We start from the raw sequence: 113,162 nt of genomic DNA on the forward strand, positions 1-113,162 counted from the left end.
CGACCGCAAGCTGAAGCCGGAGGAATACCAGGGCGGCACCACGGCCGTCTCCAACCTCGGCATGTTCGGCGTCAAGGACTTCGCCGCCGTCATCAACCCGCCCCACGCCACCATCCTGGCCGTCGGCGCGGGCGAGCAGCGCGCCGTCGTCAAGAAGGGCGAACTCGCCGTCGCCACGGTCATGAGCGTCACGCTCTCCACCGACCACCGGGCCGTGGACGGGGCCTTGGGCGCGGAGCTAATCCAGGCGTTCAAGGGGTATGTGGAGAAGCCGTTTTCGATGCTGGTGTGACGGGGAGGGGGGCGGGCGCCCCCTGTACTCCGACGTCATCCCGGCGGAAGCCGGGATCCAGCCGACGCATGAACTAGCTCTCCGGCTGTCAGGACCGCATGACGTGCATGCCCCTGACGACCGGAGCGCCCTTGAAGGAACCAGCCGTCTACATCCTGGCCAGCGGCCGGCGGGGCACCCTCTACACGGGGGTGACCAGCAACCTGCCGAACCGCGTCTGGGAACACAAACACAAGGTCCGTCTCGGCTTCACGGCCAAGTACCGGATCGACCGTCTGGTCTGGTTCGAGATGCACGAGACCATGGAAACGGCAATCCGCCGGGAAAAGCAGATCAAGGACTGGCGGCGGCTCTGGAAGGTCGAGTTGGTCGAGGCTTCGAACCCGGACTGGCGCGACCTCTCGGACACTTTGGCTTGACGGTGAGGGTGGCGCATCGGTCGGCTGGATCCCGGCGTTCGCCGGGATGACGGGCTCCTTCGGTCAGTACCCAACCGTCATCCCGGCGAAAGCCGGGATCCAACCGACGGGTCCACTCCATCGCCAGCGGCCGAACACGCAATACGACGACAAACGCGACGAACGACACGCCCGAGGATAAGGAAGCATCCCCCCATGTCCCAATACGACGTGATCATCATCGGCGGCGGCCCCGGCGGCTATGTCACCGCCATCCGGGCGGCGCAGCTCGGGTTCAAGACCGCCGTGGTGGAGAACAAGCATCTCGGGGGCATCTGCCTCAACTGGGGATGCATCCCGACCAAGGCGCTGCTCCGGTCGGCCGAGATCTACCACTACGCCACCCACGCGGAAGCCTACGGGCTCACCATCGAGAAGGTCGGCTTCGACCCGGCGGCGATCGTCAAGCGCTCGCGCGGGGTGTCGGCCCAGCTGAACGGCGGCGTCGGCGGGCTCCTGAAGAAGAACAAGGTGGACGTGATCTGGGGCCGGGCGTCCGTCCCGAAGGTCGGCACGGTCAAGGTCGAGGCCGCCCGCGACACCGAGTACGGCAAGCCGAACCCGGCTCCGCGCGGCGCCCTCGGGGCGGGCGAGTACCAGGCCAAGCACATCATCGTGGCGACCGGCGCGCGCCCGCGCGTGCTGCCGGGCCTGGAGCCCGACGGCAAGCTGGTGTGGACCTATTTCGAGGCCATGGTGCCGGACCGCATGCCGAAGTCGCTGCTGGTGGTCGGCTCCGGCGCCATCGGCATCGAGTTCGCCAGCTTCTACCGCACCATGGGCTCGGACGTGACGGTCGTGGAGGTGATGCCGCAGATCCTGCCCGTGGAGGACCACGAGATCGCCGAGCACGCCAGGAAGCGGTTCGAGAAGCAGGGCTTCAAGTTCCTGATCGAGGCCAAGGTCACGGCCCTTGCCAAGGGCGCCGACGACGTCACCGCCACCGTGGAGCTGAAGGACGGCTCCAAGCAACAGATCAAGGTGGACCGGGTCATCTCGGCCGTCGGCGTGGTCGGCAACATCGAGAACCTCGGCCTGGAGGCGCTCGGCGTGAAGACGGACCGGGGCTGCGTCGTCACCGACGGCCTCGGCCGCACCAACGTGCCCGGCCTCTACGCCATCGGCGACGTGGCCGGCCCGCCGATGCTCGCCCACAAGGCCGAGCACGAGGGCGTGCTGACCATCGAGGCGATCGCCGGCAAGCACGTCCATGCCATGGACAAGGCGAAGATCCCCGGTTGCACCTACTGCCATCCGCAGGTGGCATCCGTGGGTCTCACCGAGAAGCGCGCCAAGGAGGCCGGCTACGAGGTCAAGGTCGGCCGCTTCCCCTTCATCGGCAACGGCAAGGCGATCGCGCTCGGCGAGCCGGAGGGTCTGGTGAAGACCATCTTCGACGCCAAGACCGGCCAGCTTCTCGGCGCCCACATGGTCGGCGCGGAGGTGACGGAGCTGATCCAGGGCTTCGTGGTCGCCATGCAGCTGGAGACCACCGAGGAGGACCTGATGCACACGGTCTTCCCGCACCCGACCCTCTCGGAAATGATGCACGAGAGCGTGCTGTCGGCCTACGGCCGCGCCATCCACATCTGAGCCGAATCGTCGTCCGGCGCCCTCTCCGGGGCGCCGGACGGTGCAGCGCCGGCCCGCCGGAAGCGGCGGACCGGGCCAAACGGCGGTGCCGGGCTTCGACTTTCGACGAAAAACCATGTGCAGGTCATGCCGATTCTAATGCACGCCGCATCCTGCCATCGGCGCCGGGGCGATCCTGGGGTGCGGCGAGGCTCGGTAGACTTAACGAAGTGAAGCGTCCGGTTGCCCTGAAATGCATCATTCAGATGCCTTATGGTGCGGCGCCATAAGCTGTGATGCATGCAGTGAATACTCATAAAAGGCCAATATACACGCGTCGTTAAGTGCTCTCGCCAATGGTGTAGCAATCCAGCGTCAGCATCGGGGGCCGACATGACAAGTCGTGCAGTGACGGCGAACGATATCTCCTCGCGCTCTCAAGTCGCGCGGGATATTGCCGTCAGCAAGGTCGGACAGATCCGCGCCATCAACCGGCGAATGCGAATTCTTGCACTTAACGCACTCATCGAGGCGGCCCGCGCCGGCGAACTGGGGCGCGGCTTCGCAGTGGTGTCGCAGGAGGTGCGCGGCATCTCCGACGAGGTGGAGGATCTCTCCCTGTCGCTCGAAGCGGAACTCGCCGGCGAGATCGACAACCTCTCCCGCATGGCGGACGAAATGGCCCGCACCGCCCAAGGCCAGCGGCTCGTCGACCTCGCCCTCAACGGCATCGAGATCGTCGACCGGAACCTCTACGAGCGCACGTGCGACGTGCGCTGGTGGGCGACCGACAGTGCCTTCGTGAAGGCCGCGACCGAGCCGACGCCGGAAACCACCGCCTTCGCGTCGGAACGGCTCGGCGTCATTCTGCGCGCCTATACGGTCTATCTGGATCTCTGGCTGTGCGACCTGGAAGGCAAGGTGCTCGCCTCCGCAAGGGGCGGCCAGTACCCGGTCGTCGGCCGGTCGGTGGCCGACCGCTCCTGGTTCTCGCCGTCGCGGCGGCTGTCCAGCGGCGACGATTTCCACGCCGAGGACGTCACCACCGAACCGCTGCTCGACGGGCGGCAGGTGGCCACCTACACCACGGCCGTACGGGCCGGCGCCGCCACCCACGGCAAGCCGATTGGCGTCCTGGCGATCCATTTCGACTGGGAGCCCCAGGCCCGTACCATCGTGGAGGGCGTGCGCCTCAGCGAGACCGAACGGGCCAACGCCCGCGCCATGATCGTCGACGCCCGCGGCCGCGTGCTCGCCTCGTCCGACGGCCGCGGCATTCTCAGCGACCGGATCGTCCTGGAGGCCGGGGCGACGAACGGCTTTACCTTGCGGCAGGACGGCACGCTGGTGGCCTTCCACCGCACGCCCGGCTACGAGACCTACCAGGGGTTGGGCTGGGCCGGCGTCATCGAGATGCGGGTGGCCTGACGCTCGCGCGCAACGGTTGACAGCCCCGAACGTTCTGTTCCCATTTGCATTATTTATTCTGGACGTCCATGTTGACTTAACGGAAGGTGGTGTCCAATTCGGCGGTATGGCCTGATCACAGAGGGCGAGCAGCGCACCCGGCAGGCCATGGGGAACGGCCATGGGCATGGAAGGCGTCGGCTTCGTGGGGGCGATCATCGTCGGCCTCATCGCAGGGTATATCGCGGAGCGGTTGACGCGCTCCGATCATGGGCTTCTCACCAATCTCTTCCTGGGTGTCCTCGGCGCCGTGGTGATGGGATGGCTCGCCCGAAGGCTCAATTTCACCCTGGACGGTCTCGTCGAGAACTTGATCGGCGCCGTCATTGGCGCAATCGGTCTTATCACCATATATCAGGCGCTCAAGAAGGCCTGACGCCCTGCGCCTGTCGCATGGCGTCCAGAACTCTTGGATGGCTTGTCGGTCCCGCCGTCGCCGTGCGATGACAGCCGGGCACCGTTCAGCCCGGCCGCTTGCGGTGGAGCGTCGGGACGGCAGGGCCGGCACAACGGAGCCTCGACCACCCGAAGGCTCGGATCACCCGACGGCAAGAACAGCCTGAGGGCTCAGGGGAACAGAGGCGCGACGCATGGTCACTCTTCTCGACACGGTCAACACCCCGAAGGCACGCCACCCGGAAAAGGCGAAGCGGCCCGACAGCCCCGTTCTGCGCAAGCCGGAGTGGATCCGCGTCAAGGCGCCCGGTTCGCCGATCTACCGCGAGACCCAAGGCATCGTGCGGGAGAACGGCCTTGTCACCGTGTGCGAGGAGGCCGGCTGCCCGAACATCGGCGAGTGCTGGTCGAAGAAGCACGCCACCATGATGATCATGGGCGACACCTGCACCCGCGCCTGCGCCTTCTGCAACGTGAAGACCGGCATGCCCGGCCCGCTCGATCCGGCCGAGCCGGAGAACGTGGCGATCGCCGTGGAAAAGCTTGGCCTTTCCCACGTGGTGATCACCTCGGTCGACCGCGACGACCTCGCCGACGGCGGCGCGGCCCATTTCGCGGCCGTGATCCGGGCCATTCGCGCCCGCTCGCCCGCCACCACCATCGAGGTGCTGACGCCCGATTTCCTGCGCAAGCCCGGCGCCCTGGAGTTGGTCGTGGAAGCCAAGCCTGACGTTTTCAACCACAACCTGGAGACCGTGCCGTCCAAGTATCTGACGGTGCGGCCGGGCGCGCGCTACTTCCACTCCATCCGCCTGTTGCAGCGGGTGAAGGAGCTCGACCCCACCCTCTTCACCAAGTCCGGCATCATGGTCGGCCTCGGCGAGGAGCGGAACGAGATCCTGCAGCTGATGGACGACCTGCGCAGCGCCGAGGTGGACTTCCTCACCGTCGGCCAGTACCTCCAGCCGACCAAGAAGCACCACCCGATCATCCGCTTCCTGACGCCGGACGAGTTCAAGTCGATCGAGACCATCGCCTACACCAAGGGCTTCCTGATGGTGTCGTCGAGCCCGCTCACCCGCTCGTCGCACCACGCCGGCGAGGACTTCGCCCGCCTGAAGGCGGCGCGGGCGGCCCGGCAGGGCGGAAAGGCCTGATCAACGAAGATCGGCTAGTCTGACAAGATGGCCGGGCGCAAGTCCGGACGGCGCGCCGTACCCGGAAGGCGCGCCGACTGAACCGTCCTTCGAAACCCTTGCCGGGGTCGCACGTTCGCTCCCTATGCCGTCCTTTGAAACAACCCGCCGCGTCCGGCACTCCGCCGATCAGATGTTCGACCTCGTCGCCGACGTGGAGTCCTATCCGCGCTTCGTGCCGCTCTGCGAGAGCCTGACCGTGCGCGCCCGCCGGGATCAGCCCGAGGGCCGCGAGGTGCTGGTGGCCGACATGACGGTATCCTACGCCATGTTCCGCGAGACCTTCACGTCGAAGGTCACGCTCGACCGGGCCGCGCGCACCATCACGGTGGAGTATCTGGACGGCCCGTTCCGCCATCTGGAGAACGTCTGGACGTTCCGGCCGATCGACGACGGCCACGCGGACGTCCACTTCTTCATCACCTACGAGTTCAAGAGCCGCACCCTCGGCGCCCTCATGGGCGCCATGTTCGACAAGGCCTTCCGCAAGTTCGCCGAAGCCTTCGAATCCCGCGCGGACACGGTCTACGGCTGAGGGCCAGGCGGACACGGTCTACGGCTGAGGGCGGGGGCACGGGGGGCGGTCCGGCTGAGGGCCTGAGCGCACGCGCTGCCACCACGCCCTGGAGCGCACGGCGTCACCAAAGCAGTCCGCCTCGATGTCCCCGGGTCGTCACCCCGGCGAAAGCCGGGGCCCAACCGACCGCGTCATCACCCTCGCCGCCGAACACCCCCCAACGTCGGCTGGATCCCGGCTTTCGCCGGGATGACGGTCACGGATGGTGGCTGGGGATGGCGATCGCGGGTATCCGGGACGGTGAGCCCCTACACCCCATCCTCCCCGATCGTCATTGTCCGGTTCAGCCGGAAGCCGCCCTCGACGTCACCCCGGCGAAAGCCGGGGCCCAACCGACCGCGCCGACATCCGCTCCGCCGAACACCTTCCACCGTCGGCTGGATCCCGGCTTTCGCCGGGATGACGGTTGCGGGTGGCAGGTATGGGGAGCCCGTCAGTCCCTCAGGCTCTCTTCCAGCAGCCGCATCGCCGTCTCCACCGTCGCCAGCCGCACGCCCGCGCGGCCGAGGTCGCCGAAGCGGCGTTCCACGTGCCGCGTCGGCCGGCCGGTGGCGGCCAGCGCGAAGTGCACCAGGCCGACCGGCTTTTCCGCCGACCCGCCGCCCGGGCCCGCGATGCCCGTCACCGACACCGCGACGTGCGCGTCCGAGCGGGCGAGGGCGCCTTCGGCCATCGCCCGCGCCACCGGCTCGCTGACGGCGCCATGCGCCGCGATCAGGTCCGCCGGCACGCCGACGAGGTCGGTCTTCGCCCCGTTGGAGTAGGTCACGAACCCCCGGTCCACCACGTCGCTCGACCCCGGCACCTCCGTCAGCAACGCCGCGATCAGCCCGCCGGTGCAGGACTCCGCCGTGGCGATCCGCACGCCGGCCGCGCGGGCGGCGGCGACGAGGGCGGCCGCCCGGGGCACAAGGGGCGAGAGGTCCGTCACGGCGCCACCGGCAGGCGGATCGTCGCGGTCGCGATGGCCGCCAGCCCCTCGCGCCGGCCGACGGCGCCGATCTTTTCGTTGGTGGTGGCCTTCACGCCCACCCGGTCCACCGGCAGCCCGCACGCCGCCGCGATGGCCACCCGCATGGCCTCCCGGTGCGGCCCGACCTTTGGCGCCTCGGCGACGATCGTCACGTCCACATGGGCCACGATGCCGCCGCGCGCCGTCACGCGGGCGACCGCGTCGGCCAGGAAGATGGACGACGGCGCGCCCTTCCAGCGATCGTCGGCCGGCGAGAAGTGCTGGCCGATGTCCCCGTCGCCGATGGCGCCCAGGATGGCGTCCGTGATGGCGTGGAGGGCCGCGTCGCTGTCGGAATGGCCGTTCAGTTTATGGCTGTGCGGGATGCGCACGCCGCCGAGCACCACCGCGTCGCCCGGCTCGAAGCTGTGGATGTCGTAGCCGACCCCCACCCGCACGTCCGGCAGGCGCAGGAAGGTCTCGGCCGTCAGCCGCTGTTCCGCGGCGCTGAAGTCGTCGGACGTGGTCAACTTGAGGTTCCCTTCCTCGCAGGCCACCATGTGCACCGGATGGCCCGCCCATTCGGCGACGGCGCCGTCGTCGGTCAGATGGTCGATGCCGGCGGCGGCCGCCCGGCGATGCGCGTCCATGATCGTGTCGAAGCGGAAGGCCTGCGGCGTCGCGGCCCGCCAGAGCCCCTCGCGCGGGATCGTCTCGGCCACCACCCCGTCGCCGTCGGTGCGCTTCACCGTGTCGACCACCGGCACGCCCGCGAGCACGCAGGCGCGCACCTCCAGCGCCCGGATGCAGGCGTCGATGGTGGCGGCGCCCACGAACGGCCGCACCGCGTCGTGGATCAGCACCGCGTCCGGCGACGCCTCGGCGAGCGCCTCCAGGCCGAGTCGCACGCTCCTCTGCCGGGTCGCGCCGCCGGCAACCGGCGCGGCCACCCGCGGATCGTGCCCGAACGGCGCCAGGCAGGCGCCGGCAAGGTCCGCGTCGTCCGGATGGATTATTGTGGTGATCCGGCCGACGCGCGGATCGGCGAGGAAAGCCCGAAGGGTGCGCGAGAGCACCGGTTCGCCGCCGAGCGGCCGGTACTGCTTCGGCAGGCCGCCCGCCGTCCCGCCGGCCCGCAGACCCCGGCCGGCGGCCACCAGCAGCACCGCCACATTGACCATCGATGCTGCGGGTGCGAAGGATTTCCGATCAGGCATCGTCCTCGTCCCCGTGCGGGGCGTTTTTGCCAGGCGAGCGGGCGCGACAGGGGCCACCACGCGGAACGCCCAGGGCATATCGGACCCCGCATTAGCGATGCTGAGAGGTTGATGCAAGAAGCCCCGTCACGGCGCTTGTGCCGCCGCTTCCAATGCGTAAAATGTAAGCAGCCACCAGGGGTGCCCACAGTATGAGCAGTGCGTCGGGACAGTCCGTCGAACTTACGCCGAAAGCCGGGCTTTCGCACGCCGAAACCCTCCGGATCGGCGGGATTCCCGTGCCGAATCGCGTTTTCCTCGCCCCCATGTCGGGCGTCAGCGACGTCGCCTTCCGCCGCCTCGCCCAGCGCTTCGGCGCCGGGCTCGTGGTGTCCGAGATGGTCGCCTGCGAGACGCTCGCGGGCGGCGATCCGGAGACGGTGATGCGCGCCGAAGGCGAGGGCATTGTCACCCACGTGGTGCAGCTCGCCGGCCGCGAGGCCCACTGGATGCGCGAGGGCGCGATCCGCGCCGCCGCCGCCGGGGCGGACATCATCGATATCAACATGGGCTGCCCGGCCAAGCGGGTGACGACCGGCTATTCCGGTTCCGCCCTGATGCGCGACCTCGACCACGCCAGCCGGCTGATCGCCGCCGTGGTGGAGGCCACCGACCGGCCGGTGACGCTGAAGATGCGGCTCGGCTGGGACGACCGCTCGCTGAACGCGGCCGACCTCGCCGCCAGGGCCGAGGCGCTCGGCGTCCGCATGGTCACGGTGCACGGCCGCACCCGCTGCCAGTTCTACAAGGGCGCCGCCGACTGGGCGAAGGTCCGGGCCGTGCGCGACGCGGTCTCCATTCCTGTGGTGGTCAACGGTGACATCGCCTCGGCCGCCGACGCGCGGCAGGCGCTTGCCCTCTCCGGCGCCGACGCCGTGATGGTCGGCCGCGGCGCCTACGGCCGGCCCTGGGCGCCGGGGCGAATCGCCGCGGCGCTCGCCGACGGCGGCGAGATGGCCGACCCGTCGCCCGCCGAGATCGGCGCGATCGTGGCGGAGCACTACGAAGCCCTGATCGCCCTCTACGGGGTGGAGCTCGGCGTCCGGATCGCCCGCAAGCACATCGGCTGGGCCATGGACGTGGCGCCGAACCTTGAAGCGGGCGCGGCGACGCTGAAGGCGCGCGTGTTCGCCAGCCTGGACCCCGCCGCGGTGCGCGCCGATCTGGCCCGCTGGTTCGCCGACGCGGTGCCCGCGCCACGGGAGGCGGACGCCGCACGCCCCGAGAGGAGAGCCGCATGAGCGACAAGGATCGTTCGCCCGTGCTCGCCTCCAAACCGGATGCGTCCCTTCTTCAATTCGGCTCGGAGGCCGCCATTCTCAACGCCTTGCCCCACCCGGTCATCCTCGTCGACCAGCGCGGCCACATCCGCTCCGCGAACGACGCGGCGCAGAGCTTCTTCCAGGCGAGCGCGGCGGTGCTGTCGCGCCATCCGCTCAAGCATTTCGTGCCCTTCGGCAGCCCGCTGCTGACGCTGATCGACCAGGTCCGCGACCGCGGCTCCAGCGTCAACGAGTACCGGGTCGACATCGGCACCCCGCGCATCGGCGGCGAGCGGATCGTCGACATCTACGCCGCCCCGGCCAACGAGGGCGCGCAGGACACGGTGGTGATGCTCCAGGAGCGCACCATGGCCGACAAGATGGACCGCCAGCTCACCCACCGCGGCGCCGCCCGGTCGGTCACCGGCCTTGCCGCCATGCTGGCGCACGAGATCAAGAACCCGCTCTCCGGCATCCGCGGCGCCGCCCAGCTCCTGGAGCAGTCCGTGGACGACAACGACCGGGCGCTCACCCGGCTCATCACCGACGAGGCGGACCGGATCGTCAAGCTGGTGGACCGCATGGAGGTCTTCTCGGACGAGCGGCCGATCGAGCGCGAGCCGGTGAACATCCACGCGGTGCTGGAGCACGTGAAGCGGCTGGCCCAGTCCGGCTTCGCGCGCGACATCCGCGTCCTGGAGGAATACGACCCGTCGCTGCCGCCGGTGTGGGCCAACCGCGACCAGCTGATCCAGGTCTTCCTCAACCTCGTCAAGAACGCCGCCGAGGCGCTGGTGGACACGCCGGACGGCGAGATCGTGCTCTCCACCGCCTTCCGCCCGGGCGTGCGCCTGTCCGTGCCGGGCACCCGCGAGCGGGTCACGCTGCCCTTGGAATTCACCGTCCGGGACAACGGGCCGGGCGTGCCGGAGGAAATCCAGGCGCACATGTTCGACCCGTTCGTGACCACCAAGACCAACGGCACCGGCCTCGGCCTCGCCCTCGTCGCCAAGATCATCGGCGACCACGGCGGCGTCATCGAGTGCGACGGCCAGCCGCGCCGCACCGCCTTTCGCATCCTGCTCCCGGCCTTCACCGAAAAGACGGCCGACTAAGCTCTCACTTTCGAGGAAGCCTTCATGCCGACCGGCAGCATCCTTGTCGCCGACGATGACAGCGCGATCCGCACGGTGCTCAATCAGGCACTGTCGCGGGCGGGCTACGAAGTCCGTCTGACGTCCAACGCCGCCACGCTCTGGCGGTGGGTCGCGCAAGGGGATGGCGATCTCGTCATCACCGACGTGATCATGCCCGACGAGAATGCGTTCGATCTCCTGCCGCGCATCAAGAAGGTGCGGCCGGAGCTGCCGGTCATCGTCATGAGCGCGCAGAACACCTTCATGACCGCCATCCGGGCGTCCGAGAAGGGCGCCTACGAATACCTGCCGAAGCCGTTCGACCTGAAGGAGCTCATCTCCATCGTCGGCCGCGCGCTGTCGGAGCCGAAGAACAAGCAGCGGCTCGATGCCGGCGACGATCCGGGCGACGCCATCCCGCTGGTCGGCCGCTCGCCCGCCATGCAGGAAATCTACCGCGTCCTCGCCCGCCTGATGCAGACCGACCTGACGGTCATGATCTCCGGCGAGAGCGGCACCGGCAAGGAGCTGGTCGCCCGCGCGCTCCACGACTACGGCAAGCGGCGGGCAGGGCCCTTCGTCGCCATCAACATGGCGGCCATCCCGCGCGACCTGATCGAGAGCGAGCTGTTCGGCCACGAGAAGGGGGCCTTCACCGGCGCCCAGTCCCGCTCCGCCGGCCGGTTCGAACAGGCGGAGGGCGGCACGCTCTTCCTCGACGAGATCGGCGACATGCCGATGGACGCGCAGACCCGGCTTCTGCGCGTGCTGCAGCAGGGCGAATACACCACCGTCGGCGGCCGCACCGCCATCAAGACGGACGTGCGCATCGTCGCGGCCACCAACAAGGACCTTCGCCAGCTCATCAACCAGGGCCTCTTCCGCGAGGACCTGTTCTTCCGCCTCAACGTGGTGCCGATCCGCCTGCCGCCGCTCCGCGAACGCACCGAGGACGTGCCGGACCTCGTCCGCCACTTCTTCGCCCTTGCCGAGAAGGAGGGCCTGCCGTCCAAGCAGATCGAGACGGCCGCCATCGAGCGCCTGAAGCGCTACCGCTGGCCCGGCAACATCCGCGAGCTGGAAAACCTCGTCCGCCGCCTCGCCGCGCTCTATCCGCAGGACACCATCACGGTGAACCTGATCGAGCAGGAGCTGGCGACGCCGTCGATGACGCCGGCCGAGGACGAGCCGCCGCCGGACGACAACCTTTCCAACGCGGTGGAACGCTTCCTCACCAAGTATTTCACCGGCTATGGCGACAACCTGCCGCCGCCGGGCCTCTACCACCGCATCCTGAAGGAGGTGGAATATCCGCTGATCGGGGCGGCGCTTGCCGCCACGCGCGGCAACCAGATCAAGGCCGCGGAGCTTCTGGGCGTGAACCGCAACACGCTGAGGAAGAAAATCCGCGACCTCGACGTGCAGGTGATCCGGTCGACGCGGTGACCGGCGGGTGATGTATTCGACGGTGGCGCTGGACCTTGCGGACAGAAGCAAACATTGCTCCATAAGCGATGTTGGTATGCATATTATGCGTATTTAGATGAAAGATTTACCGATTTGAAGGGGGAAAGGGTGTGTTCTTTCGGCAGACGCGAGGGCGTCTTCGCTGAAAGGAACAGTCCCCATGAACCGCCGTCAATTCCTCGCCACGTCCGCCGTCGCCGGCCTCGGCCTGCTTTCGGCTCCCTTTGTCGCCCGCGCCGCCACGCGCACGCTTCGCATCTGCACCACGTCCGCCGAAAACAGCACCATGGGCCTTGCGCTGCCGCGCTTCGCCGCTGCCGTCAGCGAGCTGACCGGCGGCTCGCTCGGCGTCGAAGTGTTCTATTCGTCGGCGCTCGGCAAGGCGCCCGAACTCTACCAGGCGGTGCTCGACGGCACGCTGGACATGTACTTCCTCTCGGTCGACACGGTGCCGGCCCTGCCGAAGCCGATCCTCGCCCTCGCCACCCCCTTCCTGTTCCAGGATCGGACCTTCGCCCATGCGGCCTACGACGGCGCGCTCGGCAAGGCGTCCAGCGAGATCCTCGCCGGCGTCGGCATCGAGGTGCTGGGTTGGGGTGAGAACGGCACCCGCCACATGACCGCGAAGAAACCGATCCGCACGCCGGCCGACCTCGTCGGCCTCAAGCTCCGCGTTCCGGAAGCGCCGGTGTCGATGGCCGCCTTCTCCGCCCTCGGGGCGGTGCCGACGGTCGTGCCCTTCGTGGAGTTGGTTCCCAAGCTGAAGGACGGCCTCGTCGAAGCCCAGGAGAACCCGATCGGCAACGTCGTGTCGGCCAAGCTGGAGGGCCTTCAGACCCACATCTCGCTGACCGCGCACACCTATTCGTCCGCGGCCCTCGGCTTTTCGGCCGAGATCGCCGCCGAGCTGACCGACGTGGAGCGCGACGCGCTGCACAAGGCCGGCAAGATCGCCGTCCAGGTCTCCCGCGACGAGAACGTCAACTTCGATTCCAAGGGCCTCGCCGCCATGGTCGCCAACGGGTGGACCGTGGTCGATGACGTCGACCACGCGTCTTTCGCCGCCAAGATCGACGACGTCTTCGCCGCCGTCTCCGAAGTGGTCGGCGCCGATACCCTGGCGGGCATCAAGGGCCTGATCAGCTGATCGGTTGATCCGCGGACGCCGGGCGCGCCTCCACGCGGAGGCGCGCCCTTACCACGACATCCTGCATACCTCGGGAAGGCTCTGACCGTGCTGAACAGTTCATTGAAGGTCCGCATCATCGCCGGATTTGCCGTTCTCGCCGGGTTGACCACCGTTCTCGCCGGCGCAGGGTGGTTTGCGTCGAGAGAACTCCAGGCCGCCGATGCCGTCGTCGAGCAGGCGGCCGAACGCCAGCACCTCACCGGCGCGCTCAGCGTGGAGGTTGCCTCCATCCGCCGCTCCGCCGTCGCCTTCGCGGCCCTCGGTACGGAAAACGCCCGAACCGTCGCGGTTGGCGATATGACGCGTCTGGAATCCGTCGCCGCCCGGCTCGACCGAGCGCCGGTGCTCTCGGAATCGGTAGCGGCCGCTCGACAGGCTTTCGATGCCGCCGCAGCAGCCATCGCGGCGCACGAAGCCGGCAAGACGCTCCTGAACGACATCGCCCTGCGCATGGCCAATCCCGTCGGAGCCCTCTCCGGGATCGCGGTCCGGTCCGGAAATCCCGATTTCGCCGGCCTCGCCATCGCCATCAACGAATCGACCGGTCATATCTCGACCGCCGTCGGCCGCTACATGGACGATCACGCACAGCTTGAGAACGACAAGGTCCAGCAGTCCGTCGAGCGCATCCGCCAGACCGTGAAACAGGTCGAGGCCCTTCCGGGCCTGACGCCGCGCGCCTTGAAGACCGCCAAGCTCATCACCGCGAGCGGGGACGAAGTCGTCGCCCAACTCCAAGTCTTCGACGGCACTTACGAAGAGACAAAGTCGAGCATCGCCGCGTTGAACGCCGCGCTCGACAGGGTGGAAGCGGCGGGCGCCGAAATCGTCGCCACCGCCGATGCCGACCTTTCCGCGGCCAACGAGTCGATGGACGTCACCATGAACCGGCTCGACCTCGGCTTGACGGGGGCCGCCCTCGGCGTGCCTGTCGCCAGCCTTGGCCTCGCGCTCCTCCTGGAGCGCGCCATCACCCGGCCGATCTTTGCGCTCGATCGCTCGATGCAGCAGGTCGCCGACGGCGATCTCCACAGCGGCGTGTTCGGACTGGAGCGCCGCGACGAGATCGGCCGGATGGCGAAGACCGTCGAGACCTTCCGCCAGAACGAACTCCGCCGCCTCGACCTCCAGTCGAAGGCGGAGGCGGACGCCGAGCGTGATCGCCGCCGGCACGAGACCGTGGGCCGGCTGATCGACGGCTTCCAGACGGAGGCGGTCATGCTCCTTGAGGCCATGTCCGGCGAGACCACGCGGCTGAACGGCATCGCCGACCGCGTCCTCTCCATCGCCGAGGACGGCGCCGTCAAGGCCGGCGCGGCGGCAAGCGAATCGGCGCGGATCAGTTCGGACGTGCAGTTCCTGTCGTCCGCCGCCGAAGAGCTGTCCGCGTCCGTCCACGACATCAGCCAGCAGCTCCAGCGCTCGTCCACCGCCGTGGACGGCGTCGCCCGGGTGACCGGCGAGGCGTCCGACGAGATGGCGGGCCTTGCCACCGCCGCCGGCCGCATCGGCGAGGTGGTGACGCTGATCCAGGCGATCGCCGAGCAGACCAACCTCCTGGCGCTCAACGCCACCATCGAGGCGGCCCGGGCCGGCGAGCACGGCAAGGGTTTCGCCGTGGTGGCGGGCGAGGTGAAGAGCCTCGCCGGTCAGACGGCGAAGGCGACGCAAGGCATCGCCGAGCATGTCGGCGCCATCCAGCAGTCCGCCGACCGCGCCATGAACGCGATGACGCGGATCACCCACAGCCTGGGCGAGGTGGAGCGCTACTCCAATTCGATCTCGGCGGCGGTGGAGCAGCAGGCGGCTTCGACCTCGGAGATCAGCCGCAGCACCGCCGCGGCGGCCGGCGCCGTCGGCACGGTGGCGGACAATGTCCGCGTGGTGCTCGACGGGGCCGTCGGCACGCGCCGCGCCCTCGACGACGTCAACGACGTGGCGCTTTCCGTCACCGAGAAGACCGGCGCCCTGAAGGACCAGATCGACGGCTTCCTGACCGCGGTGGCCGCCGCCTGACCGCCGACAGGTCACCCTGACCGGCGAGGCGTCGGCGACCCCGCCCATGGCGCCCGCCGACGAATCACCGCCCCGATCCTTGCCCATGCATCGCCGTGAAACGCTTCCTCGCCGAAGCGTTCCACGGCCTGTGGAGCCACCCCGTCCGCCCGGCCTCGACCGCCCTCATCCGGTTGCAGGGGGGTGGCCGGCCGATCGGCGCCGCGCCGGCGGCAGGCGCGGTGGAATCGGATCAAGGCAGCCCATCCGTCGACGATCAACCGAAACAGGCAGAAAAACCAAACATTCATCCAGGGCGTGCAGGTCGTCTCCACCACTTAGCAGTTCAGATCGCGTCGTCGACACGTGCGCGAAACATATCAAGGGCCCAAAACTGACACTTTACACAATTTATTCGCATTAAATGTCGCTTATACGGCGTGCGAGCGCTTTGACATTTCAAGGCCTTAACGGACTCGCCCCTGACGATCTCGCCAACAGAGCTCTCCTACGTCGGACAAATGACATCCTCATAAAATGCTTTAATCTGCGTATTTACTGCATCTTAGCAGTCCGTATTTATACATGGGGCATCGGAAGAAAAGGAGACACCGATGTTCTCTCGTCGTCAGTTTCTGATCGCGTCCGCGGCTGGTGCCGCTGCCCTTTCCATGCCGCACGTTGCCCGCGCCGGGGTTCGAAGCTTTCGGCTCGGTTCCGTTTCCGCCGAGAACAGCGCCATCGGCGTGGCGGGCAATGCGTTCGCCAAGGCGCTCGCCGAGAAGTCGGGCGGGTCTCTCGTGGTCGAGGTCTTCCACGGCTCGGCCATCGGCAAGGCCGGCGAACTCGTCGCTGGCGTCAAGGACAGCTCCATCGACATGTTCAGCCTGGCGCTGGACGTGCTGTCCGACGTGCCGAACACCACCAAGGGCCTGGTGACGCCCTTCCTCTTCCCGAGCCGCGACGCCGCCCGCGCGGCCTTCGCCGGCAAGCTCGGCGAGTTCGGCGTCCAGTCTCTCGCCGGCACCGGCATCATGGGTCTCGGCTGGTGCGAGAATGGCCTGCGCCACGTCACCTCGCGCATGCCCGTCCGCACGCCGGCCGACCTCGCCGGCCTGAAGATCCGTGTGCCGGAGTCGCCCGTGTCGGTCGCCACCTTCAAGGCGCTCGGCGCGAGCCCGGTGCCGCTGCCCTTCGCGGAACTCGTTCCCAAGCTGAAGTCCGGCGAGGTGGACGCCCAGGAGAACCCGATCTCCAACATCATCGCCGCCAAGCTGGAAGGCGTGCAGACCCATGTGTCGCTAACTGGCCACACCTACTCGCCGGCGCTGTTCGGCATGTCCGAAGATGTCGCGTCCGAGCTGTCGGAAGCCGAACTCGCCATGATCCGCGAGGCGGCGATCGCCGGCATGAAGGCCTCCCACGAGGAGTCCAACCAGGCGGACGCCAACGGCCTCGGCCTCCTCAAGGACAACGGCTGGACGATCGTCGACGACGTTGACGTGGCGTCCTTCATGAAGGCCTCCGAAGCGGTCCACGCGGCCTGCGCCGAGATCGTCGGCGCCGACGTGCTGGCCGAAATCAAGAAGCTGGTGTCCTAAGCCCCCCTGCCGGCGCGAAGACTCGTCTTCGCGCCGGCTCATCTGGCCGACCGGATCAACCGGTCCACCGCAGATCGGATCGGTCGACGACCGCCGGCGACAATCTCCAGGAAGAGCGCCCCGCCAGCAAAGGGCACCGGAGGGTTCGCCCCGTCGATTGAGCCACCCGCCCCCTCTGCCACTTGGAGCATGCCGTGTTCAGTCGGTCCCTATCCGGTCGGATTATCTGGAACTTCTCCACCATCGCCATCCTGTCCTCCGTGCTGGCGATCGTCGCGACGCTCGCGGCCAATCGGGCTCGCGTCGCCGATCTCGAGCGGAACGAGGCTTTCGCGACGGTTCAGCAGACCGCCGAACTGATGGCGACCGCCGCGGATGCCCGGCGGTCGGCCTTCGTCTATGTCCAGTCCCGCATCGCCCGCGACGCCGAACGCGCCGAGGCCGATCTGGCGTCGCTGGAGACCTTCAGCCAGTCGCTCCCGGCGAACGGCGAAATCAGCACCGCCATGGCGGACATCCGCGCGACCTACATGGAGACGGCGCGGGCCATCGCGGCGCTCTCGGCATCCATGACCGGTCTCGTCGACTCCGCCGTCCAGGTCAGCAATCCGGTAAGCGCGCTCTCCGGCATTGCCGCGCGCAGCGGCGACGTCGAGATGATCACCGCGGCCTTCTCGCTGACCGAAGCGGCGGGCCGGCTCACCATCGCGGCTTCGCGCTACACGGTCACCTTCCAGGCCCTTGACCGGGACCGGGTTCTCCAGGAGGTGTCGCGCCTCAACGAAGCGGCCGGTGCCATGGCCAAACTGCCCGGCGCTTCGCCGCGCGTCGGCAAGATGGCCGCCAAGATGGCCGAGTTGTCCGCCGTCCTGACGGAGAACCTGCCCAAGCTGGACGCCGCGGAACTGGCCTCGCGGGAAGCGGCCGGCCGTCTGGACCTTGCCTACCAGGCGCTCGACCAGATCGGCGAAGGCGCGCGCGGCCATGCGCTCGCGGACTTCGAGGCCGCCACCGCGCGGGCCGAGGAGACCGGCTGGATGCTCCGCACCGGCCTGACGACGGCCGCCGTCCTCATCCCGATCTTCGGTCTGATGCTGGCTTTCCTCCTGGCCCGCCGCATCACCCGGCCGATCTTCGACGTGCAGCGCGCCATGGTGGACATCGACGCCGGCCGTCTCGACAGCACCGTCTCCGGGCTTGACCGCTCCGACGAAATCGGCCAGATGGCCCGCAGCGTCGAGCAGTTCCGGCAGAACGAGGTGCGCCGCCTGGAACTCCAGGCCGCCGAGGAGGCGCGCAGCAACCGGGACCGGGAGCGCCATGCCCTCGTGTCCAGCCTGGTGGACGACTTCCAGGGCACCACCGATCGCCTTCTCGCCGAGGTGATGGCGGATGTGGGGCGGCTCACCGCCGCGGCCAACAAGGTCGCCGGGCTGATGGAGGACGGCTCCCGCAAGGCGGAGTCGGCCACCGACACCTCGCGGCAGGTCTCCGAGAACGTGGAGCAGCTCTCCGTGTCGGCGAGCGAACTCGCCCAGACCGTCACGGATGTGGCGCGGCAGATCTCCATGTCGTCCGACACGGTGCGCACCGTCGCCACCCTCACGCGGTCGGCCAAGGAAGAGGTGGCCGGCCTGTCGAACGCCGCTCAGCAGATCGGCGAAGTGATTTCGATGATCCGCGAAGTGGCCGAGCAGACCAACCTCCTCGCCCTCAACGCCACCATCGAGGCGGCCCGGGCGGGCGACCATGGCCGCGGCTTCGCCGTGGTGGCTGCCGAGGTGAAGGAACTCGCCAGCCAGACCGCCAAGGCCACCACGAGCATCGCCAACCACGTGGCCGAGATCCAGAACACCACCGATCGGGCGGTGAACGCCATCAACCGGATCTCCGACAGCATGGACACCGTGCAGTCGACCTCCGGGGCGATCTCCGCGGCGGTGGAGCAGCAGGCGGCCTCCACGAGCGTCATCAGCCAGAACACCAACATGGCGGCGGACGGCACCCGGCGGGTGGCGGCCGACATGGACACCATGCTCGGCGGCATGCACGGCACCCACGACGCCATCACGGACGTCAACCGCGTCGCCGCCTCGGTCACCGAACGAACGGACGGCCTCAAGCGGAAGATCGACTCCTTCCTGGCGGAGGTGGCGGCCGCCTGAGCACCAGCGACGGGGTTCGAAATTCGGGAGCGCGCGGCGGGTCCGCGCGCTCCCTTTTCGCGTTCGGATCTGGCGCGTTCCGAGTTAGCGCGCTCAGATCTGGCGCCTTCAGAACTGAACGCCGCGCGTCAGCGCGCCGTCGACCACCAGATTGGCGCCGGTGATGAAGCTCGCGGCCGGGCTCGCCAGGAAGACGGCGGCGTTGGCCATCTCCTGCGGGGTGCCCATGCGGCCGGTCGGGTTGAGGGCAAGGGCGGTCTTGAAGAGCTCCGGGTTGCCGTGCTCGATCTTCTCCCAGACGCCGCCCGGGAAGTAGGTGTTGCCCGGCGAGACCGAGTTGGCGCGGATGCCCTTGCCGGCGAGCTGGTAGGCAAGCCCCTGGGTGTAATGGATGATTGCCGCCTTGAAGGTGCCATAGGGGCCGGCGGCGAAGTCGATCTCGCGGCCTGACACGGACGAGATGGTCACGATGGCCGGCGCCTTGCTGGCCTCCAGCGCCGGCATGGCGGCGTTGACCAGGCGCACCGTGCCCATCATGTCGGTGTTGAATTCGGCGATCCAGGACGCCTCGTCCTGGCCGATCGCGAGCGCGCTCACGTTCGCCACCACGATGTCGAGGCCGCCGAAGGTCTCGATCACCGACGCCGTCCAGGCGGCAAGCGCCGGTCCGTCGGCGACGTCCACGGCGGCGCCGGTCGCCTCGACGCCGAATCCCTTCAGCGCCTCCACGGTGGCGGCCACCTCCTCGGCGTTGCGGGCGCAGATGGCCACGTTGGCGCCTTCGCGCGCCAGCGTCTCCGCGATGGCGCGACCGATGCCCTTGGTGCCGCCGGTGACGAGGGCGGACAAGCCTTTCAGACCCAGATCCATGGGTTTACTCCCGTTGCTTGAAGTGACGATGGCGGGCATCGGTGGCGCTGACGCGCCGGTTCCGGCCGGCGCGGAGGCGTCGGCGATGCGGCTGGAGCCTAGCAATTCCGACTTGCTTGGCAAGCCGCGTCCCAGGAATAGTGCGTAAGGGTTCGCCACGCTGGCAAGGAGCGACGGAATGACTTGGCTCGACACATCGATCATGGCGCGGCGCGGGGTGGCCGGGGGCGAACAGCGCGACCGCCACACCATCACCGAGGCGGAGCAGGGCACCTACCACTATGTCTACGGCCCCTATGCGGCGCCGAAGCTGATGGTGAAGCCCGGCGCGGTGATCACCGTGGAGACCCACGACGCCTTCGAGGGCAAGATCAAGTCGGAGAGCGACAAGCCGTCGGAGATCCTTAACTTCCCCTACCTCAACCCGCAGAACGGGCCGATCCACGTGGAGGGCGCGGAGAAGGGCGACGCGCTTGCCGTCCGCATCCTAGAGATTCGCCCGCGCGGGCCGCAGCCGGTCGGCACCACCTGCCTCATCCCGGAGTTCGGCGGTCTCGTCTCCACCGCCAACACCGCCATGCTGAACCCGCCGCTGCCCGAGCGGGTGCGCAAGGTGGAGGTGGACCCGGTGACCGGGGTTAAGTGGAGCGACCGCATCACGCTGCCCTACGAGCCCTTCATCGGCACTCTCGGCACCTCGCCGGAGATCGAGGCCATCACCTCGCTCCAGCCGGACTATTATGGGGGCAACATGGACCTGCCGGACGTGGCGCCGGGCGCCATCGTGTACTTCCCGGTGAACGCCCCGGGCGCGCTCCTCTATCTCGGCGACTGCCATGCCGCCCAGGGCGACGGCGAGCTCTGCGGCGTCGCCATCGAGCACCCGACCACGACCACCGTGCAGGTGGATCTGATCAAGGGCTGGACCCTCGCTTGGCCGCGTCTCGAAAACGAGACCGTCATGATGACGATCGGCTCCGGCCGTCCGCTCGAAGACGCCTGCCGCATCGCCTACCGGGAACTCACCCGCTGGATGGCGAGCGACTACGGCTTCGACGAGTTGGACGCCTACATGCTGCTGACCCAGGCCGGCCGGGTGCGGCTCGGAAACATGGTGGATCCGAAATACACCGTCGGCGCCTCTATCTTGAAGCGCTACCTCACCGCCTGAGCGCGCTACAAGCCGCGAAAACGACGCTACAGCCGGCCCTACAAGCGCTACAAACGCGCAACAAAATGGCCGGCTGTAACGGGGATATCAGCCGCAGATGCCGTATTCGCGGGCCTTATCCGGGTCGCGGGCGGCGACCTGGCAGGCGAGGTCCCAGATCACCTTGGCCTGCTTCCAGGTGGCGTCGTCCTGCATCTTGCCGTCGATCATCACCGCGCCGGTGCCGTCCGGCATCGCGTCGAGGATCCGCTTGGCGAAGGCTACCTCCTTGGAATCAGGCGAGAAAACCCGCTTGGCGATGTCGATCTGGGTCGGGTGCAGCGACCATGCGCCGACGCAGCCCATGAGGAAGGCGTTGCGGAACTGCGCTTCGCAGGCGGCAAGGTCGGCAAAGTCGCCGAACGGCCCGTAGAACGGCTTGATCCCGGCCGCAAGGCAAGCATCCACCATCTTGGCGACAGTATAATGCCAGAGATCCTGCTGAAAACCGATGCGGGGCGTATCGCCGTTTGCATCAGCGAGGACAGCATAATCTGGGTGACCACCACCGACGCGAGTGGTCTTCATGCCGCGGGACGCCGCGAGATCTGCCGGACCGAGGCTCATACCATGCATGCGCGGCGACGCGGTGGCGATCGCCTCCACGTTCTTCACGCCCTCGGCTGTCTCCAGGATGGCGTGGATGAGGATGGGCTTCTTCACCTGATGGCGGGCTTCCAGCTGGGCCAGGAGCTGGTCCAGGTAGTGGATGTCCCAAGGACCTTCCACCTTCGGCAGCATGACCACGTCCAGCTTGTCGCCGATTTCAGCGACGAGCGTGAAGAGATCGTCCAGCACCCAGGGACTGTTGAGACAGTTGATCCGGGTCCACACACCCGTATCGCCGAACTCCGTTGCCTTGACCATCTCGACGAAACCAGCACGCGCGGCCTCTTTTGCATCGGCCGGAATGGCGTCTTCGAGGTTTCCGAGCACCACATCCACTTGACGGGCGATCTCCGGCACCTTGGCGCGGACCTTCTCGATGTGCGGCGGCACGAAGTGGATCATGCGCTCCACCTTCACCGGGATCTCCCGGAGGGGCTCCGGCGCCCCGATGGCGAGCGGCTTCCAGTAGGCGCGCGGCGTCTTCACGGTCATCGGGTTGTCCTCCTTCGTCCTCACCTTTGGCGAAGGGGTAGCGCACCGCCGTCGCGGCGCACAATCGGACCAAGGGCGAGAGGGCGATCCGCCGCAGCCCGCCAGCCGTCAGCGCAACCCCCGCCACTTGCGGTGCGCCCACATCCACTGGTCCGGATCCTGGCGGATGTAGCGCTCGAAAATTGCGTGCAGTTGCAAGGTGTTGTGCCGGATGTCGCTGTCGATGTCGTCGGTCACAGGCCCCTCGATCACCTCCGCCTCCACACGAAAGCGCGCCCCCTCGGTGCGCAGCACGCGCCCGGCGATGAGCGGCAGGCCGAGGCGGCGGGCGAGCACGGCGGGATAGATGGCGAGTTGGCTTTCCATGCCGAAGAAGGGGGCCTTCATGCCTGTATAGTCGTGAAGATCCGCCAGCATGCCGATGGCGACGCCCGAGCGGGCGAGCGAGCGGAGCTTCAAGGCCGACACACGGTCACGGGTGAAGAGGCCGGCGTCGTAGAGGGGCAGGCGCCGCTCCAAAAGGAAAGCCTCCGCCAAGGGGTTGGTCAGCGGGTTGTAGACCGCCGCCACCTTGAAGCCCGCCAGCCGGATCCCCCAACCGGCGAGTTCCCAGTTGCCCTGGTGGAGGGAGGCGAAGACGGCGCCGCGGGCGAGCGCGTCCCGATGCGGCTCCAGGCCCTCGAGCCGCAGCTCGAACCGGTCTGGATCGTTGGCGATGTCGGCAAGGCGGAAGCTCTCCGCCGCCACCCGGCCGAGGTTGTCCCACATCCGGTCGAGAATCGCCCGCCGCTCGACCGGGGTCAGATCCGGCAGAGCGGCGGAAATGTGCCGGTCTGCGCGCCGGTGGCGGCCGTTGAAAGGCGCGATTTTCCGCCAGATCCAGCCCATCAGGGCGGAGCCCCGGTCGACCGAGAGGCGGGCGAGCACGAAGGCGACGAGCTTCAGGGCGATGAGCTCGAGCCGATCGGTAACGCGGATCTCGTCGCGGGCGGAGCGGCGGCGCGTGGGATTTCGACGGATGGCTTCGCGCTTGGCGGCGCGCCGGTCGGCATCGGGCGAGGGGGCCTTGGTCGGCACGTCGGTCGTCCGCTCTCAACGAAGGGAAAAGTGCTGTCGGTATCTCGGATTGACCGGTTCTCGATAACCGTCTAGGCGAGCAAAGGCCAGCCCGTCGACGCCGCCTCCAGGGTGCGCCGCATCGCCAACCCGCCGCCCGGCCACCCGCGGACACGCATACCCCATGCTCCAGGTCGTCACGCTCGCCTTCCCGTTCTTCGGGGTGATCCTGATCGGCTTCGCGTCGGGCAAGATCGCTCGGATCGACCGCTCGGGCCTTGCCTGGCTCGATTTCTACCTGATCTACGTGGCGCTGCCGGCGCTTTTCTACGACCTCATCTCCCAAACGCCCATCGAGGAGCTGGCACGCGGGCGCTTCATCCTGGCGACGACGCTCTCCACCTTTCTGGCCTTCCTGGTCGCCTACGCCATCGGCGCGCTCCTCGGCGAGCGCGACCCGAAGATCGGCACCATCCGGGCGCTGGTCGGCTCCTATGCGAACGTTGGCTATATGGGCCCCGGGCTTACGCTCGCCGCCCTCGGACCCGCGGCGGCGGCGCCGACGGCGCTGATCTTCTGCTTCGACGTGGCGCTCGTCTTCACCATCGTGCCGGTGATGATGTCGCTCTACGGCGGCGAGACGCGGAGCCCGCTGCAGACCGCTTTCCTGGTGATCCGGCGGGTCTTCCTCCACCCCTTCATCCTGGCGACCCTGGTGGGCGCGGCGGCTGCTTTCCTGAAGGTGGAGACGCCGGCGCCGATCCAGGCAATCGTGACCTTCCTGCGGAATTCGGCCGCGCCGGCGGCGCTGTTCGCCCTCGGGGTCACGGTGGCGCTGCAGCCGGTCGGACGGGGGGCGCGGGAGATCCCGGCGCTGGTGGCGGCGAAGCTGATCCTCCACCCGCTGATCGCCTGGGCGCTGGTCACCTCCATCGGCGACTTCGACCCGGTCTGGGTGAAGACCGCCGTGCTGATGGCCTGCCTGCCGCCGGCGGCCACCATCTTCGTCGCCGCCCAGCAGTACGACATCTATGTGGCGCGGGCGGCGACGGCCATCCTGATCGGCACGGCCGTCTCGGTGTTCACGGTGACCACGGCGCTCTACCTGGTCACCCACGACCTGATCCCGCTCTGACGGGACGCGAAGCGCTTCACCCGATCTTTGCAGATCTTTACACGCTCTGGAAAAGACGCGGCCGAAGGCCTTCCCGCATCAGCAGTTTTCGCAGCGGGCTGATATCGCGCGCGAGCTGTAGGAGCACGGTGCGCGCCACCTGCACCGGCAGCAGGTCGGTGAGCAGCGACCGGTTCAGGAGATCGACGCCCATGGTGCGGCTGGCGACGTCGGCCCGGCGGGCGTCGGCATAGCGGGCGACGGTCTCGTCGCCGCCGATGTCCTCGCCGCGCATGCGGGCCCGGCGGACGATCTCGGCGAGGGCGAGCACGTCGCGGATGCCGAGGTTGAGGCCTTGCGCACCGATCGGCGGGAAGGCGTGGCCGGCCTCGCCGACAAGGACGGCCCGGTTGCGGCCGAGGCTGTCGGCCCTGAGGCCCGTCATCGGCCAGGTCTGGCGCGGACCGACGGGGGTGATCCGGCCCAGGATGGCGTGCGAGCGGCGCTCCAACTCGGCGCCGAGGGCGGCATCGTCGAGAGCGGCGAGACGCTCCGCCTCGGCGGGCTTCTCCACGCAGACGAGGGACGAGCGGCGCGGTCCGAGCGGAACCAGGGTGAACGGGCCGGTGGCGGTGTGGAACTCGGTCGAGGTGTCGTAGTGCGGCTGGGTGTGCTCCAGGTTGGTGACCAGCGCGGTCTGCGGATAGCGCCAGGTCTTCACCGCGATGCCGGCCGCCTCGCGCACGGCGGACTGGCGCCCGTCCGCCGCGACCGCGAGGCGAGCCGATACGACACGGCCGCTCTCGGTGGTGATCGTCGCCCGGCTGTGGTCGAGGGCCACGTCGCGGGCCGTCTCGGGAAGGCGGACGATGGCGTTTCCGCGCGCCGCCACGGCCTCCTCCAGGCCGCGGGTGAGCACGCGGTTGGGGACGTTGAAGCCGAAGGCGTCGAGGTCGAGTTCGGAGGCGTGGAAGGCGATCTCGGGCGCCCGGACCAGCCGGCGGGTGCCGTCGACGAGGCGCATGCACTTCAGCGGCGCGGCGTGCTCGGCGATCGCCGCCCAGGCACCCAGCCGCTCGATCGCCTCCACGGAGCCGGAGAGGAGCGCGGTGGTGCGGTGATCCTCCGGCGGGGAGGGCGGGGCGACGAGGGCGACCGCAAGGCCCGCTTCGGCCAGCGCCAGGGCGCCGATCAGCCCGGCCGGACCGGCTCCGACCACGACCACGTCCGTGTCCAGTGCCTCGTCGCTCATTGGTGGGACTCCCATGCGGACGGCCGATGCGCCGACCAGAAGGTTCTGGCGCGCTGGAGGCGGTTCGGCAAGGTGGGGGGTGAGATTGGCGGGTGGGGAGGTGTGGTTCGCGTCGGAGAACGGGGATGCGGCGGAGGCGGGTCTCCGCCTCCATCGTCATGGTCCGCTTCTGGCGGACCATCCACGCATACCTCCTCTGTGGCATGACGCCGAAAAATGCGTGGGTGGTCCGGCTGCGCGGACCATGACGATCGGGGAGGTGGCGGGGAGGTGAGGCGTCCATCCGCGAACACGGCATCCGGCGCGGGCCACTTCCCTTCCGGGTTCGTCCGCATTGTCAAGCGGGTGGTGGCGTGGCCATGTGCCGGATGCGCCAAGTCGGATACGCCATGACCCATGTTTCGCCGCACTCTACTCCTCACGCCACGGACGTTGCCACCGCGCGGCTTGCCGATGACGCTCGGTTCGCCCGTCGGTCGCGGCTGCTGACGCTGGCGGCGGTCGGCGTTCTGGCGGCGGTCGGGTGGTTCTATCTGGTGGCGGCCGTCGCGTTCGGCGGGCGGGCGGCCGACATGGGGTTCGGGATGGCGGCGTTGCAGCCGCTGTTCGACCGGCTTGCCGCGACGGCCCCGACGGTGGCCGCCGGAGGGGGCGAGCATGGGCCGCTGATGCCCGGCATGTCGGCCTGGGGCACGGCCGATGTCGCGCTCGTCTTCGTCATGTGGGGCGCCATGGTGTTCGCCATGATGCTGCCGAGCGCGGCGCCCACGTTCCGAACCTATGCGCGGTCCGGCATCCGGATCGCCACGGCCGTGATGGCGGGCTACACGGCGGTGTGGCTTGGCGTCGCGGTGATCGGGACGGGTGTCCAGACCGCGCTCACCACGGCTGGGGCTCTGGCGCCGCACATGGCGCCGGTCGGGTCGGCGCTCTCGGTCAGCATCCTGATCGCGGCGGGGCTCTACCAGTTCATGCCGCTGAAACACGCCTGCCTTTACCGCTGCCGGCACCCGGTCGTGCTCGACGAACCGGGCCTTCCGGCCGGGCGGGCGTTCCGCCTCGGCCTTGCGGAAGGAATCGCCTGCCTGGGCTGCTGCTGGGCGCTGATGGCCGTGATGTTTGCCGCCGGGCTGATGAATCTCGTCGCCATGGCGTTTCTCGGGGCCTTGATGGGAACCGAAAAGCTCGCAAACGGCTTGTGGCTGACATATGTCATTGGCGGCATCCTTCTTACGGCGGGACTGACCCTGGCGGCTGGGTCCTTCCTCGGCTAAGGTGGATCTTCGTTTCGTGAGCGGACCGTAACCCGACAGGAGGCGCTTCGGTTGGCGATCCGTTTCGTTCGTGCATCACAGGGGTCGCCATTGGTCCTCGGACCGGCCGGTCTCGGTGTGACAAGCGCACACCTCGCCATTGGAGAGCGGCCGTGGCCAATCTGACCATCGTGTCCAAGCATCAGAACGCCCTCATAGCCCTCGCGGTTCATGCATTCACGGCGTCCGGCGTCGTGCTCGCCATGCTGGCTGCCTTCGCGGCGTTCCGCCTGGAATGGACGGAGTTCTTTGCCTGGCTCGGCATCGCGCTGTTCGTCGACGGCGTGGACGGCCCGATTGCCCGTCGCTTCGAGGTGGAGCGGCGGCTGCCAACCTTCTCCGGCGCGGCGCTCGATACGGTCGTCGACTATGTGACCTATGTGTTCCTGCCGGCCTTCGCCATCGCCTTCGGCGGCTTCGTGGGCGCCACCTGGCTGGCGCTGACGCTTGCGGGCGTCATCGTCTTCACCTCGGCCATGTACTACGCCGACACCCGGATGAAGATGAAGAACAACGCCTTCCGGGGCTTTCCGGTGGTCTGGAACGGGGTGGCCTTCGTGCTCTTCGTGTTCCGGCCGGACGACACGGTGGTGATCGCCGTGACCCTGGCCCTGGCGGTGCTGACCTTCCTGCCGGTCGCCTTCATCCACCCGGTGCGGGTGGAGAAGTGGCGGCCGTTGACCCTGGCCGTGACGCTCGCCTGGTTCGTGTTCGCCGGGGTGTCGCTCGCCTACGGGCTCACGCCGCCGCCCGGCATCGCGGCGGGCCTCCTGCTGACGACGGTGTATCTGCTGCTCGTCGCGGCGGTCCAGCAGGGGCTGGAAATGATCCGGCGCTAGGGCATTTTCGACCGACCGTTCAAGAACCCGCTCCACTGTCCGTCGCCGCCACCGCGGCGGCGGCCGACTTGTGCCGGGGCAGCACCGTCTGCGTGAGGCCGAGACGGTCGAGGTGCGCCTCCACGAGCGGGCTCGGCCCGACCACAAAGAGGCGCGTGCCGCTGGCCTTGGCGCGGTGCACCAAGGTCTTCAGGGCCGCGGCGCCTGTTGAATCGATGAAGGGCACGCCGGAGAGGTCGAGCAGCAGCCGGCCGGGCGTCTCGCCGATGCGGTCGAGGACGGCGGTGACCCGCTGGGCGGCGCCGAAGAAGAAGGGCCCACGGATCCGGTAGACCACCACGTCGGCCGGCAGGCTGGTGCCCTCGACCGCACCCCCGGCCGCGCTGTCCGGGCGATCCTCCTCGATCAGCTGTTCATGGGTTTCCACCTCCACGGCTTCCGCCATCTCGTGCACGAAGAGTACGGCCGCCGTCACCACGCCGAAGGCGATGCCAACGGTGAGGTCGGTGAAGACCGTGAGGAGGAAGGTGCCGACGAGCACGAAGCGGTCGCCGGAAGAGGCGGAGCGCAGGATGTCGCGCACGTGCGGCGCTTCGGAAATGCTCCAGGCGACGATCAACAGGATGCCGGCGAGCACGGCGAGCGGCACGTAGGCGAGGAGCGGCGCGGCGACCAGCATGAAGGCCAGCAGGAAGACCGCGTGCAGGATGCCGGCGACGGGCGTGCGGGCGCCCGCGCGGATGTTCGTGGCGGTGCGGGCGATGGCGCCGGTGGCCGAGATGCCGCCGAAGAGCGCCGAGGCGATGTTGGCGACGCCTTGGGCGACCAGCTCGCAGTTGGACCGGTGCCGCCGCCCGGTCATCCCGTCCGCCACCACGGCGGAGAGGAGGCTCTCGATGCCGGCGAGGAGCGCGATGGTGAGCGCGTCGGGAACCACGGCCTGGACGAGGGCCCAGTCCATAGGAGGCAAGCGCGGCGCCGGGATGCTGGAGGGCACGGCGCCGAAGCGCTCGCCGACGGTCGCGGCGTCGAGGCCGAGGAGGGTGACGGCGAGGGAGCCGGTCACCACCGCGATCAGGAAGCCCGGCCAGTGGGGCCGCCATCTGCGGAGCCCCAGGATGAGAGCGACCGACGCCAGGGTGACGGCGACGGTTTCCGGCCGGGTCTCGCCGATGTGGGCGGCGATGACGGCGATCTTCTCGGCGAAGTCGGCCGGCATGGGGGCGTCGAGGCCGAGCGCCTCCTTCAGCTGGCTCGCCGCGATAGAAACCGCGATGCCGGCGGTGAAGCCGGTGATCACCGGGTAGGGGATGTATTTGATGTAGGTGCCGAGCCGCATGAGGCCGAGCACCACCAGAATGACGCCGGCCATCAGGGTGGCGAGGGTGAGGCCGGCGAGCCCGTGCTCGTCGATCACCTGGAAGACCACCACGATGAAGGCGGCGGTGGGGCCGCCGATCTGGTAGCGGCTGCCGCCGAGCGCGGAGATGAGGAAGCCGGCCACGATCGCGGTGATGAGGCCGCGGTCTGGCGTCGTGCCGGACGCGATGGCGATGGCCATGGCGAGCGGCAACGCCACGATCGCGACCGTGAGGCCGGCGAGGGCGTCGGCCCTGAGATCCTGGAGCGTGTAGCCGTCCCGGAGCGCCGTCACCAACTTCGGCGTGAAGATGTCGCGGTAGGATGCGGGCGGCGTGGGAGCATGCATGGCGGGCGGTATCCGGCGGAACCGAGCGGGGGGACTCGGTAGCGGCTTACCGTACGCCAGTTTCGGAACGCCTGCACGACGGACCACGCCCGCCCCCACGGGATTTCAGAGGCCGGACAAGGGAACGGCGCCGTCCAGGGACGGCGCCGCTCTGGCTTAAACGATTTGCAAGGCTGCCAAAGCGGCCGGCCGGTGGTTACATGCAGCCGCCGGAGGCGGTGCGAGTCTGGCCGGCGGGGCAGGGCTTCTCGACGCCGTCTTCCTCGCTCGGGTTGGCGGTGATGCTGGCGCTCGGGTCGGCGGTGCCGGAGGCCGCGCCGGTGCCGGTGCCGCTGCCCGTGCCGGAATCGCTCTGGTCGGACGACGAGGTGGCGCCGGTGCCTTCCGGCTCGCTGCCGGCCGGACCGCCGGTTTCGCTCGAGCCGGCACCCGTGCCGCCGGAGCTGTCGCCCGAGCTGGACCCGCCGGACCCACCCGAACCACCGTCGGACGACTGGGCGAAGGCCGGGTTGGCCAGGCCGATCACAACGGAAGCCAGGAGGGCGGAAATTTTCAGCGTCTTCGAAGTCATCAGGATCAACTCCACACGGAGACTGCTTGCATGTCCATGCTTTGCTCGGTTCAAATTTTGCATTGAACCGGAGAAACAACGGATCGCTCTGACAACATCCAGAACCGAACTTCGTTCCGGATGGCAGAAAGCAGATGTGCAGGGATCACTTCGAGACGGTTACTGAAATTCGACGCGTGCGATGCAGCACGACGCGATCCGCTCAAGCTTCAGGTCTTGGCGCGACAGGTCAATGTCCGTGCGAATGCGGCGGACGGAGGGCCGGTCAGATGTCGCGGCCGATCAGCCTGCGGAGCGAGCGGGCTGCCCGTGCCGGCCGCGTGGTGGCTTCGATCGCGGCCGTGTTGCGGAGGGAGCCGACGTCGACCACCTCGTCGAACCGCAGGCGGGCGCGGGTGACCACGCCGTCGGCCACGTCGCGGGCGGTGATGGACGCAAAACCGCCGAGGTCGAGGCGGACGCCGGGGCGCACCTTCGCCCCGAAGCGGGCCGCGAATGCGTCCGCGACGGAGAGACCGGCGATGTCGGGCGGGACGCTGAGGTCGTAGAAGGCGCCGAGCTCGTCGATCATCGCGTCCGCCGCGATGGGGAACTCGCCGAAGACGAGGCGCTTGGCGGCGTTCGCCGCATCCGGCGGCAGCGGCGCGAACACACGGTCGAGCCGGTGCACGCGTTCGGTGGGCACGAGGAAGTAGGCGTAATCGCCGACCCTGAGGCCGCCGGTGATCTCCGCAGCGTTCTTCACCTCGCCCTCGCGCACCACCAGGACGGGCTTCAGCCAGGTGGGGAGGGCGCTCGGGCGGAGGGCCACGAAGCTGTCGTTGGCGATCGGGTAGCCGACCAGTTCCTTGCTGCTCTGGCCCGGCAGGTCGATCTCGACGCGGCTGGTGGCGGCGGCCGGCCGCTTCAGTGCCATCCCGAGCAGCCGGGCGGCGGGTGCGATGGTCCAGCCCTGGACGACGAGGGAGATCATCACCACGAAGAAGGCGACGTTGAAATAGAGCTCCGCACCGTTCACCCCGGCGAGCGTCGGGATGGCGGCGAGGAAGATGGAGACGGCGCCGCGCAGGCCGACCCAGGAGGTGAACAGCATCTCCTTGAAGGTGAAGCCGAAGAGGCGAAGGCAGAGATAGATGGCGATGGGCCGGCCGACGAGGATGAGGAAGACCGCCACCACCAAGCCGGGCACCAGATATTCCATCAGCGTCGACGGCGTCACCAAAAGGCCGAGCACGAGGAACATGACGATCTGGCAGAGCCAGGTGGCGGTGTCGTGGAAGTTGACGATCGACGGAAAGGCCCGCACCTGCCGATTGCCCACCACGAGACCGGCCACGTAGACCGCCAGGAAGCCGGACCCGTCCAGAAGGGCGGTGAAGCCGAAGAGCGCGATCGCGGCGGCGATGACGAACAGCGGGTGCAGCCCGCTGAGGAGATTGAGCCGGTTCAGAAGGAAGACAAGGAGCATCCCGACGGCAAGGCCCATGCCGCCGCCGAGCACGGCCTGGCGCAAGAGGCTCTCGGCCACCTGCCAGCCGGGCATGCCGCCGTTGGCGAGCGCCAGTTCTGTCAGAACCAGCGTGAAGAAGACCGCGACCGGGTCGTTGGAGCCGGATTCGATCTCCAGCATGGCGCCGATGCGCGGCTTCAACTGCAGGCCGCCGGTCTTCAGGAGGAAGAACACGGCCGCCGCGTCCGTGGAGGCCACGATGGCGCCGAGAAGCAGGCCTTCCACCCAATTGAGGCCGAACATGTAGGAGCAGAACACGCCGACCACGCCCGCCGTGATGGCGACACCGAAGCTGGCCAGCACGATCGACGGGGCGAGTGCGTCCTGCACCGTGGACAGGCGCGTGCGCAGGCCGCCGTCGAACAGGATGATGGCGAGGGCGCAGGAGCCGATCAGGTAGGTGGCCTGATAATTGTCGAAGGCAATGCCGCCGATGCCGTCCTCACCGGCCAGCATGCCGATGATGAGGAAGACGAGGAGGAGGGGGGTGCCGAAACGCGAGGCCAGAAGGCTCGACAGGATGCCGCCCAGAACAAGCAGCGCACCGAGCGCCAGGAAAAGGTTCGCACTCGCGATCTGCTCCATGGATCTCGCCGTCTCCTCGTCGATGGGGCGCGATGGGCGGCGTTGAGCCGCACGACGAGGGCGCAAGCCGCTGCGCGCCGCAGGGCCTCGTCGTTTTGCCAGTCGGGCCAGGGAATGGAACCGAGCACGGGACGAACCCGTATCAGCCGATCTGATCTTGGCCGTGATTCTGGACCGAAGGATGACCGCGGTACATGGATTCGTCCCGCGGCACGTGCCCGCTCGGTAAAAAATGTCCCGTGGCGGGCTTACCCGTGCCGGAATCCGCGCTACACGTTCGCCGATCGGCCACCGCACGAGGCGGCTCGGGATCTGTGACATCGGGGTTGTCCATGCAGGACGTGATCGAGGACTCCAAGTCGGCCGTTGCCGGTCGGACGCCCACGGACCCTCCGCCGGCGGCCGCGAGCACGGATGCGGACGGCAAACCCGCACCGGGTCCGGCGGCCCCGAGCGGCGCCACCACGGCGCGACGGCCGGCCGCGTCGCCCTTCGTGGTGATCGTCCACGTGCTGGTGCTCCTCGTCCTCTCGGTCGCCCTTCTGGCGCCCGGGATCGACACCTTGCCGGTCACCGACCGCGACGAGGCGCGATTCGTCCAGGCCACCCGGCAGATGCTGGAGACCGGCGACTGGGTCGACATTCGCTTTCAGGACGACGCCCGCTACAAGAAGCCGATCGGCATCTATTGGCTGCAGGCGTTGTCGGTGACGGCGGTCGGCGGGGGGCCGGACGCGCCGTTGTGGGCTTTCCGGCTGCCGTCTCTCGTCGGCGTCACCCTGGCGGTGCTGTTCGCCTACGGCGCCGGGGTCGCGCTCTTCGGCACCACGGGCGCCTTCTTCGGCGCACTTCTTGTCGCCACCACGGTTCTGACGGGCGTGGAAGCCCGGTTCGCCAAGACCGACGGCATGCTGCTCGCCACCATCGTGGCGGCACAGTGGGCGCTGGCTTCGCTAGCCATGGACCCGGATCGGCGGGCCCGCTTCGGGCGGAACGCGCTGTTCTGGACCGCGCTCGGCTGCGGCATCCTGATCAAGGGCCCTGTGGCGCCACTGGTGGTCGGCCTCACGCTTTTCACGCTGATGGCCTACGACCGGTCGTTCCGTCTTCTCGGCGGGCTGAAACCGCTGTTCGGTCTGCCCTGGATGCTCGCGTTGGTGCTGCCCTGGTTCGTGGCGATCGCCAGCATCTCCGAGGGCGCCTTCTTCCAGCACGCGCTCGGGGAAGACTTCGCCGGCAAGATCGCCGCCGCGCAGGAAAGCCACGGCGCGCCGCCCGGCACCTATCTGCTGGCCTCGTTCGGCACCTTCTGGCCTGCATCGGCCTTCATCCCGCTCGGCATTGCCTGGGCTGTCGCGGCGCGGCACACCCTGCCGGCGCGCTTCCTGATCGCCTGGTCGCTGCCGTCATGGATCGTGTTCGAAGCCGTGGCGACGAAGCTACCGCACTACGTGCTGCCGCTCCTCCCGGCGCTGACGCTGATGGTCGGCGGCGCGCTCGGCGCCGGCCTGTTGATGCCCTCCACCCGATGGCGGCGCGCGTCGCTGGCCTGGATCGCCCTTGGCGGCATCATCCTCTCGGTCGGCCTCAACGGCGCCTTCATCGCGTTGGAGGGCCACGCGGATCCGATCGGCATCGCCGGAGCCGTGGTGGCTGGCGCGCTGGCGCTGGTGGCCTGGGTGATCGCCCGGAAGGGCTACCCGCGGGTGGCAATCCTGGCGACGGCGATCGCGTCCGGCGGCGTGGTGGCGCTCGGCTGGGTGCACCTGATGCCGGCGGCGAAAAGTCTCTGGCTTTCCGACCGCGTTGCGGAAACCGTCACGATAGTGTCAAAATGTACAAGGAGGATCGCGGTCGGCTATACCGAGCCGAGCCTCGTGGTGCGGCTTGGGACCGACACACGGCTGCTGAGGCCGGAGGAGGGCGCGGCAGCGTTTGCCGAGGGTCCGTGCGCGGTCGCCATGGTTGACGCGCGCCGCGACGAGGCCTTCGTGGCCGGCCTCGCGGCCCTCGGGGTGACGCCGACGCTCGCCACACTGGTGGTGGGCAGGAACATCGACGGGCTGAGGCTGCGGACGATCCGGATCTACACGCGGGACGGAGGCACGGCGGGTGACGGAGCTGAGACTGGAGAGCCTCCCGCAGCGCCCACGCCCTAACGCCGTCTTCGCGGACGGCGCCGCCGCCGTTCGCCCCGCCTCGACCGACCGGACACCAAAGGCCGTCCCCTTCGACGCCGCATCGATGCGCGACGCTCGTGCCACCGCAGGCGAACGTCTGGAGGCCGCCGGCCGCGACGGGGCACTCGGCCTGCTGTTCGCCGGGGCTGGCCTCCGATTCATGGCCGCGGCACTCCTGAACCTGACCGGGGCGGCATGGGTGCTGGCACTTTGCGCCGCGAGGATCGCCTCTTTGGAAGTCCGAGCACGCGTCCTCTCGCCGCTTTCCGCGGCGTGGCGGCCGGACCGGGCCATCGCCGCGCTGCGACAATCCCTGGCACCGCTCGATGCGCCGACGCGGCTTCTTCTCGTCATCCTCCTCGCCGGCACGGCGCTCACGGTGGCGGGCTTCGCCCTCAACGACGAGGCACGGGCGGGCGTCGCCGCGCTGCCGGACTGGCTGCGCAAGGACATGCGGGCGATCACCCGGTTCGGCAAGTCGGATTGGATCCTGATCCCGCTCCTCGTCGGCATCCTGGGCGCCGAATTGGCACTCAGACGTGCCCGCCTGCCGCGCCGGTGGGCGGCCTTCCTGCGCCACGCGGAACGGCTGGCGATCTACGGCTTCGCGGTGATCGCCATCAGCGGAGTCGCGGCCATCATCCTCAAGTTCGGCCTCGGCCATCCGCGGCCGTCCATGCAGCCGGCGCTCGAAGGGCTCGGCGCGCTCACCGGGCCGACGCTCGACCCGCGGATGGCAAGCTTCCCGTCGGGCCACGCGACCACCATGGCGGCGCTCGTCGCCGGGCTCGCCTTCCTGTGGCCGCGGGTCGCGCTCGCTGTGGCGCCGTTCGCCCTGCTGGTCGCGGCGTCGCGGTCCGTGGTCGGGGCGCACTTCGCCTCCGACATCGCCGCCGGCCTGCTGCTGGGGGGCGCCTCGACGGTGCTGATCGCCGGCTGGTTCGCCGAACGGCGGCTGGCGCTCCGCGTCGGGGCGCGCGGCCTGCCGGTCCGCAGGCGCTTCCCGACCCGGTGGATCGGCCGCGAAATCGGCCGGCGGATCGGCTTTCCCCTTGCATCCGGAGGCCGGACGGACGATACCGGCGCCCGATGAGCGGCGTCTCGGTCGGAGCGGCGCTGACACCGGAACCGTCCATGACGTCTCGACAGCTACCTCTCCAAGGGTCCGGCGACCTGATCTCCGTGGTCATACCGGCCAAGGACGAGGCGGACAATCTCGCCATCCTGATCGGCGAAATCCTGGTTGCCCTTGAGGCCCATCCGCTCGAGGTGATCGTCGTGGATGACGGCTCCAGCGACGGCACCGGCGCGCTCCTCGCCAAGCTGGCGGGGGAGGGAAAGCCGGTCCGCCATGTGCGCCACGACCGGCCGTGCGGGCAGAGCGCGGCGGTGCGCTCGGGCGTCCTTGCGGCGCGCGGTCGGTTGGTGGTGACCATCGACGGCGACGGGCAGAACGACCCGGCCTACATCCCGGCCCTCGTAGCGGCGCTCGACGGGGCAGGCCCATCGGTGGCGCTCGCGGCCGGCCAGCGGCTGAAGCGGACGGACGGCATCTACAAGAAATACGCCTCGCGCTTCGCCAATTCCCTCCGCGGCGCCATCCTGGCCGACGGCACGCGGGATTCCGGCTGCGGCCTCAAAGCCATGCGTCGGGAGGTGTTCCTGCTGCTCCCCTACTTCGACGGCTGGCACCGCTTCCTGCCGGCGCTGGTGATCCGCGAGGGATTCGGCGTCGTCCACGTGGACGTGGTGGACCGTCCGCGCCGGTTCGGCCGGTCCAACTACGGCATCTTCGATCGGGGGCTGCGCGGCGCGCTCGATCTCTTAGGGGTTTGGTGGCTGAGAAAACGCCGCCGGAAGATCCCCATGGTCTCGGAAATCGGTCTCCCGCATGGTTGAAGTGTTCGCCGCTCTCGCCGACTGGCTTCACGACGTGTTCGTGGCCCAGTGGGACTTCTGGATCCTGTTCGGCTTCATTGGCCAGGCCTTCTTCACCATGCGCTTCGTGGTGCAGTGGATGGCGAGCGAGAAGGCCCGGCGCTCCGTCGTGCCGGTGGCCTTCTGGTTCTTCTCCCTCGGCGGCGGCCTTTTCCTCTTGATCTACGCGGTCCAGCGCCAGGACCCCGTGTTCATCGCCGGCCAGGGTCTGGGGCTGATCATCTACCTGCGCAACCTCCGCCTGATCTACAAGGAGCGGAAGGCCTCCGTGCTGCCGGACGGCGGCGAGGGGCGCTGATCCGCCTCGCCGCCATCGGGATCAGTCCGTCAGCGCCCCATTGAAGCGGGCGAAGCCGGCTTCCAGGTCTGCGATGAGGTCCGCCGGGTTCTCCAGACCGATGTGGAGGCGGATCAGGTGGCCGTCGTCCGCCCAGGCGGTGGCGGTGCGGATCTTCTTCGGGTCCGACACGATGGCCAGACTCTCAAAGCCGCCCCAGGAATAGCCGAGGCCGAAATAGGCGAGCCCGTCCAGCATGGCGGCGACCGCCTTCATGGGCGCCGGCCGGGTGACGAAGGAGAAGAGCCCGGACGCGCCGGTGAAGTCGCGCGCGTAGAGCGCGTGCTGCGGGTGGGAGGGCAGCGCCGGGTGAAGCACCCGCGCCACTTCCGGCCGATCCTCCAGCCAGCGTGCGACCGCGATGCCGCTCTCCTGGTGACGGGCGAGGCGGACCGCCATGGTGCGCAGACCGCGGAGGCTGAGGTTGACGTCGTCCGGCCCGACGCTGAGGCCGAGGTCGGTGCGCACCTCCTTCAGCCGCTTCCAGGCGCGCGGGCCGGCGGCGACGGTGCCGATCAGCACGTCCGAATGGCCGACCACGTACTTTGTGCCGGCCATCAGCGAAATATCCGCCCCGTGGGCGAGCGGCTTGTAGAAGAGCGGCGTCGCCCAGGTGTTGTCGGTGACGACCAGGAGGTTGTGGCGGCGCGCGACGGCGGCGAGAGCGTCGATGTCCTGGAGCTCGAAGGTGAGGGAACCCGGCGTCTCGGTGTAGATGGCGCGGGTGTTGGGGCGGATCAGGCTCTCGATCTCGGCGCCAAGGGCGGGATCGTAGTAGGTCGTCTCGATGCCGAGGCGCTTCGCCATGCCGTCGCAGAAGCGGCGGGCTGGGGCGTAGACGCTGTCGACGACCAGGATGTGATCGCCGGCGCCGGCTACCGCCAGGATGGCGGTCGTCACCGCCGATAGGCCGGACGGGCAGAGCACCACGCCCTCGGCGCCCTCAAGGGCGGCCAGCACCTCCTCCAGCGCGTCGGTCGTGGGGCTGCCATGGCGACCGTAGGTATAGCGCTGCCGGCCGGACAGCATGGTGGCGACGTCGGGAAAAGTGACCGTGGAGCCGTGGTAGACCGGCGGGTTGACGAACCCGTGGTGGTCGCGGGGGTGCCGGCCCTTGTGGGCGAGCAAGGTTTCGGGGCTCGGCTCGATACGGTCGTCGGACATGTAGGGGGCGCCTCGGTGCGGGTGGGATGCGTGTTCCACCGGTTATCCGATTTGGCGCTGACCCGAAAGCGTTCAGGCCGACGGGCTGTCCGCCGCGTCGGCCCGGTCCAGGAAGGCACGGACGGCGGCGATGGTCGGGGCGTCGGTCAGCGTCGGCGCGTGGCCCTGGTGGGGCACCCGCAGGACGGTCACGTGCGGCAGCTTGGCGGCCATCTCGGCGACGGTCGCCTCGGAGAGGAGGTCGGACGCCTCGCCGCGGATCACCATGACGGGGCGGTCGCCGAGCGCCAGGTAAGCCGGCCAGAATGGCGGAAGGCCCTTGGCGGGGTCGAAGGTCGCAAAGGCGTCGAAAAGGCGCGGATCGTAGTCGAGCACGGGCCGGCCGTCGGCATCCTCCCGGTACATGGCGCGGGCGACGGCGGTCCAGTCTTCGTCGGAGAGCGTCGTGAAGGTGAGGCCCATGGTGGCCTTGAGGTCCGCGACCGCCTCGTCCCAGGTGGTGATGGCGTGGCCGAGGGTGAGGTTCATGCGGCTGGCGATGGCGGCAAGGCCGGCGGTCTCGATCACCGGGCCGATGTCGTTGAGGACGACGGGTCCGACGCGGGCCGGCGCGGTGGCGGCGAGGATCATCGTCACGATGCCGCCCCGCGAGGTACCGACGATGGCGGGCGTCTCGATGCCGAGGCTGTCCAGGCCGGCCACCACGTCGGCGGCCTCCACGTCGGGCCGGTAGGTGGCCGGATCGGCGTAGGCCGAGCGGCCGCGGCCGCGGAAGTCCATGGTGACGACCGTGCGGGGATGGTCTCCGGAGGACAGCGCAGCCGCGAGGGTTTCGAAATCGCGGCCGTTGCGGGTGAGGCCCGGCAGGCAGAGCACGGGCCGGCCGGCGGCGCCCGCCGGTTCTCGGATGGTGCCGCCGAGGCGGGTGCCGTCGGCGGCGGTCCAGTCGATGGGGCGCACGGCGGCGCTCACGAGCTGCCGCCCCGCTGAAGATCCTCCACGATCCTGAGCGGCCCGCCGTCCAGGCGCTCGCGGTAGACCTGGAGGTTTTCGGTGACACGCTGGACGTAGTTGCGCGTCTCGCCGTACGGGATCATCTCGATCCAGTCGATCGGGTCGATCCGGCCGTCGCGCGGGTCGCCGAACCGGCGGATCCATTCGTTCACCTTGCTGGCGCCGGCGTTGTAGGCGGCGAAGGTCAGAATGTAGCTGCCGTTGTAGGCGTCGACGAGTTCGCGCAGGTGCGCGGCGCCAAGGGTGGCGTTGTAGCCCGGGTCGGCGGTGAGCTTGCCCTTGTTGTAGGAGACGCCAAGGGTGCGCGCCGTCGCCTGGGCGGTGCCAGGCATGAGCTGGAGGAGGCCGAGGGCGCCGGCGTGGCTGACGGCCGCCGGGTCGAACGCGCTCTCCTGGCGGGCGATGGCGTAGACGATGGCGGTCTCAACCTTGGTCTGCTTGCGCGCGGACTCCGGAATGGCGTTCAGCGGATAGGCGAGCCGCTGCACGTCCATGCCGCGTTCCACAGCGATCTTGCCGACCTGGAGGGCGCCGCGATGGTCGCCGCGCTGCTCCAGGTAGGTGGTGAGGAGGGCGAGCTGGCCGCCGGTCGGCAGCTGACGGGCGAGCTCCGGGTAGAGACTGGAGGCATCGCTCGCAAAGCCCGCCTCGATCAGCCGGGCCATGACGCGGACGAGGTCGTTGCGCCCGAAAGCCTGGCGGTCGGCGTCGGAGGGCTTGGGTGCTTGCGGCAGGCCGAGGGTGGACGCGCCGAGCTTCACCCGCGCCAGCTGACCGTAGAAGGCGACCTGATCGGCGCTCGCCCGGGTGTACCAGGCGCGCGCGTCCTCGATGCGGCCGGCGGCTTCCGCCGTGCGGCCGAGCCAGTAGTGGGCGCGCGAGCGGGTGATCGGTTTCTGGCCGACCCCGGAGAGGGCCTGGAAGTGCTTGCCGGCGGTCGTCGGGTCGTTGAGGAAGCGGAGGGCGAACCAGCCGGCGTGGAAGTGCGCCTCGGCCAGGGTCTCGGGATTCCCGCCCCGGTGGGCGGCCACCACCTTGTAGGCGAGCTTCGCGTTGCCCTTTTCGGCGAGATCGCGGGCGACGATACGCCGCTCGATCCACCAATGGTCCGGATCGATGAGCACGGCCGGATCGCTGCCGGCCTTGAGGAGCGCCGCGGCGGCATCCTCCGGCCGGTCGGCGCGACGGCGGTACTCGGCGAGGGTGAAGAGGTAGGCCGGCTTGGACCGGAGGTCCTTCGGCACGGCGTCCAGCTTGCGAGCGGCGTCCTTCTGGTCGCGAAGGACGGCGGCGCGGGCATCGGCGAGCTGCACGTGGCCGCCGCCGAGGCGCTTGCCGATGTTGGACGCCTGGACCACCCGGTCGTTGTACATGAGGAAGTCGAAGCGCGCCTGCAGCTGCGCTTTCGTCAGCACCGACCCGAAGTCGCGGAGAATGGCGGCGTCTTCCTCCGGAGACAGGGTCTCGGAGGTCCAGAGCTTGTGGAGGGTGGCGCTCGCGCGCTTCTTGTCGCCGACCGCCATCTGGGCGCGGGCAAGGGCGAGCACGCCCTGTTCGGTGATCGGCTCGGACGCACCGAAGGCCGCCACCACCTCGCGCGGAGACATCTTCTGGCGGGCGAGAGCCACCTCGGCGCGGCGGCGCATCATGGCGACGGAGGGCCAGTGCGGATTGCGGGCGGCGAACTCGGTGATCATGCGCGGGGTGAGGCCCGACACGTCCCGGCGGATGGCCATCCAAGTGACGATGTCCTTGTCGAGCTGCGACAGACCGGACGCGATCGAGCGGGCCTGCGGATAATCGTTCTTGCCGATGGCTTTCAGCGCCTGGGCAAGACTCTCGGCGGCGACCTCGACGACGGGAAGCGGCGCGTCGGCGTCGCCGATCGCGGGTTCGGCAAGACGCGGCACGGGCAACGGCACGAGGCCGGGCGCCGCGGAGACCGGCGGGACCGCGGTGACAGCCATCGCGCTGGCAAGGAGCGCGGCGAGGGAACGGGAGGCACGGAAGGGGAGGGCCATGCGTCAGACTCCGGGACTGGCGATGATGGGCCTGGTCCTCCGCCCACCACCAGTTCTTGACGACATCTTAATATGCGCCCGCTTGGTTTATGAACCCTTGATGCGGGCGCTTTGGAGGCGATCGGGCGGCGGAAAAAGCGCAGGCCCGCCACGCTGGCGACAAAGGTTCGGCGGGACGCGACGGCGGCACGATCGCTGTTGTTCTCCAACGGCCGTCACACTATTGTCCGCCGACCACGACGCCGGCGTGGCGATCCGTCCGGCGGGAGATGAAGAAGAAAACGCCATGTTCAAGGGGTCTATCACCGCGCTCGTCACGCCGTTCGCCGATGGAGCCGTCGACTGGGCCGCCTTCGAGGCGTTCGTCGACTGGCAGATCGCCGAGGGCAGCCACGGCCTGGTGCCGGTCGGCACCACGGGCGAAAGCCCGACGCTGAGCCACGACGAGCACAAGAAGGTGGTGGAGACCGCCATCCGGGTGGCCAACAAGCGCGTGCCGGTGATCGCCGGCGCCGGCTCCAACAACACGCTGGAGGCAATCGACCTCGCCCGCCACGCGGAAAAGGCCGGGGCCGACGGCTTGCTGGTGGTGACGCCCTATTACAACAAGCCGAACCAGGAGGGCCTCTTCCGGCACTTCAAGGCGGTGAACGACGCGGTCGGCATTCCGATCATCATCTACAACATTCCGCCGCGGTCGGTGGTGGACATGTCCGTGGAGACCATGGCGCGGCTCTTCGAGCTGAAGAACATCGTCGGCGTCAAGGACGCCACCGCCAAGCTCGACCGGGTCAGCGCCCAGCGCCACGCCATGGGGCCGGACTTCATCCAGCTCTCCGGCGAGGACGGTACGGCGCTCGCCTTCATGGCGCACGGCGGCCACGGCTGCATCTCGGTGACGGCGAACGTGGCGCCGCGGCTCTGCTCGGCCTTCCAGGCGGCGTGTCTGGCCGGCGACTACGCGGGTGCCCTCAAGATCCAGGACCGGCTGTTCCCGCTGCACCAGGCGCTCTTCATCGAGCCGAACCCGCAGGGGACCAAGTATGCGCTGTCGCTGATGGGTCGCATGCGGAACGACCTCCGCCTGCCGCTCGTTCCCGTGACCGCGTCCACCGAGGCGGCGCTGAGGTCCGCACTGGAGCACGCCGGCCTCCTCAACTGAGGCCGGCAGAGAGCAGATGAACGCCAAGAAGGCCACCGAGCCGCCGAAGAAGATCGTCGCCGACAACCGTCAGGCCCGCTACAACTACGCTATCGGCGACAAGATCGAAGCCGGCATCATGCTGACCGGCACGGAGGTCAAGTCGCTGCGGCAGGGGCGGACGAACCTCGGCGACGCCTATGCGGGCGCGCGCGGCGACGAGATCTATCTCTACAACGCCTATATCCCGGAATACCTGCAGGCGAACCGCTTCAACCACGAGACCCGGCGCCCGCGCAAGCTGCTGCTGCACCGCCGGCAGATCTCGCGACTGCTGGCGGCCGTGCAGCGCGAGGGCATGACGATCGTGCCGCTGCGGCTCTATTTCAACGACCGGGGCCGGGCGAAGCTGGAGATCGCGCTCGCCCAGGGCAAGAAGACCCATGACAAGCGCCAGGCCAGCAAGGAACGCGACTGGAACCGGGAAAAGGCGCGGCTGATGAAGAGCCGGGATTGAGGGTCATCGTCCGGATGCGATGGACGGGATGCATGTCCGGACATGACATGCGTGGGTGGTCCGCCTGCGCGGACCATGACGATGGGGAGGATGGTAGACGTCACGGATGTCCTCCTTCGCTTGATCCCAACGCTGTGGAGGATGGGGAACGGGTTCGATGTCCTCCGTTTCTCGATCCCAAGCGTCACCCCGGCGAACGCCGGGGCCCAACCGTCGGTGGCCTCATCTGCGCCGATGCAGGGTGCGGCACGTTCGGTTGGATCCCGGCGTTCGCCGGGATGACGGCGTAACGGGAGGATGCAGACGACCAGCCGATGAGCCTCCCACATAGCCTCTTGTTCATCGTCCCGCTTCTCGCCTATGCGATGGATGGAGCAGAACGGCTGCTCGCGCGTTTGCCCAGGCACGCGCCACCGACAGGAGCAAAGACCCGTGAGCATCGGCCTGATCGCACTTCTCGACGACGTGGCGGGTCTCGCCAAGGTCGCCGCCGCTTCCCTCGACGACGTGGCGGCGCATGCCGCGAAGGCCGGCGCCAAGGCGGCGGGCGTGGTGATCGACGATGCGGCGGTGACGCCGCGTTATGTGGTGGGCTTCGCGGCCGAGCGGGAACTGCCGATCGTCTGGCGGATCGCCATGGGATCGATCAAGAACAAGCTCATCTTCCTGCTGCCGGCAGCCCTGCTGCTCAGCTATTTCGCGCCGTGGGTGATCACGCCGCTGCTCATGCTCGGCGGCGCCTATCTCTGCTACGAGGGCACCGAGAAGGTCTACGAGGCGCTGTTCCCGCACGCGGCGCACGGCCACGAGGCGCAGATCGGCGCGGCGCCGGAGGATCCGGCGGCGTTCGAGAACGCCAAGGTGGCCGGTGCCATCAAGACCGACTTCATCCTCTCGGCCGAGATCATGGCCATCACGCTGGCGGCGATCCCGGCGGAGGACAGCCTTGCCATGAAGGCGGTGGTGCTGGCGGCGGTCGCCATCGGCATCACGGTCGCGGTCTACGGGGCCGTGGCGCTGATCGTGAAGGCCGACGACGCGGGCGTGGCGCTCGCCAAGAGCTCCACCGGCGCCGGCCGGGCGCTCGGGCGCGGGCTGGTGTTCGGCATGCCCTATTTCCTGAAGGCGCTGGCGGTGGTCGGCACCGCCGCCATGATCTGGGTCGGCGGCGGCATCATCGTGCACGGGCTGGAGGAATACGGCTTCGACACCCTTGGCCACGGCATCCACGACGCGGCCGTGGCGGTCGCCGACGCGCTGGTGGTGGCGCACGGGTTCGTGGAATGGATGGTGGCCGCGGCGCTCTCCGGCGTCGTCGGGCTGCTCGTCGGGGCGGCCATCATCCCGCTGACCGAGCACGTGATCGCGCCGATCTGGCACGCGGTGCGCGGCAAGAAGGCCTCTGCGGCGGCACATTGAAGCCGGGGTACATGCGGCGGGTCGGGCAGGCCGATCCGCTGCCGTGCGGCATTCCATTCGTCCTGTAAAAACCCTCCCGACCGTGTCGGATCCGGGCATACTCGTTCGTCCTCGCTTCATCACGAAGGACGCGAACCATGCTCTACGCCATCCTCTGCTATGACAACGAAGACGTCGTCTGCTCCTGGACCCGGGAGGAGGACGAGGCCGTGATGGCGAAGCTTGCCGTGGTGCAGGACCGGCTGCGCCAGGAGGGGCGGCTCGGCCCCGTGGCGCGGCTGCTGCCGACGACCGCCGCCACCACCGTGCGCAAGGGCACCGAACCGCTGGTGCTGGACGGGCCGTTCGCCGAGACGAAGGAGCAACTGCTCGGCTTCTACATCGTGGAATGCGAGACGCTGGACGACGCGGTCGCGACCGCCAAGGACCTCGCCAAGGCGTCAAGCTCGAAGGGATCCTACGAACTTCGTCCCGTCGGCTTCTACCAGCCAGAGGGGAGGGGGGCGTGACCGACCTCGCCTGGATCGACGGGGCGCTCGCCGCCGCCCGGCCCCAGGCGGTGGCGGCCTTGCTGCGCTATTTCCGCGATCTCGACACAGCCGAAGAAGCGTTTCAGGACGCCTGCCTCCGGGCGCTGAAGGCATGGCCGGCGAACGGGCCGCCGCGCGATCCCGCCGCCTGGCTGATCATGGTGGGGCGAAACGCCGCCATCGATCAGGTGCGCCGCGCGTCGCGCCAGCAGCCCCTGCCGCCGGAGGATCTGCTCTCCGACCTTGAGGATGCGGAGGCGGCGGCCGCCGAGCGGCTGGACGGCAGCCACTACCGGGACGATGTGCTGCGGCTGCTCTTCATCTGCTGTCATCCGGACCTGCCGGCGACCCAGCAGATCGCGCTGGCGCTTCGGATCGTTTCGGGTCTTTCGGTGAGGCGGATCGCGGCGGCGTTTCTGGTCGGCGAGGCCGCCATGGAGCAGCGGATCACCCGCGCCAAGGGGCGGATCGCCAAGGCGGGCGTCCCGTTCGACGCGCCGGGGCCGGTGGAGCGGGCGGAGCGGCTGGGGGCCGTCGCCGCCATGGTCTATTTGGTGTTCAACGAGGGGTATTCGGCGACGGGCGAGGCGGTGGCCGAGCGGGCTTCGCTCGCCGACGAGGCGATCCGGCTCGCGCGGCTGCTGCTGCGGCTGTTTCCGGCGGAGCCGGAGATCATGGGGCTCGCCGCGCTCCTCCTCCTTCAGCACGCCCGGACGCCGGCGCGGTTCGACGCGGCGGGGGAGATCGTGCTTCTGGAGGAGCAGGACCGGAGTCGCTGGGACCGCAAGGCGATCGCCGAAGGGCTCGCGCTCCTCGACAAGGCGCTTCGGCACGCGCGGCCCGGTCCCTACCAGGTTCAGGCCGCAATCGCGGCGCTGCACGCCCGCGCCGGGCGGGCGGAGGACACCGACTGGCGGCAGATCGACCTCCTCTACGGCACGCTGGAGCGGCTTCAGCCCTCGCCGGTCGTCACGCTCAACCGGGCGGTGGCGGTCGCCAAGCATCGGGGGCCGGCGGAGGCGCTGGCGCTGGTGGAGCCGCTCGGCGGTCGGCTCGACGGCTATTTCCACTTCCATGGGGTGCGCGGCGCCTTCCTGATGCAACTCGGCCGGGCACCGGAGGCGCGCGAGGCGTTCGGTCGGGCGATCGCGCTCGCCGGCAGCGCTGCGGAGGCGGCCCACATCCGCCAGCATCTGGACAGGCTCCAGGCGGACAGCGCCGAGGCGATCGGGGCGGCGCGCTGAGCGGGTGGAAAAAAAGTTGGCGGCGGGTGTCGGGTGCGAAGCGGCGGCCTCGTCCTTGGACGAGCAGCGTGCATCGGTACCGGTCGAAGCGCGGTGATCTTGCAACAGAGGAGACCGATCCGATGATGGTGCAACCCTATCTGTTCTTCGATGGCCGCGCGGACGAGGCCGCGTCCTTCTACCAGGCCGTCCTCGGCGCGGAGGTTTTGGAGCGCATGACCTTCGGCGACGCGCCGGACCCGCCGCCGCCCGGCATGCTGCCGCCCGGTTCGGAGGGCAAGGTGATGCACATGACGCTGAAGCTCGGCGACAGCCTCGTCCACCTGTCCGACGGCGGGTGCGGGTCGGCGGCCGCGTTCCAGGGCTTCCAGTTGGCGGTGACGCTCGAAGATCCGGCGACGCTCGACCGGATCGCGGACCGGCTGGTCGACGGCGGCCAGGTGACCATGCCGGCGGGGGAGAACTTCTTCGCGCGGCGCTTCGTGATGCTGAACGACCGGTTCGGCGTCGCCTGGGCGCTGATCGTGCCGCGCTGACCAGACGAAACCAAGGCCTTGCGGGAGGCGGGGCCGATCGAAGGGGAGGGAGATCCGAAATGACCGATACGGTGTTCGTGCTCGTCGGCACCCGAAAGGGCGCCTTCATCGCCGCCAGCGATCCGGCGCGGCGGGAGTGGTCGCTGAAGGGGCCGTTCTGCGAGACATGGCCGATCAACCACGTCATCGCCGACCCGGCGACCGGCACCGTCTACGCCGCCGGCGGCAACGAGTGGTTCGGCCCGGCGGTGTGGGCGTCGAAGGACCGGGGCGAGACCTGGACCCATTCGAGCGCGGGGCTCGCCTACGCGGCGGGCGAGACGCCGATCAAGGCGGTGTGGAGCCTGGCAATCCGCGACGGCGTGCTCTACGCGGGCGTGGAACCGGCGGGCCTCTTCCGCAGCACCGACGGCGGCGAGACCTGGAGCCATGTGGCGGGCCTGCGGGACCATCCGAGCCGGCCGCAGTGGCAGCCGGGCGGCGGCGGGCTGATCCTCCACTCGATCGTGCTCCACCCGCGCGATCCGGGACAGATCTGGGTCGGCATCTCGTCGGCGGGAGTGTTCCACACCTTCGACGGCGGCGAGACCTGGAGCCCGCGCAACCGCGGCACGCGGGCGGACTACATGCCGGAGGACCAGCGCTATCCGGAGGTGGGCCAGTGCGTCCACTGCATCGTGATGGCACCCGGCAACCCGGACCGGCTCTACCAGCAGAACCACTGCGGCATGTATCGCAGCGACGACGGCGGCGTGACCTGGGAGAGCATAGAGGAGGGCCTGCCTTCGACGTTCGGCTTCCCGGCTGCCGCCCATCCGCGCGACCCGGACCAGCTCTTCCTGGCGCCGCTCAACGGCGACATCCAGGGGCGCTTCATGCCGGACGCCAAGGGCGCCATCTGGCGCACGCGCAAGGGCGGAACGGCCTGGGAGGCGAAGCGGGAGGGGCTGCCGCAGGAGAACGCCTACTTCGGCGTGCTCCGCCAGGCGATGGCGACCGACCGGCTGGAGCCGGCGGGGGTCTATTTCGGCACCAATTCCGGTACGCTCTATGCGAGTGCCGACGAGGGCGACAGCTGGGCCGCGCTCGCTCATCATCTGCCGGTCATCACCTCGGTGGAAACCGTGGTGATGCCTGCCTGACGCTGCCGGAGACCATCAGATGGACAGCCTCGCGCCCGATCCGAAGCCCGTCGCCGCGGAACCGCGGCGGCCGGTGTGCGTGCGCCTGCCGGCGGCCCTCGCGCCGCTCTTCCCGGACGCGCCCCGGCGTCTGGAGGTGGAAGCCGCGACCGTGTCCGACCTCGTGGACGCGCTCGATGCCCGCTGGCCCGGCATGCGGGATCGGATCTGCGATTCGACGCCCGCGATCCGGCGGCACATGAACGTGTTCGTGGACGGCGAGCGGGTGGGGCTCGACGCCCCCCTGCCGCCGGGCGCGGACGTGTTCATCCTGACCGCGATCAGCGGGGGCTAGAGCATTCTCCGATCAAGTTGCACGACTTGATCGATGAGAGAATGCTCCAGCTCAGTGAATCTGGAGCGATTTCTTCTCGACCTGACGATTCCGTCAGGTCGGAAAGCGCTCTAGCCGAAGGTCGGATCCGGCCGGACTTCGGCCGGAACGGCGCGAACGATGTCCTGCCGCCCAGACCATTCCGTCTGGTCGGATTGCCCGCCAGGAGATCCGGGCCGGCTCCTGAACCCTCAGGGATTCAACGCTTCCGGCAGCGGCGGCGGCAGGAAGGCGACGCTCACACGGACCCGCTCGTTGGGGGACATGAACGGATCCTCGACAAAATAGGGCTCGGTGGCGGCGAGGCCGCTGACCGAGCGGATGTGGTCGTCGGACAGCCCGTTCTGGTTCAGGATCGCGCGCACCATGTTGGCTCGGTCGGCGCTCAACTCCCACGCCCCGTAGCTCCGGTCGGCGTAGCGCACGCCCGCCGCGGTATGGCCCGAAATGGTCACCTGGGCGTTGAGCTGCTGCAGGATCGGCGCGATCGCCGCGACCATGACCCGCGCCGGAGCCAGCGGGGCCTTCGACCCGTCAGCGAACATCCGTCGCCCATACTGCTCCACGATCTGGATGTCGAGGCCCTCGTCGGTGACATCGATCTGGAGATTGTTGAGGTAGGGCGTCACCTCCGGCAACGCTTGCAACGCCTGCCGAATGCTGGCCGCTGCGCTGTGATAGGCCTCGGCGGCGACCGCCGGACTGTCGGCGTCGCTGTTGCCGGCGTTGCCTTGCCCGGCGCCGCCGTATGCCGCGTCGCGCGGCGCGGAGGGATCCATTCGGCTGATGTCGGGCCGCGAGCCCGACGACTGGCTGCCGGAATGGGCAATGGCACTGCCGTCCAGGACACCCCCCGCGCCGCTGGTGCTGAGGCTTACGGCGGCCGGCGCGAAGTATTCCGCCAACCCCGTCTTCTGCTCCGGCGTCGTCATGCTGATCAGCCACATCAGCAGGAAGAACGCCATCATGGCCGTCACGAAGTCCGCGTAGGCGATCTTCCAGGCCCCACCATGGTGCCCGTGTGCGGCCTTCTTGATCTTCTTGATTATGATCGGTTGATTGGGTTTGGCCATGGCGTTCCTGCTGGAAATCGGGTCAGGTCGTGGCGGGCAGATTGGCGGTTGCCGCTTCCACTTCGACAAACGTCGGGCGGACTTCGCTCATCAGTGCCTTTCGGGCGAATTCCACCGCCATCACCGGCGGCTGGCCGCTGATGTGAGCGAGGAGACCGGCCTTGAGCGACAGGTAATACTTGGATTCTGCTTCGTAGATGCTCTTGAGCGACTGCGCCATGGGCCCGAAGAAGCCGTAGGCGACGAAGACGCCGAAGAAGGTGCCAACCAGCGCGCCGCCGATCAGATGCCCCAGCACCTCCGGCGGTTCGGTGATCGCTCCCATGGTCTTGATCACGCCGAGCACGGCGGCGACGATGCCGAGCGCCGGGGTTCCGTCGGCGATCGACTGCATGGCCGAGACGACGCGCTCCTGTTCCTGGTGGTGCGTCTCCAGTTCCGAATCCATGAGAGCGTCGATCTCGTGGACGTTGTCGGCGCCCATCGTCAGCATGCGCATGTAGTCGCAGACGAACTCGACCGCGTGATGGTTCGCCGCGAACGTCGGGAAGGCGTTGAACAGCGGCGATTCTTCCGGATTTTCAATGTGCGGCTCGACCTGCATCAGGCCTTTCTGCTGCACAAGCTTGTACAAAGCGTATTGCATCGCCAGAAGTTCGACATAGGCTTCCGGCTTGTACTTGGGACCCTTCAACAGCGTGCCGAACATGGACGGCACGGCCTTGAGCACCGGCGCGGTGTTGCCGATGACGAAGGCGCCGATTGCCGCACCGAGAATGATGACGAACTCGAACGGCTGCCAAAGGACTTCGATATGGCCGCCCATCGCCATGTAGCCGCCGAAAACGCACGCGAAAACGACGATGATGCCGATGATCAAACGCATGGAAATGTCACTCTTGCGACGAAGCAGGTCCGGCGTTTGTGAAGCCGGTCCTTACCATGCAATGTTTCCTATTCGAGTTAAGGCCAAGTTTAGAGCCAACGGCCGGAAAGCCCAGCCGAGGCACTTGCTTAGCGGCACCGAATTGTTGGGTGACACTGTCCTATTCGCTGAACGCAAAGCGGGCCGAAGATCCGATCTTTCCCGACGTCAATAACTTCGCATCGAATAGACCAAAGGTCTTTCGCGTGCATCGGGCCACATCTTCAAAGCGGCCTAGACCCGGTAGATGCGCTCCGCGTTGCGGTGGAAGAGGCGCGCGCGCTCGTCGTCGCTGCAGCCGGCCGTTAGGGTGCGCGTCGCTTCCACCCAGCGGGTGAGGCTGGCGGTCTGGGTGCAGACCGGCCAGTCGCTGCCCCACACCACCCGGTCCCAACCGAAGGCCGCGATCGCGTGCTCCACGTAAGGACGGAGGTCGTCCACGCTCCAACTGGGCACCGCATAAGCGACGACGCCGGAGATCTTCACGGCGACGTTCGGCCGGCGGGCCATCTCGGTCATGTGGTCGGCCCAGGGATGCCGGGCGCCTTCGGCGACGGACGGCACGCCGCAGTGGTCGAGCACGAAGGGAATGTCGTCGGGCACGCTGTCGACGAGGGCGATGGCGGTCGGGATCTGGCGGGCGGCGACACAGATGTCGAAGCTGAGCCCGGTGCCGGAGAGCCGCGCGACGTTGCCGCGGAAGAGGGCGGCCTCGGACACGTCGTCCGGCACCACGTGCAGCACCCGGCGGAAGCCCTTGACCAGCGGATTGGCACGCTGGCGGGCGAGGAAATCGGGAAAGTCCGCCGTCTCCGGCCGGCAGGCCGCAATGGCGCCGCGCACCAGGCTGCCGGGACGGGCGGCGATCTCGGCGACGAGCCGCGTTTCGCGCTCCATGTCCTCAGGGCCGACGTCCACCTCCATGTGCAGCGCGTCGGTGATGCCCGCAGCCGCAGCCTCGGCGGCGTAGGTTTCGTAACTATGATCCCGGTCGAGCGTCGGAACCCCGGCAAGCCATGGATACGAGAGTCGTGTCCGCTCGATGATGTGCAGGTGCGTATCGATCATCCGCATCGGTCTTCCTCCCCAGGCGACGGTGCGGCGGCCCCCTCTCCGCCATCCGTCTTCAACCATTGGGGCACGGCTCGCGTGCCGGATCAAACGAAGACCGCGTTCAAGGCTTGCATGGGCCCGGCCTCTCGGTTGAAAGATGCGAGATCAGGTATTTCTCCTATCCGGGCGACGCCGCCGCGACCGGACCCGACCATCCAGCCTCGAATCGGAGCTCTCATGCCGTCCCGATCCTTTGCCATGACCGCCGCCCTTCTGACCGTCCTTTTCTCCGTCGGTTCCGTTCCGTCCTTCGCCCAGACTGAAGCGCCCGCGGCGCAATCGTCGGCCGAGGACGACACCGACGCGCGCCTGATGCGCCTGGAGCGCGTGCTCGTGGAAATCGCAAATCGCCCCGTCATCGTCCCCGGGCTCAACGTTTCCTGCGCCCAGGACACGCCCGCCAATTGCGCCAAAGCTTTCTGTGTGGATGCCGGCTACGCGGACGGCAGCGTGGTCGCCACCATTCCGCAGCGGCCGATGCCGCCGAACCCCGTACTTCTGACGGTGGTCGCGTGCCGGGCGGCGCCGCTGGAGTGATCCGCACGAAGCATCTGGTGGATTGTTCAGGCAAGTGCCCAACTTTTCACATTAAATCGGATGCTGAAATTAACAACGGTGGTGAAATCCGCCGCGGTTCGTCTATGATTGAGATGTTGATACTTGGTTAACGCATGGGGGCCAGTCATGCCGACCGAGGTGACACTCTTCCTGGGAAGCTGCGGAGCCACGGCGACGGGTGTCGTCCTGGCGCTTGGAACCGACTTCGGTGCCGCCGCGGCCATCGCGGTAACGGTCGCGCTTCTCGCCAGCGTCGTTCAGTTCGCGCTCACCCCCGACGATGTGCGTGACGAGGGAAGCGAGTGGTCGGCGGCTTCCACTGCCTGACCCGACCCATACAGACGGCTGCGTGACGGCCGTTCGATTCCGCCCAGACGATCGAGCGCCGGCCAAACCGGTGCCGCCCGTGCGCCTTGGTCCGGTGGAGAGGTCCGACCGGCCGACCAGGGTGGATGCAGCCAGGGAGGCTTTTTCAGATGCCGACGCAGTCGCATGCGTGGATGGACATGAACACCATGCCGGTGGACACGGACGTGGAGGTGCGCGACGCGCTCGCCTACCGCGCCGTGGCGCGGCGGCGGCCGAACGGGCCGGGATTGACGCTGGTGGAGGGCAGCCTCGCCGGCCGGCCGATCGGCTGGCGCTGGCGGGAGGACGATCCGAGCCCGGTGCCGACGTCGCTCTGGCCGGTCGGCGTGCCGCCGCGCTGACGCCCAAGCCGTTAACCGCACCATGAAATGACCCCACCGGGATCACGTGAAGGTGCGTGAAGCGTCACAAACCCGTCGCCGTCCTTCGTCAGAAAGCGGGCAACCGAAAGGGATGCGTCATGCCCGCCGTTCGTCTCTCCCCGAAGACCCAGCACGCGATCCTGCGCGCGATCGATAAGGCGATCCACCGCCGGCCGCTCGCGGCCGCCGTGATCGTGTTCGGCGCGAACGCCACGCTGCTCGACGAGGTGAAGCGGATCGCCCCCGTCGACGTGATGACCTATGACGACCTCTACAGCCCGGAGCAGCGCCAGCGGGGCCTGCCGATCATCCAGAGCCTGATCCACAACGAGCGGACCGCCCCGGTGGTGATCGTGGGCGATGCCCGGTTCGACCAGCATCCCGCGTTGGTGAGCCAGATGGTCCATGTGACGCTGCAGTGAGGTGTGGCGCGCGCAGGCTTGCGAGCCCACGCGTGTTCGTGCAATGTTCCGCCGCTACACCCTCCTTTCGCCCCCCTCGGAGCCTTGGATGATCGCCGGCGCCAGCACCCCCGCCGTTGAGACCGTCGGCCTTCGGAAGACCTTCGGCGCCAAGCACGCCGTGGACGGTATCGACCTTTCGATCCGCCGCGGCAGCATCTTCGGCCTACTCGGGCCGAACGGCGCCGGCAAGACCACCACGGTGCGCCTGCTCGCAACGTTGTTGAAGCCGACCGCCGGCACGGCGCGCGTGCTCGGCCACGACGTGGCGCGCGAACCGGAGGCGGTTCGCCGGCGGGTGAGCCTCACCGGCCAGTTCGCCTCCGTGGACGAGGATCTGACAGGCCGCGAGAACCTGGTGCTGATCGCCCGCCTGCTCGGCCACGGCGGGCGGGACGCACGGGCCCGGGCGGACGAGCTGCTCGCCGCCTTCGACCTCGACGACGCGGCCGCCAAGCAGGTGCGCACCTATTCGGGCGGCATGCGGCGTCGGCTCGACATCGCGGCGAGCCTCGTCACCACGCCGGATCTTCTCTTCCTCGACGAGCCGACCACGGGGCTCGATCCGCGCAGCCGCAACCAGGTTTGGGAGATCGTGCGCCTGCTGGTGGACAACGGTACGACCGTCCTTCTCACCACCCAGTACCTGGAGGAGGCGGACCAGCTCGCCGAGCGGATCGCCGTGATCGACCACGGGCGGGTGATCGCCGAGGGCACGAGCGCGACCCTGAAGGCCTCCGTCGGCACCGGCGTGCTGCACGTGCGGCTCGCCGATCCGGCCGACCGGGAGGCGGCACGGGCGCTGCTTGCCGCCGAACTCGGCGGGCCGATCCACCTCGACGCCGATCCGGCGGCACTGACGGCCACGGTGCCGGACCCGGCGCGGGCGGCGGCGGCCATCGCGGCGACCGGGGCGGCGGGCATCCGCGTCACCGACTTCTCGCTCGGCCAGCCGAGCCTCGACGAGGTCTTCTTCGCCCTCACCGGGCATCCGGCCGAACCGTCGCCGGACGACGAATCAGCGGCCGCAACAGCCGCCGGGCGGAGCTGAGCCATGGCGATCGACACCCAGCGCCGCGACGTCGGCGCCGCCATCCGCGCCGCCCTGAAGCCCCGGCCGCAGCCGAAGCCGGCCGGCACCGTCTCGGCGGTGCTGACCTTCGGCTGGCGGGCGCTTCTGAAGATCAAGCATATGCCGGAGCAGCTGTTCGACGTGGTCGTCACGCCGATCATGTTCACGGTGCTGTTCACCTATCTGTTCGGCGGCGCGCTGGCCGGATCGACGGACGCCTATCTGCAGTACCTGCTGCCGGGCATCCTGGTGCAGTCCGTGGTGTTCACGTCGGTCTATTCGGGGCTGACGCTCAACACGGACATCAGCAAGGGCATCTACGACCGGTTCCGGTCGATGCCGGTGTGGTCGCTGTCGCCGGTGCTCGGCACCATGGCGGGGGACGTGGTGCGCTACACGGTCTCGTCGCTGATCGTTTTCGCCATCGGCTTCCTGATGGGCTACGAGGCCGCGACCGGAATCCTCGGCATCGTGGCAGTGATCCTCCTCCTCGACCTCTTCGCCGCCGGGCTCAGCTTCATCTTCACCACGCTGGCGCTTCTGGTGCGCACGCCCTCCACGGTGATGACGCTCGGCTGGATGGTGCTGATGCCGCTCACCTTCGCGTCGAACGTCTTCGTCGACCCGGCCACCATGCCGGCCTGGCTGCAGACGGTGGTCGCCTGGAACCCGGTGGCCCTCCTGGTGACGGCGGCGCGCGGCCTCCTGGACGGCACCGGAAGCGCCGCCCTTGTCGCCGGATCGCTGGTGGCGCCGCTCGTGGTCACCGCCGTGTTCGGGCCGGTGACCATGGCGCTCTACCGGCGGGAGCGCTGAGCGGCCCTCAGGACGATCCGGAACCGGGCTCGGCCATCTTCTGGTGCTGGGTGGCGAGCCGGTCGGACGGGGTGATGTTGGCGAGCGCGGACTGGATCTTGTTCTTCCAGCCGCTGACGATGTCGCCGTCGCCGCGCATCATGGCGTCGAAGCCGGTCTTGGCCACCGTGGCCGGGTCGTCCTTGCGGCCCTGGCCGACGGCGGTGTCCTCCATGCCGGCGCGGGTGAAGAATTCCGTGTCGGTCGGCCCCGGCATCAGGCAAGTGACCGAAACGCCTTCGTCCTCAAGCTCGTGGCGCAGTGCAAAGGCGAAGTTGTCGAGGAAGGCCTTGGTGCCGTTGTAGACCGCCTGGTAGGTGCCCGGCATGAAGCCCGCGATGGAGCCGGTGATGAGAATCCGCCCTTCGCCCCGCGCCCGCATGGTGCGGCCGATCTCATGAAGCAAGTAGAGCGTGCCGGTCACGTTGGTGTTGAGCACGTGCAGGATGTCGTCGAAGTCCTGGTCGATGAAGCCGTCGCCGAGGCCGCGCCCGGCGTTCGCCATCAGGACGTCGACCGGCCGGTCGATGCGCCGGATGGCGTCGAGCAGCGTCTCCACGCCGTCGATGCCCGAAAGGTCCGTCTCGACGGCCTCGACCCGCGCGCCGCCGGTGCGCAACTCCGTCGCGGCGGCGTGGATGGTGGGCTCGTCGGCGGCGATCACCAGATCGAAACCCTGGCTGGCGGCATAGCGGGCGAGCTCCAGGCCGATGCCGGTCGAAGCACCGGTGACGACGGCGAGAGGGCGGGGCGTCTGTGCCATGGGGAAACCTGCGAGCGTTGGGAGGGAACGACCACGGCCTGCCACGACGGGCGTTCTGCCGGGCGACGATCCGGGACGCGGCGACGGGACACCGTGCGGGTCGAACCCCACCGAGGCGCAGGGGTTCCAGGGGGTACCGTCACCGTTGCGTGCGGGACGTCGAAAACGTAGCCGCGTCGCGGGTGCGCGAGCATGCGGGGCGGTCTGCGGCAGGGGCCGGCGCGGCGCCTTGGTCGTCCGTCGCGCGGGTCAGAAGCCGGACGGCGCGCGTCGTCAGCTTCCCAGACGCCAGATCAGCGCGCCGATCGCCAGGGCCGTGACCGCGATAGAGGTGACGAAGCCGGTGCGCGCGCGGCGGCGGTCGGCGGCTTCCTGCTCAGGCGTCTTCGGCGCGGCTCGCCCCTTCTGGTCGGCCTTGTCGACGGAACCGCGCGCCCCGGACGGCGCCGATCCGGTGCTGCCGGGTCTCTCCACGGGATCTCTGACGGTCTTTGCCACGGTCCCAACCTCGATCCAAATGGCAGCCCTTCCGCCGACCCGACTGTCCGACGTCTTTGAGGCGGTTTTCAAGCCCTGTCCGTGGCAGGCTGGCGACGCACCTGTGTCGGCGGACGAATCGTCCGCGATCGGGCGCGCTTTCGGCTGGAGTCGTCCCGCCGATTCGACCGAGCTGCCGGGTCCTTCCTCCCGGCAATCCTTCATGCGGAAGCCGGACGGACAGCACCATGCAGAGCACGCGCGCCATCCAGGTCGTCGGCTGTCACGCCGAAGGCGAGATTGGCGATGTCATCGTGGGCGGCATTCTGCCGCCGCCGGGGGACAGCGTTTTCGCCCAGATGAAGGCGTTCGAGCGCGACTTCGACCATCTCCGGCGCTTTCTCCTTTGCGAACCGCGCGGCAGCGTCGCCCGCCACATCAACCTCCTGGTGCCGCCGAAGCGGTCCGATTGCGTGGCCGGCGCCATCATCATGGAGCCGACCGAATACCCGCCCATGTCCGGCTCGAACACGATGTGCATCACAACGGTGTTGCTGGAGACAGGGCTCGTGCCGATGCGCGAGCCGGTGACGACGCTGCGGCTCGACATGCCCGGCGGGCCGGTGGACGTGACGGCGAGGTGCGTGGGCGGGAAGGTGCGGTCGGTCACGATCGCCAACGTTCCGTCGTTCGCGTTGCACCTGGATGCGGTCGTGGAGGTGGAAGGTGTGGGCAGCGTCGCTGTCGACATCGCCTACGGCGGGATGATCTACGCGCTGGTGGACGCCACCCGGTTGGGCTTCGAGGTCGTGCCGGCGGAGGCCCGCGACCTGGCGGTGCTCGGCGAGAAGATCAGGCTGGCGGCACGGTCTCAACTGACGGCTGTCCATCCGGAAAATCCGGACATATCAGGGGTTTCCATCGTCCAGTTGAACACGCCCTTCAGCGGTGCCGGCAGTGCCGCGCGCAACACCTGCATCGTGGCGCCCGGCCGGTCCGATCGGAGCCCGACGGGCACCGGCCTGTCAGCCCGCCTCGCGGTCCTCCATGCGCGCGGGTTGCTCAAGGTCGGCGATCGCTTCGCCCACACCTCCCTGATCGGCTCGCGCTTCGAGGGGGAGATCCTCTCCGAGACCCTCTGCGGCGGCCGCCCAGCCATCGTTCCGGCGATCACCGGCCGGGCCTGGATCACCGGCACGCACACCTACCTGCTCGACCCGACCGACCCCTGGCCGGACGGCTACGTGCTAGGCGACACCTGGGGGACGACCGGGGAGACACGGCAGACCTGACGCAGGCAAGTGCCGCATCGCAAGCCGGACCCGGCGGGCGGATCTTGAAGGGCGTGGAGGCTTGTGTTGTCGCCATGGGCGAGGATCGGTCGCCAACGCAAGGCGAAGCGGTCCGTAGCACTGACATTGGCTTCGCCACCAACCGCCAACGAGAAGCAGGGTTGAGCCCTGATCTCAGGCACCCTGGCCAGGAGCGCCCACACGGCCGCTCGCCGTTGCCGATACGCCCGACCTGCGCCTTGACCATCTCCAACGATACGTTTCGCCTCGTCGGCCCTTGGACCGGAGAGGGCAAGAAGGTTAATACATTCATAAAACGACCCCATTTCTCTTGCCTAATGCGGACGATTTTATCAGGGTGGAAGAGCCTCGTTTGGGGGCTGTTCCGGGGCGTCCGTCCGCCTCGACACGGTGAGGTTCATGGCAGGGTTATTCGATCGGCTTTTTTCCGGCGCGCGCGCATCCATCCTGCCGCCGCAGGTGGTTCCGCTGAGGCAGCGGGTGCTGCCGTCCGACGCGCTGGTCTATGCCATCGGTGACGTGCACGGCTGCCTGACCGAACTGCAGCAGCTGGAAGCCCTCATCATCGAGGACGCGGCCGGCCATCCGGGTCCGCGCTTCATCATCGGTCTCGGCGACTACGTGGACCGCGGGCCGCATTCGGCCACCGTGGTGGACCACATCATGGGCCCGGCGCCGGACGGCTTTGAGCGCATCTGCATCGGCGGCAACCACGAAACCCACATGCTGGACTTCCTGCGGAACCCGCGGGATGCCGACTTGTGGCTCGGCGTCGGCGGTCTGGAGACGCTCACCTCCTACGGCGTGGACGTTCCGCTCCGGCTGACGACGCCGGCGAGCCGACAAGCGCTTGCCGCCGCCTTCGCGGCGGCGATGCCGGCCGAGCATGTGGAGTTTCTGAGCGCTCTTCCGCAGATGGTGATCCTGGACCGGCACGTGTTCGTCCACGCCGGCATCCGGCCCGGCATTCCGCTGGACGCGCAGGCGCCCCATGACCTGATCCTGATCACCAACGATTTCCTGAATTTCGAGGGCGAACTCGACTACACGGTGGTGCACGGGCACACGCCCGTCCAGGCGCCGCTGCAGACGCCGAACCGGATCGCCGTCGACACCGGCGCCTATGGCACCGGCCGCCTGTCCGCCGCGCGCGTGTTCCAGGGCGCGGTGGACTTTCTCACGGTCAATCGCATGGGTGCCATCCGCCGCCCGGATGTGCGGGCGGCGGATCTCCATCCGGTCCGCGGCGCGGCGGCGGTGACCGCTCCGGTGCAGACCGAGGCGGAGATCATCCCGTTCGCCGCCGCCCGGGCCGCCGCTCCGGCCCCGCGCGAGCGCCCCGTTCCCATCGACGAACCGCCCGCGCCGGAGGTGCCGGCGAGCCTCCAGGCGGTGCCGGCCCAACCCATGGACGCGCCGGCCTTCGAGGGATCGGCCGTCGACGACCCGGTGCCGACCGCCGAGGTGCCGCACGATCTGCCGTCCATCGGCGAGCCGCTGACCCACGCCACCACGGCTGCCGCCGGACACGCCCTGTCGGTGACGCTGCGCGGCGGCGACGAGGCGCTCAATCCCCGGTCCTACGGTGCGCCGGCGGACGCTGTAGAGACGCCGATGGCGGAAGCGAATGCCGCCGACCCGGCGGACGACGCGCCGCGCGTTCGCCCGGTGCCGGCCAAGTACCGTCGCTGGCGCATTGTCGCCGCTCCCGTCCGGCCGCAACGAGCCGCCGACGATTCCGCATGGGCGGCTGCCGACGTGGCCCCCTTGTCGGCGCCCGAGGCGGTGGATGCGCCGCAGGATCTGTTCGTGGATCCGCCGGCACCGGTCGAGGTGCCTGCGGATCCTGCCGTGCCGACCATCGAGCGGGCCGAGGCCGCCGCGCGCGACCGCCTGCAAGCTGCGCTTGCAAGGCTGGAGCGCGTTCGTGCCGAGGCGGCGGCAAGCGCCGGCGCGCGGTCGGCCGCCCTCTCCGCCAAGGCGTCCGCCGTCGCGACGCCGCAGCCGGCACGGCCGGTCGTCGAGATGCCGGGTCCGATCGCGGACGTGTCGACCGACGCGTCCGGTCCGATCGTGGACATGGAGCCCCGGTTCGAGGCGCCGTCCATCGCCGTGCCGCCAGTGGTGATGGAGCCAGTTCTTCAGGCTGAGCCGCCGGTGCCGCCGGCAAGCGTTCGCCGAGACGGTGATTTCTTCTGGCCCGACGAGCAGGCCGTCCGTGGCCTCTCGGCCGGCAATGCCGCGCGTCGGGAGCCGGAACCCCCGGCTGAAGACGGCTGGCGCGCGGGGGCGGGGACGTCCAGGCCGCCCGTGAGCGAGCCGGATCCGGCGCTCGGAGCCGATTGGCCGCTGTCCGTCTCCGAATGGGCGAACACCCCGTCGCGGGGCCGCGGCGCGCCCGAGCGTTCGCGCGCCGGGCATGCCGGGCAACAGGATCCGCGCGCGAACGGCGTGCAGGCTGACCCTCGCGCCTATGGCGCGCATGAGGGCGAGGGCGCGCCGATCGAGGCACCGCGCCCGGATCGCCGCTTCGCCGACGCCCGCGCGGGCGAACCGCGGGTTGCCGATCCGCGCATGGGACCGCGCACCATCCAGCGACCCATGGGTCCCGGACGGTTCGGGCCGAACGCGGAACCGCGCGTCGGGATGCGTCCGCCGCTCGCCGGCGCCGGCCCGATGGCGGCGCGCACGCTGCCCCCGCCGCCGAAGCCGAGCCGGATGCCGCTGGTGGCCGCCGGGGTGATCGGCGTGATGCTGCTGGCGAGCGGTGTGGTCGCGGCAAGCTACAACGGCGTCGATTTCGGCCGCATGGTCGCGCAGATCCCGCTGCCGAGCCTCGACATCCTGGACGAGAGCGAGCCGACCGGCGATGCGCCCGCGGTCGCCGCCGTCTCCGATACGCCGAGCGGGCCGGCCTCGACGGGCAGCCCGTCCGCCTTCGACCCCGGTTTCCTTTCGTCGCCGCCGACCGATCCGTCCGCGGAGACGACCGCGCTGTCGGACGACGAGGATATCGTCACCAACGGGATCGACCCGCTCGCGGCGGTGCCGGACACGGTGGTGGCTGGTGCCGACAGTGGCTCGCTGAAGCCGCGGATCGAACCGGTGGATCCCTTGAGCGGCGCGGTGACGAGCGTCGATCCGAACGCGCTTGACCCGGTGCAAGCGCCTGAGCCGGATGTGGCGGCCCTCAACCCGACGATCGACGCGCCGCAGACCTTCGCGCTCACGCCGGATCCGGCTGGGGCCGACGACGGGACGGGGGAGGCGTCGGAGACGGCCGCCGTCGACGACGCGCCCGCGGTACCGGAGGCGTTCGCCGGCGAGAAGCCGTGGACCCAGCGGATCGGCCTGTCGGCGCTTCGCCCCGGCGAGCGCCCGCCGGTCGCGGTGACGACCGATGGCCCCGTGCTGAGCGCGCCGCTGCCGGTGGCGCGGCCGAGGCTGGCCGCCATCGAGGAGCAAGCGCCTTCCGACGGGAACGCCATCACCGTGACGCCGCCGCAGGTCACTCAGCCGCCGGAGCCCGTCGCGACGACGCCCCAGCGCAGCCGGCCGGTCGAAACCGTTCGCCAGCCCTCGGCAACCAGCCGCCGCCCGGTGGAGACGGTCCGCCAGGCGCCGCCGGAAGACACGTTCGGCTATATCGACAACGGGTTCATCCCGGCCGAGCCGAGCCAGGTGATCGGACGCCCGGCCGCGGGCCCGCGCGACCTCCGGGACTATATCGACACGGCGCAGCCGTCGGACCGGGAGGTGCGGCAGATCGGCCGCCAGCTCCGCCCGTGCGCCATCGCCGGGCCATCCGAACCCTGCTGGTTGCCGCCGCCGGGAACGGATCCCTACGCGGACGGCCTCTGGGACGCGGAGTGATCCAGGACCAAGGCAGACAGATGATCAGCATGACGAAGCCGCGGACCCGAGGTCCGCGGCTTCTTCGTTTGAGGCGAGGGAGGCCGGACGGGGGAGGGCCGTCCGGGGAGAGGGTCAGCGATTGTAGGGCGACACGCAGTCGCGCACCCGGCCGCGCCGGTCGACCCAGGTGTTGTCGTAGGCGTCGTAGGAGGCGTAGCGGCCCTCGCACCAGTCCTGGTGGGCGGCGCGCACGTCGATCCGCCGATAGGTGTGCCGGCGCGGGGCTTCGTAGATCACCTCGGGCTCATGAAAGACCGGCCGCGGCGGGGCGGCGTATACCGGATAGGCCTCCCTATAGACCGGCCGCGGCGGGGCGGCATAGAGCGGCTGCGGCGCGAGCGCCTGGCCGAGCAGGACGCCGCCGATGATGCCGAGGGCGGCGCCGGCCGCGACGTCGCGGCCGCGATCCCCGGCGGCGGCAGGCGCCGCGGTGAGCGTGGTGGTGGCGGCCAGAACCGCGGCCGAGAGAAGAACGCCAAACGTCTTCATTGCTGTCTCCTTCCGGCAGGACCGGCCGGCTGTTCGCTCGCCGCCGCCCGCCCTCGCATTCGATGATGAAGGTTTAGCGATCCGCCGCTGAACCGTGGATGAATGCAAATCGGCGGCTTTCGGGCGTCACCCCGGGCTTGCCTGGGCGCGCGAACTTCGGTCGGCCCGCCAGCGTAGGCTTTGCGATGAACGGCGACGTTCTCGCCGTTAAACAAGGCCGGTTCACGCATTCGTATACGGCCTTGTCGTGGAACGGCTGGTCATCGAGGACGTTGACACCGCAATCGGGTGCCAATTCTTGGAAAGAGAGCGCCCTTGAACAGGAGAGCCTTCCCATGATCAAGCGCATTGCTTCCGCACTTGCCGTCACTGCCTTCGCCGCCGGTCTGTCCACGAGCGTCATGGCGCAGTCGATCCAACTCGGGCCAGACGGCGTCCGCGTGGTGCCGCCGGGCCAGGAGCGCTCCGAGCGGGTGATCGAGGAGTATGACGAGGTCACCCCGCGCGAGGCGTCGCGGATCGCCCGCGAGGCCGGTGTGGCCGAAGTGGACGACGTGGTGACCCGCCGCAACTCCTACCGTGTCGTCGGCGTCGACAGGCGGGGCCGCGACATCGAGGTGGATGTCAGCCGAACCACCGGCGAGATCCTGGACGTGAACCGGATCTGACCGGAACCCTTGTCCGCAGCGTGACGATCGATTGAGGAAGGCCCGCCACCCCCGGCGGGCCTTCGGCTGTTTGCGGGGACGGGATCGGGCGGAGCCACGGCAGCGATGAGCCGCGCGCCGTACTTATCGCCAATCTCGGCGGCCTGAAGGATCAACTTGCACGGACTTGCATATTGATAAGAGTTTTTTCAGGGGCCAGACGTCAGGGTGATGATCTAACGGTGAACACAGCATGTCTGAAAACATGAACCCCGATGTCCGGCCAGCGCTGATCGATCGGACCCTCTCGGGCGGATGCCACTTTTTGCATTTTCCGCCTGTGCTCGAGGCTGCGTTCGAGCAGGAGATCGGCGCGGAGCGCTGTCGGCAGTTCATGCGCCGTGGGCTCGCTGCCCTCGTCCTCTACAATCTGCTGCTTTTTTCCGACATGGTCCTGGTGCCGGACGTGCTGGCGGACGCGGCCTTGGTCCGGCTCGGCATCATCACGCCGCTCGGTCTTGCCGTCCTGCTCATTCTTCGCATGAACCCGCGGCCGATGGTCCGGGAGGGGGTCGGCGCGATCATGACGGTGGTGACGGCGGCCAGCATCGTCGCCATCGCGCGAATGAGCGAAAGTCCCTATCGGTTCGACGCGGAGCACGCGGTGGTGCTCTGCATCATCTTCGCGACCGTCGTCCAGCGCCTGCGGTTCTGGTACGCGGCGGCAACGTCGGCCGGGTGCTACCTGATCTACAACGAGGGCCTCTGGGCCGTGCCGGACCTTGCCGCCGTTCAGGTGTTGTCGGCGCAGATGACCCTCGGCGGGGTGGTCGTGCTGGCGCTGATCGGATCCTACAATCTGGAACGCGAGCAGCGGCTCGGCTACTTGATGGCGCTTCGCGAGCGGCTCCGGGCGACGGAACTGGAGGGCCTCACCCGTCACGACTCGCTGACCGGACTTCTCAATCGGCGGGCGCTCGACCAGAGCCTCGCGACGATCGTCGAGGACAAGCGACATCGCCACACGGCCGTGCTTCTGCTCGACATCGACCATTTCAAGCTGTTCAACGACGCGGTTGGCCACCAGGAGGGCGACAGCTGCATCCAGGCCGTCTCGCGCCTGCTGTCGTCGGTGCTGCGCGGCCGACCGAGCGAGGCGTTCCGCTACGGCGGGGAGGAATTCCTCGTGCTCCTGCCGGATTCCGACCTGCGCACGGCATCAGCGGTGGCGGAGCGGATCCGCCGCGCGGTCGACGGCGCCCGGATGCGGCATCCCGGGTTCGGCGATAGCCGCGTGGTCACCGTCAGCGTCGGATGCGCAGCGGGTCAGATCAGCAGCCTCGACATCGCCCGCGCGGTGATCGCGGACGCCGACGCGGCGCTCTACCGGGCCAAACACAACGGCCGGAACCAGGTGTTCCCGTCGATCCCGGCGTTGGTGGAATGCGACCTCGTGGAGTTCCGGGACCCCCCGAAGCCGTTCGCCGCAGCGGCGAACGGCTGACGGACAAGGCAATCTCGTCAGTTGATCATGAAGCCGCCGTCGACCGGCATGGCAATGCCGTTGATCATGCCGGCCTCGTTGCCGAGGAGATAGAGCACCACGTCGGCCACGTCTTTCGGGTCGGCAAAGCGGCCGAGGGGGATGCGGTTCAGCATGCCGGCTGACTTGGCCGGATCGCTCCAGGCCTTCACCGCCATGGGCGTGAGGGTGACGGTCGGGTTCACGGCGTTGACCCGGATACCTTGGCGGCCGAGCTCGTTTGCCATCACCCGCGTCATGGCGTCGAGGGCGCCCTTGGAGGCGCAATAGGCGGCATGGTCGGCAAAGCCGATGAAGGACGACACCGAAGACACATTGACGATCGCGCCCTTCAGGCCGCGGGCGATGCGATCGCGCGCATAGGCCTGGGACATGATCATCGGGGCGATCGTGTTGACCGCCAGCAGGTGGTTCATGGTCTCGACGCTCACGTCGAGGAAGCTGTCGAGGGCCGTGGTGCCGGCGTTGTTGACGAGAAAGTCCACCGGGCCGGCCTCGGACGCCGCCGCAGCGGTGGCGGCCGCGTCGGCGAGGTCGACCGCGATGGTGCGGCAGCCGATCTCGGCCTTCAGGGTCTCCAGGTCCGCCTCGGAGCGCGTGAGGGCCACCACGTTGGCGCCGCGCGCGGCGAGGCCTTCGGCGATTGCCCGGCCGATGCCCTTGCCGGCACCGGTGACGAGAACGGTCTTGCCTTTGAAATCCATGGGAGTGTCTCCGTCACCAGCAGGTGAAGCCGCCGTCCGCCAGAACGATCGAGCCGGTCATCAGGCTCGCCGCGTCGGAGGCGAGGAATTGCACGACCGAGGCGATCTCGGCCGGCTGGCCGAGCCGGTTCATCGGCGTGTCGCGCAGCCACGCGTCGACCCAGCCGGGTTTGTCGTAGGCGAACTTGGTCATCGGCGTTTCGATATAGGTCGGCGCCACCGCGTTCACCCGCACGCCGCGTGGCCCCCATTCGGCGGCAAGCGACTTCGTCAGGTGATGGACCGCCGCCTTGGAGGCGTTGTAGTAGGCCTGGTTCTGGGGCCGATTGACGATGTAGCCCGACATCGAGCCGATGTTGACGATCGAGCCTTTGCCGGCGTTCAGCATGTGGCGGCCGAAGGCGCGGTTGCACCAGAAGACCCCGTTGTAGTTGACGTCGTTGACGTTGAGCCACAGCTCGTCCGTGACGTCCTCCGCCCCGACGCCGGACCGGGCGATACCGGCGTTGGCGACGAGCACGTCCACCCGGCCGAAGCGCGCGACGATGTCGTTGGCGGCAGCCGTGACGGCGGTGGGGTCGGTGACGTCGAGCACCACGACCGAGGCCTCGATGCCCTTCTCGGCGAGGGCGGCGCGGCCCTCCTCGGCGACGGTGGGGTCCGCGTCGGCGATCACCACCCGGGCGCCGGTCTCGGCCAGGGCCTCGGCGCAGGCAAGGCCGATGCCGCGCCCGCCGCCGGTCACCACGGCAACCCGACCGTCGAGTTTCAATCTCTCCCAGTACATGGGCTTCCTCCGCTGATCGGTGGTCCGTTCGGCCTCCTCAGAGGCGCCGGCCGCTCACCTTGTCGAACACGTGGGTCTGGGCGGGATCCGGCCGGATCGCCAGCGGCTGGCCGGGCGCCACCGTGACCCGCTCGCGGAAGACGCCGACCACCGGCGCCTCGCCGAGCTTCATGAACACCTGCGTTTCCGAGCCGGTCGGCTCGGTGACCGAGACGATCGCCTTCTGGCCGCCGTCGCCGAGGGCGATGTGTTCCGGGCGAACGCCGTAGACCACTGTCTGCCCCTCGGTGCCGCCGGTCGGCATGCGGGCGAGGGGGAGGGCGATGCCGTCGGCCGTCACCACGGCCGGGGCGCCGGTTCGGGTGGTGAGCGTGCCGTCGATGAAGTTCATGGCCGGCGAGCCGATGAAACCGGCGACGAAGAGGTTGGCCGGCCGGTCGTAGAGGTCGAGCGGGGCGCCGGTCTGCTCCACGATGCCGTCGTGCATGACGACGATCTTGTCGGCCATGGTCATGGCCTCGATCTGGTCGTGGGTGACGTAGATGGTCGTGGTCTTCAGGCGCTGGTGCAGCTCCTTGATCTCCACGCGCATCTGCACGCGCAGCTTGGCGTCGAGGTTGGAGAGCGGCTCGTCGAACAGGAAGACCTGCGGGTCGCGCACGATCGCGCGGCCCATGGCGACGCGCTGGCGCTGGCCGCCGGAGAGCTGCTTCGGCAGCCGGTCGAGCAGCTTGTCGAGCGCCAGGATGGAGGCGGCACGCTTCACCTTCTGGTCGATCTCGGCTTTCGGAACGCCTTTCAGGCGCAGCGAAAAGCTCATGTTGTCCGCCACATTCATGTGCGGGTAGAGCGCGTAGTTCTGGAACACCATGGCGATGTCCCGGTCCTTCGGCGGCTTGTCGTTGACGACGCGACCGCCGATGCTGACCTCGCCGCCGGAGATCTCCTCCAGGCCGGCGATCATGCGCAAAAGCGTGGACTTGCCGCAGCCGGACGGGCCGACCAGGATGACGAACTCGCCGTCCTGGATATCCACCGAGACGCCGTGGATGACCTGGACGGTGCCGTACCGCTTCTTCACGTCCTTGAGGGTGACCGGGGCCATTCGGGTTCTCTCACTCGGGCATCTGGATCTGCACCTTCACCTGTCCGCTCGGAGCGGAGGCGGCGAAGTCGAAGGCTTCGACGCTCTCCTCGAACGGGAAGGTGCGGGTGATCAGGGGGGAGACGTCGATGGCGCCGGACGCCAGCATGGCGACGCAGCGCGGGAAGACGTGGGCGTAGCGAAACACATGCTCCACCCGCGCCTCCTTGATCTGCGCCTTGGCGACGTCGTAGGCGATGGGCGAGAGCGGGATGCCCACGTAGACCACCACGCCGCCGGGGGCGAGCGGATCGAACACGTCGGCGGCGGCGCGCTCGTTGCCGGAACACTCGAACACCACGTCGGCGCCCCAGCCGTCCGTCTCGGTCATCACGGCCTCCGCGAGGGCGCGGGATTTCACGTTGACGGGCGTGACCGGGCCGAGCTTGCGGGCGATCTCCAGCTTCACGTCGTCCACGTCGGAGACGATCACCCGGGAACAGCCGGCGGCGAGCGCGGCAAGGACGGTGACGAGGCCGATCGGCCCGGCGCCGATGACGACGCCGACGTCGCCGGGCTTCACCTTCGCCTTCATGGCCGCGTAGACGCCGACGGCCAGCGGCTCCACCATGGCGGCGGCGGCGAACGAGACGCTGTCCGGCAGCTTGAAGGTGAAGTCGGCCGGGTGGACGACGGACGGGCGGAGCACGCCGTGAATGGGCGGCGTCGCCCAGAAGCGCACGGCGGGGTCGAGATTGTAGAGGCCGAGGCGGGTGGCGCGGCCGGCCGGGTCCGGGATGCCGGGCTCCATGCAGACCCGGTCGCCGACCGCGAACTCGCGGACGTCGGCGCCGACCTCGGTGACGACGCCGGCCGCCTCGTGGCCGAGGATCATCGGATCGCGCACCACGAAGGGGCCGATGGCGCCGTGAGTATAGTAGTGCACGTCGCTGCCGCAGACGCCCACCACCTTCAGCTGGATGCGGACGTCGCGGGGGCCGAGCGGCTCCTCGATGTCGAAGTCCCGCAGGCTGAGCCTGCCCTTTTCCTCAAGAACCAGCGCCTTCATGGGGCGATACTCCTAACCGCGGGCGATGACGATGGCGCCGACGATGACCGACAGGACGGTTGCGACCGTGAGCGACAGGCTCGCCTCGAGAAAGCGCATCCAGAAGAGGTGGATGGCGACGAAGAGAACGACCGCGATGAAGCACCGGTCGAACGTGTTGGTGTGGATGGGCAGGAAGCCGCGGCGCGGCTCCGCCGGAAGATCGTTGAGGTCGGCCATGGGGCTCACTCCTTGACGGCGCCGAAGGTGAGGCCGGCCACGATGTGCCGCTGCACGAGGCCGAGCACCAGAAGGGCCGGTACGAGCGTCAGCATGGCGGTGGCGGCCATCTGGCCCCAGTTGGTGCCCGTGACCGTGACGAACTCGGCAAGGCCGGTGGTGACCGTGCGGGCGTGGACGGAGGTGAGGGTGGCGGCGAACAGGTATTCGTTCCAGGCGAACACCCAGGTGAGGATGCCGGTGACCGCAAGGCCGGGCTTGGCGAGCGGCAGGATCACCTTGGTAAGCACCTGCCAGGTGGTGGCCCCGTCCACATAGGCGGCCTCGTCGAGCTCCTTCGGGATGCCGTCGATGACGCTGCGGAGCGTCCAGATGGCGAAGGGCAGGTTGAAGACGCAGTAGAGGAGGATGAGGCCGATCCGGGTGTCGAACAGCTTGAAGTCGCCGAGCACGAACACCTGGGTGTAGAGCAGGAACAGCGGCAGCAGAAAGACGGCCGGCGGCGCCATGCGGTTGGTGATCGTCCAGAAGAAGACGTTCTCCTTGCCGCCGAGCCGGTAGCGGGAGAGGGCGTAGGTGGCGAAGAGGGCGAGCGTGGTCACGAGAAGCGCGTTCGCCGACGCCACCACGATCGAGTTGATCATGTAGCGCTGGAAGGCGGGGTCCTTCAGCGTGTTGATGTAGTTCTCCGTGAAGAAGCTGGTGATGAGGAAGTTCGGGCTGCCGAAGAGCTGCACGCGGCTCTTCGCCGAGACGACGAACATCCAGTAGATCGGCACCAGGGTGATGAGGCTGGAGACGGTCCAGAAGGCCAGGAAGGCGAGGGGGCGGTCGCGTCGCATCAGTCGACCCTCTTCAGGTCACGCCGGGCGACGAGCCCCGCGTAGAGCAGCCAGCACATGACGATGGTGAGATAGAGCGTGATCAACGACATGGACGATCCATAGCCGTAGTCGGTCTTGGGAAAGACGACGCGCCAGATGTGGAGGCCGATGTAGCGGGTCGCCGCGCCGGGGCCGCCGCCGGTCAGCATCCACACCTCGTCGACGGTGCGAAGGGCGTCCATCAGGCGGATGAAGACGGTGGCGAGGATGGCCGGCTTCAGGAGCGGCAAGGTGACGTGCCAGAAGATCTGGAACCGGTTGGCGCCGTCGATCTGCGCCTGCTCGAACGGCTCCTTCGGCAGCGAGGCGAGGGCGGCCAGCATGGTGAGGGTGACGAGCGGGGTCCAGTGCCAGACGTCCATCACCACGGTGGCGAGGAAGGCCTGGTCTACGTAGCGGCTGATGTTGAGGTCGTAGCCGAACCACTGGCGGAGATAGTAGGGGATGGGGCCGAGCCCCGGCACCAGCATCAGCCGCCAAGTGGCGCCGACGGCGATCGGCGCGATGACCAGCGGCAGGGTGTGGATGGTCCGGAAGAAGCCCTTGCCGGGGAAGTCCCGCATGAAGAGCTGCGCCAGGAAATAGCCGAGCAGGATCTGGCTGGTGACGGCGAAGAAGCCGAACTTCAGCGTCAGCCACAGCGAATAGAGGAACTGCTCGTCGAAGACGAGGCGGCGGAAGTTCTCCACCCCGTTGTACTGCATCGTCGGATCGGCCGCGAAGCTGTTCCACTGCGTGAAGCCGATGACCAGCACGTAGAGGAAGGGCAGCACGCCGAAGATGAAGAGAATGACGAGCGTCGGGGCCAGGAACAACCAGCCGACCGTGGATGAGCGCATGGATGGAGCTCCATGGGAAGCGGCGATCGGCCCTGGCCGGGGCGATGGCAGCGGGTCGGAACGAGCGAAGGGCAGGATCGGTCCACATGCCGGCGGCGGCGCGGGTCCGGTCGGTCGAAGGGGCCGCCGGACCCGAGGGGAGGGGTCCGGCGGCCAGGGCGGCCAGGGGAGCCGTCGGGAGGAACCTGTTACTTGCGGTAGCCGAGGTTCTTCAGCTCGGCGTCCACCGCGGCGGCGGCCTTGTCCAGGGCCTCGGCCGGCTGCAGTTCGCCGGTGATCGCCTGGTAGATGAAGGGCGCCATGGCCTCACGGGCCTGGTTGTGGAAGGGGAAGGGCGGCGCGCCGCGGAAGAGCGGGCCCTGGTCCTTCATGAGGGTGTAGTAGCCGTCCACCTTGGCATCCTGCTCGACGATCTTCGGATCGGCGTAGGTGGCCTGGTGCACGATGCGGCTGCCGGCGAGCGCCCAGTCGGCCTGCACGCTCTCCTCGCCGATGTACTGCAGGAAGAGGAGGGCAGCCTCCTTGTTCTTGGACGAATGCGGGATGCCGAAGGCGCCGCCGTCGTAGTAGCCGATGTAGCCCTCACCGGACTTGGCCTGGTCCATCACACCTTCGGCGACGGGCGGCAGGGCGACGCCCACCTTGCCGACGACGGTGGACTTGTCCGGGTTGGTGGCGATCCAGGCGGCGTTCTCGCCGTAGACGAGGCCCTGCGCGGCACGGCCGGCCGCGAAGGTGGCGGCGACCTCGTCCCAGGTCGACGAGGTGGATTCCGGCGGCGCGAATTCCAGATTGCCGACCCACCAGGCGAGCGCCTCCTTGGCGACGTCGCTGTTCATCTTGCCGCCGTTCTCCACCGAGGCGGCGAAGGTGGTGGTGTCGATGCCCCAGTTGTAGACGCCGTAGGTGGGCAGCACGCTTTCGATGAACTCGTAGACGGAAGCCGGGTGGCCGGACGAGGCCTGCACCGTGGTGCCCCACATCTCCATGCCGTTCGCCTGGGCGTGCTCGGTGAAGAACTGCGCGATCTGGCGGTATTCGGCGTGGGTGGTGGCGGGCTTCAGGTCGGCGCCGGTCTTCTCCTTGTAGGCCGCCTGCACGGCCGGATCCTCGAAGAGGTCCTTGCGGTAGAGGTAGACCTTCACGAAGGCTTCCATCGGCACGCCGAAGATGTCGCCGTCGGCGTTTTTGAAGTTGTCGATGAAGGTGGTGAACTTGGTCGCGTCGAAATCCGGAGACTTCAGGCTCTCGTTCTCGGCCAGCATATCGGTGAGGTTCACCAGGAAGTCGCGGGCGAGATAGCTGTAGATGATGTCCTGCTCGATGTAGACGAAGTCATAGATGCCGGTGTTGGCCTCCATGTCCTTGATGGCCTTGTCGTACATCTGGTCCCAGGAGGTCGCCTCGAACTCGACCGTGATGCCGGTCTTCTCGGTGAACTGGGGGGCCAGCACGTCCTTGACGTAGTTGGACGGCGGCGTGCTCTCCGAGATGCCGCGGATGGTGGCGCCCTGCAGGTCCTTGGCCGCGTCGGACCAGAAGTCCGCGAAGGCCGGAGCCGTGCTCGTCATCAGCGCCGCCACGAAGACGGTCGCCACCAGGCTTCTGCCCGGAATGTTGAAATGCTTCATGTCCACATCTCCTCCCAAAGATCGGTCGTCGTCGGCTTGCGACTGGCGCACGCATCCTCGGTCCGCCCCGATCATGGGGAGGCGTTCGGGCCCGATGGTGTCGGGCCGGTTCGGGAGGCGTGGTCGTCGTCGTGTCGTCCGGGGCAGTCCCGCCCGGTTCAGCGATCCGCCGCGCCGGCGATCGGCCGACGTGCGCGGCGGTCTGGCGTCCTTCGGGTCCGCCCTGGCCCGCCGCGCGGGATCTGTGATGAAATCTACTCTCCGTGAACATGGATCACCACGCCTCGGCGATCCGCGTTCTATACGTTTTTTGCCGTGCCGCCGGGTTCAGGCGGCGCCCTTCAGGGCGGGCGCCGCCGCCGGGATGGCGGAGGCGATGCGCCGGGCACTGCGGCGGTAGGCGGATGGGGTCTGGTCGCAGAACTTCACGAACTGGCGGTTGAAGTTGGCGATGTTGTTGAAGCCGACGTCGAAGCAGATCTCGGTGATCGGCGCGTCGGTCTGCGACAGACGCGTGCAGGCCGAATAGATCCGCGTCCGGTTGATGAAGCGGGCGAAGGTGTGCCCGGTCTGCTTCTTGAACCAGCGGGAGAAGGCGCTCTGCTCCATGCCGCATAGGTCCGCCACGGTGCCGAGGCGAATTTCGCCGGCGTAGTTCTTGGCGATGTAGGCGAGGGCGATCTCGATGCGCTCCTCGACCTGCGTGCTCGGCAGCGCCGGGGTGCGGCGGGAGAGCGTCGCCCGCTCAGCCGGGTTCGCCGCCAGCGTGGCAAGGAGATCGAGGAAGAGCACCATCCGGTTCGGCCCTCGCGCCTGACCGATCTCCGCCAGCAGCTCCGCCCCGCGCCGGGCGGTCTCGCCGGAGAAGACGAGGCCGTAGGCGGCTTCCGCCAGGAGCGAGCGCACGTCCTCCAGTTCGGCGAAGTCGCCGAGGATGCGCGCCGCGAAGGCGGAGGAGAACTGGACGAGCATGTCGCGGTCGGGCACCACGGCGCCGTGCGGGATGTCGCTCACCCAGTTGTGCGGCACGTCAGGGCCGGTGAGCACCAGGCAGCCGGCCTGGAAGGGACCCACGTGGTCGCCGACCATCATGGTGCCGGCGGAGTCCTGGATGAGGTGAAGCTCGTACTCCGGGTGGTGATGCCATTTGGCCAGGTGGTGCGGATAGTCGTGCACGTTCCACCGGAAGGACTCCGATGGTCGACAGACGATGACCTCGTGGTGTGGCACGAGCGTGCGGACCATACCCATGTGTAACCTCCCATCCGTCTCGGCCGATCTGCGTCGGCTTGTCCGGTTGTGATTCGATCTTGCCCGAGCCGCGCCCGAACTCAATCGATTAAACTGTCATTCCGTGCGGTTTTTCCGCTGCTCAGCCGGTTCGCGCCTCCTGTCCGACGCCACGGGGAAAGCGCGTCGCGGCAACGGGCGCCACCGCCTCGCCCCTTCCGGCCGCAAAGGCTGCCGCCCGGTGGCCGAGCATGATGGCGGCCGCGTTGGTGTTTCCCGACGGGATGGCCGGAATGGCTGCACAATCGATGACGCGGAGACCCGCGACCCCGCGAACGGCAAGGCGGGCATCGAGCACGGCCAGCGGATCGTCGTCGCGGCCCATGCGGGCGGTGCCGCACGGGTGGTAGTTGGTCTTGACCGTCTTGCCGCAATAAGCGGCGAGCGCAGCGTCATCCGTGAGAGGCGAGCCGGGAAGGAGTTCGGCGGCGATCTTGGGGCCGAGCGGGCGAACCTCCAGCAGGCGCCGGGCGAAGCGGATCGACGCGATGGTGAGGCGGAGGTCGTCCGGATCGCCGAAGAAGTTGCTGTCGACCACGGGCTTCGCCGCCGGATCGGCGGAGGCGAGCCGCACGCTGCCGCGCGCCTTGGGGCGGAGGAGGCAGGACGTGAGCGTGATGCCGTAGGTGGGCTTTGCGGACGACACGTCGCGGTCGAGGTAGACGATAGGGCAGCAGTAGAGCTGCACGGTCGGCCGATCGCCGCCGTCCGGATCGTAGAAGAGGCAGCTCTCGATGCCGGTGGTGGTGACCGGCCCTGTGCCGAAGAGTGCGTACTGGAGGCCGTTGCGGATCATGGGCCAGCCGCGGTCCTCGCCGAAATAGCCGCTGCGGCCCTTCGTGGTGGCGATGGTCGGGACCTCGTGGTGGTCCTGCAGGTTGGCGCCGACACCGGGGAGGTCGACCTCGACCTTGAGGCCGTGCGACCGCAGGTGATCCGCCGGGCCGAGGCCGGAGAGCATCAGGAGCTTGGCGGTGTTGTAGGTGCCGGTGGCGACGAGCACCTCGCGCCCGGCCCGCACGGTCCGCTCCTGGCCGTCGTGCCGGTAGACGAGACCGACCGCCCGGCCGTTCTCGATGAGGATGCGGGTGACGAGGGCGTCCGTGACGACGGTGAGGCGCGGGTCGGAGCGGACTTCGGACAGGAAGGCCGTCACCGCGTCGCTGCGCTGCATGCGGCCGTTCACCTTGCCCATGGTGTGCTGCATGACGCCGACGCCTGCCTGCCGGGCGCCGTTGAAATCCGGGTTGTACGGGATGCCTATGCCCTGGGCGGCGAGGATGAAGTCCTCGGTGGTGTCGCAGAGCCGTCCCGGATCGGAGACGAGAAGCGTGCCCTCGATGCCGTGGTAGGCGTCGTTGAACTTGGTGTTCCGCTCCACGGCCCGGAAGTGGGGCAGCACGTCCGCATAGGACCAGCCGGCGTTGCCGCCGAGGAGGGCGTCCCAACCGTCGTAGTCCTCCCGCTGGCCACGCATGTAGACCATGGCGTTCACCGCGCTGCCGCCGCCGAGCACCTTCGCCTGGGGCACGATCGGCGCCCGGCCGCCGAGGCGCGGCTGGGCGACGGTGGTGTGCATCTCCAGGAAGGTGTCGCGGGCGAGATACCGGAGATAGCCGGCCGGCATGCGCATGATCGGCGCGGTGCGGGCCGGGCCGCGTTCGATCATGAGGACGCGGGCGCCGAAGTCGCGCACAAGGCGCATAGCCGCCACGCAGGCCGACGATCCGCCGCCGGCGATGACGAAATCATACTCCCGTTCCGGTCCGGACATGGCCTACCCGTCCTTCAGTGCAGCCACCCGGGCGATCGCCGGGGCTACGGAAGACGACGACAGGGTAGGGGGGAGTTGGCTGAGTGACTACGATCATTCTGGTACAGACCTGTACTTTCTTGGCCGGGCATGCCGAGAAAGTATGGGTTTCGATACGCACCGATGATTGCGCGTGATCACCGGGCTGTTAGCCTTCGGGCAGGATCGAGGTTGGGACGATGGCGAGCATCGTGAGCGAGACGGAGCGGCAGGAGCTGATCAAGGAGGTGCTGAAGGCGCAGCCTTTCGTCACCGTGAAGGATCTCGTGTCGCTCACCCATGCCTCGCCGGCGACCGTGCGCCGCGACATCGACAAGCTGAACGGCCTCGGCGAGGTGCGCAAGGTGTTCGGCGGCATCGCCTCCGTTGAGCCGGCTGCTGCCCGCGAGCGCCTGTCGGCGCGCCCGTTCGACGAGAACCGGATGCTGGCGGTGGACGCCAAGAAGGCGATCGCCGAGGAGGCGGAGCGGCTCTGCCGGGACGGCGACAGCCTGATCATCCACGGCGGCACCACCTGCTACCTGTTCGGCACGCTGATCGCCCGGCGGCCGCTGAAGGTGTTCACCAACTCCATGCCGCTTGCCGCCCACCTCGCCGAGGCCGGCACCTGCCACCTGACGGTGAGCGGCGGCGAACTGCATCGGGAGCCGGGCATCCTGCAGTGGCTCGTGGCCGAGCCGCCGCCGGTGTTCGCCTCCAAGTTCTTCGTCGGCGCTCAGGGCATCGGCCCGGCCGGCGTGATGGAGTCCCATCCGCTGCTGGTGCGGTCCGTCGAGATGCTGCTCGGCTGCACCGACCAGGTGGTGGTGCTCGCCGACAGCCGGAAGTTCGCCATCCGGCCCCGCCACGTGGTGTTCGGCCTCAGCCGGATCGGCACGCTGATCACCGACGACGGCCTTGCCGACGCCGACGCCCGGATGCTGGCGGACGAGGGCGTGACGGTCGTCGTCGCCCGGACCCGCGAGGTCTGAGCGGATCCGCCGAAGGTGCGGATCCGCCTTCGAGAAACAATGGGAGGATGCCTCATGCTAAAGAACGCCATCGAGCTGCCGAAGACCATGGCCTCCGTGGTCTGCCACGGCCCCGAGGACTACCGGCTGGAGGAACTGCCGGTGCCGACGGTCGGCCCCGGCGAGGTGCTGGTGAAGGTGAAGTCCGCCGGCATCTGCGCCTCGGACCTGAAGTGCTATCTCGGCGCGCCGCTCTTCTGGGGCGACGCCACCCGCAAGGGTTACTGCGAGCCGCCGATCACCCCCGGCCACGAGTTCGTCGGCGAGGTGGTGGCGCTCGGCGAGGGCGCGGGCGAGAAGTACGGGCTTGAGATCGGCGATCTCGCCGCGTCCGAGCAGATCGTGCCGTGCTGGCACTGCCGCTTCTGCATGACCGGCAAGTACTGGATGTGCCAGCGGCACGACATCTACGGGTTTCGCCAGAACACGCCGGGGGCCATGGCGGAGTTCATGTGTTTTCCGGCGGGCGCACTGAACCACAAGGTGCCGAAGTCCATCCCGCCGCACCACGCGGTCTTCATCGAGCCGCTGGCCTGCTCGATCCACGCGGTGCAGCGCGGCGACATCGAGTTCCAGGACGTGGTGGTGATCGCGGGCGTCGGGCCGCTCGGGCTCGGCATGGTGGCGGCCGCCAAGATGAAGGGGCCGGCGCTCCTCATCGCGGTGGACTTCAACGACCAGCGGCTGGAGATGGCCAAGCGCTGCGGCGCCGACATCGGCCTCAACCCGGCCAAGGTGAACGTGGTGGACGAAGTGCGCCGGCTGACCGACGGCTACGGCTGCGACGTCTACATCGAGGCGACCGGCCATCCGCAGGCGGTGATCGACGGGCTGCAGATGATCCGCAAGCTCGGCACCTTCGTGGAGTTCTCCGTGATGCGCGAGCCGGTGACGGTGGACTGGACCATCATCGGCGACACCAAGGAGCTGAATATCCACGGCGCCCATCTGTCGCCGCACGCCTATCCGGTGGCGATCCGCATGCTGGAGCAGGGGCTGCTGCCGATCGACGAGATCGTCACCCACCGTTTGCCGCTCGCCGATTTCCAGAAGGGCATCGACATGGTGGCATCGGGCAAGAGCTCCATCAAGGTGACGCTGGAGCCGTGACCGGAGCGGGCGGAACGGGCGCATCGCGCGCCGCGTTGGGCTGGCGACCGAGGCGGGCACGTCGGGTGCCCTGCCCAAGCACGAGAGGCCCAAGTCATGGCGATCAGCGATCCGTCCGTCATTCGCGAGCATCTGGAAGTGGTGGGCTCCGACGGCGGCCATGTGGGGACCGTCGACGGGGTGGAGGGCCAGCGGGTCCGGTTGACCAAGTCGGACCCGGCGTCGGGCGGCACCCATCACTACCTGCACCTCGACGTGGTCGACCGGGTGGACGGCGACCGGGTGGTGCTGACCCGCACCGCCGCGGAAGCCCGGGACGAGTGGGGCGTGAAGTCGGTCGGCTGACACCCAGCATGAAAGGTCGATGGCCGGCTGCCGCTCACATCCGCGCCATCGGCCTTCCGTTCAGGCGGCGGGGCCGCTATCTCAACGGCTGACGCTCATCGCCCGCAAGGAGACGCCCCATGGACGCCAAGACCTATCCGGTCACACGCAGCGACGCCGACTGGCGCGCGCGGTTGACGCCCGAGCAGTACCGGGTGATGCGCCAGCACGGCACCGAGCGGGCGGGCACCTGCGCGCTCCTCCACGAGAAGCGGCCGGGCACCTTCTCCTGCGCCGGCTGCGACAGCCCGCTGTTCGTGGCGACCCGCAAGTTCGAGAGCGGCACCGGCTGGCCGAGCTTCGACACGCCGGTGCCGGGCTCGGTGGAGACCTCCACGGACCGCAGCCACGGCATGGTCCGCACGGAGGTGAATTGCGCCACCTGCGGCAGCCACCTCGGCCACGTCTTCCCGGACGGCCCCAAGCCCACGGGCCTGCGCTACTGCATCAATGGGGTGGCGCTGACCTTCGAGCCGGACGCGGGGTGAAGGGGGGCGGTTTTCGGCCGGTTGCCGTTCTCGTCGTGGTCCGGTTCAGCCGGACCAGCTACGCTTCACACCGAAGCGCGGCCGGGATGCGTGGGTGATCCGCCTTCGCGGACCATGACGATCGAGGAGGCGGGGGTCGGCGTCCAGCTTCATTGATGCTGACACAGCTTTGCCTCGTCACACCACCACGATGCCCGCATGCTTGGCCTTGGCTTCCGGCTCCACGTGGATGGTCACGACGGCGCCGCTGATGGCGTCCTTGAGGGCGTTTTCGATGCGGTCGCAGATGTCGTGGGCTTCGGCGACGGTTTTCGAGCCGGCGACCACCAAGTGGAAGTCCACGAAAGTGACAGGGCCAGCGTGGCGGGTGCGGACGTCGTGGGCCTCGATGGCACCGTTGGCATTCAGCGCGATGATGGCGCGGATCTTCTCCAACTCCTCGGGCGGGGCGGCGGCGTCCATCAGGCCGCCGATGGAGTGGGAGACCAGCATCCAGCCGGACCAGAGAATGTTCACCGCCACGAGGAGCGCAAGGAGCGGGTCGAGCACCGCCCAGCCGGTCGCCGTGGCGAGACTCACGCCGGCGAGGACGCCGATGGAGGACATGACGTCCGTCATCAGGTGGCGCCCGTCGGCGACGAGCGCGGGCGAGCGGTAGCGCTTGCCCTGACGGAGGAGGATCGTGGCCCAGACGGCGTTGAGGATGCTCGCGACGCCGTTGATGGCCAGGCCGAGCATCGGCGCCTCGATGAGGCGCGGCGCCTGATAGGCGAGCCAGGCCTCGCGCACGATGGCGAGCGCCGCCACCACGATCAGCACACCCTCCAGCACGGCGGAGACGTATTCCGCCTTGTGGTGGCCGTACGGGTGGTTGGCGTCGGGCGGAATCGCGCTGAGGCGCACGGCGACGAGGGCCACCACGGCGGCGGCCACGTTGATGATGCTCTCCAGAGCGTCCGAATAGAGCGCGACGCTGCCGGTCACCGCGTAGGCCGCATACTTGAGGCCCAGAACTACGATCCCGACGACGAGGCTGCCGTAGGCCAGTTTGATCAGCCGATCCATCGCGGGCTCCCCAAGTGCGCGCGGCGGTTCGATACAGGATACGGCGGGGGTAAGCCAGGACAATGCGTCCGGCACGGGTGTCAGCCGGCCGGGGCGGGCAGGCGGCGACGTCCACATCGGCAGGTGGATCCAGACGCTTAGGCCGTGCGGACCGAGCGCCGGATGATTTCCACAGCCGGGACGAGACTCGACCGGATTTCACGAGCGAGGGCGTTCGCCTGCGGCGAATCGAGCCCCGCCGACCGGAGGAGCACGATCGGCAGATCGGGCAGGTCCGGGAAGCGGTCGTTGTCGTCGATCACCATGAGGTCGGGCGGCACCGAGCAGCGGGCGAGGGCTGCAACGCCGAGACCGGCGCGCACGATGGTCAGGAGCCCGGCGACACTGGGGCTGGAGTAGGCGAGCCGATGCGGCCGTCCGCTGCGCGTCCACGCTTCAAGGGCCGCCGCGCGCCCGCTGCAACCCGGCTGGAACAGGGCGAGCGGGGCCACCGGTTCCAGGTGCGCGGTGTGGTGAGGGGACGTCACCCAGACGGTCGGCTCGTGGTAGAGAAATTCGCTCTCCTCCATGCCGGGGCCGCGGGTGACGAGGGCGAGATCGATTCGGCGGTCCTGGACGAGCTTGGCGAGGGACCCGCTCGGCTCGCAGGTCACCGCCACCTCCACGTGCGGATGCAGCTTGGCGAACCGGTCGAGCGCCCGCGGCAGCAGCGTCCCCACATAGTCTTCCGGCGTTCCGAGACGGATGGTCCCGGACATCTGGGCGAGGCCGAGCACCCGCCATGTCTCGTCGTGCACTTCAAGAAGTTTGCGCGCCTGCGCCAGCAGCACCTCGCCGCGGTCCGTCAGCGTACGGCGCCGCCCGTCGCGTAGGAAGATGGGCGAACCGCCGACCAGCTCCTCCAGGCGTTTCATCTGCATGCTGACCGCGGATTCGGTGCGGCCGATGCGAGCCGCGGCGCCCGCGAACGTGCCGGTCTCGGCAATCGCAACGAGCGTGGACAGCAACTGGAGATCGATAGGGTCAGGCGAGCCATGCATGCATATACTTAAGCAAGCGTGAAGTTTCTGATCAACTGAATTCATTTGATCGCGCTGGGGATGTGTTTTTTAGTAGATATAGCCAAGCGATCACGAGCAGGTTTCTCGGCTCTTTCGGTTGGCTTTTGCGGTTAGACTAAAGAACTTCCGGCGCCGGTTTTTCTCCCTGACAAGCAAATAATGAGTAATAAATCCAGAACACTCGTTCGTGGAGGGCTCGAACTTGTCTAACATGCATCATTTTCGGGAGAATCCGTTCAAGAAGTTCGCGGCTGGCGACTTCTTTCGCGCGAATGCGAAGAATTTTCCCGTCCTGAAGGGGCTGGCGGTGCAGGGGCTGGATCTCGAGCCCGGCGCGGTGCGTGAGCCCCATACCCATCCGAACGCCGACCAGCTCGACTATTGCATCAGCGGCACTGGACGCGTGGGAATCGTCGGCCCGGACGGCGAGACCCACTACCTGGACCTGTCCCCCGGCGACATCTCCTTCGTGCCCCAGGGCTTCCTGCACTGGATCGAGAACACCGGGACCGAAAAGCTCTGCTTCCTTGTGGTGTTGAGCCACGAGGAGCCCCAGACGATCGAGCTTTCGGAAATGCTGTCCGGCGTGCCGAACGCGACGCTCGCCAACATGTACGGCGTGGCCGAAACGATCTTCGAGGCGATCCCGAATCGCACCGTGGTGATCGGCGGCGGCGACACCGACACGCGTGTGGAGATCGACGACGGCCGCACGGCCGTGCGCATGGAAGCGGCCGAATAACGCACCCCGTCAACGCGGCGGCCGGTCCCCGACGGGGACCGGCCGTATCCGTCCGTTCAAGGCAGATGCCGTGGCACCAGCCCTCGTCGCATCGCATCGCCTCAAGCCTCTCGACGGCGCCGTCCTGGTGCTGGTCGCCTTCGTTTGGGGCTTCAACTTCGTCGTCATCGCGGTCGGGCTGGACTCGTTTCCGCCACTGCTCTTCTCGGCGCTCCGTTTCCTGATCTGCGCCTTTCCGGCCGTGCTGATCCTGCCGCGCCCGAACATACCCTGGCGCGACCTGATCGCCCTCGGCATCGTGCTCGGCACCTTGCTGTTCGGCTTCCTGTTCGTCGGCATCCACGTGGGCGTCCCGCCTGGACTGGCCTCCCTGCTGATGCAGACTCAGGTGTTCTTCACGCTCATCCTCAGCGTCGCCCTTCTTGGCGAACGGCCGCGGGCCCTCAACTGGGCGGCGCTTGCCGTCGGTTTCGGTGGTATCGCGCTGATCGCCTCGGAGCAGACTCGTGCTGGCAGCGGCCTCGCGCTTGTCCTGGTGCTGTCCGGAGCCCTCTCGTGGGGGGTCGCCAACGTGATGATAAAGCGCCTGCCACGGGTGAACATGCTGCACCTGATGGTCTGGATCAGCCTCGTGCCGCCGATCCCCTTGGTGGCGCTGTCCCTGGTGGTGGATGGTCCAGGCACGATCGCGGCGGCGCTTGCCGGCTTCGATCTATCCGGCATGGCGGCGGTGCTCTACACCGGGCTCGTGTCGACGATCCTCGCCTATGGCATCTGGGGCCGCATGCTGCAGCGCTACCCGACCGCCGTCGTGACGCCGTTCGCGCTGCTGGTGCCGATCTTCGGGCTCGGGTCGGCCGTGATCGCCCTTGGCGAACGCTACACGGAGCGCGACATCGCGGCCGGGATTCTGGTGCTCTCGGCGCTGGCGTTGAACACGCTGGCCGCGCGCCGGCCGCGGCCCGTCGCGGCGCCCAGCGTGGACGCGGCCGAAGCCGGACGCTAAGCCGCGACATTTTCCCCTCTCACGGCCTCTTGCAGTGCACAAGCCGCACCCCAATCTGCCCCCACGCGGCCAGACTTGCCGCGCGCGTGAGCAGGGGGGTGCACGGCCATGTCGGGGGTTGAACTCGCGATCCAGAATCTCACGTCGCCGATGGTGCTCTTCTTCGCCCTCGGCGCCTTCGCGGCGCTCGTGCGATCGGATCTGACCATCCCCGAGGCGGTGGCCAAAACCTTGGCGCTCTACCTGATGCTGTCGATCGGCTTCAAGGGCGGGGTGGAGGTGGCCAAGTCCGGCATCGACGCCACCATGGTGCTGACCATCGCGGCGTCGATCGTGCTCTCCTTCGCCATCCCGGTGATCGGCTACACGCTCCTGCGCGCCACCACACGCCTCTCGGCGGTGGACGCGGCTGCCGTGTCGGCCCACTACGGGTCGATCTCCATCGTGACCTTCGTGGCGGCGACGGAGGTGGTGCGCAGCCTGGGGCTGACGTTCGAAGGCTATCTGATCGCGGTGGCCGCCGTGATGGAGACGCCCGCCATCGTCTCCGCGCTGCTGCTCGCCCGGCGGGGCAGCCGGCAGGAGGGCGGCAAGACCGACGAAGGCGAGAGCATGCCGGCGCTCCTGCGCGAGGTTGCGTTCAACGGGTCGGTGGTAATGCTGGTCGGTTCGTTCGTGATCGGCTGGATCAGCGGCGAGCGCGGCATGGCGATGATCGCGCCCTTCGTGGTCGACCCGTTCCGGGGCATTCTCTGCCTCTTCCTTCTCGACATGGGCCTCGTGGCGGGCCGTGGCCTGCGCCAGAGCGGCAAGGTGCTGACGCCGCCCGCGCTCGCGTTCGGCATCTATTTTCCGCTGATCTCGGCGACGCTCGCTGGGCTCTTCTGCCTGATGCTCGACCTTTCGGTCGGCGGCGCGGCGCTTCTGATCACGCTCGCGGCCTCCGCCTCCTACATCGCCGTGCCGGCGGCGATGCGCCTCGCCTTGCCGCAGGCCAATCCGGCGCTCTATCTCAGCCTGTCGCTGGGCGTGACCTTTCCGTTCAACCTCACCCTAGGCATCCCGCTCTATGTGTGGATGGCCGAAACCGTCGCGGGCTGATGCCATGCAGATGCATTCCAAGAAGCGGATCGAGATCATCGTCGAGGCGCCGGTGCTCAACCGGCTGACCGATCTCCTCGACCGGCTGGACGCCACCGGCTACACGGTGGTGCCTGTCCTTGGCGGTCGCGGACGCGGCGGGTCGTGGAGCCGGGAGGGTCTCGCCACCGAGGCGGGACGCATGGTGATGGTGATCGTCGTCACCGGCGAGGAGCGGCTCGACGCTATCCTGACCCCGGTCTTCGGGCTTGTAACGCGCCAGATCGGGATCGTCACCGTGTCAGACGTGATGGTGATGCGGCCGGAGCATTTCTGAGCCGAAGTGGACAGAGGCCCGTGCCGTATCGCGGTGGCCCGCATGGGCGGCCCACCGCGATGCGGCATGGCGCTTCCCCTTCCGCCACACCCATGTTAAAGACCGCCGCCAACTTGCAAACGTGTCGGGACCGTCCGGGCGACTCGCAAACACATGCGATGAGCCAGGATCGACGCATCCCATCGTCCCGGCGACCGCAGCCGCACATCGGAGTTGGCCATGACCGTCTTCCTTGATCCCATCCACGGCGGGCAGCTCGCGCTCACCTTCGACGACGTGCTGCTGACGCCCGGCCATTCGGAAGTCATGCCGTCGGAAACCGACGTGAAGACCCGTCTGACCCGCGGCATCGAGCTCAACATCCCCATCCTGTCGTCCGCCATGGACACGGTGACGGAGGCGCGCCTCGCCATCGCCATGGCGCAGGCCGGCGGCATCGGCGTCATCCACCGCAACCTGGAGCCGGCCGTGCAGGCCGAGCAGGTGCGGCAGGTGAAGAAGTTCGAGAGCGGCATGGTGGTGAACCCGGTGGTGATCGGCCCCGAGGCGACGCTGCGCGATGCGCTGAACCTGATGAAGGCGCACAACATCTCCGGCATCCCGGTGGTGCAGAACGCCGCGGACGGCGGCCGCGTCACCGGTCGGCTCGTCGGCATCCTGACCAACCGCGACGTGCGCTTTGCCTCCGACCCGAACCAGCGGGTCTACGAGCTGATGACCCGGGAGGGGCTCATCACGGTCAAGGAGGGCGTCACCCACGACGAGGCCAAGCGGCTCCTCCACCAGCACCGGATCGAGAAGCTTCTGGTGGTGGACGACCAGTTCCACTGCACCGGCCTCATCACCGTCAAGGACATCGAGAAGGCGCGCCTGCACCCGAACGCCGCCAAGGACGAGCAGGGGCGCCTTCGCGTCGCCGCCGCCACCACGGTGGGCGACCAGGGCCACGAGCGGTCGCAGATGCTGATCGACGCGGGCGTGGACCTACTCGTGGTCGATACGGCCCACGGCCATTCGGAGCGGGTGCTGCAGGCCGTCACCAAGGTGAAGAAGCTCTCCAACCATGTGCAGGTGATCGCCGGCAACGTGGCGACCGGCGCCGGCACCAAGGCGCTGATCGACGCGGGCGCCGACGCCGTGAAGGTCGGCATCGGGCCGGGGTCCATCTGCACCACCCGGATCGTCGCGGGCGTCGGCGTGCCGCAGCTCACCGCCATCATGGAATCCGTGGCGGCAGCGCGGGACTCCGGCGTGCCTGTGATCGCCGACGGCGGCATCCGCTATTCGGGCGACCTTGCCAAGGCGCTCGCCGCCGGCGCGTCCGCGGTGATGATCGGATCGCTGTTCGCCGGCACGGAGGAAAGCCCGGGGGAGGTCTACCTGCACCAGGGCCGCAGCTACAAGGCCTACCGGGGCATGGGTTCGGTCGGCGCCATGGCACGCGGCTCGGCCGACCGCTACTTCCAGGCGGAGGTGCGGGACGCGCTGAAGCTGGTGCCGGAGGGCATCGAGGGCCAGGTGCCCTACAAGGGCCCGCTTGGCTCGGTGCTGCACCAGCTCGTCGGCGGCATTCGCGCCGCGATGGGTTATGTGGGCGCTCACACGATCGAGGAACTTCAGGAGAAGGCGCGCTTCGTGCGCATCTCGCCGGCCGGCATGCGGGAGAGCCACGCCCACGACGTGACCATCACCCGCGAAAGCCCGAACTACCCGGGCGCCGTCTGATGACGGCGGCCGCCACGGCCCTGGTGCTGGCCATGCTGGTCCAGATCACCTGGACCTTCATCGTCATGCTGCGGACGGGACGGGCGCGGTTCGCGGCCATCAAGACAGGGCGCGTCGGCAAGGCGGCGGCGCTCGACAGCCAAGCCTGGCCGGACGACGTGCGAAAGCACGGCAACAACATGAACAACCAGTTCGAGACGCCGACGCTCTTCTACGCGCTCGTGCTGCTCGCCGTGGTGCTGGGGATGGCCGATGCCGTGCTGGCGGTGCTCGCCTGGGTGTTCGTGGCAAGCCGGGTGGTGCACACCGTCATCCACACGGGCTCCAACGTCGTCTCCCGGCGCTTCCGGGTGTTCCTCATCGGCACCGGCTCGCTGATGCTGATGACGGGGTGGATCGCCGTGCGCGTGGTGATGACGGCGCTCTGACCCGGATCGCCGGCCGCAGACCACAGACCGCCGGAGGACATGGCCCATGAAGATCCTCTGTCTCAACGGCTGGGGTGGCCGGCTTCACGATGCCCTCGCGGCCTATGTGGCCGCCGAGGATCCGGACGTCCTCTGCCTCCAGGAGGTGGTCCATACGCCGGCGACCGGGAGGGATTGGCTGACCTATCGGGACGGCGACCACGTGCTGCCGCAGCGGGCGAACTTCTTCGCCGACGTCTCGGCCGTGCTGCCGGGCCATGTGGCCACCTTCTGCCCGGCGGCCCGGGGCGTGCTCTACGACGGCGACGATCCCGTGCCCTCCTACTGGGGTCTAGCCACCTTCGTCCGCTCCTCGTTGCCGATCGTCGGGCAGGCACAGGGCTTCGTGCACAAGGACTATGGCGCGGACGGTTACGGGGAGCATCCGCGCTCGCGCATCGCCCACGCGGTCCGCATCCATGGCGGCACGGCGGAGGGGATCGTGACCATCGCCCACATGCACGGGCTGCGCGACCTCGCGGGCAAGATGGACACGCCCGAGCGCGCCGCCCAGGCGCATCGGCTTGCCGAACTTGTGCGCTTCGTGGCGGGGAAGGATGATCCGGTCGTCGTCTGCGGCGACTTCAACGTGGAGCCCGAGAGCGAGACGTTCCGGATCCTGGCCGGCCTCGGTCTGGCGGACCTCGTAACCGCGAGCGGTAGCGACGGCACCCGAACGTCTCACTACGGCAAGCCGGGGCGGTTCGCGGACTACATGCTCGTCAACGAGAAAGTCCGCGTGCGACGGTTCGAGGTGGTCGCCATGCCGGAAGTCTCGGACCATCGGCCAATCGTTCTGGAAATCTGAGGCGATCGCGATCCGGCCGGCACCGCCGATCCGTCATGCTCTTGTGACAGGTGTCCATCTCGCTTAGGACGGGGCCATACGGGTCAACCGAGGATGGACACCATGAAAGACGGCGGGCGCCTTGCGGCAGCGATCGAAGTGCTGGAGGACGTGGAGAAGCGTCGTCGACCGGTGCAGGATGCGCTGAAGGACTGGGGCCTCGCCCACCGCTTCGCCGGATCGCGCGACCGGAACGCCGTCGGCAACCTGGTGTTCGACACTCTGCGCCGGCGCGGGTCCCTGGCCGCACTGATGGGTTCGGATTCGCCGCGCGCCCTGACGCTCGCCTGCTACGTGCGGCTCTGGGGGCGGGGGGTCGCGGGGCTCGACGCGGCGCTCGGCGACGACCGCCACGCGCCTGCCCCGCTTGCCGACGACGAGCGCCAGCGCCTGGACGCCGGTGAAATTCCGGCCGACGCGCCGCGCTGGATGCGCGCCGACGTTCCGGACTGGCTGGAGGCCTCGCTCGCCCGCGCGTTCGGCGACCGGCTGGAGGCGGAAGGCGACGGCCTCGCCGGCCGGCCCGACGTGGACCTTCGCGTCAACACGCTGAAGAGCGATCGCGACGCGGTGCTGAAGGCGCTGGACCAGTTGGGCGCGGAACCCTGCCGGTGGTCGCCCGTGGGCGTACGGATCCCCACCGGCTCGGCGGACGACAAGCCGCCGCACGTGGCCTCCGAACTCTCCTACAAGAAGGGCTGGTTCGAGATCCAGGACGAGGGCAGCCAGATCGCAGCCCTCCTGTCGCTGGCCCAGGCGGGCGAGCAGGCGGTGGACCTTTGCGCCGGCGCCGGCGGCAAGGCGCTGGCGCTCGCCGCCGCCATGGAGAACCGCGGCCAGATCTATGCCTACGACAGCGACAAGCGCCGGTTCGGAGACATCCTGGACCGGATCGGCCGCTCCGGGGCGCACAACATCCAGATCCGCGAGCCGCGCAAGACGGACGTGCTGGCCGATCTCGCCGGCCGCATGGACGTGGTGCTGGTGGACGCCCCCTGCACCGGTTCCGGCACCTGGCGCCGCCGACCCGACGCCAAGTGGCGCCTTGCCCCCGGCGCCCTGGAGACCCGGCGGGAAGAGCAGGTGCATGTGCTGGAGGACGCCGCGCGGCTCGTGCGGCCGGGCGGCCGGCTCGTCTACGTGACCTGCTCCGTGCTGCCGGAGGAGAACGAGGACCAGGTGGCGGCCTTCCTTCAGCGCCACCCGGACTTCCGCCTGGGCGACACCGCAGCCGCCTGGACCCACGTCACCGGCGCCGATCCGGTGGCCGGCACGGTGGTGGCGACGGCGGAGGGCGGAGGCTCCGCCCTCCGCCTGACGCCTGCGACGACCGGGACGGACGGCTTCTTCTCCGCGATCCTGATCCGCACGGGCTGAGGGTCGGACTGCCGCTGGCGGCCCCCTCCCGTGGAACGGAAGCGCAACGAAGGGCTCGCATGCCCTTGTGAGTTGTGCTAAGGGTTGCGCGATGAAGAGGCCTGCGATGAACCAGATCGTGCTCAGCGGCATCGACGACGACACCGTGCAATCCCTCAAGGCCAGCGCCGCCCGTAGCGGCCTGTCCGTGGAGGACTATGTGCAGCACGTGCTGGAGGTGCACGAGGCACGCACTTCGCGGGCGGCGTTCGCCAAGCTGGCGCGTGACATCCGAGATCGCGTCGCCGCCCGCAACGCGGGCAAGCCGCCTGCGGAGGACAGCGTGACGATCCTCCGGCGTTTGCGGGGCTACGAGGATTGATCGTCGTCGACGCGAATGTTCTCGTGAAAGCGATTGTTCCGGAACTCGAATCGGACGCCGCTGAGCGCCTGCTCTACGGCGACGAGCCGGTGCTCGTTCCGGCGCACGCGATGGCCGAAGTGTTCGAAGTTCTGTCGCGACACTGCCTACGGGACGAAATGGACCATGGCGATCTCGCGCGCGCTCACAACGTCATGATGCCGTTTGTCAGTACGGCCGATTTGGAACCTTTGCTGCTCGCGGCCTGCGACATTGCGGTGGCGTGCCGTGTGTCTGTCTACGACGCGCTCTATGTGGCGCTCGCGATCAAGCTGGACGCGTTGTTCGTCACCGCCGACATGCGATTGATCCGGGCGCTGGCCGAGACGCCGCACGCGGGACGGCTCGTGCCGTTGGCGGCTGTCACTTTCCCCTTGCCCCTGGCACCCTGACGCCTTAACGGATGCGGGCATTCCTTCCCGTCCGCGGCCGCTGCCGCACCCGACCGCACGAGGGGTGCAGATGTCCCACGAGTCCCTGCTCATCATCGATTTCGGCAGCCAGGTCACCCAGCTGATCGCGCGCCGCATCCGCGAGGCGGGGGTCTATTGCGAGATCCATCCGTTCCAGAACGCCCTTGAGGCTTTTCTGAAGCTCAAGCCGAAGGGCGTGATCTTCTCCGGCGGTCCGGCGTCGGTGACCGCGGACGGCAGCCCGCGGGCGCCGCAAGCGGTGATCGACGCGGGCGTGCCCATTCTCGGCATCTGCTACGGCCAGCAGACCCTCTGCGTCCAGCTCGGTGGCACCGTGGAGGGTGGCCACGCGGCGGAGTTCGGCCGCGCCGACATCGAGATCAAGGCCGTGAGCCCGCTGTTCGAGGGCCTCTGGACGATCGGCGGCCGCTATCCGGTGTGGATGAGCCACGGCGACCGGGTGACGAAGCTGCCGGACGGCTTCGAAGTGCTCGCCACGTCCGAGAACGCGCCCTTTGCCATCGCGGCGGACGAGAGCCGGCGCTACTACACCACCATGTTTCACCCGGAGGTGGTGCACACGCCGGACGGCGCGCGGCTCCTCTCCAACTTCGTCCACCGGATCGTCGGCCTGAAGTCGGACTGGACCATGGCGGCCTACCGGGCCGAGATGATCGCCAAGATCCGCCGGCAGGTGGGCGACGGCCGGGTGCTTTGCGGGCTCTCCGGCGGTGTTGACTCCTCGGTCGCCGCCATCCTGATCCATGAGGCGATCGGCGACCAGCTCACCTGCGTCTACGTCGACCACGGCCTGATGCGCCAAGGCGAGAGCGAGCAGGTGGTCGGCATGTTCCGGGATCACTACAACATCCCGCTCGTCCACGTTGATGCGTCGGAGCTTTTCCTCACCGAGCTTGCCGGCGTCGTCGACCCGGAGGTGAAGCGCAAGACCATCGGGCGTCTGTTCATCGAGGTGTTCGAGCGCGAGGCCCACCGTATCGCCGAGGACGGCAAGGGCGCGCCGGCCTTCCTCGCCCAGGGCACGCTCTATCCGGACGTGATCGAAAGCGTCTCCTTCTCCGGCGGTCCGTCGGTGACGATCAAGAGCCACCACAACGTGGGCGGCCTGCCCGAACGCATGAACATGAAGCTCGTGGAGCCGCTCCGCGAACTCTTCAAGGACGAGGTGCGCGCGCTCGGCCGCGAACTCGGCCTGCCGGAGAGCTTCATCGGTCGCCATCCCTTCCCGGGCCCGGGCCTCGCCATCCGTTGCCCCGGCGCCGTGACCCGCGAGAAGCTGGACATCCTGCGCAAGGCCGACGCCATCTACCTCGACGAGATCCGCAAGGCCGGCCTCTACGACGTCATCTGGCAGGCCTTCGCGGTGCTTCTGCCGGTGCAGACCGTGGGCGTGATGGGCGACTACCGCACCTACGACTTTGTGCTGGCGCTGCGCGCCGTCACCTCCGTCGACGGCATGACCGCCGACTTCTACCCCTACGACATGGCCTTCCTCGGCCGCACAGCCACACGCATCATCAACGAGGTGAGGGGGGTCAACCGGGTGGTGTATGACGTGACGTCAAAGCCGCCGGGAACGATCGAGTGGGAGTGAGGGATACAAACGGCGGCGAAAGCGCAGTTCCGGCGATGGTTTTCGCCTCGAAGTGCTCTGGGAAAGGGTCGGCATCGTTGACGTTCATGACCGGAGCAGCGCGGCATCCATCCGCTTGCTGGGCCGTGCCACGGCGGTGAGCCGAGCAACCAGCTTACCACGGCGGGTGATGTCGATCGACTCTCCAGCCTCTACCCGATCGATCAACTCACTGAGGTGGTCCTTGGCGTCGATCAGATTGACAGCAGTCAGTTTAAATTCTTGACTATGTATTTCCTCGTAGTGCGGATCGCGCCTGAGACTTGCAGCGGGAGACTTGCCGAGTACTATCGCTGAAGACGCGTTTGCCTAAAATGCTCGATCAGTGGGCCCGGCAACGGCTTAAGAACTTGGTCACACAGCTGCAGAACTCAGCGAGTGTCACTGAGGTCTCGGGAACGAAAGCTTTCGCTTTAGATAGAGGCGCAGACCGGTCGGACGAATGATATGGAGACACTCGGGAACCGGGCCTGATCGGTGCTCCGGAAGCCCGTCGGCCGTCATCGCGGCGGCAGGGCCGGGCTATCGTCGTCCGATGCCACTGGACGGGCATAGCGAGTAAGCTTCGCATAGAGATCGGCCTGAACGTCGACGCCCGCGGTGGCGGTCCGGATACGCGCAGCGGCGCGGCGCTGGCCAGGCAGGCGTGCGCCGGTTTGTCCCGTGATCGCGCTGAACAGGCGGGCGAGGCGGGTGTCCGCGGCCGGGCCGGCGATGGGGCCGGGATCGAGGGCCAGAAACATCTGGCCGGTCCGGGGCGGGCCGCCGCTCGCGTTGCCGAAGGGCGAGGCGTCGATCGACAGCGACGACGCGGTGATCCAGGCGGCCATCAGTTCGACGATCAAGGCGAGCCCCGCGCCCTTGGCGCCGCCCGACGGCAGCATGGTGCCGCCGTCGAGCGCGGCGGCCGGGTCGGTGGTCGGCTGACCGTGGCGGTCGAGCGCCCAGCCGAGCGGGATCGCCTCGCCCCGCGATCGACGGACGGCGACCTCGCTCTTGGCCACAACGCTCGACGACTGGTCGAGCACCATCGGGTCCCCATCGGCCCGCGGCACGGCGACGGCGATCGGATTGGTGCCGAACACCGGTCTCGTGCCGCCGAAGGGCGCGATCGAGGCCGGCGCGTTGACGAAGCCGAGCGCGAGCAGGCCGGCCCGCGCGATCCGCTCCACATGATAGCCGACGACGCCGCAGTTGTAGGAGTTGGTGACGGCGAGCGCAGCGATCCCCTGGCTGCGGGCTGCGGCGATGAGTGCGGGCAGACCGAGATCGATCGCCGGATGGGCGAAGCCGTCCGCCGCATCGACGCGGACGAGGCCGGGCGCCGACCGGGTGAGCGTCGGCGTCCCCCGGCCGTCGACTTTCCCGACCCGGACGTGCTAGCAGTAATGCACCACCTGGAGGAGCCCGTGGCTGTGAACCCCGTCGGCTTCCGCCGCCATGGTCGCCTCCGCCACCGGACCCGCCTGATCGTCACCGCAGCCGACCCCGCGAAGGGCGGCCAGCGCGAGGTCGCGGACGTCGGTGAGCGACAGGCGGACCATGGGGATGGGGGAGGGATCGGTCGTCATCACTCGGCCGCCTCTTGCACGGTGGATGCCGGATAGTCGCGGTCGGCGCCGGCCGGTGTGACGAAGCCCCTGGCGCGGTCGCGGTCCACCGCGTAGCGCGGCCGGGATGCGGGGTCGCCCCAGCCGCCGCCGCCGGAGGTCTCGATGGTGATGACGTCGCCGGGACCGATCGGCACGCCCGAAACCTTGGAGCGCAGGCTCTCCGTCCGCCCGTCCGCCCGTGTGACCGTCGTGCGGCTGAGCGAACCCGGCTTGCCGCCGGCGATGCCGTAGGGCGGGTGTCGGAAGCGTTCGAAATTGGTGCTGAGCGAGCCGGTGGCGCCGTCGAGCCGGAATTCGCGCACGAGGCCGAGGCCGCCGCGATGCCGGCCGGGTCCGCCGGAATCCGGGATCAGGCCGTAGCGCAGGAAGGTGACGGGGTATTTCGCCTCGACCATCTCGATCGGCGCGTTGGTGTTGTTGTGGAGGCCGCAGGAGAGGGCACTGGCGCCGTCGCCGCGGGCATGCCCGCCCCAGCCGCCGACCTCGATGTCAAAATAGACCCGGCGCCGCCCGGTCGGCTCGACGGTGGCGAGGGCATAGACATAGGAGATCGCATAATAGGCGGCCGGGATCCGGTCGGGGATGAAGCTTGCAAGAGCGCCGAACACCGCGGTCGCGATCCGGTGGTTGACGACCATCCGGCCGGTGACGGGCGCCGGGAAGGCGGCGTCGACGACGCTGCCCTCCGGCAGGTCGATCGCGATCGGGCGGTAGCAGCCGCTGTTGGCGGGAATATCGGCGCCGAGCGCGGCGAGCAGGGCGTAATAGACCGCCGAGCAGGTCATGGCGCGGGTGTTGTTGACCGGCCCCTGCACCTGCGGGCTGGACCCGGCGAAATCGAGGCGGATCTCCTCGCCCTGCTTGTCGATCCGCACCTTCAGCCGGATCGGGCCGTCGGTCTGGCCGTCGTCGTCGACGAGTTCGACGAACTCGGCGCTACCGTCCGGCAGCGAGGCGATCGCGGCCCGCATCATGCGCTCGGAGCCGTCGAGGATGCCGGTCGTGGCGGCGGCGAGATCGTCGGCGCCGTAGCGGGCGGCGATCCGCTCCATCGCCCGCGCGCCGATGCCGAGCGCCGCGATCTGGGCGTGGAGGTCGCCGCGGGTCTCGTCCGGTTGGCGGACGTTGGCAAGCACGAGGTCGAGGATGGGCTGGTTGAGCACCCCCCGCACGGCGAGCTTCAGCGGCGGGATGCGGATACCCTCCTGGAAGATCTCGCGCGCGTCGGCGTAGTAGCTGCCCGCCGCGCCGCCGCCGACATCGACATGGTGGCAGAGCGTCCCGACGATCGCCACCCGCCGTCCCTGGTGGAACACCGGGCGGAAGGTCTGGATATCCGGCAGGTGCTGGCCGCCCGAATAGGGATCGTTGGTGACGACCACATCGCCGTCCTCCCAGCTCTCCAGCGGAAAGACGTCCGCGATCAGCCGCTCCAGGCAGGCCGACATGGAGTTGAGATGGACCGGGATGCGGGCCGACTGGGCCACCTGCCGGCCTTCGGCGTCGAAGACGGCGGTGGAGAAGTCGAGGATCTCACGCACCACCGTGGACCGGCTGGTGCGCCAGATGGTGATCGACATCTCCTCGGCGGCGGCCACGAGCGCGTTGCGGATAATTTCGACGCGGACGGGGTTGATGGAAAGCATGACGTCTTCGGCGCCTTTCAAGACTGAGCGATGCGGCGGGCGACGAGCGCGCCGAAGGTTTCCAGCACCGCTTCCCAGGCCGGCGGGATGTAGGCGGAGGTGTAGACCTCCTCCACGATGGCGGGACCGGCGATCGGCGCCGCGCCGAGGCCGTCGCGCTGGACGACGTCGGTCTCGGTGAAGCCGCCGCGGGTCCAGACCGGGCGGCGCTCGACGATGCCCGTTGGCAGCGCGGTCGTCTCCCGAGCCGCGACCGGCTTCGGCAGACGGCCGACCGATGCGAGGCGGAGGGCGACCACTTCGATCGGCGTGTCCGGCTCGTCGTAGGAGAAACGCTGCCGATGGAGGGCGTGGAACCGAGCCGCTGCGGCGGTAAGGCCGGCCGGGGAGACGTCGCCGTCGTCGAGCGGAACGGCGAGGTCGAAGGCCTGACCGGCGTAGCGGAGGTCGAGGCTCCAGTCGAAGCGCCGCGCCGCTTCAGTCACGCCGTCCTCGGAAAGCAGGCGGTTCCCGTCCACCGCCAGTCGTCCAGCCGCCACCTTGAGGCGTGGGCCAGCCTCGGCGAGCGGTGAGATCTCTGTCGCCGCAAGGTCATGGACGATATCGGACCAGAGGATCCCCCAAGCCGACAGGGTCGAGGCGTGCGGCGGAAAGATCACTCTGTCGATGCCGAGGTCGTCCGCCACGTCGCAGGCATGCACGCCGCCGGCGCCGCCGAAGCTGAGGAGCGCGAAATCTTCCGGGTCGAGCCCCTTCTCGAACAGCGACAACCGGATCGCGGTCGCGAGACTGGAATTGGTGACGGCGATCACGCCGGCGGCCGTCTCCTCGACGGAAAGGCGGAGCGCCGAGGCGATCGGCGTTGCGGCTTCGGCTGCGAGATCTGGGTCGAGCGGCATGGCGCCGCCCATGAAGCTTGCCGCGCCGAGGCGGCCGAGCAGGAGGTTGGCGTCGGTGACCGTGAGGCTCGTGCCGCCGCGGCGATAACACGCCGGCCCCGGGCGCGCGCCGGCGGAATGCGGCCCGATCCGGAGCCGTCCGCCGTCGTCGACCCAGGCGATCGAGCCGCCGCCGGCGCCGATGGTGCGCATCTCCACCATGGGCAGGCGTACCGGCAGTCCGTCGACCTCGCCCTCCACCACCATGGAGATCGCGCCGTCGTGGACGACAGACACGTCGAAGGAGGTGCCACCCATGTCGACCGCGACGAGGTTGGGCTCGCCGAGCTCGGCCGACAGGCGCCGGGCGGCGGCCGCCCCTCCGCTCGGCCCGGAGAGCAGCAGACGTGCCGGCTCGCGGCCCGCCTTGGCAAGACCGGAGACCCCACCGTTCGACTGGACGAGATAAACCTGCGAGCGCGGCGTCTCCTCCGCCACCCGCTCGGACAGCCGATCGGTGTACCCGGAGACGACCGGGATCAGGAGGGCGTTGAGCACGGTGGTCGAGAGCCGCTCATACTCCCGGATTTCCGGGCTGACATCGGAGGAGAGCGAGACGGCGACCCCCGGCAGCGCCGCGGCGAGGATCTCCCCGACCCGGCGCTCATGCACCGGATTGGCATAGGCGTGGAGCAGGCAGACCGCGACGGCCCGGACACCGGCCGCAAGAAGCCGGTCGGCGACCGCCCGCACGGCGGCGTCGTCCAGCGGGACGCGGACACGGCCGTCCGGCCCGACCCGTTCCGGCACGCCGAAACAGAGCTGCCGGGGCACCAGCGGCGGCCGCGGCGTGAGGGTCAGGGCATAGACGTCACGCCGGCCGTGCCGACCGATCTCCAGGACGTCCTCGAAACCGGCGGTGGTGACCACCGCGCCGGCCGGCAGTTTGCGTTCCAGAACCGCATTGGTCGCGATCGTGGTGCCGTGCAGGATGTGCTCGACGGCGGAAAGCGGAAAGCCGAAGCGCTCGGCGGCGGCGCGGATTCCGCCGATGAGGCCGATCGAGGGATCCTCCGGCGTCGACGGGGTCTTGAACTGATGCACGCGGCCGGTCGCCGCCTCCAGGATCTCGATGTCGGTGAAGGTGCCGCCGATGTCGACGGCGATGCGGATGGGCGCACTCATGGGATCAATGGCCTGTTCGGGGGTGCGGTGTCAGGCGATGCGTTCGCTGGCGAGCTGATCGACCAGCGCCTGGAAGGCGGAGCGGACCATGTAGAACTGGGCGCCCACCACGACGACTTCTGCGCCATGCTGCTGGGCGAGCGCCCGCTCCGGCGCCGTCCAGCCGGGCAGGATCCAGGACTTACCGGCCGCCTTGGCCGCCGCGGCGCAGCGCGCGATGTCCGCCTGATCCCTCTCCGAGAAGGTGTAGCGCTGGGCACCTTGCGTCAGCGACAGGTCGGTCGGTCCGACGAACAACCCGTCGACGGTCGGCAACGCCGCGATCGCCTCGACATCGGCGAGGGCTCCGGGGCTCTCGATCATCGGATAGCAGCGCGTCGCCCGGTTCTGGTCGGCGCCATAGCTGTTGTTTGCCGGTCCGTAGCGGACGGGACGGCCGCCCGAATAGGAACGCGTGCCGAGCGGCGGATACTTCGCCGCCCGGCAGACGGCCTCGGCATGGGCGGCGCTTTCGATATGGGGGATCACGACGGTGTCGGCACCGAAGTCGAGCGCCTGCTGGATCGTTTCGGTCTGCGGTCCGAGCACCTTGGCATAGACGGTCATGCCGAGGGCCCGGCAGAAGGGGATCACCCGATCGAGCGCATCAAGGTCGAAGGTGCCGTGCTCGATGTCCAGCACGACACGGCGGAAACCGAAATCCCAGGCGATCTCGATGTGCGGAATCGTCGGCTGGGTCATCCAGAAGGCGAGGCGTTGCATGGCCGAGTTCCATCGTTGCCCCGGGGCGGTGGCCACGGGGATTGTCGTCAAAGGGGCGGGCGGTGTGACCTGTCGGCTATCGGACGAAGGTTTTCGCAAGTCCCAGGGACCGGTCGACCACGACGACGGCGACCAGGGTGAAGACGACGAGGAGGACCGACACCGCCGCCACCAGCGGATCAGCGCGGTTCTCGACGTGGTTGTACATTTCGACGGGCAAGGTCGAGAGCCTCGGACCGCTCATGAAGAGCGACAGCACGACCTCATCGAAGGAAACCAGGAAGGAGAGCGACCCGGCCGCGATCATCCCCGGCACCATCATCGGCAGCGTCACGCGCCGGAACACGGTGACGGGGGAGGCGCCGAGCGTCGCGGCCGCCTCTTCGACGGCGATCGGCAAGGTCGAAAGCGCCGTGGCGATGACGCGCAAGGTATAGGGCAGCGTCACGACAAGATGGGCGACGAACATGCCTTGCGGCGTGGCAAGCAGCCCCGCCCGGGAAAAGACGATCAGCATCGCGAGGCCGAGCACGATCGAGGGCAGCAACAGCGGCGCGGTGAAAAAGCCCATCATCGCATCCCCGCCGCGCGGGGCGAGCCGGACGAGCGCATAGGCGGCCGGCACGGCGACGAAGAGGTTCACGGCCGTCACCGCCGTGGCGAGTTTCAGGCTGAACAGGAAGGCCGCCAGCATCTTCTCGTTCTCGGCGATCGCCGCATACCAGCGCAGGCTCCAGCTCTCCGGCGGAAAGGCCATGAAGACCTCGCCGGAGAAGGACAGCGGCACAACGATCAGAACCGGAGCGAGCAGAAACAGAAAGCCGACGGCCGCGAGGATCTTCAGGATGGGAGAGATCGGTCTTTCGTCCATGGCTCATCCGATCGATCTGAGAATGCGCCCGTAGAGCGCGAGGGCGACGCCGAACACGAGCAGCACGATGATCGACAGCGTGGCGGCGAGCGGCCAGTCCAGCGTCACCATCGCTTGGTCGTAGACCTCGGTCGCCAGCAGGAAGACACGGCCGCCGCCGAGCAGCTTCGGCGTGATGAAGGACGAGATCGCAAGGACGAAGGTCAGCAACGAACCGAGCGCGATGCCGGGCAGCGACAGCGGCAGGACGATCCGCACGAACACCCGCCATGGCGGCGCGCCCAGCGTGGCCGCGGCCTCTTCGACTCGCGGATCGAGCCGCCCGAGACCGGCGAGCAGCGCGACGATCATGTAGGGCATCAGGATCTCGGTCAGGCCGATGGTCACGCCCGTCAGGTTGAACATCAGCCGGACCGGCTCGCTGGCGCCGAGCGCCATCAGCCCCTGGTTCACCAGACCCTGGTCCGACAGAATGGCGATCCAGCCATAGGTGCGCACAACCGCCGAGAGCAGCAGCGGCGAGATCACCATGACGAGCAGCGCATTGCGCCAGAGGCCGGTGGAGCGGTGCAGATAGAGCGCGATCGGATAGGAGACGGCGAGGGTGAGGGCGGTGATCACGAGACTCGTGCGCACGCTGTTCCACAGAAGCTCCCAATAGAAAGGATCGGTTGCGACAAGCAGCCATTTGGCCATCGACCAACCGCCGGTCATGGCACCCGACGATCGCACCTCCGACACGGACAGAATGGCAAGATTGGCAACCGGCAGCACGAAGCCGATCAGGTTCACGATTGTGATCGGAACCAGCAGCATGAGCGCAATCGGCGCGGCTCCGAAGTCGGCGTCGCGACCGGAGACCTTCGATATGGCGGCGGCGGTCACGGCGCCGCCTCGTAGACGAGCGTGTCCGCCGGAGCCCATGTCAGCGTCACGGCGGTGCCGGCCGGCGCGATGCGGCCGTGGCCGACGGTCGCCTCCTCAACCATGAAGGTGAGGCCGTCGGCATCGACCAGGTACTGCACGAAGTCGCCCGAATAGGTCGTCCGGCGCACTATGCCGGTGACGCTGTTGAGCCCATCCGCTGGGACGCACCCGGCCGCAGCAAGCGCGACCCTGTGCGGACGGATCATCACCTCGACCGGGCCGGACCGTTGCGTCGCCGCCCGGACGGCGAGGTCGCCGAGCCGGATCGTCGTGCCGTGGGCGTTGCCGGTGAAACGGTTGGTCCGGCCGACGAAGCGCGCAACGAAGGGTGTCGCGGGGCGCTCGTAGAGGTCTTCCGGCCTGCCGATCTGCTCGATCCGACCGTGGCTCATCACCACGATCCGGTCGGACATGGTGAGCGCCTCGTCCTGATCATGGGTGACGAAGAGGGCGGTGGTGCCGAGCCGCTGCTGGATTTCGCGGATCTCGCTGCGCATCTCCTCGCGCAGCTTGGCGTCGAGATTGGACAAGGGTTCGTCGAACAGCAGGATCGAAGGGCGAACCACGAGGGCGCGGGCCAGGGCCACCCGCTGCTGCTGCCCGCCGGACAGCTGCGCCGGCCTGCGGTCTTCCCGGCCCTCCAGGCGGACCATGGCGACCGCCTCGGCGACCCGCGCCGCGATTTCCATGCGGGGCAACCGCCGCATTTCGAGGCCGAAGGCGACATTCTGGGCGATGGTCATGTGCGGGAACAGCGCATAGCTCTGGAACACGAGGCCCATGTCGCGCTTGTGGGGCGGGACGGCGGTCAGATCCTGACCGGCGACCACGATCCGGCCACCACTCGTCGGCACGAGGCCGGCGATCATGCGCAGCGTGGTGGTCTTACCGCAGCCGGAGGGGCCGAGCAGGGCGACGAACTCGCCCTGCGCGACGTCGAGGTCGATGGCTTCGACCGCCAGGAAGTCGTGATACCGCTTGGTGAGGCCCTGGAGGGAGAGGTAGCCCTGTCCGGCCCTTGGCCCAGCGGCCGCAACGGTCATGTCGGTCGGCGCCTGGTGCATCATCGGTTCGCCTTTCGTCCGTTGCGTGGCGTCAGCGCGACAGCGGAAGCACGCGGCGGCGCCACTCCTCGGTGACCTTGTCGCGGACCTTGGCGACCGCGATCCAGTCGATCGGGACGACCTTGTCGAGCGACTTGAGGACCGTGCGGTCGATCGCGGCCGGATCGATATCGGCCTTGGCGTTGGTGGGCGCGTAGAACATCGTCTCGGTGAAGCGCTTCTGGGTTTCGGCGGAGAGGGCGTAGGCGATGAACTTCTTGGCCGCCTCGGCTTCGGGCGCGCCGTTGACCAGGCTGATGATGTTGACCTGGAAGGCGGTGCCTTCCGCAGGGATCGTCGCCTTCAGCTTGCCGCCGGAGGTGTCGGAGTTGACCTGCGCCCGTGCGTTCCAGCCGACGCCGATGGTGGCCTGGCCGGCGATGATCGGCGCGTAGACTTCGGGCTTCGGCTCCCAGGTCTGGACGTTCGGCGCGATCGGCGCCATCGCCTCCATGCCCTTGTCGAACAGGCCGTCGACACCGGGACCGCCGTTCTTGGCGTCGAGGATCATGACCAGTGAGGAGCCCTGGATGTCCGGAACGCCGGGGATCACCACCTTGCCCTTGGCGGCCTCGTCTGCCATGGCGAGATAGGATGTCGGCGCTTCGGGATAGGCGTCCGTGTTGTAGATGAGGACGAGGTTGTCGAAGGTGACCGCGACGCCAGCGACCTCCGCGAACCGCGCATTCGGATAGAGCTCGGAAACGACGGGCATGTTCTGCTCGTCGAGCTTGGTGTAGAGGCCTTCGTCCGATCCGACCTTGGCCACCGAAACGTCCATGATCACCACGTCAACCTGCGGGGCCGCCGCCTGGGCGCGCAATTGGCCGATCATCGCCGCCGAGCCCGGCTGGGGCGCGTAGTTGACCTTGATCCCCGGATTGGCTGCCTCGAACGGCGCGATGACCGCCTTGGTGTAGAGATCCTGGAACAGGCCGGTGTAGGCCATCACGGTGATTTCCTGGGCCGAGGCCGCGCCGGCCGAGACCATGGTGGCGAGCGCCACTGTCGTGTATGCGAAACGTCGAATGGTCATGTCGGCTTCCTTTCTTGCAGGAACATGCGGGTATCGGGCCTCTGGGGTCAGGTTCGACGGGCATCCACCATGGCGCGCGCGCCGGAGATGTCCGGCAGCTTCTCGCCGTTGCGCAGGCGTTCCAGAAGGACCAGTTCGGCCTCCTGCATGGCGATCGCCGTCTCCGCTACGGCGCGCGCCCGGCCGGGATCCAAGACCACCACACCGCTGTCGTCGCAGAGCACCGCGTCGCCCGGGTGCACCACCTGTCCGCCGACGGTGATCGGCACATTGATCGCGCCTTCGACGCCGAGCAGCTTGGTCGTGATCGAGGACGGCCCGCGGCACCACATCGGCAGGTCGACCCGCGCAATCTCGGAGAAATCCGTCGCCGGCCCGTCCACCACGCCCGCCTTCGCCCCGGCGAGCTTCATCGCATTGGTGATCACGCCGCCCCAGCAGGCGTGCCGTTGATCGCCGCAGCGGTCGACGAGGACGATGTCACCCGGACGGACCTCGGCCGTGAGCCAATGCAGGAGAGCGGAGTCCGCGTGCGGGATCCGGATCGTCACGGCCGTTCCTGCGATCCGCTTCATCGGCAGGACCGCCCGAATATCGCGGTCGACAAAGCCGGTATGGAGCACATGCCCGACGGTCGCTGTCTCCACGCGTTCGAGGAGGTCGACCAGATCGGCTGGGATGGAGGGCGGCATTGGCTGGATCGTGAACATGCGAGGCAACTCCCTTGGGCCCGGCAGCGGAAAGTCGGCGAGCGGCGTGGCCGACGGATCGGCCCGACCGACGAAGGCGCGGATCGCGATGCCGATGCACCGTGACCGGAACAACCGCGCACCAGCGTGTGCCCCCAACTGAAAAATGCCTACACTGCAATCATGATGTCGTTTTACAAGGCATGCACTGGCGCCTTCATGGACAGAAAGAAAAAGTCATAACTAACGCGAGCAAAGATGATGGTGCAGCCGCGTGGCTTGTCTTCAACAAGGCCTTGTCGACCCGCCGTTTGCTTCAGAAATACAATAGATGTATTTGGTGTTCGGCAAACACCAAATTTCTATGCGAAGCGATAAGGAAAACTGATCGTATTCCTGTCTGGCCGAGCCGGACGCCGCGGCCGCCTCCGAACTGAGCAGGAGACGGTCGCCTTCAGCCGATCGGCTGGCCGTCCGGACCGGAGGCCGCGAACGTGACGGCCACATCCGCGGCCATGGCGGCGATTGCCGCCGGCAGCGGATTGTCGGGTCGCTGGACATAGACGGCATGGAGCGGCATCGGCGCGAGTTCGGCGGCGACGTCGAGTTCGACCAGTTCGCCGCGCAGCACCGGATCGCGCACGACGGCCCGTGGAACGGCGGCGATGCCGGCGCCGCTGACTGCGAGGCGGATGATCGTGGCCAGCGAATTGGTGTTGTAGATGCGCACCTGGTCCGGCTCGATCCCCGCCGTCGTCAACAGCCGGATGATGGCGTGATAGGGTTGGGAGCCCTTCGAATATCCGATCAGCGGCTGGGCCAGGAGATCAGCGAGTTCCAATCGAGTGCCGGTTTGCGCCAGGACCGGCGCCGCGAACCAGCCGTAGTCGAGTTGCATCAGCTCGAGGTTGATCAGGTCCGGTCCGTGAACAGGGCCGACGATCAGCGCGAGGTCGATCTGTCGCTCGCCGAGTTGCCGGGCAACGGCCAGGCTGGTGTCGACGCCGAGATCCAGGCTGACGGCTGGATAGCGGTCCTTGAGCCGGTGAAGCAGGGCGGGCAGCCACGTGTAGACCACCGTATCGATGGTCCCGATCGAGATCGCCCCCCGCAACGCGTGACCGTCCCCGATCTGTTCGCGAAACTCGTGGGTGAGGCGGACGATCGCCTCCGCCCGGGCGAGCGCCTTCTCGCCGTCGGAACTGAGGCGCACCGTCCGTGGATCGCGGTCGAACAGCCGGACGCCAAGATCGCGCTCCAGCGTCGCGATCCGGTTCGAGACCGATGCCTGGGTGGTGTTGAGCCGCTCGGCCGCCGCCGAAAAACTCCTCAGCCGCGCCACCCAGAGAAAGGTTTCCAGAAAGCGGGTGTTCATCGCTGTCGGTCCGCAACCCGTCCCGCGCCGGATCCTCTCCGATAGACCTTGGAGGCGTCCGGTGTTTCAGTTTCAGGGTGTCGGAACGCGCCCTGTGGTCGCCACCATGCAAGAAAATAGCCAGAGCGCCGCATAATACTGCGGCCAATTTGCCACAAACGGGCGACCAGCGGCGTCGGATGATGCTGTTGCGGCGTATAGCCGGCGCTGATTCCGCATAAGCGAGTTGCATGCCAATTGAATGGCGACAGATGTAGCTGCGCAAGGGGCCGGAATGCTGGTGCAAAGTCTCGGATGATAGACTTGCTAAATTGAGCTTTCATATCGTGGCTGAACCCACCTCCCAGCACCGTGGCACCCCGCGACCTTGACCTGCTAGGTATTGGCGAAGCGAGCCCCGAGCCGATGCTGGCGACATTTCGGGAGATCCTGGCGCAGGACGTCGACGATGGCGTCTAGTTCGACGCTGACGCCCTTCGCGTCGACCGCATCCGAGAGGAACTGGACTCTGGCGGGCTCAGGCTTCGGGCGACGGCCTCGATCAGCGGCGCGCGGATCAGCCTGACGAAAGACATTGGCTTTGGCGATGCGCTGGAACCTGGTGCCGAAGAACTGGACTATCCGTCCATGTTGGACTTTCCCACGCCCCGACTGCGGGATTATGCGCGAGAGACCGTCATTGCCGAGAAATTCCAGGCGATGGTGGCACTCGGGCGGGCCAACAGTCGGATGAAGGACTTATACGAGATCTGGATACTCAGCCGGTGCTTCACCTTCGACGATGACAGGTTGCCGCGAGCGATTGCCGCCACCTTCACACGGCGCGCGACGGCGAAACCTCGCGACCTGCCGGATGCGCTGACACCGACCTTTGCCGAGGATGCACAGAAGCAGCGACAGTGGAGGGCTTTCGTCGGAGATGTCGCCCACGACCCGGGTGATTTCGAGACCGTCGTTCGAGACATCGGAGCATTCCTCATGCCCCAGGCGTCCTTGGCGGCGAGATTGCGATACGTGGTGGTGAGGATCCTTAACGCGGCCGGTTGAGTCGGTCACAGAGCGACGCGAGGTGCGAAAATCGTCCGACCGTCCTCGATAGTTGGCGAACGTCAGAAGTACTCTCGCGTTGATTACCCTTTAATATCAATACCGGAATTTTTCGACGACCCGAGCGTCGGCTTTTCGGGCCCGCAAAGGCGCTGCTGTTCGGGTCCGACGGTCGGACGCTGCTGCCCGCGCGCGCCGCCTGACCCCGAAGGCTGCCCGTGCGCGGCTGGACGGTTGGCGGCCGGGCGCTCGCGTGCGATCACGGCAGGAGGAGCGGTGCCGGTCCGGCCGGCGCGATGCCAAGGAGGACGAGATGCTGCAGGGAACGGTTTCGGTGGTCACCGGCGCGAGCCGCGGCATCGGCCGCGCCATCGCCGCCGGGCAGGCCGCCGCCGGCGCGACAGTCGCAGTGGTCGCGCGCAACCCGGAGGCGCTTGACGCCGTGGCCGCCGACATCACGTCAACCGGCGGCACCGCCGCTGCTTTCGCCGGGGACGTTTCCGACCGCGCCGACGTCGAGCGGATCTTCGCCGCGATCGCCGCGGACCTCGGCCCCGTCGACACGCTGATCAACAATGCGGGCGCGTTCGCGGCCATCGGTCCGCTCTGGGAGGTCGATCCCGACGCATGGTGGTCGGACATCGAGATCAATCTGAAGTCGGTCTTCCACTGCTCCCGCGCGGTGTTGCCGTCGATGCTCGCGCGTGGCCGCGGCCGGATCGTCACCATGATCGGCGGCGGCACCGTGCGGCCGATGCCCTACGGCTCCGGCTATTCCATCTCCAAGACCGGCACGCTCCGCTTCACCGAATGCCTCGCGGCCTCGCTGGAGGGCACCGGCGTCGTCTGCCTCGCAATGGACCCCGGCTTGGTCAAGACCGACCTCACCCAATACCAGGCGGACTCGCCCGCCGCCGCGCGATACATGCCCGGCGTCGTGGAGCGGCTTCGCACCGGCGACCACGTCCCGCCCGAGCGCGCCGCGCGCCTCGCCATCGCGATCGCCGCCGGCTGCTTCGACCGGATGGCCGGCCGGGCGATCGGCGCCACGGAGGATCTCGCCGCCGTCGAGGCATCGATCGACGCCATCCTGGCCGCCGACGAGCGGGTTCTCCGCGTCCCTGGCTTCGCGCCGCCGCCCCGGCCCGCCGGAGACGTTGCGCCATGAGACGACGCGCCATGACCGGACACCCGGCCCCCGCCGGGCCGTCCTGATCCTTCACCCCCGGCCGCGGCCAGGGCCTCCACGCCAGACCGAGGAGATCCACGATGACCGAACACCCGCCTGCAGAGCGCTTCCTCTACACCACCATGGGCCTGCTCCGCCGATCCGACCTCGGCATGATCCTGCCGCACGAGCACATCTTCGTCGACTTCCGCACCCCGGACCAACCCGGCTACGGCGAGGCCGATCCGGCCGACGTGGTGGCCGCCATCTCCCACCGGTTCGAGGAGATCAAGGCGCGCGGCATCACCGCCTTCGTGGAATGCACCCCGACGGGCGTCGGCCGCCGCGCCGACGTCGACCTTGCGGTTTCCTTGGCGACCGGCGTTCCGGTCGTCGTTCCGACCGGTAGCTACCGCGAACCCTGGGTCACGCCCTTCGTCCGCACCGCCGACGATGCCACCCTCGAGGCCTGGATGGTTCGCGAGCTCACCGAACGGTTCGACGAGGCGGATTTCCGCGCCGGCTGGATCAAGCTCAGCGCCGGCGACGACGCGATCTCTCCGCTGGAGGAGCGCATCCTGCGCGCCGCTGCCCGCGCTGCCGCCCGCACCGGCGCCGTGATCGGGAGCCACACCATGCGCGGCCGCGTCGCGCTGCAGCAGATGGACATCATCGAGGACGAGGGCTACACGGCGAACCGCTTCATCTGGATCCACACTCAGAAGGAGACCGACCTCGGCTTCCACGACGCGGCCGTCGCCCGCGGCGCGTGGATCGAATACGACCACGTCTCCCGCGATCCCGACGAGGAGGTCAAGGCCTTGATTCTGCGCGCCCTTGACGCCGGCCACGCCGACAACCTTCTGATCAGCCACGACGTCGGCTGGTACGATCCAGCCAAGCCCGGCGGCGGCAACCAGCGCCCCTACACGCATCTGTCCGACGTTATGATGCCGCTGCTTCGCCAAGCCGGCGTTGACGAGGCCACCTTGAAGCGCCTCACCGAGGACAATCCGTTCCTTGCCTACGCGCGGCCGGCGTGAGCGGCTGGTTTGTCAGTCCGCGGGTCATCTGCACACGGGCAGATGGCCAGGATCCATGTATGGATCAGCAATCAGGACAGGGGTCGTCGGCATTCGATACACGGAAAATCGATTGTCGAGGAGTGGGTCCCGCCAGCGGTCAGAGCGAAGCGGCCGCGCGGGCGGCCTGATCGTAGTGGCCCGACAGCGTCCGGATCCGGCGGGCAAGATCGGATAGCATCTGTCCTTCCAATCCAGTCGACAGGACGCTGTCGACGAGGAGGGACTCGCGGACCTCCGCGTAGCGCCGGCACGCGACTTCGCCGGCAGGCGTGATCGCGGCCACCTTCTCTTTGCCACGGCGCCCGCCCTTCACAAGCTTCATCCGTTCCAGCTTCTTCAGCGCATAGGCGACCGTATGCGTGTCCTCGATGTTGAGGACGAGGCAGATGTCCGACAGCGTCTTCGGCTTGTTGCGGTGGTTGACGTTGTGGAGAACGATCACGTCGAGGACCGACAGGTCTGGCACGCCCGACGCCGCCATGCACCGCACGACCCAGCGCTGGAAGGCATGGGTGTACATGACCATCGCGAACTCGATCTCGGACAGGGCAGGCATCCCGCCGGCCGCGAGGTGGCCAGACGAGACGATCGGGCCGAGATCGGCCTTGTTCCAGGAGGGCTCATCAGGGTCGCCGGTCATTTCGCCCCCAGCATTCGGTCGGGTAGCCAAGTGACGATCTCGGGAGCCACGGTCACCAGGACGACAACCGCGACCATGCCGGCGAAGAACGGCAGGGAGGCGACAGCCACGTAGCCCATGCTCCGCTTCGTCAGGGATTGCAGAACGAAAAGATTGAAGCCGACAGGGGGCGTGATCTGCGCCATCTCCACGACGAGGACGATGAAGATGCCGAACCAGAGCAGATCGATGCCGGCTGCCTGAACGGCCGGGAGGATCACCGAGGTGGTGAGAACGACCATCGAGATCCCGTCGACAAAGCATCCCATGATGATGAAGACGACGGTCACGGCCGCGATCAGGGCGAACTGGGAGAGTTCCATGTGGGAGATCCAGTCCGCGAACAGGCGGGGCAGTCCGGTCAGTCCCATCGCGGTCGACATGAAGGCGGCGCCGGTCAGGATGAGCCCAATCATGCAGGAGGTCCTGACCGCCCCGGTCACGCTCTGCCAAAAGGTCTCGCGCGTCAGACCGCCGGTGGCCGCCGCCAGGACAAGCGACCCGACGACGCCGAGCACGGCCGATTCGGTCGGTGTCGCATAGCCGCCGTAGATCGAGCCGAGCACCAGGACGATCAGCAGAACCGTCGGGATCAGGCGACGGGAGGCGGACATCTTCTCGATGAAGGTCATCGGCGGATCGGCAGGCGGGATCCGCTTCGGCGCCCAGAGCGCATAGAGCATGACGATGCCGGAGAAGATCACCATCAGCAGGATGCCAGGCACAACCCCGGCGATGAACAACCTGGCGATCGAGACCTGCGCGGCGACGCCATAGACAATCATGATGATCGAGGGCGGGATCAGGAGCCCGAGCGTGCCAGATCCGGCGAGCGAGCCGACGACCATGAAGTCGTCGTAGCCACGTCGGCGCAGTTCCGGGATGGTCATCTTGCCGATCGTGGCGGCGGTCGCCGCCGAGGAGCCTGAGATCGCCGCGAAGATGCCGCAGCCATAGACGTTGGTGTGCAGAAGCCGGCCCGGCAGGCGCTGCATCCAGGGGGCGAGCCCTTTGAACATGTCCTCGGCAAGCCGGGAGCGGAATAGGATCTCGCCCATGAGGATGAACATGGGCAGTGCGGTCAGCGACCAGGAATTGGTGGCGCCCCAGACGGTCTGGCTGAACATGAGACCGGCCGGACGGGTGGTGAAGAACTCGATGGCGACCCACCCGACCGCGGCGAGGGCCGCGCCGATCCACAGGCCGCCGGCCAAGAAGCCGAACAGGCAGAGCGCAAGGATGGTCGCGACGGTGGCCGGATCCATGGAGAACCCTTCAGCGTTCGAAAGTGAGCGCGTCCTCGGCCGAAGCCGCCGCATGGACGAGGTAGGAGGGTGTCGCGCCCCGAAGCATGCCGATAAGATCCTCCAGCAGTGCGATCGCGAAGGTGCCCAGACCGAGAGGCATAGCGAGCTGCGGGATCCACAAGGGAATGGCGATCAGACCCTGCGCGACGTCGTGAAAACGCCAGCTGTCCCAGACAAGCCGGCCGCACCAGAAGGTTGCCCAGGCGACCGCCGTGAAGCCGAGCGCGAGGAGCAGGACCTCCAGACCGTGCCGGACGCGACCCTTCAGTCGATCGACCATCAGTCCGACCCGGATGTGCTCGCCACGCCGATAGGCGGGGGCCAGACCGAGGAACAGGACGGCGACGAGGCCATAGCCCGAGACGTCGTCCGCAGCCGGAACCTGCCCCCCAGAGACGCGGAGCGAGACATCGGTCACGATGATGCCGACCATAGCGATCAGGGCCAGGCCGGAGAGAATCTCCATGGCCGTATAGAGGGGTTGAAGCGGGCTCTTCACGAACAGGCCTCCGACGTATGGCGGGACACGGCGGGGCGGACAGCCGTCGCGCGCGGCGGCGGCCATCCGGCGATCACTGGCGATAGGCGTCGATGATGGCCTTGCCGTCGGGGCCGGCTTTTTCAGCCCACTCGGCCGCCATGGTCTCGCCGATCTTGGCGAGCTCCTGCGTCATGGCCGCGGTCGGCGGTCCGACCGTGATGCCCTTCTCGGCCATGGTCTTCTTGAAGCCGTCGTTGAGTTCCTCGGACTTGGCCCAGCCACGCGCCTCGGCGGCTGCGGCGGCGGCCATCACGGCCGTGCGGTCAGCCTCGGACAGGGTGTCGAAGGCGGCCTTGCTGGCAAAGACGATGTTCTGCGGCAGGAAGGCCTGCGTATCGTAGTAGTGGGTCAGGTAGTCCCACGCCTGGGTGTCGACCCCGGTCGCGCCGGATGTGATCATGGCGTCGGCGAGACCGGCGCGGAACGCCTGCGGCACTTCGGCCTGCTGGACAGTCACCGGGGAGGCGCCGAGCAGTTCGGCAAAACGGGCCGTTGCGGGATTGTAGGCGCGGAACTTGGTGCCGGCGAGGTCGCCGAGCGACCCGATCGCCTTCTTGGCGTAGATGCCTTGCGGCGGCCAGGCGACCGAATAGAGCAGCACCATGCCCTGCGCGTCCAGTCGCGCGCTGACGTAGGGCTTGGCGACTGACCAGAGCTTCTGCGCGTTATCGTAACTGGTGGCGAGGCCGGGAATGGCGTCGAAGGCAAACACCGGATCCTCGTTGCCGAGCGACGAGACCAGCACCTCGCCGATCTGCACCGATCCCGACTGCACCCCGCGCTTGATCTCCGGCGCCTTCATCAGCGAGGCGTTGGAGTGGAGGGTGATCTTCAGCCGTCCCTCGGTCGCAGCGGCGACCTCGTCGACGAACTGACGGTTGTTGATGGTGTGGAAGTTGCCATCGGGGTAGGGGGTCGGCATGTCCCACACCGCGTCGGCGGCGGCCGCGCCACTAACGGTGAGAGCCAGAACTGCGGCGGCGACGGCTGAAATCACGTTCGACATCTACAATCTCCATCGGGTGGCATTTCGCGTAACCGCGACCGCTTCAAGGTTCCATCACTGATCCGTATTGTCAACAATTTGACGGCGTTTTATTGTCATATTGTCAGCACATTTTACATAGGAGATAAGAATGGCCGGACCTCGCTGGGACTTCTGGATCGACCGCGGCGGCACCTTCACCGACGTGATCGGTCGCGATCCCAACGGCCGCCTGCATGCTTCGAAGCTCCTGTCCGAGAACCCAGGCGCCTACTCCGACGCGGCGGTCGCCGGTATCCGCGGCCACCTCGGACTCGGTCCGCGCGAGCCGATCCCGTCGGGCCTCGTCGGCGAGGTGCGCATGGGCACCACGGTCGCCACCAACGCGCTGCTCGAACGCAAGGGCGAGCCGACGGTCCTCGTCACCACCAAGGGCTTCGGCGATGCCCTCGCGATCGGCTACCAGGACCGTCCGGACATCTTCGCCAAGGCGATTGGCAAGCCCGACGCGCTCTACGGCCGTGTGATCGAGGTCGACGAGCGGATCCGGGCCGACGGCACGATCGAACGGCCGCTCGATCTGGCGGCCGCACGGCGCGACCTGGAAGCGGCCCGCGACGCCGGATACGCGTCGGTCGCGATCAGCCTCATGCACGGCTACCGCCAACCGGCGCACGAAGCCGCACTTGCCGAAATCGCGGATGATCTCGGCTTCGCGCAGGTCTCGGTCGGCCATCGGGTCTCGCCCTTGATCAAGCTCGTCGGCCGGGGCGACACCACGGTCGTCGATGCCTATCTCTCGCCGATCCTCGCCCGCTACGTCCGGCAGGTCGCCGACGAACTGGACGTGCCCCGGTCGGGGATCCGACTGATGTTCATGATGTCGTCGGGCGGGCTCACCGCCGCCAACCTCTTCCGCGGCAAGGACGCGGTGCTCTCGGGCCCCGCCGGCGGCGTCGTCGGGCTGGCGGAGACCGGCCGGTCGGCGGGGTTTCGCGAAGTCATCGGCTTCGACATGGGCGGGACCTCCACCGACGTCGCCCACTATGCCGGCAGCTTCGAGCGGGCGTTTGACACGGAAGTCGCCGGCGTGCGCATCCGATCGCCGATGATGCTGATCAATACGGTTGCCGCGGGCGGCGGTTCGGTCCTGCACTTCGATGGTTCGCGATTCAAGGTCGGTCCCGATTCCGCCGGGGCCGATCCGGGACCGTCCTGCTACCGCCGCGGTGGACCGCTGGCCGTCACCGACGCGAACGTCATGGTCGGCAAGCTGCTGCCGGACTTCTTCCCCGCCATCTTCGGCCCGGCACGGAACGAACCACTCGACGCCGAAGCGGTGCGGACCGGTTTCGCGGCGCTGGCTGCGGCGGTCGGCGACGGACGCAGTCCCGAGGAGGTGGCGGACGGGTTCATCGAGATCGCGATCGCCAACATGGCGGAGGCGATCAAACATATCTCGGTCCAGCGCGGCTTCGACGTCACGGCCTATGCGCTGAACTGCTTCGGAGGAGCGGGCGGCCAGCACGCCTGCCTCGTCGCGGACGCGCTTGGCATGGCCCGGGTGCTGATCCACCCCATGTCCGGGCTCCTGTCCGCCTACGGCATGGGCCTCGCCGACATTCGTGCAGGCCGCGTTCAGGCCTGCGGCGAAACGCTGGAGACCGCCGGACCGGCGATCGAGGCGATCGGGGAGCGGCTGGGAGCAGTCTGCCGGGCGGAGGTGGAAGCCCAGGGTGTCGCGGCGGGTCTCCTCACCACCCACGTCCGGGCCTACATTCGCTACCAAGGCACCGATACGACAATCGAGGCGCCGGCCTACACCGTTTCGGGCGACGGAACCCGGACCGACCATCGCCCGGCGATGCGCGAAGCCTTCCTCGAAGCCCACAAGGCCCGGTTCGGTTTCGTCGACCACGACAAGCCGCTGGTCGTCGAGTCGGTGTCGGTGGAGACGATCGGCGGCGGCGCCGCTTTCGTCGAAATGGAGCGCCCCGAGACCGCCTCCGGAGAGCCGGTCCCAGCCGCCCGCACACGGTTCTTCAGCCGCGGCGCCTGGCATGAAGCGCCGGTGGTCCGGCGCGAGGCGATGGCACCGGGCCATGTGGTTGCGGGGCCTGCGATCGTCATCGAAGCCAACCAGACTATCGTGGTCGAGGAGGGCTGGCGGGCGAAGCTGACCGGCAAGGATCACCTCGTGCTCGACCGGGTGGGCGCCATGACCCGGTCGAAGGCGGTCGGGACCGAGGCGGACCCGGTGATGCTCGAGATCTTCAACAGCCTTTTCATGTCGATCGCCGAACAGATGGGCGTCACGCTGCAAAACACCGCCTATTCGGTGAACATCAAGGAGCGGCTCGACTTCTCCTGCGCCGTGTTCGACCGGACAGGCGCGCTCGTCGCCAACGCCCCCCACATGCCGGTCCATCTCGGATCGATGGACAAGTCCGTGGAAACGGTAATCGTCCAGAACCCGGAGATCCATCCGGGCGACGTGTTCGCCCTCAACGCCCCCTACAACGGCGGCACGCATCTCCCCGACATCACGGTTTGCACGCCGGTCTTCGACGAGGCCGGCGAGGCGATCCTGTTCTGGGTCGCGAGCCGTGGCCACCACGCCGACGTCGGCGGCATCGCGCCGGGGTCCATGTCGCCGCTCGCCACCCGCATCGAGGAGGAGGGCGTCTACATCGACAACTTCAAGCTCGTCGACCGCGGACACTTCCGCGAGCGCGCGCTCGTCGACCTGCTGACCGGCGGGCATTATCCGGTGCGCGACGTGGTGCAGAACGTCAACGACCTGAAGGCACAGATCGCGGCCAACGAGAAGGGCGTCGCCGAGATCCGACGGATGATCACCCATTTCGGTCTCGACGTGGTAGAAGCCTACATGGGACACGTCCAGGACAACGCGGCCGAAAGCGTGCGCCGCCTGCTGGATCGCCTTTCGGACGGCACGTTCGAGCTGGAGATGGACCAGGGCTGCCGGATCCGCGTGGCGATCACCGTCGACAAGGCTGCCCGGGAGGCAACCGTCGACTTCACCGGGACGAGCCCGGAGCGCGCCGACAACTTCAACGCCCCGGCCCCGGTCACGCGCGCGGCGGTGCTCTACGTGTTCCGCGTCATGGTCGACGACGACATCCCCATGAATGCCGGCTGCCTGCGACCGGTGAGGATCGTGGTCCCCGAGGGGACCATGCTTTCGCCATGCTTCCCCGCGGCGGTGGTCGCCGGCAACGTGGAGGTCAGCCAGGCCGTCACCAACGCGCTCTTCGGGGCGCTCGGCGCGATGGCCTGCAGCCAGGGCACCATGAACAATCTCACATTCGGCAACGATCGTTACCAGTACTACGAGACGATCTGCTCCGGTTCGCCCGCGGGACCGCACTGGGACGGCGCCGACGCCGTTCATGTCCACATGACCAATTCCCGCCTCACGGATCCGGAGATCCTGGAGACGCGCTTCCCGGTGCTGCTGGAGTCCTTCGAGATCCGCCCCGGCTCGGGCGGCAAGGGGCGGCACAAGGCGGGTGACGGCACACGACGCACCATCCGCTTCCTGGAGACCATGGACTGCGCCGTCCTCTCCGGTCACCGACGCGTCCGTCCATTCGGCATGGCGGGCGGCGAGGCGGGCCAATGCGGCACCAATCTCGTCCGCCGCCTGGACGGGTCGGTGGAGGATCTCGGCGGCTGCGGCCAGACCCGGCTGGAACCTGGCGAGGCCATCATCGTGGTGACGCCGACCGCCGGCGGCTACGGCAAGGCGTGACCGGCAGCCTCCGGAGTGACCTGCGCCCCCCGATCAGGCTGAGTTGTCTGGTCGTTTCATCGGGATCGTTCTTCGCCGCACCGGAATGTCGACGCCCGCGGCGGCGGTCCGGATGTGTGCGGCGGCGCGGCGCTGGCCGGGCAGCCGTACGTTCGGCTGATCCGTGATCGCGCTGAACTGGCGGGCAAGGCGGGTGTCCGAGGCTGGACCGGCGATCGGGCCTGGATCGAGAGCCATGAACACGCGGCCGGTCCGTTGGCGGTCCGCCATTGGGTTTCCCGAAGGGCGAGAAGAATAGGTTCGGTGCGCGCTACGTAATCTGAGCGCGCTCGAAAGAATGCCTAAACCTGATTATCGCATCTTCCAAGGCCCTTGTGCGAAAGTCACCACCCATTGTGTTGGATAGCCGCCAGGACAGAACCCGCGGGCTGTACCAGTCCCTGATGGCAACGATGCCACAAGGCCCGCCTCATGGAGATGTACGTGATGTCTTGGGGTGCCCGCACCGACATTCTTAACCGCTCGTAGATCGCCGCGAACCCGACCGGTTGCTCGCACGCCGGACATTGCCAGCACCACTGGTCCGGGCGATCATCATACTTGTGCCGCGTCGTCGCTTAACTGCCGTTCCGAGCCAGTTCGACAGCCTTGGTCGTCAGGTCGACACGAAACGACGCGAGGCTGAACACGCCGGAGCGTTTCTCCATCGGCCAAGGCGTCCAATCTGGTCGAAGAACGCTCCGGACCGCCGTGGTCCCAAGACCCTGGAGAAGCGAGATGCCCGAGTCTCCCAGAATCTATCCCACCTTCCGCTACCGGGACGCTGCCTCGGTCATGGCTTGGCTGTGCGAGACCGTGGGCTTCACCGTCCATGCTCGGTACCCGGAAGACGGCCCGGTCGCCCATGCCGAGCTGGCCTATGGATCATCGATGATCATGCTCGGCACCGTGCGGGATGACGCTTATGGCGCGCTCGTCGGCAGACCGGGCCAGGATGGCGGCAAGGCGGTCTATGTGGCCGTGGACGATGTCGATGCACTGCATGACCGGGTCGTCCGTTCTGGCGTCACCATCGAGGAGGGGCTCGTCGATCGCGACCACGGCAGCCGGGAATTCCTCTGCCGCGATCCGGAAGGCAACCTGTGGTGTTTCGGCACCTATTGGCCAAAGCGGGACTAGGAACGACCGCTCGAACCCGGACGATGCACGGCTGACGGCTGCCCCCGAAACACCGCGACGGCGGGGGAGGGACGCCGCGGCGTTCTCGTCGCGTCGTCAGGCGGAGGCGCCGGCAAGGAGCGTGAAGCCCACATCCACCTTCCGCTCGACGGTCTCGCCTCTCAGGCGGCGCAAGATCTGGTCGGCCGCGCGCCGGCCGATCTCGTGACGGCCGGAACTGATGG

Annotated in this window: 105 protein-coding genes and 4 pseudogenes (2 of these 109 cut by a window edge); 61 read left to right on the forward strand and 48 right to left on the reverse strand. The window is 68.4% G+C overall.

What is annotated here, in order from left to right; genetic code table 11:
• The 7 genes from BUQ68_RS10240 to BUQ68_RS10270 all read left to right on the forward strand — a co-directional run.
• A protein-coding gene (locus BUQ68_RS10240; protein WP_075215878.1) for a pyruvate dehydrogenase complex dihydrolipoamide acetyltransferase crosses the window boundary here: on the forward strand, positions 1–292 show its final stretch. Its footprint begins 1,103 nt before the window's first position; the window shows 292 of its 1,395 coding nt (coding positions 1,104–1,395); the start codon falls outside the window, past its left edge; it ends in the stop codon at positions 290–292.
• A 107-nt stretch (positions 293–399) separates the two neighbouring features.
• On the forward strand, positions 400–711 hold the full coding sequence (locus tag BUQ68_RS10245; protein WP_075215879.1) for a GIY-YIG nuclease family protein: 312 nt from the start codon (positions 400–402) through the stop codon (positions 709–711).
• A gap of 195 nt (positions 712–906) precedes the next feature.
• Complete coding sequence (lpdA, locus tag BUQ68_RS10250) at positions 907–2,343, forward strand: dihydrolipoyl dehydrogenase (protein ID WP_075215880.1); 1,437 nt, start codon at positions 907–909, stop codon at positions 2,341–2,343.
• Positions 2,344–2,637: 294 nt separating this feature from the next.
• Positions 2,638–3,750 carry a methyl-accepting chemotaxis protein gene (locus tag BUQ68_RS10255; RefSeq protein WP_280949699.1) on the forward strand — a complete coding sequence of 371 codons (1,113 nt, stop codon included), beginning with the start codon at positions 2,638–2,640 and terminating at the stop codon, positions 3,748–3,750.
• Positions 3,751–3,910: 160 nt separating this feature from the next.
• On the forward strand, positions 3,911–4,165 hold the full coding sequence (locus BUQ68_RS10260; protein ID WP_083656462.1) for a GlsB/YeaQ/YmgE family stress response membrane protein: 255 nt from the start codon (positions 3,911–3,913) through the stop codon (positions 4,163–4,165).
• 214 nt (positions 4,166–4,379) lie between these two features.
• Positions 4,380–5,342 carry a lipoyl synthase gene (gene lipA / locus BUQ68_RS10265; RefSeq protein WP_075215882.1) on the forward strand — a complete coding sequence of 321 codons (963 nt, stop codon included), beginning with the start codon at positions 4,380–4,382 and terminating at the stop codon, positions 5,340–5,342.
• A 124-nt stretch (positions 5,343–5,466) separates the two neighbouring features.
• Positions 5,467–5,916: a type II toxin-antitoxin system RatA family toxin gene (locus tag BUQ68_RS10270; protein ID WP_075215883.1), complete on the forward strand. Its 450-nt coding sequence runs from the start codon at positions 5,467–5,469 to the stop codon at positions 5,914–5,916.
• A gap of 475 nt (positions 5,917–6,391) precedes the next feature.
• Here the strand turns inward: BUQ68_RS10270 and BUQ68_RS10275 are convergent, their stop codons facing one another.
• Complete coding sequence (locus BUQ68_RS10275) at positions 6,392–6,889, reverse strand: CinA family protein (protein WP_075215884.1); 498 nt, start codon at positions 6,887–6,889, stop codon at positions 6,392–6,394.
• Positions 6,886–8,127, reverse strand: coding sequence for a bifunctional 2-C-methyl-D-erythritol 4-phosphate cytidylyltransferase/2-C-methyl-D-erythritol 2,4-cyclodiphosphate synthase (locus BUQ68_RS10280; protein ID WP_245293214.1), 1,242 nt, complete (start codon positions 8,125–8,127; stop codon positions 6,886–6,888). Before BUQ68_RS10280 ends, BUQ68_RS10275 begins: the two co-directional genes overlap by 4 nt.
• 191 nt (positions 8,128–8,318) lie before the next feature.
• On the opposite strand from BUQ68_RS10280, the gene dusB reads away from it, so the two are divergent.
• From dusB to BUQ68_RS10300, 4 genes are all read left to right on the forward strand, one after another.
• Positions 8,319–9,407 (forward strand): tRNA dihydrouridine synthase DusB, encoded by a 1,089-nt coding sequence (gene dusB / locus BUQ68_RS10285; protein ID WP_083656463.1) that lies wholly within the window; start codon positions 8,319–8,321, stop codon positions 9,405–9,407.
• Complete coding sequence (locus BUQ68_RS10290) at positions 9,404–10,543, forward strand: two-component system sensor histidine kinase NtrB (RefSeq protein WP_083656464.1); 1,140 nt, start codon at positions 9,404–9,406, stop codon at positions 10,541–10,543. Before dusB ends, BUQ68_RS10290 begins: the two co-directional genes overlap by 4 nt.
• A gap of 24 nt (positions 10,544–10,567) precedes the next feature.
• On the forward strand, positions 10,568–12,010 hold the full coding sequence (ntrC, locus tag BUQ68_RS10295) for a nitrogen regulation protein NR(I) (RefSeq protein WP_075215886.1): 1,443 nt from the start codon (positions 10,568–10,570) through the stop codon (positions 12,008–12,010).
• Between the two features lie 181 nt (positions 12,011–12,191).
• Positions 12,192–13,178 (forward strand): TRAP transporter substrate-binding protein, encoded by a 987-nt coding sequence (locus BUQ68_RS10300; protein ID WP_075215887.1) that lies wholly within the window; start codon positions 12,192–12,194, stop codon positions 13,176–13,178.
• 99 nt (positions 13,179–13,277) lie between these two features.
• Here BUQ68_RS10300 and BUQ68_RS23675 read toward each other — a convergent pair whose 3' ends face one another.
• The gene (locus BUQ68_RS23675) at positions 13,278–13,952 is read right to left on the reverse strand and encodes a hypothetical protein (protein ID WP_175577779.1); all 675 of its coding nucleotides are present in this window, start codon (positions 13,950–13,952) and stop codon (positions 13,278–13,280) included.
• Positions 13,953–14,102: 150 nt separating this feature from the next.
• On the opposite strand from BUQ68_RS23675, the pseudogene BUQ68_RS24540 reads away from it, so the two are divergent.
• The 4 genes and pseudogenes from BUQ68_RS24540 to BUQ68_RS10315 all read left to right on the forward strand — a co-directional run.
• Positions 14,103–14,315: pseudogene (locus tag BUQ68_RS24540) on the forward strand (HAMP domain-containing protein); the annotation flags it as partial.
• A gap of 138 nt (positions 14,316–14,453) precedes the next feature.
• Positions 14,454–15,236 (forward strand): methyl-accepting chemotaxis protein, encoded by a 783-nt coding sequence (locus BUQ68_RS24545; RefSeq protein ID WP_425349522.1) that lies wholly within the window; start codon positions 14,454–14,456, stop codon positions 15,234–15,236.
• Between the two features lie 593 nt (positions 15,237–15,829).
• Entirely contained in the window at positions 15,830–16,816 is a 987-nt protein-coding gene (locus tag BUQ68_RS10310; protein ID WP_075215889.1) for a TRAP transporter substrate-binding protein, read from the forward strand.
• Positions 16,817–17,010: 194 nt separating this feature from the next.
• Entirely contained in the window at positions 17,011–18,981 is a 1,971-nt protein-coding gene (locus BUQ68_RS10315; protein ID WP_139315200.1) for a methyl-accepting chemotaxis protein, read from the forward strand.
• 108 nt (positions 18,982–19,089) lie between these two features.
• On the opposite strand, the gene BUQ68_RS10320 is transcribed toward BUQ68_RS10315, so the two are convergent.
• The gene (locus BUQ68_RS10320) at positions 19,090–19,851 is read right to left on the reverse strand and encodes an SDR family NAD(P)-dependent oxidoreductase (RefSeq protein ID WP_075215891.1); all 762 of its coding nucleotides are present in this window, start codon (positions 19,849–19,851) and stop codon (positions 19,090–19,092) included.
• Between the two features lie 178 nt (positions 19,852–20,029).
• Here BUQ68_RS10320 and BUQ68_RS10325 point away from each other — a divergent pair, with 178 nt between their 5' ends.
• Positions 20,030–21,022 (forward strand): acetamidase/formamidase family protein, encoded by a 993-nt coding sequence (locus tag BUQ68_RS10325; protein ID WP_075215892.1) that lies wholly within the window; start codon positions 20,030–20,032, stop codon positions 21,020–21,022.
• A gap of 87 nt (positions 21,023–21,109) precedes the next feature.
• Here BUQ68_RS10325 and BUQ68_RS10330 read toward each other — a convergent pair whose 3' ends face one another.
• Both BUQ68_RS10330 and BUQ68_RS10335 read right to left on the reverse strand, forming a co-directional pair.
• Complete coding sequence (locus tag BUQ68_RS10330) at positions 21,110–22,162, reverse strand: HpcH/HpaI aldolase/citrate lyase family protein (protein ID WP_425349517.1); 1,053 nt, start codon at positions 22,160–22,162, stop codon at positions 21,110–21,112.
• A gap of 108 nt (positions 22,163–22,270) precedes the next feature.
• Positions 22,271–23,239, reverse strand: a complete 969-nt coding sequence (locus BUQ68_RS10335; protein ID WP_083656465.1) for a lysophospholipid acyltransferase family protein — start codon at positions 23,237–23,239, stop codon at positions 22,271–22,273.
• A 163-nt stretch (positions 23,240–23,402) separates the two neighbouring features.
• Between BUQ68_RS10335 and BUQ68_RS10340 the strand changes: the two genes are divergently transcribed.
• The gene (locus BUQ68_RS10340) at positions 23,403–24,353 is read left to right on the forward strand and encodes an AEC family transporter (RefSeq protein WP_075215893.1); all 951 of its coding nucleotides are present in this window, start codon (positions 23,403–23,405) and stop codon (positions 24,351–24,353) included.
• 37 nt (positions 24,354–24,390) lie between these two features.
• Here the strand turns inward: BUQ68_RS10340 and BUQ68_RS10345 are convergent, their stop codons facing one another.
• Positions 24,391–25,584 (reverse strand): UbiH/UbiF family hydroxylase, encoded by a 1,194-nt coding sequence (locus BUQ68_RS10345; protein WP_075215894.1) that lies wholly within the window; start codon positions 25,582–25,584, stop codon positions 24,391–24,393.
• 389 nt (positions 25,585–25,973) lie between these two features.
• Between BUQ68_RS10345 and BUQ68_RS10350 the strand changes: the two genes are divergently transcribed.
• The gene (locus tag BUQ68_RS10350) at positions 25,974–26,858 is read left to right on the forward strand and encodes a DUF2182 domain-containing protein (protein WP_083656466.1); all 885 of its coding nucleotides are present in this window, start codon (positions 25,974–25,976) and stop codon (positions 26,856–26,858) included.
• Positions 26,859–27,010: 152 nt separating this feature from the next.
• Positions 27,011–27,736 (forward strand): CDP-alcohol phosphatidyltransferase family protein, encoded by a 726-nt coding sequence (locus tag BUQ68_RS10355; protein ID WP_210215619.1) that lies wholly within the window; start codon positions 27,011–27,013, stop codon positions 27,734–27,736.
• Between the two features lie 19 nt (positions 27,737–27,755).
• Here BUQ68_RS10355 and BUQ68_RS10360 read toward each other — a convergent pair whose 3' ends face one another.
• The 3 genes from BUQ68_RS10360 to BUQ68_RS10370 form a co-directional block, all read right to left on the reverse strand.
• Positions 27,756–29,444 (reverse strand): SulP family inorganic anion transporter, encoded by a 1,689-nt coding sequence (locus BUQ68_RS10360; protein WP_075215895.1) that lies wholly within the window; start codon positions 29,442–29,444, stop codon positions 27,756–27,758.
• Positions 29,445–29,640: 196 nt separating this feature from the next.
• Positions 29,641–30,015 (reverse strand): hypothetical protein, encoded by a 375-nt coding sequence (locus tag BUQ68_RS10365; RefSeq protein WP_075215896.1) that lies wholly within the window; start codon positions 30,013–30,015, stop codon positions 29,641–29,643.
• Positions 30,016–30,280: 265 nt separating this feature from the next.
• A complete protein-coding gene (locus BUQ68_RS10370) occupies positions 30,281–32,110 on the reverse strand; it encodes a potassium/proton antiporter (protein ID WP_075215897.1) in 1,830 nt (609 codons plus the stop codon).
• A gap of 332 nt (positions 32,111–32,442) precedes the next feature.
• Between BUQ68_RS10370 and BUQ68_RS10375 the strand changes: the two genes are divergently transcribed.
• From BUQ68_RS10375 to BUQ68_RS10390, 4 genes are all read left to right on the forward strand, one after another.
• Entirely contained in the window at positions 32,443–34,269 is a 1,827-nt protein-coding gene (locus BUQ68_RS10375) for an ArnT family glycosyltransferase (RefSeq protein WP_139315201.1), read from the forward strand.
• An 85-nt stretch (positions 34,270–34,354) separates the two neighbouring features.
• Positions 34,355–35,383, forward strand: a complete 1,029-nt coding sequence (locus tag BUQ68_RS23980; RefSeq protein WP_083656468.1) for a phosphatase PAP2 family protein — start codon at positions 34,355–34,357, stop codon at positions 35,381–35,383.
• A 41-nt stretch (positions 35,384–35,424) separates the two neighbouring features.
• Positions 35,425–36,189 (forward strand): glycosyltransferase family 2 protein, encoded by a 765-nt coding sequence (locus BUQ68_RS10385; protein ID WP_075216121.1) that lies wholly within the window; start codon positions 35,425–35,427, stop codon positions 36,187–36,189.
• Entirely contained in the window at positions 36,182–36,526 is a 345-nt protein-coding gene (locus BUQ68_RS10390; RefSeq protein WP_075215899.1) for a lipid-A-disaccharide synthase N-terminal domain-containing protein, read from the forward strand. Before BUQ68_RS10385 ends, BUQ68_RS10390 begins: the two co-directional genes overlap by 8 nt.
• 21 nt (positions 36,527–36,547) lie before the next feature.
• Here BUQ68_RS10390 and metC read toward each other — a convergent pair whose 3' ends face one another.
• From metC to BUQ68_RS10405, 3 genes are all read right to left on the reverse strand, one after another.
• Positions 36,548–37,729 (reverse strand): cystathionine beta-lyase, encoded by a 1,182-nt coding sequence (gene metC / locus BUQ68_RS10395; protein WP_075215900.1) that lies wholly within the window; start codon positions 37,727–37,729, stop codon positions 36,548–36,550.
• A 72-nt stretch (positions 37,730–37,801) separates the two neighbouring features.
• A complete protein-coding gene (locus tag BUQ68_RS10400; protein ID WP_075215901.1) occupies positions 37,802–38,701 on the reverse strand; it encodes an alpha/beta fold hydrolase in 900 nt (299 codons plus the stop codon).
• Positions 38,698–40,764 carry a lytic transglycosylase domain-containing protein gene (locus BUQ68_RS10405; RefSeq protein ID WP_075215902.1) on the reverse strand — a complete coding sequence of 689 codons (2,067 nt, stop codon included), beginning with the start codon at positions 40,762–40,764 and terminating at the stop codon, positions 38,698–38,700. The genes BUQ68_RS10400 and BUQ68_RS10405 overlap by 4 nt, the downstream gene beginning before the upstream one ends.
• Before the next feature lie 286 nt (positions 40,765–41,050).
• Here BUQ68_RS10405 and dapA point away from each other — a divergent pair, with 286 nt between their 5' ends.
• The 8 genes from dapA to BUQ68_RS10445 all read left to right on the forward strand — a co-directional run bounded on the left by dapA (position 41,051) and on the right by BUQ68_RS10445 (position 47,627).
• Positions 41,051–41,926 carry a 4-hydroxy-tetrahydrodipicolinate synthase gene (gene dapA / locus BUQ68_RS10410; RefSeq protein WP_075216122.1) on the forward strand — a complete coding sequence of 292 codons (876 nt, stop codon included), beginning with the start codon at positions 41,051–41,053 and terminating at the stop codon, positions 41,924–41,926.
• Between the two features lie 16 nt (positions 41,927–41,942).
• Positions 41,943–42,422: an SsrA-binding protein SmpB gene (smpB, locus tag BUQ68_RS10415; protein WP_075215903.1), complete on the forward strand. Its 480-nt coding sequence runs from the start codon at positions 41,943–41,945 to the stop codon at positions 42,420–42,422.
• Positions 42,423–42,854: 432 nt separating this feature from the next.
• Entirely contained in the window at positions 42,855–43,841 is a 987-nt protein-coding gene (locus tag BUQ68_RS10420) for a DUF808 domain-containing protein (RefSeq protein ID WP_075215904.1), read from the forward strand.
• Between the two features lie 137 nt (positions 43,842–43,978).
• The gene (locus BUQ68_RS10425; RefSeq protein ID WP_075215905.1) at positions 43,979–44,350 is read left to right on the forward strand and encodes a YciI family protein; all 372 of its coding nucleotides are present in this window, start codon (positions 43,979–43,981) and stop codon (positions 44,348–44,350) included.
• Positions 44,347–45,615, forward strand: a complete 1,269-nt coding sequence (locus tag BUQ68_RS10430) for an RNA polymerase sigma factor (protein WP_075215906.1) — start codon at positions 44,347–44,349, stop codon at positions 45,613–45,615. The genes BUQ68_RS10425 and BUQ68_RS10430 overlap by 4 nt, the downstream gene beginning before the upstream one ends.
• Positions 45,616–45,737: 122 nt before the next feature.
• Complete coding sequence (locus BUQ68_RS10435; RefSeq protein WP_075215907.1) at positions 45,738–46,151, forward strand: VOC family protein; 414 nt, start codon at positions 45,738–45,740, stop codon at positions 46,149–46,151.
• Between the two features lie 59 nt (positions 46,152–46,210).
• Positions 46,211–47,293, forward strand: coding sequence for a WD40/YVTN/BNR-like repeat-containing protein (locus BUQ68_RS10440; RefSeq protein WP_075215908.1), 1,083 nt, complete (start codon positions 46,211–46,213; stop codon positions 47,291–47,293).
• A gap of 19 nt (positions 47,294–47,312) precedes the next feature.
• On the forward strand, positions 47,313–47,627 hold the full coding sequence (locus BUQ68_RS10445; RefSeq protein WP_075215909.1) for a MoaD/ThiS family protein: 315 nt from the start codon (positions 47,313–47,315) through the stop codon (positions 47,625–47,627).
• Between the two features lie 230 nt (positions 47,628–47,857).
• Here the strand turns inward: BUQ68_RS10445 and BUQ68_RS10450 are convergent, their stop codons facing one another.
• The 3 genes from BUQ68_RS10450 to BUQ68_RS10460 form a co-directional block, all read right to left on the reverse strand.
• Positions 47,858–48,739, reverse strand: a complete 882-nt coding sequence (locus BUQ68_RS10450) for a flagellar motor protein MotB (RefSeq protein ID WP_075215910.1) — start codon at positions 48,737–48,739, stop codon at positions 47,858–47,860.
• Positions 48,740–48,761: 22 nt separating this feature from the next.
• The gene (gene motA / locus BUQ68_RS10455; RefSeq protein WP_075215911.1) at positions 48,762–49,625 is read right to left on the reverse strand and encodes a flagellar motor stator protein MotA; all 864 of its coding nucleotides are present in this window, start codon (positions 49,623–49,625) and stop codon (positions 48,762–48,764) included.
• A gap of 273 nt (positions 49,626–49,898) precedes the next feature.
• On the reverse strand, positions 49,899–50,732 hold the full coding sequence (locus tag BUQ68_RS10460; RefSeq protein WP_075216123.1) for an amidohydrolase family protein: 834 nt from the start codon (positions 50,730–50,732) through the stop codon (positions 49,899–49,901).
• 243 nt (positions 50,733–50,975) lie between these two features.
• Here BUQ68_RS10460 and BUQ68_RS10465 point away from each other — a divergent pair, with 243 nt between their 5' ends.
• From BUQ68_RS10465 to BUQ68_RS10490, 6 genes are all read left to right on the forward strand, one after another.
• Entirely contained in the window at positions 50,976–51,314 is a 339-nt protein-coding gene (locus BUQ68_RS10465) for a hypothetical protein (protein ID WP_075215912.1), read from the forward strand.
• A 147-nt stretch (positions 51,315–51,461) separates the two neighbouring features.
• The gene (locus BUQ68_RS10470; protein ID WP_075215913.1) at positions 51,462–51,662 is read left to right on the forward strand and encodes a hypothetical protein; all 201 of its coding nucleotides are present in this window, start codon (positions 51,462–51,464) and stop codon (positions 51,660–51,662) included.
• A 149-nt stretch (positions 51,663–51,811) separates the two neighbouring features.
• Complete coding sequence (locus BUQ68_RS10475) at positions 51,812–52,045, forward strand: hypothetical protein (protein ID WP_075215914.1); 234 nt, start codon at positions 51,812–51,814, stop codon at positions 52,043–52,045.
• Between the two features lie 119 nt (positions 52,046–52,164).
• A complete protein-coding gene (locus BUQ68_RS10480) occupies positions 52,165–52,488 on the forward strand; it encodes a hypothetical protein (protein WP_075215915.1) in 324 nt (107 codons plus the stop codon).
• Between the two features lie 88 nt (positions 52,489–52,576).
• On the forward strand, positions 52,577–53,578 hold the full coding sequence (locus BUQ68_RS10485; protein ID WP_075215916.1) for an ATP-binding cassette domain-containing protein: 1,002 nt from the start codon (positions 52,577–52,579) through the stop codon (positions 53,576–53,578).
• Positions 53,579–53,581: 3 nt separating this feature from the next.
• Positions 53,582–54,415, forward strand: a complete 834-nt coding sequence (locus BUQ68_RS10490) for an ABC transporter permease (protein WP_075215917.1) — start codon at positions 53,582–53,584, stop codon at positions 54,413–54,415.
• A 7-nt stretch (positions 54,416–54,422) separates the two neighbouring features.
• On the opposite strand, the gene BUQ68_RS10495 is transcribed toward BUQ68_RS10490, so the two are convergent.
• Together BUQ68_RS10495 and BUQ68_RS10500 are read right to left on the reverse strand one after the other, a co-directional pair.
• On the reverse strand, positions 54,423–55,217 hold the full coding sequence (locus tag BUQ68_RS10495; protein ID WP_075215918.1) for an SDR family NAD(P)-dependent oxidoreductase: 795 nt from the start codon (positions 55,215–55,217) through the stop codon (positions 54,423–54,425).
• 273 nt (positions 55,218–55,490) lie between these two features.
• Positions 55,491–55,715, reverse strand: a complete 225-nt coding sequence (locus tag BUQ68_RS10500) for a hypothetical protein (RefSeq protein WP_139315202.1) — start codon at positions 55,713–55,715, stop codon at positions 55,491–55,493.
• A gap of 227 nt (positions 55,716–55,942) precedes the next feature.
• Between BUQ68_RS10500 and BUQ68_RS10505 the strand changes: the two genes are divergently transcribed.
• Entirely contained in the window at positions 55,943–56,986 is a 1,044-nt protein-coding gene (locus BUQ68_RS10505) for a proline racemase family protein (RefSeq protein ID WP_075215920.1), read from the forward strand.
• A gap of 420 nt (positions 56,987–57,406) precedes the next feature.
• Positions 57,407–60,880, forward strand: coding sequence for a metallophosphoesterase (locus BUQ68_RS10510; RefSeq protein ID WP_083656470.1), 3,474 nt, complete (start codon positions 57,407–57,409; stop codon positions 60,878–60,880).
• A gap of 114 nt (positions 60,881–60,994) precedes the next feature.
• On the opposite strand, the gene BUQ68_RS10515 is transcribed toward BUQ68_RS10510, so the two are convergent.
• The gene (locus BUQ68_RS10515) at positions 60,995–61,411 is read right to left on the reverse strand and encodes a BA14K family protein (RefSeq protein WP_075215922.1); all 417 of its coding nucleotides are present in this window, start codon (positions 61,409–61,411) and stop codon (positions 60,995–60,997) included.
• A 335-nt stretch (positions 61,412–61,746) separates the two neighbouring features.
• Here BUQ68_RS10515 and BUQ68_RS23690 point away from each other — a divergent pair, with 335 nt between their 5' ends.
• Positions 61,747–62,079 carry a PepSY domain-containing protein gene (locus tag BUQ68_RS23690; RefSeq protein WP_075215923.1) on the forward strand — a complete coding sequence of 111 codons (333 nt, stop codon included), beginning with the start codon at positions 61,747–61,749 and terminating at the stop codon, positions 62,077–62,079.
• A 304-nt stretch (positions 62,080–62,383) separates the two neighbouring features.
• Positions 62,384–63,562, forward strand: a complete 1,179-nt coding sequence (locus BUQ68_RS10525) for a GGDEF domain-containing protein (RefSeq protein ID WP_175577782.1) — start codon at positions 62,384–62,386, stop codon at positions 63,560–63,562.
• Between the two features lie 17 nt (positions 63,563–63,579).
• Here the strand turns inward: BUQ68_RS10525 and BUQ68_RS10530 are convergent, their stop codons facing one another.
• The 10 genes from BUQ68_RS10530 to BUQ68_RS10575 form a co-directional block, all read right to left on the reverse strand.
• A complete protein-coding gene (locus BUQ68_RS10530; RefSeq protein ID WP_075215925.1) occupies positions 63,580–64,305 on the reverse strand; it encodes an SDR family oxidoreductase in 726 nt (241 codons plus the stop codon).
• A gap of 13 nt (positions 64,306–64,318) precedes the next feature.
• On the reverse strand, positions 64,319–65,092 hold the full coding sequence (locus BUQ68_RS10535; protein ID WP_075215926.1) for an SDR family NAD(P)-dependent oxidoreductase: 774 nt from the start codon (positions 65,090–65,092) through the stop codon (positions 64,319–64,321).
• A gap of 37 nt (positions 65,093–65,129) precedes the next feature.
• Entirely contained in the window at positions 65,130–66,197 is a 1,068-nt protein-coding gene (locus tag BUQ68_RS10540; protein ID WP_075215927.1) for an ABC transporter ATP-binding protein, read from the reverse strand.
• Between the two features lie 10 nt (positions 66,198–66,207).
• Positions 66,208–67,245 (reverse strand): NAD(P)-dependent alcohol dehydrogenase, encoded by a 1,038-nt coding sequence (locus BUQ68_RS10545; protein WP_075215928.1) that lies wholly within the window; start codon positions 67,243–67,245, stop codon positions 66,208–66,210.
• A 12-nt stretch (positions 67,246–67,257) separates the two neighbouring features.
• Positions 67,258–67,464, reverse strand: a complete 207-nt coding sequence (locus BUQ68_RS10550) for a DUF2160 family membrane protein (RefSeq protein WP_075215929.1) — start codon at positions 67,462–67,464, stop codon at positions 67,258–67,260.
• Positions 67,465–67,469: 5 nt separating this feature from the next.
• Positions 67,470–68,306: a carbohydrate ABC transporter permease gene (locus tag BUQ68_RS10555; protein WP_075215930.1), complete on the reverse strand. Its 837-nt coding sequence runs from the start codon at positions 68,304–68,306 to the stop codon at positions 67,470–67,472.
• On the reverse strand, positions 68,306–69,187 hold the full coding sequence (locus BUQ68_RS10560) for a carbohydrate ABC transporter permease (protein ID WP_075215931.1): 882 nt from the start codon (positions 69,185–69,187) through the stop codon (positions 68,306–68,308). Before BUQ68_RS10560 ends, BUQ68_RS10555 begins: the two co-directional genes overlap by 1 nt.
• Before the next feature lie 188 nt (positions 69,188–69,375).
• The gene (locus tag BUQ68_RS10565; RefSeq protein ID WP_075215932.1) at positions 69,376–70,818 is read right to left on the reverse strand and encodes an ABC transporter substrate-binding protein; all 1,443 of its coding nucleotides are present in this window, start codon (positions 70,816–70,818) and stop codon (positions 69,376–69,378) included.
• A 327-nt stretch (positions 70,819–71,145) separates the two neighbouring features.
• Positions 71,146–72,069 carry an AraC family transcriptional regulator gene (locus tag BUQ68_RS10570; RefSeq protein ID WP_075215933.1) on the reverse strand — a complete coding sequence of 308 codons (924 nt, stop codon included), beginning with the start codon at positions 72,067–72,069 and terminating at the stop codon, positions 71,146–71,148.
• Positions 72,070–72,190: 121 nt separating this feature from the next.
• Entirely contained in the window at positions 72,191–73,882 is a 1,692-nt protein-coding gene (locus BUQ68_RS10575) for a GMC family oxidoreductase (protein WP_083656473.1), read from the reverse strand.
• Positions 73,883–74,112: 230 nt separating this feature from the next.
• Between BUQ68_RS10575 and BUQ68_RS10580 the strand changes: the two genes are divergently transcribed.
• From BUQ68_RS10580 to msrB, 4 genes are all read left to right on the forward strand, one after another.
• Positions 74,113–74,892, forward strand: a complete 780-nt coding sequence (locus BUQ68_RS10580; protein WP_075216124.1) for a DeoR/GlpR family DNA-binding transcription regulator — start codon at positions 74,113–74,115, stop codon at positions 74,890–74,892.
• Between the two features lie 54 nt (positions 74,893–74,946).
• Complete coding sequence (locus BUQ68_RS10585; RefSeq protein ID WP_075215934.1) at positions 74,947–76,041, forward strand: alcohol dehydrogenase catalytic domain-containing protein; 1,095 nt, start codon at positions 74,947–74,949, stop codon at positions 76,039–76,041.
• Positions 76,042–76,143: 102 nt separating this feature from the next.
• Positions 76,144–76,386, forward strand: a complete 243-nt coding sequence (locus tag BUQ68_RS10590; protein ID WP_075216125.1) for a DUF2171 domain-containing protein — start codon at positions 76,144–76,146, stop codon at positions 76,384–76,386.
• A gap of 119 nt (positions 76,387–76,505) precedes the next feature.
• The gene (gene msrB / locus BUQ68_RS10595; protein ID WP_075215935.1) at positions 76,506–76,913 is read left to right on the forward strand and encodes a peptide-methionine (R)-S-oxide reductase MsrB; all 408 of its coding nucleotides are present in this window, start codon (positions 76,506–76,508) and stop codon (positions 76,911–76,913) included.
• Positions 76,914–77,090: 177 nt separating this feature from the next.
• Here the strand turns inward: msrB and BUQ68_RS10600 are convergent, their stop codons facing one another.
• On the reverse strand, positions 77,091–77,978 hold the full coding sequence (locus BUQ68_RS10600; protein WP_075215936.1) for a cation diffusion facilitator family transporter: 888 nt from the start codon (positions 77,976–77,978) through the stop codon (positions 77,091–77,093).
• A 137-nt stretch (positions 77,979–78,115) separates the two neighbouring features.
• Positions 78,116–78,985 (reverse strand): LysR substrate-binding domain-containing protein, encoded by an 870-nt coding sequence (locus tag BUQ68_RS10605; RefSeq protein ID WP_175577783.1) that lies wholly within the window; start codon positions 78,983–78,985, stop codon positions 78,116–78,118.
• A 241-nt stretch (positions 78,986–79,226) separates the two neighbouring features.
• Here BUQ68_RS10605 and BUQ68_RS10610 point away from each other — a divergent pair, with 241 nt between their 5' ends.
• From BUQ68_RS10610 to guaA, 11 genes are all read left to right on the forward strand, one after another.
• Complete coding sequence (locus BUQ68_RS10610) at positions 79,227–79,781, forward strand: cupin domain-containing protein (RefSeq protein ID WP_139315203.1); 555 nt, start codon at positions 79,227–79,229, stop codon at positions 79,779–79,781.
• Between the two features lie 70 nt (positions 79,782–79,851).
• Positions 79,852–80,787 carry an EamA family transporter gene (locus BUQ68_RS10615; protein WP_075215939.1) on the forward strand — a complete coding sequence of 312 codons (936 nt, stop codon included), beginning with the start codon at positions 79,852–79,854 and terminating at the stop codon, positions 80,785–80,787.
• Positions 80,788–80,895: 108 nt separating this feature from the next.
• Complete coding sequence (locus BUQ68_RS10620; protein ID WP_075215940.1) at positions 80,896–81,888, forward strand: sodium-dependent bicarbonate transport family permease; 993 nt, start codon at positions 80,896–80,898, stop codon at positions 81,886–81,888.
• Between the two features lie 10 nt (positions 81,889–81,898).
• The gene (locus BUQ68_RS10625) at positions 81,899–82,204 is read left to right on the forward strand and encodes a P-II family nitrogen regulator (protein ID WP_245293215.1); all 306 of its coding nucleotides are present in this window, start codon (positions 81,899–81,901) and stop codon (positions 82,202–82,204) included.
• 219 nt (positions 82,205–82,423) lie between these two features.
• Positions 82,424–83,929, forward strand: a complete 1,506-nt coding sequence (guaB, locus tag BUQ68_RS10630; RefSeq protein ID WP_075215942.1) for an IMP dehydrogenase — start codon at positions 82,424–82,426, stop codon at positions 83,927–83,929.
• A complete protein-coding gene (locus BUQ68_RS10635) occupies positions 83,929–84,357 on the forward strand; it encodes an MAPEG family protein (RefSeq protein ID WP_075215943.1) in 429 nt (142 codons plus the stop codon). The genes guaB and BUQ68_RS10635 overlap by 1 nt, the downstream gene beginning before the upstream one ends.
• Positions 84,358–84,403: 46 nt before the next feature.
• Complete coding sequence (locus tag BUQ68_RS10640) at positions 84,404–85,204, forward strand: endonuclease/exonuclease/phosphatase family protein (RefSeq protein ID WP_075215944.1); 801 nt, start codon at positions 84,404–84,406, stop codon at positions 85,202–85,204.
• A 102-nt stretch (positions 85,205–85,306) separates the two neighbouring features.
• Complete coding sequence (locus tag BUQ68_RS10645; protein ID WP_075216126.1) at positions 85,307–86,620, forward strand: RsmB/NOP family class I SAM-dependent RNA methyltransferase; 1,314 nt, start codon at positions 85,307–85,309, stop codon at positions 86,618–86,620.
• Between the two features lie 106 nt (positions 86,621–86,726).
• Positions 86,727–86,981, forward strand: a complete 255-nt coding sequence (locus BUQ68_RS10650; protein ID WP_075215945.1) for a FitA-like ribbon-helix-helix domain-containing protein — start codon at positions 86,727–86,729, stop codon at positions 86,979–86,981.
• Positions 86,978–87,412, forward strand: a complete 435-nt coding sequence (locus tag BUQ68_RS10655; protein ID WP_075215946.1) for a type II toxin-antitoxin system VapC family toxin — start codon at positions 86,978–86,980, stop codon at positions 87,410–87,412. Before BUQ68_RS10650 ends, BUQ68_RS10655 begins: the two co-directional genes overlap by 4 nt.
• 70 nt (positions 87,413–87,482) lie before the next feature.
• Positions 87,483–89,048: a glutamine-hydrolyzing GMP synthase gene (gene guaA, locus BUQ68_RS10660; protein ID WP_075215947.1), complete on the forward strand. Its 1,566-nt coding sequence runs from the start codon at positions 87,483–87,485 to the stop codon at positions 89,046–89,048.
• 87 nt (positions 89,049–89,135) lie between these two features.
• Here the strand turns inward: guaA and BUQ68_RS10665 are convergent.
• From BUQ68_RS10665 to BUQ68_RS10715, 12 genes and pseudogenes are all read right to left on the reverse strand, one after another.
• A pseudogene (locus tag BUQ68_RS10665) lies at positions 89,136–89,300 on the reverse strand (type II toxin-antitoxin system Phd/YefM family antitoxin); the annotation flags it as partial.
• Positions 89,301–89,587: 287 nt separating this feature from the next.
• Positions 89,588–90,451, reverse strand: a pseudogene (locus BUQ68_RS10670) (Ldh family oxidoreductase); the annotation flags it as partial.
• Positions 90,452–90,466: 15 nt separating this feature from the next.
• Entirely contained in the window at positions 90,467–90,658 is a 192-nt protein-coding gene (locus BUQ68_RS23985) for a hypothetical protein (RefSeq protein ID WP_210215620.1), read from the reverse strand.
• Positions 90,658–92,346, reverse strand: a complete 1,689-nt coding sequence (locus tag BUQ68_RS10675; RefSeq protein WP_075215948.1) for a hydantoinase B/oxoprolinase family protein — start codon at positions 92,344–92,346, stop codon at positions 90,658–90,660. The genes BUQ68_RS23985 and BUQ68_RS10675 overlap by 1 nt, the downstream gene beginning before the upstream one ends.
• A 17-nt stretch (positions 92,347–92,363) precedes the next feature.
• A complete protein-coding gene (locus tag BUQ68_RS10680; RefSeq protein ID WP_075215949.1) occupies positions 92,364–94,409 on the reverse strand; it encodes a hydantoinase/oxoprolinase family protein in 2,046 nt (681 codons plus the stop codon).
• A gap of 30 nt (positions 94,410–94,439) precedes the next feature.
• The gene (locus BUQ68_RS10685; protein ID WP_075215950.1) at positions 94,440–95,171 is read right to left on the reverse strand and encodes an HpcH/HpaI aldolase family protein; all 732 of its coding nucleotides are present in this window, start codon (positions 95,169–95,171) and stop codon (positions 94,440–94,442) included.
• Between the two features lie 76 nt (positions 95,172–95,247).
• The gene (locus BUQ68_RS10690; RefSeq protein WP_075215951.1) at positions 95,248–96,042 is read right to left on the reverse strand and encodes an ABC transporter permease; all 795 of its coding nucleotides are present in this window, start codon (positions 96,040–96,042) and stop codon (positions 95,248–95,250) included.
• Positions 96,043–96,045: 3 nt separating this feature from the next.
• Positions 96,046–96,927 carry an ABC transporter permease gene (locus tag BUQ68_RS10695; protein WP_245293216.1) on the reverse strand — a complete coding sequence of 294 codons (882 nt, stop codon included), beginning with the start codon at positions 96,925–96,927 and terminating at the stop codon, positions 96,046–96,048.
• The gene (locus BUQ68_RS10700; RefSeq protein WP_083656477.1) at positions 96,924–98,036 is read right to left on the reverse strand and encodes an ABC transporter ATP-binding protein; all 1,113 of its coding nucleotides are present in this window, start codon (positions 98,034–98,036) and stop codon (positions 96,924–96,926) included. The genes BUQ68_RS10695 and BUQ68_RS10700 overlap by 4 nt, the downstream gene beginning before the upstream one ends.
• A 28-nt stretch (positions 98,037–98,064) precedes the next feature.
• Positions 98,065–99,108, reverse strand: a complete 1,044-nt coding sequence (locus tag BUQ68_RS10705) for an ABC transporter substrate-binding protein (RefSeq protein WP_075215952.1) — start codon at positions 99,106–99,108, stop codon at positions 98,065–98,067.
• A 47-nt stretch (positions 99,109–99,155) separates the two neighbouring features.
• The gene (locus tag BUQ68_RS10710; RefSeq protein ID WP_075215953.1) at positions 99,156–99,818 is read right to left on the reverse strand and encodes an RraA family protein; all 663 of its coding nucleotides are present in this window, start codon (positions 99,816–99,818) and stop codon (positions 99,156–99,158) included.
• A 433-nt stretch (positions 99,819–100,251) separates the two neighbouring features.
• Positions 100,252–101,172: a LysR family transcriptional regulator gene (locus tag BUQ68_RS10715; RefSeq protein ID WP_075215954.1), complete on the reverse strand. Its 921-nt coding sequence runs from the start codon at positions 101,170–101,172 to the stop codon at positions 100,252–100,254.
• Between the two features lie 357 nt (positions 101,173–101,529).
• On the opposite strand from BUQ68_RS10715, the pseudogene BUQ68_RS10720 reads away from it, so the two are divergent.
• The 3 genes and pseudogenes from BUQ68_RS10720 to BUQ68_RS10730 form a co-directional block, all read left to right on the forward strand.
• Positions 101,530–102,219 (forward strand): annotated as a pseudogene (locus BUQ68_RS10720) (nucleotidyl transferase AbiEii/AbiGii toxin family protein); the annotation flags it as partial.
• Positions 102,220–102,532: 313 nt separating this feature from the next.
• Complete coding sequence (locus BUQ68_RS10725; protein WP_075215955.1) at positions 102,533–103,387, forward strand: SDR family NAD(P)-dependent oxidoreductase; 855 nt, start codon at positions 102,533–102,535, stop codon at positions 103,385–103,387.
• Positions 103,388–103,488: 101 nt separating this feature from the next.
• On the forward strand, positions 103,489–104,430 hold the full coding sequence (locus BUQ68_RS10730) for a phosphotriesterase family protein (RefSeq protein WP_075215956.1): 942 nt from the start codon (positions 103,489–103,491) through the stop codon (positions 104,428–104,430).
• 139 nt (positions 104,431–104,569) lie between these two features.
• Here BUQ68_RS10730 and BUQ68_RS10735 read toward each other — a convergent pair whose 3' ends face one another.
• The 4 genes from BUQ68_RS10735 to BUQ68_RS10750 all read right to left on the reverse strand — a co-directional run bounded on the left by BUQ68_RS10735 (position 104,570) and on the right by BUQ68_RS10750 (position 108,005).
• Positions 104,570–105,112: a winged helix DNA-binding protein gene (locus BUQ68_RS10735; RefSeq protein WP_075215957.1), complete on the reverse strand. Its 543-nt coding sequence runs from the start codon at positions 105,110–105,112 to the stop codon at positions 104,570–104,572.
• The gene (locus BUQ68_RS10740; RefSeq protein ID WP_075215958.1) at positions 105,109–106,416 is read right to left on the reverse strand and encodes a TRAP transporter large permease; all 1,308 of its coding nucleotides are present in this window, start codon (positions 106,414–106,416) and stop codon (positions 105,109–105,111) included. Before BUQ68_RS10740 ends, BUQ68_RS10735 begins: the two co-directional genes overlap by 4 nt.
• Positions 106,417–106,426: 10 nt before the next feature.
• On the reverse strand, positions 106,427–106,957 hold the full coding sequence (locus BUQ68_RS10745; protein WP_175577784.1) for a TRAP transporter small permease: 531 nt from the start codon (positions 106,955–106,957) through the stop codon (positions 106,427–106,429).
• Positions 106,958–107,030: 73 nt separating this feature from the next.
• Entirely contained in the window at positions 107,031–108,005 is a 975-nt protein-coding gene (locus BUQ68_RS10750) for a TRAP transporter substrate-binding protein (RefSeq protein ID WP_075215959.1), read from the reverse strand.
• A 130-nt stretch (positions 108,006–108,135) separates the two neighbouring features.
• On the opposite strand from BUQ68_RS10750, the gene BUQ68_RS10755 reads away from it, so the two are divergent.
• Both BUQ68_RS10755 and BUQ68_RS10765 read left to right on the forward strand, forming a co-directional pair.
• The gene (locus tag BUQ68_RS10755) at positions 108,136–111,759 is read left to right on the forward strand and encodes a hydantoinase B/oxoprolinase family protein (protein ID WP_075215960.1); all 3,624 of its coding nucleotides are present in this window, start codon (positions 108,136–108,138) and stop codon (positions 111,757–111,759) included.
• 777 nt (positions 111,760–112,536) lie between these two features.
• A complete protein-coding gene (locus BUQ68_RS10765; RefSeq protein WP_075215962.1) occupies positions 112,537–112,938 on the forward strand; it encodes a VOC family protein in 402 nt (133 codons plus the stop codon).
• A 96-nt stretch (positions 112,939–113,034) separates the two neighbouring features.
• Here BUQ68_RS10765 and BUQ68_RS10770 read toward each other — a convergent pair whose 3' ends face one another.
• A protein-coding gene (locus BUQ68_RS10770; protein ID WP_425349523.1) for a LacI family DNA-binding transcriptional regulator crosses the window boundary here: on the reverse strand, positions 113,035–113,162 show its end. 922 nt of this gene lie beyond the right edge of the window; the window shows 128 of its 1,050 coding nt (coding positions 923–1,050); its start codon lies off the right edge, out of view — the gene reads right to left on this strand; it ends in the stop codon at positions 113,035–113,037.

Source organism: Mongoliimonas terrestris (genome assembly GCF_001927285.1).
Taxonomy (GTDB): Bacteria; Pseudomonadota; Alphaproteobacteria; order Rhizobiales; family Pleomorphomonadaceae; genus Chthonobacter; species Chthonobacter terrestris.

What these genes read in the sequence shown, in the direction of transcription:
- BUQ68_RS10245 (WP_075215879.1), top strand. Translation starts at nt 400, where the DNA reads ATGCCCCTGACGACCGGAGCGCCCTTGAAGGAACCAGCCGTCTACATC.
- lpdA (WP_075215880.1), top strand. Translation starts at nt 907, where the DNA reads ATGTCCCAATACGACGTGATCATCATCGGCGGCGGCCCCGGCGGCTAT.
- BUQ68_RS10260 (WP_083656462.1), top strand. Translation starts at nt 3,911, where the DNA reads ATGGGCATGGAAGGCGTCGGCTTCGTGGGGGCGATCATCGTCGGCCTC.
- lipA (WP_075215882.1), top strand. Translation starts at nt 4,380, where the DNA reads ATGGTCACTCTTCTCGACACGGTCAACACCCCGAAGGCACGCCACCCG.
- BUQ68_RS10270 (WP_075215883.1), top strand. Translation starts at nt 5,467, where the DNA reads ATGCCGTCCTTTGAAACAACCCGCCGCGTCCGGCACTCCGCCGATCAG.
- BUQ68_RS10280 (WP_245293214.1), bottom strand. Translation starts at nt 8,127, where the DNA reads ATGCCTGATCGGAAATCCTTCGCACCCGCAGCATCGATGGTCAATGTG.
- dusB (WP_083656463.1), top strand. Translation starts at nt 8,319, where the DNA reads ATGAGCAGTGCGTCGGGACAGTCCGTCGAACTTACGCCGAAAGCCGGG.
- BUQ68_RS10290 (WP_083656464.1), top strand. Translation starts at nt 9,404, where the DNA reads ATGAGCGACAAGGATCGTTCGCCCGTGCTCGCCTCCAAACCGGATGCG.
- ntrC (WP_075215886.1), top strand. Translation starts at nt 10,568, where the DNA reads ATGCCGACCGGCAGCATCCTTGTCGCCGACGATGACAGCGCGATCCGC.
- BUQ68_RS10300 (WP_075215887.1), top strand. Translation starts at nt 12,192, where the DNA reads ATGAACCGCCGTCAATTCCTCGCCACGTCCGCCGTCGCCGGCCTCGGC.
- BUQ68_RS24545 (WP_425349522.1), top strand. Translation starts at nt 14,454, where the DNA reads ATGTCCGGCGAGACCACGCGGCTGAACGGCATCGCCGACCGCGTCCTC.
- BUQ68_RS10310 (WP_075215889.1), top strand. Translation starts at nt 15,830, where the DNA reads ATGTTCTCTCGTCGTCAGTTTCTGATCGCGTCCGCGGCTGGTGCCGCT.
- BUQ68_RS10320 (WP_075215891.1), bottom strand. Translation starts at nt 19,851, where the DNA reads ATGGATCTGGGTCTGAAAGGCTTGTCCGCCCTCGTCACCGGCGGCACC.
- BUQ68_RS10325 (WP_075215892.1), top strand. Translation starts at nt 20,030, where the DNA reads ATGACTTGGCTCGACACATCGATCATGGCGCGGCGCGGGGTGGCCGGG.
- BUQ68_RS10330 (WP_425349517.1), bottom strand. Translation starts at nt 22,162, where the DNA reads ATGACCGTGAAGACGCCGCGCGCCTACTGGAAGCCGCTCGCCATCGGG.
- BUQ68_RS10340 (WP_075215893.1), top strand. Translation starts at nt 23,403, where the DNA reads ATGCTCCAGGTCGTCACGCTCGCCTTCCCGTTCTTCGGGGTGATCCTG.
- BUQ68_RS10345 (WP_075215894.1), bottom strand. Translation starts at nt 25,584, where the DNA reads ATGAGCGACGAGGCACTGGACACGGACGTGGTCGTGGTCGGAGCCGGT.
- BUQ68_RS10350 (WP_083656466.1), top strand. Translation starts at nt 25,974, where the DNA reads ATGACCCATGTTTCGCCGCACTCTACTCCTCACGCCACGGACGTTGCC.
- BUQ68_RS10360 (WP_075215895.1), bottom strand. Translation starts at nt 29,444, where the DNA reads ATGCATGCTCCCACGCCGCCCGCATCCTACCGCGACATCTTCACGCCG.
- BUQ68_RS10365 (WP_075215896.1), bottom strand. Translation starts at nt 30,015, where the DNA reads ATGACTTCGAAGACGCTGAAAATTTCCGCCCTCCTGGCTTCCGTTGTG.
- BUQ68_RS10370 (WP_075215897.1), bottom strand. Translation starts at nt 32,110, where the DNA reads ATGGAGCAGATCGCGAGTGCGAACCTTTTCCTGGCGCTCGGTGCGCTG.
- BUQ68_RS10375 (WP_139315201.1), top strand. Translation starts at nt 32,443, where the DNA reads ATGCAGGACGTGATCGAGGACTCCAAGTCGGCCGTTGCCGGTCGGACG.
- BUQ68_RS23980 (WP_083656468.1), top strand. Translation starts at nt 34,355, where the DNA reads ATGCGCGACGCTCGTGCCACCGCAGGCGAACGTCTGGAGGCCGCCGGC.
- BUQ68_RS10385 (WP_075216121.1), top strand. Translation starts at nt 35,425, where the DNA reads ATGACGTCTCGACAGCTACCTCTCCAAGGGTCCGGCGACCTGATCTCC.
- BUQ68_RS10390 (WP_075215899.1), top strand. Translation starts at nt 36,182, where the DNA reads ATGGTTGAAGTGTTCGCCGCTCTCGCCGACTGGCTTCACGACGTGTTC.
- metC (WP_075215900.1), bottom strand. Translation starts at nt 37,729, where the DNA reads ATGTCCGACGACCGTATCGAGCCGAGCCCCGAAACCTTGCTCGCCCAC.
- BUQ68_RS10405 (WP_075215902.1), bottom strand. Translation starts at nt 40,764, where the DNA reads ATGGCCCTCCCCTTCCGTGCCTCCCGTTCCCTCGCCGCGCTCCTTGCC.
- dapA (WP_075216122.1), top strand. Translation starts at nt 41,051, where the DNA reads ATGTTCAAGGGGTCTATCACCGCGCTCGTCACGCCGTTCGCCGATGGA.
- smpB (WP_075215903.1), top strand. Translation starts at nt 41,943, where the DNA reads ATGAACGCCAAGAAGGCCACCGAGCCGCCGAAGAAGATCGTCGCCGAC.
- BUQ68_RS10425 (WP_075215905.1), top strand. Translation starts at nt 43,979, where the DNA reads ATGCTCTACGCCATCCTCTGCTATGACAACGAAGACGTCGTCTGCTCC.
- BUQ68_RS10435 (WP_075215907.1), top strand. Translation starts at nt 45,738, where the DNA reads ATGATGGTGCAACCCTATCTGTTCTTCGATGGCCGCGCGGACGAGGCC.
- BUQ68_RS10440 (WP_075215908.1), top strand. Translation starts at nt 46,211, where the DNA reads ATGACCGATACGGTGTTCGTGCTCGTCGGCACCCGAAAGGGCGCCTTC.
- BUQ68_RS10445 (WP_075215909.1), top strand. Translation starts at nt 47,313, where the DNA reads ATGGACAGCCTCGCGCCCGATCCGAAGCCCGTCGCCGCGGAACCGCGG.
- BUQ68_RS10450 (WP_075215910.1), bottom strand. Translation starts at nt 48,739, where the DNA reads ATGGCCAAACCCAATCAACCGATCATAATCAAGAAGATCAAGAAGGCC.
- motA (WP_075215911.1), bottom strand. Translation starts at nt 49,625, where the DNA reads ATGCGTTTGATCATCGGCATCATCGTCGTTTTCGCGTGCGTTTTCGGC.
- BUQ68_RS10460 (WP_075216123.1), bottom strand. Translation starts at nt 50,732, where the DNA reads ATGATCGATACGCACCTGCACATCATCGAGCGGACACGACTCTCGTAT.
- BUQ68_RS10465 (WP_075215912.1), top strand. Translation starts at nt 50,976, where the DNA reads ATGACCGCCGCCCTTCTGACCGTCCTTTTCTCCGTCGGTTCCGTTCCG.
- BUQ68_RS10470 (WP_075215913.1), top strand. Translation starts at nt 51,462, where the DNA reads ATGCCGACCGAGGTGACACTCTTCCTGGGAAGCTGCGGAGCCACGGCG.
- BUQ68_RS10475 (WP_075215914.1), top strand. Translation starts at nt 51,812, where the DNA reads ATGCCGACGCAGTCGCATGCGTGGATGGACATGAACACCATGCCGGTG.
- BUQ68_RS10480 (WP_075215915.1), top strand. Translation starts at nt 52,165, where the DNA reads ATGCCCGCCGTTCGTCTCTCCCCGAAGACCCAGCACGCGATCCTGCGC.
- BUQ68_RS10485 (WP_075215916.1), top strand. Translation starts at nt 52,577, where the DNA reads ATGATCGCCGGCGCCAGCACCCCCGCCGTTGAGACCGTCGGCCTTCGG.
- BUQ68_RS10490 (WP_075215917.1), top strand. Translation starts at nt 53,582, where the DNA reads ATGGCGATCGACACCCAGCGCCGCGACGTCGGCGCCGCCATCCGCGCC.
- BUQ68_RS10495 (WP_075215918.1), bottom strand. Translation starts at nt 55,217, where the DNA reads ATGGCACAGACGCCCCGCCCTCTCGCCGTCGTCACCGGTGCTTCGACC.
- BUQ68_RS10505 (WP_075215920.1), top strand. Translation starts at nt 55,943, where the DNA reads ATGCAGAGCACGCGCGCCATCCAGGTCGTCGGCTGTCACGCCGAAGGC.
- BUQ68_RS10510 (WP_083656470.1), top strand. Translation starts at nt 57,407, where the DNA reads ATGGCAGGGTTATTCGATCGGCTTTTTTCCGGCGCGCGCGCATCCATC.
- BUQ68_RS10515 (WP_075215922.1), bottom strand. Translation starts at nt 61,411, where the DNA reads ATGAAGACGTTTGGCGTTCTTCTCTCGGCCGCGGTTCTGGCCGCCACC.
- BUQ68_RS23690 (WP_075215923.1), top strand. Translation starts at nt 61,747, where the DNA reads ATGATCAAGCGCATTGCTTCCGCACTTGCCGTCACTGCCTTCGCCGCC.
- BUQ68_RS10530 (WP_075215925.1), bottom strand. Translation starts at nt 64,305, where the DNA reads ATGGATTTCAAAGGCAAGACCGTTCTCGTCACCGGTGCCGGCAAGGGC.
- BUQ68_RS10535 (WP_075215926.1), bottom strand. Translation starts at nt 65,092, where the DNA reads ATGTACTGGGAGAGATTGAAACTCGACGGTCGGGTTGCCGTGGTGACC.
- BUQ68_RS10540 (WP_075215927.1), bottom strand. Translation starts at nt 66,197, where the DNA reads ATGGCCCCGGTCACCCTCAAGGACGTGAAGAAGCGGTACGGCACCGTC.
- BUQ68_RS10545 (WP_075215928.1), bottom strand. Translation starts at nt 67,245, where the DNA reads ATGAAGGCGCTGGTTCTTGAGGAAAAGGGCAGGCTCAGCCTGCGGGAC.
- BUQ68_RS10550 (WP_075215929.1), bottom strand. Translation starts at nt 67,464, where the DNA reads ATGGCCGACCTCAACGATCTTCCGGCGGAGCCGCGCCGCGGCTTCCTG.
- BUQ68_RS10555 (WP_075215930.1), bottom strand. Translation starts at nt 68,306, where the DNA reads ATGCGACGCGACCGCCCCCTCGCCTTCCTGGCCTTCTGGACCGTCTCC.
- BUQ68_RS10560 (WP_075215931.1), bottom strand. Translation starts at nt 69,187, where the DNA reads ATGCGCTCATCCACGGTCGGCTGGTTGTTCCTGGCCCCGACGCTCGTC.
- BUQ68_RS10565 (WP_075215932.1), bottom strand. Translation starts at nt 70,818, where the DNA reads ATGAAGCATTTCAACATTCCGGGCAGAAGCCTGGTGGCGACCGTCTTC.
- BUQ68_RS10570 (WP_075215933.1), bottom strand. Translation starts at nt 72,069, where the DNA reads ATGGGTATGGTCCGCACGCTCGTGCCACACCACGAGGTCATCGTCTGT.
- BUQ68_RS10575 (WP_083656473.1), bottom strand. Translation starts at nt 73,882, where the DNA reads ATGTCCGGACCGGAACGGGAGTATGATTTCGTCATCGCCGGCGGCGGA.
- BUQ68_RS10585 (WP_075215934.1), top strand. Translation starts at nt 74,947, where the DNA reads ATGCTAAAGAACGCCATCGAGCTGCCGAAGACCATGGCCTCCGTGGTC.
- msrB (WP_075215935.1), top strand. Translation starts at nt 76,506, where the DNA reads ATGGACGCCAAGACCTATCCGGTCACACGCAGCGACGCCGACTGGCGC.
- BUQ68_RS10600 (WP_075215936.1), bottom strand. Translation starts at nt 77,978, where the DNA reads ATGGATCGGCTGATCAAACTGGCCTACGGCAGCCTCGTCGTCGGGATC.
- BUQ68_RS10620 (WP_075215940.1), top strand. Translation starts at nt 80,896, where the DNA reads ATGTCGGGGGTTGAACTCGCGATCCAGAATCTCACGTCGCCGATGGTG.
- BUQ68_RS10625 (WP_245293215.1), top strand. Translation starts at nt 81,899, where the DNA reads ATGCATTCCAAGAAGCGGATCGAGATCATCGTCGAGGCGCCGGTGCTC.
- guaB (WP_075215942.1), top strand. Translation starts at nt 82,424, where the DNA reads ATGACCGTCTTCCTTGATCCCATCCACGGCGGGCAGCTCGCGCTCACC.
- BUQ68_RS10635 (WP_075215943.1), top strand. Translation starts at nt 83,929, where the DNA reads ATGACGGCGGCCGCCACGGCCCTGGTGCTGGCCATGCTGGTCCAGATC.
- BUQ68_RS10640 (WP_075215944.1), top strand. Translation starts at nt 84,404, where the DNA reads ATGAAGATCCTCTGTCTCAACGGCTGGGGTGGCCGGCTTCACGATGCC.
- BUQ68_RS10645 (WP_075216126.1), top strand. Translation starts at nt 85,307, where the DNA reads ATGAAAGACGGCGGGCGCCTTGCGGCAGCGATCGAAGTGCTGGAGGAC.
- BUQ68_RS10650 (WP_075215945.1), top strand. Translation starts at nt 86,727, where the DNA reads ATGAACCAGATCGTGCTCAGCGGCATCGACGACGACACCGTGCAATCC.
- guaA (WP_075215947.1), top strand. Translation starts at nt 87,483, where the DNA reads ATGTCCCACGAGTCCCTGCTCATCATCGATTTCGGCAGCCAGGTCACC.
- BUQ68_RS23985 (WP_210215620.1), bottom strand. Translation starts at nt 90,658, where the DNA reads ATGACGACCGATCCCTCCCCCATCCCCATGGTCCGCCTGTCGCTCACC.
- BUQ68_RS10675 (WP_075215948.1), bottom strand. Translation starts at nt 92,346, where the DNA reads ATGCTTTCCATCAACCCCGTCCGCGTCGAAATTATCCGCAACGCGCTC.
- BUQ68_RS10680 (WP_075215949.1), bottom strand. Translation starts at nt 94,409, where the DNA reads ATGAGTGCGCCCATCCGCATCGCCGTCGACATCGGCGGCACCTTCACC.
- BUQ68_RS10685 (WP_075215950.1), bottom strand. Translation starts at nt 95,171, where the DNA reads ATGCAACGCCTCGCCTTCTGGATGACCCAGCCGACGATTCCGCACATC.
- BUQ68_RS10690 (WP_075215951.1), bottom strand. Translation starts at nt 96,042, where the DNA reads ATGGACGAAAGACCGATCTCTCCCATCCTGAAGATCCTCGCGGCCGTC.
- BUQ68_RS10700 (WP_083656477.1), bottom strand. Translation starts at nt 98,036, where the DNA reads ATGATGCACCAGGCGCCGACCGACATGACCGTTGCGGCCGCTGGGCCA.
- BUQ68_RS10705 (WP_075215952.1), bottom strand. Translation starts at nt 99,108, where the DNA reads ATGACCATTCGACGTTTCGCATACACGACAGTGGCGCTCGCCACCATG.
- BUQ68_RS10710 (WP_075215953.1), bottom strand. Translation starts at nt 99,818, where the DNA reads ATGTTCACGATCCAGCCAATGCCGCCCTCCATCCCAGCCGATCTGGTC.
- BUQ68_RS10715 (WP_075215954.1), bottom strand. Translation starts at nt 101,172, where the DNA reads ATGAACACCCGCTTTCTGGAAACCTTTCTCTGGGTGGCGCGGCTGAGG.
- BUQ68_RS10725 (WP_075215955.1), top strand. Translation starts at nt 102,533, where the DNA reads ATGCTGCAGGGAACGGTTTCGGTGGTCACCGGCGCGAGCCGCGGCATC.
- BUQ68_RS10730 (WP_075215956.1), top strand. Translation starts at nt 103,489, where the DNA reads ATGACCGAACACCCGCCTGCAGAGCGCTTCCTCTACACCACCATGGGC.
- BUQ68_RS10735 (WP_075215957.1), bottom strand. Translation starts at nt 105,112, where the DNA reads ATGACCGGCGACCCTGATGAGCCCTCCTGGAACAAGGCCGATCTCGGC.
- BUQ68_RS10740 (WP_075215958.1), bottom strand. Translation starts at nt 106,416, where the DNA reads ATGGATCCGGCCACCGTCGCGACCATCCTTGCGCTCTGCCTGTTCGGC.
- BUQ68_RS10750 (WP_075215959.1), bottom strand. Translation starts at nt 108,005, where the DNA reads ATGTCGAACGTGATTTCAGCCGTCGCCGCCGCAGTTCTGGCTCTCACC.
- BUQ68_RS10755 (WP_075215960.1), top strand. Translation starts at nt 108,136, where the DNA reads ATGGCCGGACCTCGCTGGGACTTCTGGATCGACCGCGGCGGCACCTTC.
- BUQ68_RS10765 (WP_075215962.1), top strand. Translation starts at nt 112,537, where the DNA reads ATGCCCGAGTCTCCCAGAATCTATCCCACCTTCCGCTACCGGGACGCT.